This window comes from Bradyrhizobium sp. USDA 4510, assembly GCF_054059095.1.
In genome coordinates, this window is sequence record NZ_JBSSBT010000001.1 from 4,264,894 (window position 1) to 4,375,689 (window position 110,796).

The window sequence follows — 110,796 nt, forward strand, 5'->3', positions numbered from 1 at the left end:
GCGGCAGACCGTCCCTGGTCGGCTGCGACGTATGGCAGCCGCCGCAATTGGCCTTGTCCGGATCGTTGAACAATTGCAGGCCGCGCAGCTCGCTCTCGTTCAATCGCGCCTTGCCCTCCAGCCAGTAGTCGAACTTGCTGGTGTAGGGATGGAAGCTCGACTCCTCCACCTGATAGCGCGCGACGGCAAACATCGCCTCCGCGACCAGCAGCCGCGTATTGTCGAAGACACCGGCGCCGAACAGCTCGGCGAAGCGCGGCGCGTAGCTCGCCTGGCGCAGCTTTTGCGCCACGATTTCGATGCTGCCGCCGTCCATCTCGTTGGGATCGAGCAGCGGGAATATCGCCTGGTCCTGCAGCGTATCGGCGCGGCCGTCCCAGAAAAGTCCGCCCTGCGGCACGATGTTGACCGCCGAGGCGGCAGTGCCGGTCGCGATCTTCTTGGCGCGCGGAGCCTGTTGGCCGAGCGCGGCCAGTTGGGCGAAGTCGACGACATTGTCGTCTTCGTCCTTTTCCGGCCCGATGCTGAAATTCGGCTGCCGCTCAAGATAGGTCAGTCCCGGCACGGCGCGCGTTCCTTGCCGGGATTGCGCGGGCCCGCCGAGCATCACTGGTCCATCATTGGGCGGGCCGTAGGCGTGGTCCGGACTGTGACAGGACGCGCATGACAATGCGCCCGACGAGGACGGCGACGCGTCGAAGAATATCTTCTGGCCGAGCTGCGCCATGGCGGACAGCGGAGCGACAGGCGGACGCCTGAGCTGCACCGGGTGCGGATTGGTCCCCGGAAGTCCCTGCGTCTCGACGGCCGCAACGGTGCCGGCCATGCACAGCAGGCCGGCGCCGAGAAGCCACAAGGTGCGGCCGTTCATGTCAGATCCAGTGTCGTTAAGCGTTTTCGCGCGAACCGGAGACCAGTTCGCGCGAGCAGAACGCGTCAGGGCAGAGCTTCGTTTCTGATTGGATCAGAACCGACGAGCGTTAGTGGTGATGGTGATCGTCCGGCGCGCTGACGATGACGGTGCCGGCGGTCGGATCGAGGAACAGCGTGTCCTGCCGATACTCGTGGTCCTGGCCGTGGCCGCGCTCGAAGTCGAACATGTCGGCGATCGATTCGACGTTGTCGTCGAACGAGCCGCCGCCGAGACGCTGACCGTGCAGCCAGTTGTCCTCGATGAAGCGCACCACGGACGCCTGCGAGATGCGGGTGTGGCTGACGTAATTCCGCTTGGCGAAGGGCGAGATCACCAGGAACGGGACGCGCGTACCGGGACCGCAGCGGCCGTTCACGGGCTGGCCGTTGAGGCCGTTCGGCTGCGTCTGCTTGCCGACACCGCGGCCGCACTGGCCGGGACCGTTGACCTGGTCGGCGGTCGGATCATACGAGGCGCTGATCGGTGCAAGGTACTGGTGGTCGTACCAGCCGTCGGAGTCGTCATAGGTGATGATGACGGCGGTCTCGCCCCACTCCTTCTGCTTCTGCAGGAAGTTGATCAACTCGACATTGCCGGCCTGCTCATCGAGCGGATCGGAGTTGCCAGGATGACCGTCCTGATAGGCCGGCATCTTGATGTAGGAGACGGCCGGGAAGTTGCCGGCCTTCACCGAAGCATAGAAGTCCTCGAGATCGTAGGCATGATTGGCCGGATCGAGCGTCTTGCTGCCGGGCATATAGGAGTGTCCGACCGCATTCACCGAGCTCGGTCGCGCATGGGTCGGGTTCGCGGTCGATTTGTAGTACTGGAACCAGGCGTGGTGCGGGATGTAGTCCACGACGGTGCCGTTGACGTTGCTCGAGAACGTGCTGCGGCCGCAGTTGGTGGTGCCGTTGCTGTTCTTGAGCGTAAGGTCGAAGCCGCCCATGAAGCTGCCCCAGCTAATCTGCTCGGCATTGAGCAGGTCGCCGATGTTCTTGCTGGTCATCAGGACCTGGCTGGTCGTGCTCGAGCAGGCATCGTAGGCAGGGTCGGTATCACCGATCAGCGTCAGGCCGCCCTGGCCGTCGGCGATCGACGATGACGAGCCGACGATGTTCTGCGCGCCGTTGGTCTGGCCGGAGATCACCTCGAGCGCGCCGGGCGTCGACGGACCAAAGGTGTCGGTCCAGCTGTTGTCGCTCATCGCGAAATTCTGGGCGTAATTCCAGAATGCGGTGACGGTGTTGCCGTCGAAATAGCCCATCACCTGCCCGTTAGTGCCGAACGCGCCGACGCCGCCGGCGGTGCCGCGACCGGTGAATTTCGGAAACAGGTCTTCCTTGCCGTTGTCGACCGCCTGCTGCTCGGGCGTATAGGCGTGGTTCTGCGACTTGGTGTTGGCCTGGGTGCGGTCGAGGCGGAACGGATTGGTTGCGCCGGTGCCGTTGGCCGGATTGGTGTTCGGGTTATTGGTCAACAGATTGGCGCTGGCGAGATTGTTGACCTTCGGCGTATGCGGCTTCGCCGTGAACGGAATCGAGCCGGTCGGGTTGGTCGCAACCGGGTAGGTTGCGAAGTAGTGATCGAACGAGCGGTTCTCGTTGAAGATGACGACGAGATGCTTGATCGGCGTTTGGGTGTGGATGTCGTGCGGATGATGATCGTGGCCGTTATTGCCCTTGTTGTCGTCCTGAGCGGCGGCGCTGCACATCACCGCAGCGGCAGCAACCAGACAGACTCCGACCGTCGAAAGAAATTTGGTTTTCACCGTAGTGCCCCTTTTTATTTTTAAGGATTTATGACGTCGACCTGCGACAAGTTATCCACCACCGATGACAGCGCTGTGTCGGTCGAATGAATGCGACGAACGATGATGCGCGCTCATGTCCGCATCGGTTGCAGATATCGGGGGACCAATCTTTGCGCGCATGACAGACGCCCTCCTCTTCCGTCTCACGCGATCGGCTATCTGTGGACGCGGTTTCGGTCACAAGACATGGAATTGAACGGATCGCGTTGGAGATGACTGCAGCAGTCAGCAATCATGCGAACAGGTTGTGCACCGCCGGCCGTCGCGGCTTGCTCACGCCCGAAAAAAATCCGCGCCTTCCGGGGATGTGTCCCGAAAAGCGCGGATGCTTGGTCTGGTGGCGGATGAAGGCCGCGATTCAACTCGGCGTGAAGCCTACCCCTTCATTCCAGTGATCGAAGCACTGACCGCGCGCGGATCGCGCTGCGGCCAGCGGCCGCTCTCGACCTGCGCCAGGAATTCGCCGACGATCCGGTTGTATTCGTCGGGCTCCTCGATGTTGATGGCGTGGCCGCAGTTCGGCATCACCGCGAGCGCGGCCGACGGGATGCTCTGCTTCATCAGGATGCCCGGCAGCAGGCAAGGCCAATCCTCGTCGCCGGTGATGATCAGCGTCGGCACCTTGATCCGGTTCATCTCGTCGACCAGCGTGTAGAGCGAAGGGCGCTCCTTCTGTACGCCCTGCTGGGTGTTGGCCGATCCCACCGCCGAATGCTCGGCCAGCATGGCCTTGAACTCGGCATGGCCGCGCGGGTCCTTGTTCTCGTACTGCACGCGGGTCGGCCCGTAGGCGTAGCGCTCGGCGAAGGTCGGCATGCCCTCCTTGCGGATCATGCCCGCGATCACGTCGGCCTCGGCGCGAAACGTCTCGCGCTTGTCGAGCTCGGCGCCGTAGCCGCAGCCACCGATGCATAGCGACCGCGCCCGATCAGGGTGACGTAATCCGAAATGCAGCGTCGCAAAGCCGCCCATCGACAGACCGACGATATGCGCCTTCGGCGCGCCGATATGATCGAGCACCGCCAGGATATCGTCGGCCGCGCGCGCCTGCGAATAGGACGAGACCTGCTCCGGCACATCCGACGGCGGAAAGCCGCGCGCATTGTAGGCGATGGTCCGGAAGCGCTTGCCGAAGTGCCGCATCTGCGGCTCGTAGCTGCGCAAGTCGCCGGCGAACTCGTGAACCAGGATCACCGGATGCCCCGATCCGGTCTCCTCGAAATAGAGCCGCACTCGGTCGTCTGTCACAGCATAGGGCATGTTGATCTCCTGCCTTCTCTCTTTGCTTGTTACGGATTTGGTCGCGTTACGGAATGGTCGCGGCCTTCGGCGGCTTGGCGCGGGGCAGATAGGTGCCGTGGTCCTTGCCGCCAATGAGCGTACCGTTATCGACGACGACCTTGCCGCGCACCATGGTCAGCACCGGCCAGCCCGTGACCTCGAGCCCCTCATAGGGCGTGTAGTCCGCGCCGTCGTGGATCAACTCGTGACGGATCGTCACCTTGCGCTTCGGGTCCCACAGCGCGATGTCGGCATCCGAGCCGACCGCGATCGTACCCTTGCGCGGATAGAGGCCGTAGATCTTGGCATGGTTGGTGGCGCTGAAGGCGACGAAGCTGTTGAGGTCGATCCGCCCCTTCACCACGCCTTCGGAGAACAGGATCGGCAGCCGCGTCGCCACGCCCGGGATTCCGTTTGGCACCCAGCGGAAGCTGGTACGTCCCTTCGGCGCAAGCTTGCCCTGCGGGTCGTCGTAACGGAACGGACAATGGTCCGACGAGAATACCGAGAACACCTTCTGTTGCAGACCTTCCCAGCAAGCCTGCTGGCTGGCGACGTCGCGCGGTGGCGGCGAGCAGACGTATTTTGCGCCTTCCATGTTGAGCTGATCGAGATCCTTTTCGGTCAGCATGAGGTACTGCGGACAGGTCTCGCCCATGACCCGCAAGCCCCTTTGCTGCGCGCGCCGGATTTCGTCCATCGCCTCGCGGTTCGAGACATGCACGATCATGATCGGCACGTCCACGAGCTCGGACAGCGAGATCGCGCGATGGGTGGCCTCGCGCTCGACCGGGATCGGCCGCGACGTCGCATGGAAGCGCGGCGCGGTGTTACCGGCGCGCTCGAGCCGGTCGGTCAGGAAGCGGATGGCGTCGAAATTCTCCGCATGCACCATCAGCATGGCGCCGGTCTCGCGCGCGACCGACATGGTTTCGAGCAGTTCGCGGTCCGACAGCGCGAGGCCCTCATAGGTCATGAAGACCTTGAGCGAGGTGTAGCCGTCCTCGACAAGCGCCGGCAGTTCCTGGCCCAGCACATGCTCGGTCGGATCGGTGAGGATGAGATGGAAGGCGACGTCGACATGGCACTCGCCTTCGGCCAGCGAATGGTAATGCTTCAGCGCCTCGCGCAGGGTCTGGCCCTTCTCCTGCAGACAGAACGGCAGCACGGTGGTGTTGCCGCCGAACGCCGCCGATCGCGTGCCGCTGGCAAAGCCGTCGGCCATTACGATGCCGTCGCCGGACGGCTGCGCGAAGTGGACATGGCTGTCGATGCCGCCGGGCAGCACCAGGCGGTCGGTGGCGTCGATGATCGTGGCTGCATCGCCGAGATCATGGCCGAGCGCCGTGATCTTGCCGCCGCGGATACCGACGTCGCAGGCGAAGGTGTCGGCCGCGGTCACCACGGTGCCGCCGCGGATGATGGTGTCGAAGGACATCAGTTTGTTCCCTCCTTCGGTGAGCGGTGTTCGATGATTGCGGCGAGTGGCTCGGCCAGCCCGCGCGTCGGCTTCGGATCGGGACGGCGGAAGGTGCCGGCCACCGCCTTGCGCGGCTTGAGCACGGCGAGCGTCTCCGCCTGCCGCACCGCCGCCGCGACCGGATCGACCACCGGCACCGGAATGCGGTCGCGGACTTTTGCCGCGAGTCCGGCAAGCGGTGCGCCCGACAGAATGACGACGTCGGCGTTGTCCTGATCGACCGCACGGTTGGCGAGCGCGACCAGCAGCTCCTCCTTCTCGGCCTGCACCTCCGAGATCGACTGGAAATGACCGTCAAGCGTGCGAATGCCGGCGCAGCGCGAGCTCAGCCCGTGCATGGCGACGCATTCCTCGTACCAGGGCGCCAGCGCGCCGGCGAAGGTGACGATACCAAACCGGCGGCCGAGCATGCAGGCCGTGAGCATCGCGGCTTCAGCCAATCCCACGACGGGGAAGGCGAACAGCTCACGCGCGCCGAACAGGCCGGGATCGCCGAACGCCGCGATGACAGCGGCATCGACGCCGGGGCCGGCTTCGGCCAGCATCTCCAGCGCGATCGCACCACCGATCTGCGCCTCGGCGCGGGTGGCGATATAAGGCACGCCGCGCGCGGCGGTGAGCGGCACGAGCTCGGTGCCGGCCGACGCCGCCTTGCTGCCGGCGGCATGGAGCAGATCCGTCACATCAGCCGTCGTGTTGGGATTGAGCAGCAGGATCTTCATGGCGCAACGTCCCTCGTCTTGCGGCCGCGTGGCCTTGCCGGTGCCTCCGGTGCCGCGGCGTCGTCCGCCTTGTCGTTCATTGCCTTGGCATCCAGCGTCTCGGCGACGATCTCGCCGGTGCGGCGCACGTGGTGGGCCAGTATCTGCCCGGCCCGGGCCGCATCACGCGCCTTCAGCGCCGACAAAATCTCCTGATGCTCTTGCACCGATTCATCCCAGCGGCCGAGCACCGACAGCGCGAAGAAGCGCGCCCGCTCGGCCCGCGCCAGCAGCGCCTCGTGCGTCGCCTTCAGCACGGCATTGCGGGCGAAGCCGACGATCGCCGAATGGATCTGCTGATTAACTTGAAAATAATCGCGCAGCTCGCCGCGGCCGTGATGCCATTCGATCTTGTCCTGCAGCGCCGCGAGCCGTTCGAAGTCGTCCGGCTCCATGCGCAGTGCGGCGAGCTCGGCGGCGCAGCGTTCGATGCCGCTGACGGCCTCGAACAGTTCGGCGAGTTCGGCACGGCGGAACGGCGCCACCACGGCGCTGTGGTTGAGCCGCAGCTCGACCAGGCCCTCGCTCGCCAATTGCTTCAGCGCCTCGCGCAGCGGCGTGCGCGAGACGCCGAGCGCGTCGGAGAGGTCCGCCTCCCCCAGCGATTGCCCCGGCGCCAGCTCGCCGCGCACGATCATGGTGCGCAGCCGCGCCGCAGCCTGCTCGTGCAGCCCAACCCGCGGCACGCGCAGACGGCGCCGTTGCAGCGCGGTCATCGCGCGCTTGGGTTCCTTGTTACGTCTGGTCGCCTTGGGTTCAGTCACCGCTTGCCTTCACTGTCATGATTGGAGATCGCGCCCTCCCACGTGGATCGCGGCGGCCGCGCGCAGATCGGGGTTCGAGAACAGGCTGCCCCAGCCCTGCACGCGCGACGGATCGCAGCCGGCCGCGGCAAGGCATGCCCACAGCGTCACCGCAATCGAATCCAGCACCGGGACGCCAAATCCGCGCTCCAGCCGCTCGGCCGCGCCGGCGCCGCGCATGTTGGTACAGAGCACGACGGCGGCATCGCAGCCCTCGCGCACCACCTCCTCGATCAGCCGCGCGACCTCGGCCTCGCTGACCTCGGCAAAGGAGAAATTGTCCTGCAGCGACAGATGCCGCTCGGCAAAACAGTGCAGCCCTTGCGAATTCCAGTTGGCGACGATCCGCTCCTGCACGTCCTTGCGATACGGCGTCACCAGCCCGATGCGGCTGGCGCCGATCCGCCGCAACACGTCGCGATAGGCCAGCACCGTGGTACAGGCCTTGATACCCGTTGCCGCCGTGATCTCTTCGCACAGGCTCTCGTCGCGGTCGAAACCGAGCCAGCTTGCCGAGGTGCCATTCCAGGCGATGACGTCGACCTTGGCATGCGCCAGCAGCTCGGCCGCGCGAAGAATCTCGCTGGCGTCGAACTGGCGCAGCGCCTGCTCCGACAGCGCGATCTCGGTCACCTTGAAGCGCGAGAAATGCGCCGAGACGTCGTCGACGCCCGATAGCATCGCGCAGGTGATCGGCTCGAGCGCGGTATTCGACGACGGCGTCAGCATGCCGAGCCGGACGGGACGTGTCATTGGTGAGCCTCATCAAGCGGCCGAATCCTTGGCGGATTCGGCCGCATCCGTTTTAGACCGGGAGCTTGCGGCTGTAATCGATCAGGGTCGAGCAGATCAACAGCGCAATGCCCGCGGCGGCGAAATACATCAGGGCCAGGAAATAGGAGCCGGTGGCCTGCACGATGAAGCCGACGATCAGCGGCGTCGTGATGCCGGCGATGTTGCCGCCGAGATTCATGCAGCCGCCGAGGAAGCCGGACTTGCCGCGGCCCGCCAGCGCCGACGGAATCGCCCAGTACATGCCGCACCAGCGCAGGAAGAACAGCGTCGTCGACAGCAGCACCACGACCGCAACCGCGTTGGTGACGTAGGCGACGAGGAAGATCGACACCGTCGCCATGATCGCCGCGATGCCGAACAGCGTGCGGAACACGGTGTTGGGCGACCCTCCCCGCTCCCGCCAGTTATCGCCGATCCAGCCGCCGACCAGTTCGCCGACGAAGCCTGCGAAGAAGATGATGAAGGACGCGCCGCCCAGCGCCTTGATGTCGAAGCCGTGCACCTTGAACAGGTAGGTCGGCATCCAGGTCAGCAGCCCGTAGAACGTGGTGTTGAAGAACATCCAGCCGAGGCACATGCACCACACCGAGCGAAACCGGAAATACGCCATCCAGCTTGCGCCCGAAGACGGCGGCGTCGCCGCATCCTCGATCGCGTGCGCCTCCTCGAGATAGCGCGCCTCGGCTTCATTGACCGACGGATGCTCGCGCGGCACGTTGCGGATGTAGTACCAGGCCCACAGCCCGCACAGCATGGTGCCGACGCCGGCGATGACGAAGGCGACGCGCCAGGAGCTGAACGCCGCCATCAACCAGGCGATCACGATCGAGCCGAGCGCCGCACCAAGCGGTGCGCCGCCGTCCAGCAAGGTGGCGCCGCGGCCGCGCTCGGTCTGCGTCATCCAGATCGCGTTGAGCTTGCCGCCGGCCGGATAGATCGGCGCTTCCGACGCGCCGAGCCCGAGCCGGGTCAGCAGCAGCAGCATCCAGCTGGTCGACAGCGCCGCCAGCGCCTGGAAGAAGCCCCAGAACAGCGTCGCGAGCGCGATCACGATGCGCGGCTTGAAGCGATCGGCGAGCATGCCGCCCGGCACCTGCATCAGCGCATAGGTCCAGAAGAACGAGCTCAGGATCAGGCCCTGCATCGCCGGATCGATATCGAACTCCTTGGCGATGACCGGCATCGCGACCGAGAGCGAGGCGCGATCGATATAGTTGATCGAAATCAGGAACAGCATCAGCAGGAAAATCTTCCAGCGCACGCCTGAAGGCTTTGCCGCATCTGCCATTGCGATGGTGGACACCTGATCGCTCATTGCTTGCTCCTCCCGACAGATTGTTTTGCCCTGCCGCGCCCCTCGTCCTTGACGGTCGCTGGCCTCTCCTGCCCTGCGCGAAGTCTGCTTCAAGGCGGCCAAACCGACAAGCACATTTTGTATTCTGCATGCAATTTAATATATCTCATTGATATAAGTCGATATTTTATCAATCTTGCGCTTCAATTGAGCAGCCGATGATCAGGAATTGGGCGTCAGGTCAGCCGCGCGAGGCAGGCGATTGCAGGGAATTGGCCCGGCGTCGCCGCTGCAACAAATCGCCCGCCTCGGTGCTCTGCTCACTGCAAAAAGGAGCGTAGCCCGCATGAGCGAAGCGACATGCGGGGACAAAACCAGCCCCGGATATCGCTTCGCTCATCCGGGCTACGTAGGCACGGACAGCGGCGCCCCCGGGGCCGTTGCCCGGGACGCAGTGAGTGAGCTAGCGACGGATGAAGGCCGCCACCACCGCGCTGGAGGTCGCGCAGACAGCGACCACCAGGAACACCAGCGACGTCTGGTTATGCTTGTCCATGAAGTGGCCGATCATCGGCTCGCCGAGACCTGCGAACAGATAGGCGAAGAAGTTCATCACCCCGGTCGCGGTCCCTGCCCGTTTGTGGCCGACCAGATCCGGGCACAGCGCCCAGAACGAGGATTGCGGGCCGTAGGTGAAGAACCCGCACAGGAACAGCACAGTCATCCCGAGAACGACGTCCGAGGTCGGGATCGCGTACATGCACAGCGAGGTGACCGCGGCGAGCGCCATGTAGAGCACGATGGCGAGGTAACGGCGCGAGCCGAACACCTTGTCGGAGACCCAGCCATTGCTGAACGCGCCGACCGCCATGCCGACCGGCAGCGCGATGCTGATCCAGCGCGGATCGATCACCGAGGCGGCGCCGGCCTTGGCCCAGTTGCTGCCGAGGAAGTGCACGGGCACCCACACCAAGAGGCCGTAACGCGCCGCGTTCTGGAAGCCGATCGCGACGCCGGCGACCAAAAGACGCCAGTTCGACAGCACCGCCTTGTAGCGCGCCAGCGAGCCCTCATCGGCGCTGACCGCAGTTTCCGCAGAGGCGACATCGTCGGCCTCGTCATGCGGCGAGGCAAAGCCCATGTCCTCGGGCTTCTCGCGCGCGATCAGGTAGAACGCGATGCCGCCGAGCAGCAGCAGCACCACCGGGATGCGGAAGATCCAGCGCCAGTCGAGCTGGAAGTAGCCGACCACGACCAGCGAGGTGACGAACGACAGCACCGAGGCAAGCCCCGCCGCGAATGTATAGAGCCCGTAGACCGTGCCGCGCTCGTGGCGGCCCCACCAGTTCGACAGCAGCCGGCTGCCCGGCGCCCAGCCCATCGACTGGAAATAGCCGTTGATGCCCCAGAACGCGGTGAGGCTGACGATCCCGGTCGACAGGCTGGTGGCCCAATTCATGATGAAGGAGAGGATCGCGCCGGCGCTCATCACGCGGCGGCCGCCGAACTTGTCGCCGAGATTGCCGTTGATCGCCTGCCCGACCGCGTAGCACCAGAGCAGCGCCGCGCTGGCCCAGCCCAGCGCCTCCTTGGTGACGCCGAACTCGGCCTGGATGCCGGGAATGGCGAAGCCGAAGGTTTGCCGCCCGGTGTAGAAGAACAGATAGCAGAACATCGCCGCGAACAGCATCCGCCACTGCGCGCGGCGGAACGATGTCGCAAGCTCCGGATTCTGCACTCCGACCGAGCCGACGCCCGATGGACTGAACGTGATCGACATTAAGGCCTCCCCTGATTGATTGGTGATTGCAGTCGGCCGCCGCGTTGTTCTTGTTGTCCGCGTGCGGCCCTCGTTCGGACGTCCCTATGCCGGCCAGGGCAGCGAATAGGTCTTGACGTTGGTGAAGCTCTTGATCGCCTCCTGCACGCCTTCCTTGTAGCCAAGGCCGGAATCCTTGATCCCGCCGAACGGTGACATCTCGATCCGGTAGCCCGGCACTTCCCAGACGTTGACGGTGCCGACGTCGAGCTCATTGACGAACCGCGTGATGTAGTCGAGCCGGTTGGTGCAGACGCCGGACGACAGGCCGAACGCGGTCGCGTTCGAGATCCGGATCACGCTGTCGATGTCGTTGGGCACGCGGATGATCGGGATCACAGGTCCGAAGGTCTCCTGCATCACCAGCTCGCTGGTGTAGGGAATCCGGTCGACCACGGTCGGCGGATAGAGCGCGCCGTCGCGAGCGTTGCCGTGCAGCAGCTCGGCGCCGTCGGCGACGGCGGCATTGACGCGGCGCTCGAATTCCTTCGCCGCGCCCTCATGGATCACGGTGCCGACGTCGACCGTCGGGTCCATCGGGTCGCCGCATTTCAGCTTGCCTGCCTTCGTCAGCACCAGCGCGGCGAAATCGTCGGCGACCGCCTCGACGCAGAGAATGCGCTTCACGGCCGTGCAGCGCTGGCCGGAATTCTTGGTGGCGCCGGTGACCGCGAGCTCGGCCGCCTTGTCGAGGTCGGCGTCCTCCATCACGATCAGCGGATCGTTGCCACCGAGCTCGAGCACCAGCCGCTTGTAGCCCGCCTTGGCGGCGATGTGCTTGCCGACCCTGACCGAGCCGGTGAAGGTCACGAGATCGGCGTCCGGATCGGTGATCATCGCATCGCCCATCGAATGCGGATTGCCGGTCACCACCGACAGCATCTCCGGCGGCAGCCCGGCTTCGTACAGCACGTCGGCGAGCGCGAGCGCGGTCAAAGGCGTCAGCTCGGTCGGCTTCAGCACCACGCGGTTGTTGGTCGCGATCGCCGGCGCGATCTTGTGGCTCACCATGTTAAGCGGATGGTTGAACGGCGTGATCGCCGAGATTGCGCCGAGCAGCGGCGTGCGCGTCGTGAAGATCTTGCGCGCCTTGCCCTGCGGGCTGATGTCGCAGGAGAACGTCTCGCCGTCATCCTTGATCGCGAGCTGGCCGGCAAAGGAATAGACGTCGTAGGCGCGGCCCGCCTCGTAGAGCGAATCCTTCCAGCACAGGCCGGACTCGGCGGTGATGAGCCGCGCGAATTCCTCCTTGCGCCCGGCCAGGATCTCGGCGGTGCGCAGCAGGATGCGCTGGCGCTCGTAGCGCGTCAGCTTCGGCTTGAACGCGGCCGCCTTGGCGAAGGCGCTGCGCACATGCTCCGGCCGCGCCGCCGGCACCGTGCCCACCACCTTGTTGGTGTAGGGACTGAAAACCTCGACATGCTCGTCGGTGTCGACGAGGCTGCCTGCGATCCGCATCTGCTCATGGCGAACGGCCGGGCTCTGGATGTTCATGGCACTGTCCTTGGGGTCCGAATGCGTCACTGGATGCGGTTGAGCGCGACGTCGAAGGCGTCGAAATTGCGCAGGGCGTGACCGGCGGGCAGCGCGATCCTGCGGTTGGCGATCAGCGGCACCCGCTCCTCGGTGAGCCCGCCATGCGAGCGCAGCGGCTCGGTCAGGCCTGAGAGATCGTGACGCGCCTCGCTGGTGCCGAGCACCTTGTGCCTGGTGGAGATCACGACGATGTCGCCGATCCGGTCCGGCGGCAGCTCGAACCTCGCGCAAGCCTCGTTGCGCGTCAGCGCGACCTCGATGCCGCCGGTCGCACGCAGCCGCGACAGCAGCGTATCGACGTTGGCGCCCTCCGGTGTGTAGATGGTCGCGAACGAGCCGAGCGAGCCGTGATGGGCGACATAGGGATCGGTGATCGGCAGGATCACGCGTGCGGCGCCCGTACCGGTCCAGTCGTCCATGACGTCCTGGAGGTAGATCACGTCGGGCTTGCCGTCGGGCAGGAACTTGTCGTTCATGCCGTGGTCGGCGGTCGCCACGATGTTGCAGCCGAGCGCATCCAGCTTCGCAAGATAGCCGTCGATCATCGCGTAGAAGTCGTTGGCGATCTTGGTGCCGAGCCCGACCTTGTGCTGGATGTAGTCGGTGGTCGACAGGTACATCAGATCGGGACGGTAACGCTCGACCAGCTTGACGCCGGCCGCGAACACGAAGCGCGACAGATCGGCCGAGTAGACCTCGGGCAGCGGCAGGCCGACGAAATCGAGCACATCATCGATGCCGTTCGCCGCCCTGGTGGCCTGGTCGGCCTTCTCGGACGAGAAGGCGATGGCGCGGCCGCTGGAATAGTCCAGACCGTACGCAAGCAAGGTGCGCAGCTTGTCCTTGGCGGTGACGGCGGCAACCTTGTAGCCGGCGTCGTGGACACCGGCGAGAATGGTCGGTGCGCGCAGGAACTTCGGATCGTTCATCATGACTTCGGCGTTGTTCGCCGTGTCGTAGAAGTAGTTGCCGGCGATGCCGTGCACCGCGGGCGGACGTCCGGTGATGATCGAGAGGTTGTTCGGATTGGTGAAGCTCGGGATCACGCTGGCGGCATGGACGTGCGCGCCCTCCTTCATGAAGCGCGCGAAGGTCGGCGCGACGCCGGCCTCGATCGCCCGCTCGATATAGCCGGGCTCCGAACCGTCGAGGCAAATCACGACGGTTGGCCGCGTCGGCGCCTCGTAATCGCGCCCGTTCACGGTGATGGTTTTACGATTGTCTTGCATGATGCCTCTCCTCGTCACTGCGCCGTCGTCACGCGTTCGCCGCGCTCGGCATCCGCTGCGTCTGCGCTGCCTCGATCAGCCGTTCCTTCGACCCTAAGAAGTTGCGGCCGCGCTCGCCCTCCAGCGAGTCCGCGATCAGCGCGTGCCATTCGGCGCGCTCGATCCTGTAGGCGGCCGGATTGCAGGAGATGCCGAGCCGCGCCATGAAGTCCTCGAGATCGTCGGCCGCGCGGGCCAGGTCGGCGCCGAAGATCTGCCTCAAGCTGTCCTCGCAGAGCCCGCCCGCCCCTTTGACGCTGCGCAGCACCATCGGCAGCGAGAACGAGCAGGCGATGCCGTGCTGGACGCCGTGCCGCAGCGTAATCGGATAGGACAGCGAATGCGCGATCGCGGTCTTGGTGTTGGAGAACGCAAGGCCTGCGAACAATGCCGCCTGCGCCATGCGGCTGCGCAGTTCGAGATTGCCGAGGTCGTTGGCGAGCTTCGGCAGCACCTCGAGGATGCTGCGTGCCGCGGCCACCGCGTGGTTGGCCGACACCGGATTGTTGTTGACGTTCCAGATGCTCTCCAGCGCATGCGACAGCGCGTCGAGCCCGGTGCTGACGGTCAGAAGCTGCGGCTTGCCGAGCATCAGGCACGGATCGATCACCGCGTGGGTCGGATAAAGCGACGGACGCGCCAGCGAGTATTTCTTGCCGTTGGCCTCGTCCCACACCGTGCCCCAGCAGGTCACCTCGCTGCCGGTGCCCGCGGTGGTCGGCACCGCGATGATCGGGATCGCCGCGAGGCGCTCGGCGCCCTGCTGCGTCTCCAGATAGGTTTTGACGGTCGCGAAGTCGCCGCCGGCGGCCGCGAACACCTTGGCGGAGTCGATCACCGAGCCGCCGCCGAGCGCGACGATCACCTCGGGCTGCCTCGCGAGCCCGGCAAAGCGCGCGGTCTGCTCGGTAAGCAGGCGGTAGTCCGGATTGGGCGCGACGTCGCGAATGGTCAGGACAGACGGTCCCGCCGCGGCGCGCAGCCGCCGCTCGAGCTCGTCGAAGATCGGCTCGCCATAGGTCACGAGCGCGTAGGCGCGCTTGCCGATCAGCCCCGGCAGCTTGTCGAAGCTGTCGGCTCCGAATTCGATCCTCACCGGGTTGGAATAAGTCCAGTCCATCCGCGCGTCCTCCGTTTGGCGCGAAGGTACGGCGCCGGCTGCTATTGACAAATTCATTCTACGGATGCGTTCTATTGATTATGTCAATAGTGTTCAGCCAGCTTCGCGCCTTCCACGCGGTCGCCACCCATGGCGGCTTCACCGCGGCCTCGCGCGTGCTCAACGTCGGCCAGCCGACATTGACCATCCAGGTCAAGGAGCTGGAGGAGAGCTACGGCGTCGAGCTTTTGATTCGGAAGCCGCGGCATACCGAGCTCACCGAGGCCGGCGCCGCGCTGTTCGAGATCACCCGCGGCATCATGACGTTCTGCGACGAGGCTCACGACCTCCTGGCCGCGCACGGCAAGGCGACCAAGGGCCATCTGCGGGTCGCGACCGTCGGGCCGTTTCATGCCACCGAGATCATCGCGGCGTTCAAGCGCGATCATCCGGAGGTGCAGATCTCGACCCTGCTCGGCAATTCCGAACGCACCTTCCGCCACATCGTCGACTTCGAGGCCGACGTCGCGATCCTGGCGGAGGTGCCGGAGGATCCGCGCGTCACCATGATCCCCTACCGCACGCACCGCGTGATCGTGTTCGTCAACCGCGACCATCCCTGGTTCAAGCGCAAATCGGTCAGGCTGCGCGAGCTGGCCGACCAGCCCATCGTGCTGCGCGAGCGCGGCTCGACCACGCGGCGCGCGTTCGAGGCGACGATGCAGGCCGAGGGCATCAGGATCGAACCGGTGTTCGAGATCGAGAGCCGCGAGGGTGTGTGGAAGGCGGTCGAGCGCGGCCTGGGCATTAGCGTCGTCGCCGACTTCGAATTCGTGCCGCATCCCAATCTGCGCGCGCTGGAGATCAGCGACCGCACCATCAAGACCCAGTACAGCATCGCGCATCACAGCGGACGCGGCCATTCCCCGATCATCAAGGCGTTCATCGACACGGTCCGGCGGATGAAGGGGCGTGATGCTACCGCGAGGGGGTCTTCGGCCCGGCCTTGAGCGCGAACAGCGCCAGCAGCGCGGCCAAGCTCAGAGCCGATGTGACCGCAAGCGTGTAGCCACCGAGCGGCGAGATCAGGAATCCGAATATGAGGGGCGCGAGGGCTTGAGACAGTCGCGACGGCGCGCCGAGCAGTCCCAGGCGGTAGCCGTAATCCTTCGGACCGAATATCGCCAGCGGCAGCGTGCCGCGCGCGATGGTCAGGATGCCGTTTCCGGCACCGTGCAACAGCGCGAACACCCCCGCGAAGCCACCGCCGAACAGGCCGATGACGCAGGCGCCCAAGGGATGTGTGATGCAGGCCAGGCGCGCTGACCAGAGCGGATGGAAGCGCTTCAGCAGGCTCGCTTCGACAATGCGTGCCGCCACCTGCGCCGGGCCGATCAGTGCGCCCGCCGCGATCGCCTGCGCCTGCGTCGCACCGAGCGACTCCAGAATTCGCGGCAGATGAACCGCCATCGCCGACGTCACGCTCCAGGCGGCGGCGAAGGCAAAGGCGAGCAACACCATGGCGCGGTCGATGGCAATGTGCGGCTTCGGCGTGTCGGCCGCGATCCGATGCTCCCGTTTCAGCTTGGGGATCAGGAGGCCGTTGAGCGGCAAACAGATCAGGATGTGCGCCGCAGCCCAGCCGAAACAGGTCCAGCGCCAGCCGATGGTTGCGAGCCCCCACGCGCTCAGCGGCCAGCCGATCGTGCTGGCAAAGCCCGCGATCAATGTAATGCCGGTGATGGAGCGACGGGCGGCGTTGCCGTAAATGCGCCCGAGCGCCGCGAAGGCGGCATCATACAGGCCAAGGCCCATGCCGACGCCGAGCAATAGCCAGCTCACCGCCATCAGCACGCCGCCCTGCGACAGCCCGAGCAGGATCAGCCCCGACGCCAGGATGAGGTTGGACGCGCAGAGCACTTCGCGTCCGCCCATCCGGTCGATCTGGCGGCCGACGCGCGGACCGAGCAGCCCGGAGATCACCAGCGCCATCGAGAACGCGGCGAACAGCCAGTTGGTCGAGATGCCGAGGTCCCGCGCGATCGGGTCCGCGAGGATGGCGGGCAGATAATAGCTCGACGCCCAGGCAAGGGTTTGCGTGGTCCCGAGCGCAACAATCAGGACGTTGTCTGCACGGCGGCTCATCCGGCGCGCGCACCCGGCGTCCTGGGCGGGACCACTTCTCCGTCCTCCTTGACGAATTGGCCAATGTCAGTGGCGAGAAGTTCAAGCACAGCCTCGGACGGCCGGCACAGTTTCACGCCGTTCGGCGAGACCACGATCGGCCGATTGATCAGGATCGGATGCGCGATCATGAAATCGATCAACTCGTCGTCGCTCCATTTCGGATTGGCAAGGTCGAGCGCTGCATAAGGCGTGCCTTTCTCGCGGAGCAGCGCGCGGGGCGTCATGCCCATGGCCTTGATCAGCGCGATCAGCGTGTCGCGCGCGGGTGGCGTCTTGAGATACTCGACGATCTCCGGCTCCTCCCCGCTTTGGCGGATCATGGCCAGCGCGTTGCGCGACGTCCCGCAATCGGGATTGTGGTAGATCGTGATCGTCATCGGATTGCCTCCATCTTCGTTTCGCTCTGCCGCAGGAGCCACGTCATCAGCGCCAGCGCGGCCATCGCCCCCAGAATCTCGGCGACGATGAATCCCGGCAGGTCCTGCGCGCGGATACCGGAAAACGTATCGGTGAATGATCGCGCGATGGCAACGGCTGGGTTGGCGAAAGACGTGGAGGCGGTGAACCAGTAGGCGGCGGTGATGTAGAGCCCGACCAGCCATGGGATAGCGGCCTCGCGAAACCGCACGCCACCGATGATCGTTGCAACCAGTCCGAACGCGGCAACGAATTCCGCAAACCACTGCGGGAACCCGGTCCTCGCCTTGGCGGAGAACTCCAGGAGCGGCAGGCCGAACATGGCATGCGCGATCATCGCACCCAGGACTCCCCCGAGCACCTGCGCCGCGACGTACTGCGCGGCGTGCGGCGGGCGGAGCTCGCCCTTGAGCGTGAACACTAGCGTCACCGCCGGATTGAAATGCGCGCCGGATATCGGTCCAAGGATCGTGATCAGCACCACCAGGATGGCACCGGTCGGCAGCGTATTGCCGAGCAGCGCCAGGGCCACGTCCTTGGTCAGGGTTTCTGCCATGATGCCGGAGCCGACGACGGTCGCGACCAGAAGCAACGTGCCGAGACATTCCGCCACAAGGCGCCGTGGCAGATCGAAATCGCGCATCACGCACGCGCCTTCTTCTTGCTGGTGGAAGGCTTGCACTGGGCGGCGGCGAGCGCCGGCGCGCAGATCTCCGGGTGGCCCGCGCAGCAATCCTTCATCAGGAAGGCGATGAGGTCACGCAAACCGGTGAAATCCGCCGAGTAGATGATCGAGCGCGCCTCGCGGCGCGGCACGATCATGCCGGCGTGCTCGAGGTCCTTCAGATGGAACGACACGTTGGATGGCGACACCTCGACCGCCTCCGCAATCGCCCCCGCGGCCATCCCCTCGGGACCCGCCTGGACCAGCAGCCGCACGATCCGCAGCCGCGTTTCCTGCGACAACGCGGCGAAGGCGGTTCGGGCTTGACGCTCCTCCATCTTTCGATAATCCTACAATTCAACAATCGTTGAAATGAGGATAACAGCCATGGACACGCTTGCCAATACCCGTTCGATCGTCGGCGCCCTGCTTCCGGTGGAAGAGCTGTCATCCGCGGCCCTCCTTTCCGGCCTTGAGGCGCACAAGGAGAAACCGCTGATCTTCAGCTACGACGGCCGGGACGTCCGCCCCAGCTACCACGTGACCGAAGTCAAGACCGGTTCGTTCAGGGCGCTCGATTGCGGCGCGAGCCCGGAGAGCTGGAGCGAGACCTTCATTCAGCTCTGGGACATCGAGGAGGAAAACCGCGGTCACATGCCGGCCGGAAAATTTCTTGCGATCATCCGCAAGGTCGACGAGGCCGTCGGCTTCGACCCGCAAGCCCGGCTGACGTTCGAGGTGAGCGACGGTGTTCGGCCGATGCAGATCTATCGCGCCGAACGCATGGATGCCGGCGACGCGGCGATCCGCGTCTATCTCTCGGCGCGTCCGTCGAGCTGCAAGCCGCGCGACCGATGGCTCCAGGACCAGCAGTTCTGCTGCGCACCGAAAGCCAAACAGCCGTGCTGCGGGTGATGGATGCTTGAACGTCTGATATGGCCAGACGTGTCACGCGGATTGGCGCTCGCGGCAAGACTGCCCGGAAATTGCCGATCACTGAGTTGCCCGACAGGTCAAGCCTCCGAAGCAAAAATATTTCGCTTTATCCGAAGCGCAACTCAGTGTATGAATAACGCGTCTCACCCGATCGAGGGGCGCTGCGCATCGTCACGGGTGTTGCGGTGAGATGCGGTGGACGCGGCAAGCGCAACTGACGAGTGCGCATGATGCGGACGGCGAAATCGTGCAGGCCTGACGCCCTAGCGGCAGGTGTCCTCTCGCAAAGTGCGCAAGCGTTTGCGAGGGCGGCGACAAAAAAGCCCAGTCTCGCCGGGGAGAGCACGTATAAGCCGTAACCCATCGCGCAGGGAAAGCCGGGTTGTTTCCGGTTACACCTGTGGTCCTACCCCCGAGCTTTCTACCTTTTGCTCGGGGCCCATGGGTGCGATCGGCACCCGGCTTTCCCTGCGCCCTCTGTTCAAGAGAGGGCGGAACACAAAGCAAAGCTCGGGCAGATCATGTCGCGAGGACGCGGAAGCTTGATTCACAGCTCGCGCAACACGCTCGCTGTCGTCCCTGCGAAAGCAGGGACCCATAACCACAGATCGGCATTGTTGCGGGACGGTCGAACGAACGAGTCCCGTTCACAACACGGGCCGCGGAGTATGGGTCCCTGCTCCCGTGCGCAATTGCGCACTAGGCAGGGACGACACCGAGATTGCAGCGATGATAGAGCGCGCCCTACCCGCTCAAGCCGCCGTCGGCTCGCTCGACAGCGCGGCGAACACCGTCTCCGGCGAATGGGCGATCACGGCGAGCAGCGCGCGGGCGGGTCCACGCGGCGCGCGCTTGCCCTGCTCCCAGTTGCGGATGGTTTCCACCGGCACGCCGAGCTTGGCGGCGAATTCGAGCTGGGTGAGCTGGGCCCGGCGGCGCAGATCGCGTACGGCCGGCTGCGCTGCCGCAGGCTGCATCGCCGCCTGGTCGGGATGTGCGGGCACGAGCGGGATTTCCTGCCCGTCGCGCAATTCGACGATCCGTCCGTCCGCCTTGAGCCGCAACCGCTGCATGATGGCCCCCGTGATGGCCGCTTGGAGATAGCGGCATCATCGATGAAGCGCGTTAAGTTCGGATTAACGATAAGCGGCCCGGCGCGGCTCGCGCCCGGACCATGCGCCGCCCTGCCCGCGAGCGCGTTACTTGAGGCCGAACCACAGCGTGGCGATGCCGAGGAAGGAGAAGAAGCCGACCACGTCGGTGACGGTGGTGACGAAGGTGCCGGAGGCGACCGCGGGGTCAGCCCGCACCCGTTCCAGCACCATCGGGATCAGGATGCCGCCGAGCGCGCCGGCGACCAGGTTGCAGATGATCGCAAGCCCGATCACGATGCCGAGGCCGGGGATCTTGAACCAGGCCACCGCGGCGACGCCGGTGATGACGGCAAAGGCGATGCCGTTGACGAGCCCGACCATGGTCTCGCGTAGCACCACCCGCATCGCGTTGTACGGGCCGAGCTCACGGGTGGCGAGCGCGCGCACCGCGACCGTCATGGTCTGGGTCGCGGCATTGCCGCCCTGGCTCGCCACGATCGGCGCCAGCACCGCAAGCGCCACCATCTTCTCGAGCTGGCCCTCGAACAGACCGAGCACCGACGAGGCCAGGAACGCGGTGGCGAGATTGACCAAGAGCCAGTTGAAGCGACCGCGGGCGATGGTCCACACCGTGTCGGACAGCTCTTCGTCGCTGGTGACGCCGCCGAGCGCCTTCAAGTCTTCGTCTGCCTCCTCCTCGATCACGTCGACGACGTCGTCGATGGTGATCACGCCGACCAGGCGGTCGATGGTGTCGACCACGGGAGCTGCGACCAGGTTGTACTTGCCGAACATCCGCGCGACCTCTTCCTGGTCCTCCAGCGCGGAGACCCGGCGGCGGTCCTCGTCGATCAGGTCCTTGATCGGAACCGGGCGGCGCGTGCGCAGCAGCACGTCGAGCGGCACCACGCCCAGCAGGTGCTTGTCGGCATCGACCACATATATTTCATAGAAGCGATCCGGCAGATCCGGCGTGTCGCGCATATAGTCGATCGCCTGCCCGACATTCCAATCCGGCGGCACCGCGATGAACTCGGTCTGCATCCGCCGGCCGGCGGAATTCTCCGGGTACAGCAGGCTCCGCTCGATGTCCTCGCGCTCGGCCGCCGGCAGCTTTTCCAGGATCTCTTCCTGGTCCTCCTCGTCGAGGCTCTCCAGGAGCTCGACGGCGTCGTCGGATTCGAGCTCGCGGACGCCCTCGGCAACCGTCTCCGGCTCGAGTTCCTCTAGGATCTCCTCGCGGACCGTCTCGTCGACCTCGTTGAGCGCCGAGAAGTCGAAATCGGTGCCGGTGATCTCGACCAGGGTGACGCGGTCGACCGGCTCCAGCGCCACGATCAGGTCGCCGAGATCGGCCTCGTGCAGTTCCGCCACTACCTCGCACAGCAACGGCCGGTCGGCGGCGTGGATGGCCCGGGTGATCGCCGCGACGAATTCGCCGCGGAGCTCGCCCTCCTCGTCCCGCATCGGCATCCGGGCCAGCGGATCGGCCTCGGCGGGTTCGGCAACGTCGAAATTCTCGGCCATGCCGTGTTTCGCCGGTTTGACAGGAGGGGAAAAACTGGTTGGATGAGTGCGGAACGGATTACCTAATCGGTGGGGCCCAGTGCAATGAGAAAGATGTCGAGCGCACCGCGACCGCTCCGGAAGGCTTTCGCGGCGCTGGTCGCGCTCGCGCCTGTTGCACTGTTCGGCTCGGCGCACGCCGCCGAATGCCAGCGCAAGGACGCGCTCGGCACCTCACGTGTACTCGAGGTCGACCCCGCGACCTATCCGCGCGTCGGGCTGAAGAGCTTTCCGCAGACCCTGCCGCTCAGGGATGGCGAGGTCGTGCTGACCTTCGACGACGGACCGACGCCGGGGGTCACCGACAAGGTGCTGACGGCGCTGGCGGCCGAATGCGTGCAGGCAACCTTCTTCATGGTCGGCCGCAACGCGGCCGATCATCCCGATATGGTCCGCAAGATCGCGCGCCTCGGCCACAGCATCGGCTATCACAGCTGGGACCATCCGCATCTCAACAAGCTCCCGCTGGATCAGGCCGAGGCGAACATCAACCGGGGGATCGAAGCGGTCCAGAAGGCCCTGCGCGGCACCGCAAGCACGGTCCCGAGCACGCCATTCTTCCGGTTCCCCTATTTCGAATCGACACCCGCCCTGCTGGACCATCTGGAAAAGCGCGGTATCGCGGTGTTCGGAGCCGATTTCTGGGCCAGCGATTGGAACAAGATGACCCCCGAGGAGGAACTCAAGCTGCTCACCGGGCGGCTCGAAGGCCACCGCAAGGGAATTATACTGCTGCATGACCCGCAAATGCGGACAGCCGAGATGCTGCCCGCCTTCTTGAGGTACCTGCAGGAGCATAAATACCACGTCGTCCACATCGTCCCGGCGGCGCTGAAAACCGTGTCCGACCGGACACATTGAACCCGGGACGCTAGGTGGATTACAGACCGTTAAGGCGGCATTCATGGCGCCGCACCTAAGGATTCGTCAGTGCGTTTGGAATGCGGCCGAGATTCGATGATTGCAAACGTCTTGGTGGTGATCCGGAAGCGGTCGCGGACCGTGGTCCGCGCGGCGCTGCTGGGCTGCGGCTTGATGACGCCGTACGCCGCCCTCGCCGCAGACTGCCCTAACCCCAACGCACTCGGCACCTCGCGGACCCTCGTCGTCGATCCCAAGGAGCATCCCCGGATCGGCACCATGCAGTACCCGGAGACCTTGCCGCTCGCCGATCACGAAGTGGTACTGACTTTCGACGACGGGCCGCTACCTAAATACAGCAACCAGGTGCTGGCCATTCTCGCCAGCCAGTGCGTCAAGGCGACCTTCTTCACCATCGGCTCCCAGGCCCGGTTCAATCCGGAGGGCGTGCGCAAGCTGATCGCGGCCGGACATACCGTCGGCACGCACAGCCAGAACCATCCGCTGACGATGAACAAGATGCCGCTCGAGAAGGTGCGGCAGGAGGTCGACGACGGCATCGCCTCGACGCTCGCCGCGCTCAATGGCGACAAGAGCAAGCTCGCGCCGTTCTTCCGGATTCCCGGCCTGATGCGCGCCGAGATCCCGGAGGCCTATCTGGCGTCCCAAGGCATTCAGGTCTGGAGCGCCGACTTCCCCGCGGACGACTGGCGCCACATCTCGCCGCAGCGGGTCTATGACCTCGCGATCCAGCGGATCGAAGCCAAGCGCAAGGGCATCCTGCTGCTGCACGACATCCAGCCGCGCACCGTTGCGGCGCTGCCGCGCATCCTCAACACGCTGAAGGAGCGCGGCTACCGGATCGTTCATGTCGTGCCCGCAACGCCCGATCGCCCGGCGACGCCGACCCAGCCGCAGCAATGGTACCTGCATCCGCCGACCGAGACGGTGGCGACCACGCGCTGGCCCAGGATTCCGAACTTCGTCTTCACCGCGACGCGGACGCTGCCTGCCCCGGTGCTTGCCGACATGGATTGGCGCGATGCCGACATCCTCGACCACGCACAGCGCACCCGGGTCGCGATGCCCGTCCGCACGCTGTGGCCGCAGCCCCAGCTTGCGCGGTTCGCATCCGTCCCGACAATGCCGGTCCCGGCGCCCGACGTGTTCCGCGTTCCCGAAGCGCTCGACCTGACCCTGCTCGCAGCCCGATCGGCGGCCAATCGCCGCCTCGTGCAGCGTGCGACAATTGGCGTTGGCGTATCGCGCGCGCAGGCGTTCTCCGCGCGCCAGGCCAGGCATCCGAAGCAGGCTGCGCATCAGGGACCCGCCCCGGCGCACGGCCGAGGCCACGGCGCGCCCTTGCATGTCGCGCCGCCGGCTGCCGACAACGCGTCAGTCCACGTCGCCAATAATGTGAAGAAGCGCACGCCGCGCGCCGAGGCGGCGGCGGCCGGCAAGCGCGTGCCTGATTGACGTGATCTAGCTGGCCACGATCTTGGCGACGCAGAGCAGGATCACCAGCGCCAGGAAGAAGATATCGATATAGGATTTGATCTCGCCGGCATGCCTGAGCACGGTGACATCGGCGACGATCTGCCTGCGCGAGGCGACAGCATTTGGCCCCTCGCCGGCCGCCGCGGCGAGCCGCCGCGTCTCACCCTCCAGGCGCTCGATGCGCTGGAAGAAATAGAACGAGCGCAGGCCGGAAAAGGCGTGCATCGCCGCATAGACCAGGACCAGAATTGCGACCGTCGCGCGCTGCTCGTACTTCTCCAGAAGGTTCAGCGTGAAATAGACCAGCCCCAGGAACACGAAGTTGGAGACCACACGGTAGACGTAGCTCGCAAAGATCATCAGGCGCTCCGGTAAGGCAAGCTTGCAGCCGCGCGATTGGGGGAAAGCGGTCGGCTTCGGTCGGCAACACCAAACCGGTAAGGCCATGCATCCGCGAATCTACCTGACCGGTGTTACATGACCGCATCGACCTGCACCTCCACGTCACCCGCCTGCACTCGTCGGACCTGCCCCCGGAGGCACGGGCCGGCATAGCCGGCGAGCGGCCACGCTCCGAAAAGTCCAGCGATTTCAAGGATCAGCTGAGGTGTGGTGCGCTCGGAGGGACTCGAACCCCCACGGTGTTACCCACTGCCACCTCAAGGCAGCGCGTCTACCAATTCCGCCACGAGCGCTTGGGATACCGGATGGAACCCCGAAGGCACCGCCGGATCGACGGGGCCATGTAACAAATCACGGATGCAGGGACAAGGCGATTAATGCGGGAATTAACTGCGAACCCCGGGAGATTTCGGCAGCATTTGCTTGACCTCGACCGCAATCCGGTTGCGGTCGACCAGGACCACCCCGCTGGCCACCGGCAGGTTGTTGGCGAGGATCTTGACCTCGTCGGCCTCGGTGGCATCCAGTTCGATGATGGCACCGCGGGATAGCCGCATGACCTGGTGAATCGGCATCGTGGTGGTGCCGAGGACCACCATGAGATCAACGCTGACTTTATCGAGGGTGGGCACTTCTGAACCGCCGAACGGGAACTAGATTGTGGGTTCACCTGACCACGTTAGGGTTAGCTAATGGTTAACGACCGCCAAAGCCTCGATTTGACGACCTTTGCGCGCCCTTCGGGCGGCGAAGCGGTCGAATGGCGGATTTCCGACCGCGCGGTGCCCTACCTCGATTCGCTCGCCGCAATGGACGAGCGGGTAGTGAAGATCGCGACGGGCGCGGCCCCCGAACTGGTATGGCTGCTGGAGCACCCGCCGCTCTATACCTCCGGCACCAGCGGCAAGGCCGACGATTTGCTCGCGCCGCGCTTTCCGACCTTCCAGAGCGGCCGCGGCGGCCAGGTCACCTATCACGGCCCGGGCCAGCGCGTCGCCTATGTGATGCTCGACCTCAAGCGGCGCCGGCCCGATGTGCGCGCCTATGTCGCTTCGCTGGAGGAATGGATCATCCGCACGCTGGCCGCCTTCAACGTCCGCGGCGAGCGCCGCGAGGACCGCGTCGGGGTCTGGGTGCGGCGCCCGGACAAGGGACCGGGCCATGAGGACAAGATCGCCGCGATCGGCGTGCGGCTGCGCCGCTGGGTCTCCTTCCACGGCATCGCGATCAATGTCGAGCCTGATCTTGCGCACTTCCAGGCCATCGTGCCCTGCGGCGTGGTCGATCCGCGCTATGGCGTCACCTCGCTGCTCGATCTCGGACTGCCGGTCACGATGGCCGATGTCGACATCGCGCTCCGGCAGGCATTTGCCGAGGTGTTCGGCGACACCGCAGCGCGCCTGCCGGAAGCGACGTCATAGGCTTCACGCCGCCTTCTGCGGCGCGACCTCGAGCTTGCCGGCGATGTAGCGACGCTCCTGGGTGAGGCCGCCGAAGCCGTAGGCGTCGCCCTTCACCTCGTCGACATGGGCGTAGCTCTCGGTATGCAGCGGCCCGAGCAATTCGCCCATCCGCTTGAACAGCGCCGCGAGATAGGCCGCCTTCTCGTCCTTGGTGTTGGTGCCCTCGGTGACGTGGATGTCGAGCCAGTAGCTCGCAAGCCCCTGCTCGGCGAGCGACTTGCCGCCTGCGAACCAGTCGCCGGCATCAGCCGACCTCACGATAACAGCGGTGACCTTCGGATCCTTGTGCAGAATCCGTGCGGTCAGGTCCGACACGGCGGCGGCGATGTCGGACTTCAGCGACGGCCTCTCGCGCGAGGTCGCGTAGGTGACGGTGATGAGCGGCATGATCGGTCTCCTTGAATCCGGTTGGCGCGGGTCAATTGCGCCTCCTCTAGCTAGACCTTCGCGCATCATCTTGGTATCTTATCTAGATTGATAGCAATGATAACAATCCTTGATCATGACCGCCACGCTCGATATCGACACCGTGCAGGCCTTCCTCCTCGTCGCCGAGTTGCAAGGCTTCACCCGCGCCGCCGAGGCGCTTGGCACCACGCAGGCGGCGATCAGCATGAAGTTGCAGCGGCTCGAAACGGTGCTGGGCAAGCGGCTGGTCGAGCGCTCGCCGCGCGCGGTGCGGCTGACCGCCGACGGCGCGGCCTTCCTGCAGCACGCCCGCGCGCTGATCGAGGTGCATGATCGCGCGCTGGCCGGCGAGAAACCAGCGCGGCAGCAACTCACGCTCGGGATCAGCGATCACGCCGCGGGCCCGGAGCTGGTGCCGCTGCTGGAGCGGCTGCACGCGATGGCCTCCCAGCTTGCCCTCTCCGTGACCATCGGCTTCTCGCGCGAAATGCTCGACGCTTATGATGGCGGCGAGCTCGACGCCGTGATCGTGCGCCAGGAAGGCAGCCGGCGCGGCGGCGAGAAGCTGACCGAGGACGAATTCGGCTGGTTCGCCGCCAAACGCTTCGTCTGGCCGCGCGGCGATGCGCTGCCGCTCGCGACCCTGGCGCCGCCCTGCGGCGTGCGCGCCCTCGCCGTGCGCGCGCTTGACAAGGCCGGCATCGCCTGGACCGAAAGCTTCGTCGGCGGCGGCGTCACCGCGGTGGTGGCGGCCGCGCTTGCAGGGCTTGCCGTCGCGCCCCTCGTCCGCCGCATCGCGCCGCCGGGCCTGGTCGATATCGGCCCTGCCCACAAGCTGCCGCGGCTCGGCACGTCGAAGGTGATGCTGCATTCGAAAGTCAGCGATCCCGCCAAGCTCGCGGCACTCAGGACGCTGGCCGCGACGTTTCGGAGCGTGGCGTCTGCGGCATAGGTTGAACACCGTAGCGGTTCACATCGAGTCTTCGCCTGCCGCCAGTTCGCACATGACGAACCAGTAGGTCAGGCCGGCGACAAACCCGGCCACGACGAACAGGCAAACCAGTCCGGATGTCCAGACAGCCGGGGATCGTAGAAGGACAGTGATGCTCAACGCACCGATCGCCGCGCCTGCGCAGGCGAAAAATCCCGCGGCTCGGATATGGAACTCCTCGGTGAACCAGACGACGATCGCCGTGGGAATTGCTGTGAGCAGACAAGTGATGACGAAGATCGCGGCCGACGGAAGCAGCATCACGACGATGCCGTAGAGCAGCCGCGCGACATCGCCGTGCGACGTCATCATCACAATGGTCTGACCGACGGCGGAAATCACCGCAGTCGCCGCGCCACAGCCCGCAAGCCAACCTCCGAATGCACGGGAACAGGTGCTGCACATCGAGGCCTCCTCACAGGATCGCATCGAACGCGCTGCGCAAGGTTTCGTGTCGGAACACAAAGCCGTTGCTCAGCGCCTTGTTCGGCAGCACGCGCTGGCCGCCGAGCAAGAGCTCGTCGGCGAAATCGCCGCCAACGGCGCGGAGCAGCGCCGCCGGCACGCGGAAGATCGCCGGCCGGTGCAGACGGCGTCCGAGCTCCTCGGTGAATTTCATGTTGGTCACCGGGATCGGCGCGGTCGCGTTGACAGGACCGGACAGTTCAGGTCTCGCAATCACATGCGCGATCAGGCGCACGAGGTCGTCGCGTTCGATCCACGACATCCACTGCTTGCCCGAGCCGAGCGGGCCGCCGAGGCCGAACTCGAACGGCGTCAGCATCCGCGTGATGAAGCCGCCATCGATGCCGACCACGAGACCGATGCGCAAATATGCCACGCGCACGCCGTGATCCGCGGCCGGCTTCGCCGCATTCTCCCAGGCCTCGCACAATTCGTGACTGAAGCAGGCGTGGGATTTCGCCGACTCCGTCAGCACCTGGTCCTGCCAGAGCCCGTACCAGCCGATCGCGGAGCCGCTCACGAGTACCGACGGCTTGCGTTCGAGGCGCGCGATCAGCTTGATCACGTCAGACGTCATGTCGATACGTGAGGCGATGATCTTGCGGCGCTTGGCCTCGGTCCAGAGGCCGTTGCCGATGGGCTCGCCCGCGAGATTGACGATGGCGTCGATCCCGTAGTCGGCGGGCAATTGGTCGAGGCTCGTGACCAGCGTCACCGGCGGCGGCAGCATGTCGGCCTTTGCCGGATTTCGGATCAACGCAATCACCTGATGGCCGGATGCGGTGAGGCTCGCGACCAGGCGGCTGCCGATGAAGCCGGTAGCGCCGGTGACCAGCACGGTCTGCCGCGCCGGCAATTTCTCGACCAGCGTCGCGGCCGGCACGCTGGCCAACCGTCCGAGGCGCCTCGTCGCGGCAAAGTCGCGCGCGCCGAACAGCGCGACGCCGAAGGCCGCAGCCGTCGCGAACAGACTTAACGGACCCGCATAGGCCGGCGCGACGGCGGTCGGCAGCATCGCCCAGCCGATCAGGACCGGCACCAGCAGCACGAGGATGGCGCCGTAATTGATCGCCAGCAGCGTGTGATTGATCCGCTCGCTCGGCGGCAGCTTTCGGCTCAGATCCTCCTCGACGAAATCCATCAAGGTGATGACGACCTCGACGACGAGGACGGCCATGATCGCGATCGCAAGGATGCCGTGCACTTGCAGCCAGCCGAGCACGAGGAACAGCAGCGCATAGAGCATGTTGCGCACGCTGTGCAGCTGCAGCTCGTGGCGCTGCGAGGGACGCCAGGCCAGCCGCTCGGTGAATTCGTGGTGATAGAACGTATCGAATGCGCCCATCGCAATCTGGATGGCGACAAGTGTCCAAAGCAGCGGCGTCATGGCGTGGCCTCCCTGAACACAGCGGACTGACGGATCAGCCTGCCGAAACGCGGGTGGATGATCTCCAGCGTGAAGCGGAAGTCACCGCAGCCGAGATCGGAATGGGTCACGGTGAGATCGCCCGGCGTGAGCCATTCGGGCAGCGGCAGGCGAAACGGGCCGAGTTGCAGCGAATAGCCGACGCTGCGAAACACCAGCGCCTCGTGCTCGACCGCGATCCGCAGCGCCATGCTGACGCCGAAGCCGACATATTCCTCGAGCCCGGTCGAACCGGCAAAGCGCTTGGCGGAATGAATCACCTGCGGGAAGCCGTCGCGGCGCGCGCAGATGCGGGTCCAGACCTGGCCGCCGCTTGCCGCGTCCTCGGTGACGGTGACGATCATCGGCACGCGCGTTTCGGTGCCGGTCGGGAACGGTCCGCCGATCAGCCGCGCGGCCTGCGCCAGCCACCAGCCGATGCGGCTGCACGCGGCTTCCTCGACCTCGCCGACATAGACGACGGTGTTGCCGTCCTCGAACCGTTTCGAGAAACGCCGCCAGATCGCAACCGGCAGGCGGCCCCAATCCTCGTCCGACAGCAATGCGCGGAAGCGGTGGTCGTCGAGCAGCTTTATATCGGAAGCCGGCGCTGTCTTTAAGGCGGATATCCTTGCTGACGCCATCGCACGCTCCCGTTACGCCGCCGCCTTTATTTGGCCCTGCCCGTGGGCAGGAAACTCACGATCTTCTCGCCGAGCTTGATCAACGCGACCAGGCGCGGCCGCGGCACGTTCAGCATCTGCGTGTACCAACGGTCGACCAGCTCGGTGAATGTCAGCATCTCCTTCAGCCGCTTGCTGGCGAGCGGGCTGATCGCGGGATCGTCGGCCGCGTCGGAGACGCAGGCGCGCAGCGCTACAAGCGCGGGATCGATCTCGCGCTCCTTGCGCCCCGCCGCGATCCTGGCCGCGACCTCCCAGATGTCGGTCTCGGCCTCGAAGTGGTCGCGGCGGTCGCCAAGGATCGGCACCCGCCGGATCAATCCCCAGGACAACAGCTCCTTGATCGAGTTGGAAACGTTGGAGCGCGCCATGCCGAGGGTGTCGGCGATGTCTTCCGCCGTCATCGGCGCTTCGGCAAGGTAGAGCAACCCGTGGATCTGGCTGACCGAACGGTTGACGCCCCATTCGTCGCCCATGTCGCCCCAATGCAGGATGAAGCGCTCGACGACGGCGGGAAGTTTTTTCTTGGCGGTTATTTCTGTCATGACAGAAATATCAGACGGTTCGGAGCAGAAGTCAAGGCTGGCCGTGCTGTCCACGACGGCGCACGAGACATGGCAGGTCTCCTGACCTATCCGGCGCCTCGGCGAATGCCGTGCATCGGAGGTGAGGAGTTTTCCTTTGTGGCCCCCGAGCTCTTTGTCCAAGCTGATCCGCGTGGATGATGGGCCGTGCGCCGGGTTGCCCGGCGTCGCGGCCGCAAGGGAGATTGCGCATGCCAGCGTCCGACAAGGAGTTCGTTGGATCCATTCCAGAGCTTTACGACCGGCTCCTCGTGCCGATGATTTTCGAACCCTACGCACGCGATCTGGCGCAACGCGCCAAGGCTCTTGGCCCGCGCGACCTGCTTGAGACGGCAGCCGGCACCGGCGCCGTCACCCGCGCGCTGTCGTCCGCGCTCGGCAGCGACACCAGGATCGTGGCGACCGACCTGAATGAGCCGATGCTCGAACGAGCGAAGTCACAGATGCCGAGCGGGACCGCAATCACCTGGCGGCAGGCCGATGCACTGAACCTGCCGTTCGACAATGCGAGCTTCGACGTCGTCGCCTGCCAATTCGGCGCGATGTTCTTCCCCGACAAGCCCAAGGGTTATTCGGAGGCGCGCCGCGTGCTGAAGCCGGGCGGCCGTTTCCTGTTCAGCATGTGGGGTCGCATCGAAGACAACGAGTTTGCTGACGTGGTGACCCGGGCATTGGCGGAGGTCTTTCCGGCCGATCCGCCGCGCTTCCTGGCGCGCACGCCTTATGGCCACTGCGCGGCCGACCCGATCCGGGCCGATCTTGCAGTCGCGGGCTTCGGCAAGATCGAAATCGACGACGTTCGGCTGCAAAGCCGGGCCAATGCGCCTCATGATCCTGCGATCGGCTTTTGCCAGGGATCACCGTTGCGCGGCGAGATCGAGGCGCGCGGCGGTATCGGCCTTGATGCGGCGACCGAGCACGCCGCATCGGCCGTTGCGCGCCGCTTCGGCAGCGGCGCGATCGAAGGCCGGATTCAGGCGCTGGTGATCTCAGCGGCCGCGTAACGACGCGCTTCAGATCGTGGGCAGGACCGAGAACCGCTCCCCTGCCCGGCGCTGGTTCAAAAGATCGGAATTGCCAGATCCGGCGTGCACGGCAGCGACGCGCGCCGAGAACGGACCGCGGCCACATGCCGTGATCATTTCAGTGACGACGTCGTCGGGACCGGCGAATACCGCCTCGACGCTGCCGTCGCGGCGGTTGCGGACCCAGCCTTCGAGGCCGCGTGCGTTTGCCTGCTCGTCGACCCAGCCGCGATAGCCGACACCCTGGACGCGGCCGCTGATGGTGACGTGGCGGATCACGCCGCTCATTTCTTCAGACCGAGGAACTCGCCGCTGCGCGCCTTGGTCTCCGCCTCGCGCATGACGCGGCCGGTCAGTTCGGACGAGGCGATACCCTTGAGGTTCTTCGGCGAGGTGCCTTCGCGCAGCGCCTTCAGCGTCTCGTAGACGGCCTGGGTTGCGGCCGCGAATGGCGCGTGGCCTTGCAGCGCGATCCTGACGCGCCGGCTTGCCAGATAGTCGAGCGCGGTCATCTCCTCCGGCGCGCCGCCGAGCACGATCGGCAGCGTCGTCGCGGCCGAGAGCGCCTCCAACTCGCCACGCGATTTGATGCCGGTGAAGAACAAGCCATCGACGCCGACCGCCTCATAGGCCCTGGCGCGTGCGATCGCATCGTCGAGACCGGTGATCGAAACGGCACCGGTCCGGCCCAGGATGACGAGCGACGGATCGCTGCGGCCGTCAAGCGCCGCCTTCATCTTGCCGACGCCTTCCTCCAGCGAGATCAGCTGGGTCTTGGCCTGGCCGAACACCTGCGGCAGCAGCGTGTCCTCGATGGTGAGGCCGGCCGCGCCGGCGGCCTCCACCTCCTGAACCGTGCGGCGGACATTGAGCGCGTTGCCGTAACCGTGGTCGGCATCGACCAGCACCGGCAGCGTCGACGCACGCGACATGCGGCGTATCTGCTCGGCGAATTCGGTCAGCGTGATCAGCGCAATATCGGGATCGCCGAGCACGGCGAGCGACGCCACCGAGCCGCCGAACATGCCGAGCTCGAAGCCGAGATCCTCCGCAATCCGGATCGAGGTCGCGTCATAGACCGAGCCCGGGCGGATGCAGATCGATCCGGTGAGTATCGATCGCAGGGCTTCGCGGCGTTTGCGGAAGGCCATGATGTGTCTCCATCCACGTCATTGCGAGGAGCAAAGCGACGAAGCAATCCATCTCTCATCATATGAGGCTAGATGGATTGCTTCGCTGGCGCTCGCAATGACGGTGCTAAGCGAACTCCAGGATCAGCGCGTCGACCGAGAGCGTGGCGCCGGCGGCGGCGTGGATCTTCTTGACCGTGCCGTCACGCTCGGCGCGCAGCACGTTCTGCATCTTCATGGCTTCGACCACCGCCAGGGTCTCGCCGGCCTTGATCTCCTGCCCCTCGGTCACCGCGATCGACACCACGAGACCAGGCATCGGGCACAGCAACTTCTTGCCGGTGTCGGCGGCCGAGACCACCGGCATCAACCGCGCCGAGGTCGCCTCGGTCTCGGTGAAAACATAGACCGGGATCTCAAAACCCTGATGCGCGAGGCGGAAGCCGTTGTTGATCGCCCGCACCTGCACGGCGACGAAGTTGCCGTCGATGGTGCCCTGCCAAACCGGATCGCCCGGCACCCAGCCCGACACCAGATTGTGCGGATTGCCAGGGAGCCCGTCGGCGGCAATGAAGCGCACCGCGATGGCGTCACCCTCGCGGGCGACATCGAGCGCGATCTCGGCGCGGTCGAGCCACACCGCGCGGCGGCGCTCGCGCAGCACCACGCGGCCGCCCATCTGGCCGGAGATCTGCCGCTTGCGCTCGCCCAGCACGTGGTCGATGGCGGCGCCGACCGCAGCCAGCCGCCGCGCGAACTCGCCCTCGGGTGCGTGCGCCGAAAATCCCTTGGGGAACTCTTCCGCAATGAAGCCGGTCGACAGCCGGCCCTCGCGCCAGCGCGGATGGTTCATCAAGGCCGACAGGAACGGAATGTTGTGCCGGATGCCGTCGACATAGAAGGCGTCGAGCGCGGTCGCCTGCGCCTCGATCGCCGCGGCGCGCGACGGGGCGTGGGTGACGAGCTTGGCGATCATCGGATCGTAATGGATCGAAATCTCGCCGCCTTCCTGCACGCCGGTGTCGTTGCGGATCGTGATGCCGTCATGGCTGGCCTCGGCCGGCGGACGGTATTTCACCAGGCGCCCGATCGACGGCAGGAAGTTGCGGAACGGATCCTCGGCATAGACGCGGGATTCCACCGCCCAGCCGGTCAGCGTCACGTCCTTCTGCGCGATCGCGAGCTTCTCGCCGGCGGCGACGCGGATCATCTGCTCGACGAGATCGATGCCGGTGATCAATTCGGTGACGGGATGCTCGACCTGCAGGCGGGTGTTCATCTCCAGGAAGTAGAAGCTCTTGTCCTGGCCGGCGACGAATTCCACGGTGCCGGCCGAATCGTAGTTCACGGCCTTCGCCAGCGCGACGGCCTGCTCGCCCATCTTGCGGCGGGTGGTCTCGTCGAGCAGCGGCGACGGCGCCTCCTCGATGACCTTCTGGTTGCGGCGCTGGATCGAGCACTCGCGCTCGCCGAGATAGATCACATTGCCATGCTTGTCGCCGAGCACCTGGATCTCGATGTGCCGGGGATCGACGATGAATTTCTCGATGAAGACACGGTCGTCGCCGAACGACGACTTCGCCTCGGCCTTGGCGAGGTTGAAGCCTTCGGCGACCTCCGCCTTCGAATGCGCGATGCGCATGCCCTTGCCGCCGCCGCCGGCGGAGGCCTTGATCATCACGGGGTAGCCGATCTCGTCGGCGATCTGGACGGCGTGCTTGTCGTCCTCGATGACCCCGAGATGACCCGGCACGGTCGAAACCTTCGCCTTCGCCGCGGCCTTCTTGGATTCGATCTTGTCGCCCATCGCGGCGATGGCGCCGGGGTTCGGACCGATGAAGACGATGCCGGCGGCTTCCAGCGCGCGCGGAAACGCCTCGCGCTCGGACAGGAAGCCGTAACCGGGATGCACCGCCTGCGCGCCGGTCTTGCGGCAGGCCTCGACGATCTTGTCGATCAAAAGATAGCTCTCGGCCGCGGCGGGCGGTCCGATCAGCACGGCCTCATCGGCCATCTCGACATGCAGCGCGTCGCGGTCGGCCTCGGAATAGACGGCGACCGTCTCAATCCCCATACGGCGCGCAGTCTTGATGACCCGGCAGGCGATCTCGCCGCGGTTGGCGATCAGGATTCGTTTGAACATGCTCTTCTTGCTTGGGCTTTTTCGGACTTCGAATTGTCCATTTGGCAGGATTCCTCCCCGCGCAATCTGGCACGGGCGATTGGGCGTAACCACTCCGTTGGTACAGCAAATTGCCCCGGAGGCAACGGTCTAATGCAGACCCTGCCCACTGCCCGGCCAGTCCCTGGTCAGTCCTCGGCGGTAGCCCGATCGGTATTTCAGCCCGAATAGGTCTTGAAGCGGCCACGCGAATGAGCCTTCGCGACGGCCTTCATCAGCTCGCTGACCTCGTTCTCCAGGAATTCATTGGCCACGATCAGCGCCCGGATGGTGGCGCGCAAATTCCCGCCGCAGGCGGAAATGGCCTGATCGACAGCGGCTTCCAGCCCGTCATCGTCGTCAGATTCGGGCCGTGCAGACATCATGGGGTATCCGGGATTCAGGTGGCGCATCATGTTCCTATTTTGTTCTCATCAAGTCAATTGGATCTTTGATCGGGCGCGGCCTCCTGGGCCGTCTTTCTCTTCCGCCGCCAGCGCGCGAGGCATTGCAGGCTCCAAATGCCGGTGATGATTTCGGCGGAGGACGTTGATAACGAAACTCGCCCATGCGCATCCCTTCAATGGCAATGTCCGGCCGTTCTGCGCCACGGAATGCCGATCGGGATGTGACGGTTCGCACGCCCCGCTCGCGAACAGTCCTTGGTTGGATCGTACCGGCTTGTGCTAGAAGTTCGGCTGCCCGCCAAAGATCTGAAGTTGAGAAAATGCGGTTTCGAAATCCGGTCGCCACGACGCTTCTCCTGGCCTTCCTGTCTGCAACCACCAGCCCGACTGCAACCGCAGGCCCCACGGCCACGGCGGTCATCAAGGACGCCGGCACCGTTCAGCTCGGCAACACGACCTATCGGCTCGACGGCATCGACGCGCCGGCGGTCGATCAGCTCTGCATCGACGAGCACGCCGACGCCTGGACTTGCGGGATCGAGGCGCGCGACCAGCTGACCAGGCTGATCGGCGGCAAGCCAATTCATTGCGACGATATCGGCGTCGATCCGACCTTCAAGAAGCGCCGCCTCGGCGTCTGCAAGATCGAGGGCGACCCGACCAGCCTCAGCCAGGTGCTGGTCCAGAAGGGCTATGCTCTCAATGTCGAGGGGTCGGCCACTGGCCGATTCAAGCCGGATGAAGCCACCGCCAAGGACAATCGCGCCGGGCTCTGGAAGGGCTGCTTCGTGGCGCCGCGCGATTTTCGTACGGCCAGGAAGGATGGCGCCCTGCTCGGCAACGCCTGCCCCGCCGACCGTGACACGCAGATCCGCAATGTGCTCTTCCCCGACGACCTGCCGATGCCGGCCAGCTGCAACATCAAGGGCAAGTACGCCGTGCGGGCCCGCGTCACTGGCAATGTCGGCATCTACCACCTGCAGGCGTGCCGCAGTTACCCGGGCCTCGGCAATCCGGATCGCTGGTTCTGCTCCGAGGAAGATGCACAGGCCGCCGGGTTCCGCCGGGCCTATAATTGCCGGCCGCCCAAGAGCAAATGAAGAGCTCGTGGATTGCATCGTCATTCCGGGGCGCGAAGCGAACCCGGAATCTCGAGATTCCGGGTTCGACGCTTCGCATCGCCCCGGAATGACTCAGCCTAACGATTGCCGTAAATCAAGCTGGCAAAGCCGCCGCGTCCTGTGTGAGACTGCACCGAGAGGTTGCCGGCGCGTATGACCCCATCCGATCCCGCTGATGTGCTTCCCGAAGCTGCGGCAGCCGAACGGCTGCGGCAGCATCTTGAGGAGATCGCGCGCGAACGCGATCGCGCCCATCGCGAGCTCCAGGAGCGCGAAGCGGAGCTGGCGCGGATCCAGCGCATCGCGCGGGTCGGCGGACTCGAGATCGATTTCCGCGACGGCGTGCGCAACCGCCGCTCTCCCGAATATCTCCTGGTGCATGGGCTGCCGCCCGAAGAGATCAACGAGACCTATGAGAACTGGGTCGCGCGCATCCACCCCGAGGATCGCGAGCGCACGATCCGGCACCTGTTCGGCGTGCTCAAGGCCGGCGGCGAAGACTACACGGCCGAATACCGCATCATCCGCCCGAACGACGGCGAGAGCCGCTGGATCCGCGTCGTCGCCAAGATCGAGCGCGACCGCAGCGGCCGTGCGCTGCGGCTGGTCGGCGCCGATCTCGACGTCACCGATCAGATGCTGGCACAGGAGACCCTGCGCGAGAGCGAAGAGCGCTTCCGCCTGATCGCCGACAGCGCGCCGGTGCCGATCTGGGTGACCAAGCTCGACCGCACCCGCTCCTTTGCCAACCAGGCCTATCTCGACTTCCTTGGACTGCCGTTCGAGGAAGCGATCGTGTTCGACTGGCGCAAGGCGCTGCATCCGGATGACCTGCCGCAAATCCTGCAGGAGCAGATCACCGGCGAGCTCTCGCTGAAGCCATTCGTGCTCGAGGCCCGCTATCGGAACGCCGCAGGCGATTGGCGCTGGCTGCGCTCGGAATCGCAGCCGCGCTGGGACCCGAACGGCAAGCACATCGGCTTCATCGGCGTCGCCCACGACATCACGGCGGCCAAGGAAGCCGAGATCGAGCTGCGCAAGCTCAACGAGTCGCTTGAGCGGCGCATCCTGGAGCGCACCGCGCAGCTCGAATCCCGTGAAGCGCAGACGCGCGCGATCCTGGAAACCAGCCATCAATACCAGATGCTGCTCAACCGCGATGGCGGCTTGCTCTACACCAACCAGACGGCGCTGGCCGGCATCTGTACCGATGCCGCCGACGTCGTCGGCAAGCCGTTCTGGGACACGCCGTGGTTCGCCGCGACCGAGGGCATGCCGCGCGTGATCCAGAATGCCTTCGCGACCGTGATGCGCGGCGAGGAAGTCAAGATCGAGATGCAGCTGCGCCTGCCGATCGGCGAGCGCTATTTCGATTTCGCGATGCGGCCGCTGCAGGACCAGCACGGCACCATCGTCGGCGCCGTTCCGGAGGCCGTCGATATCACCGAACGGCGCCGCGGCGAGGAAGCCCTGCGGCAATCGCAGAAGATGGAAGCCGTCGGCCAACTCACCGGCGGCGTCGCGCACGATTTCAACAACCTGCTCACCATCATCCGCTCCGCGACCGACTTCCTGCGCCGCCGCGATCTGCCGGATGACCGGCGCCGCCGCTATATCGATGCGATCTCCGAGACCGTGGAGCGGGCCTCCAAGCTCACCGCCCAGCTATTGGCATTTGCGCGCAGGCAACCGCTCAATCCGGAAGTGTTCAATGTCGGCACGCAGGTCGACAGCGTGACGCAGCTGATCCGCCCGCTGGTCGGCGCGCGGATCCACATCGAGGTCAGGATCGAGGATCCCGACTGCTTTGCGATCGCCGACATCGGCCAGTTCGAGACCGCGCTACTCAATCTCGCGGTCAACGCCCGCGATGCCATGAGCGGCGAAGGCCAGCTGACGATCGGCGTCCGGAAGGTCAAGAATATCCCTGCCCTGCGCGCCCAGGCCTCGCGCAGCGGCGATTTCGTCACGGTCTCGATCCAGGACACCGGCACCGGCATCTCGCCGGAAAATCTTGACGCGATCTTCGAGCCATTCTTCACGACCAAGGAGGTCGGCAAGGGAACGGGTCTCGGATTGAGCCAGGCCTTCGGCTTCGTCAAGCAATCCGATGGAGACATCGAGGTCACCTCTACGCCCGGGCACGGTGCGACCTTCACCATCTATCTGCCGCACGCGATGCGCCCGGCGGACGCCAAGGTCGCCGCCAGCGCGGGCACCGAGCAGGCTTCGATCGGCCGCGGCTATCGCGTCCTCGTGGTGGAGGACAACGACGATGTCGGCCAGTTCTCCACCGAGCTGCTCGAGGATCTCGGCTATTCGGTCAAGCGCGCGGCCAATGCCAATGCCGCGCTCTCGATCCTCTCGGAGAACGAGTTCGCCGCCGACTTGGTGTTCTCCGACGTGATCATGCCGGGCATGAACGGCGTCGAGCTCGCCGGAATCATCCGCGATCGCTTTCCTGGACTGCCGGTGGTGCTGACCAGCGGCTACAGCAACGTGCTCGCCGAGAACGCGCACAGCGGCTTCGAGCTGATCCAGAAACCCTATTCGGTCGAGGCGCTGTCACGGACGCTCCGCAAGGCGATCGCCGAACAGCGGGCGACTGCTTCCAGGCCCTGATCCTGCCGCCGGCCGCGCTCTACTGGATCACGACATGGGCGACGCCGAGCTGAAGGATGCCGAGCGCGCGGGCCGCCGTGGTCGACACATCGATGATCCGTCCACGAACGAACGGGCCCCGGTCGTTGACGCGGCACCGGATCGATTTTCCCAGATACGAGACGGTGATCATGCTGCCGAATGGCCGCTTGCGATGCGCGCAGGTCATCTCGCCACTCCTGCCGATGCCACGATAATAGGACGCAAGGCCACTCTCTGCGTTTGCCATGCACGAGGCAAACAGCAGCATGGCCGCGGACGTTGCTGCGGTTTTCATTGATCGCCTGCCGGTCGAGCCCCGCAAGGGAACGCGGTTCCACGGGTTCGGTTCCGCGCCTCGGGCAGGTCGATTTTTAGGAACTTTTCGGAGGAAAGCGTCAGGCGGTCGCGGCTGGATCGATCAGGGCAATGCCGAGCTCGGGCCGCTTCCGCCGGCGAAGCCTGGCAGGGGCTTCGGTGACCACAACCTCCAGTGTCGGCCGAACGATGCCGGCAAGCAGATGGCCGCCGCGCGTCGATCCATCCGACAGTCCGAGCACGATGTGAATATGCAGGCTGGCCTTGCCGTCGTCGCCGGTCGCGATATCGCCGATCGCGCACAGCACCTCGCATTGCTCGTTGATCTCGATCTTCCGATAGCTCTTGGATGCGAAATCGAACCAGCCGACGGTTGCCCGCTCGAACGCGCCGATCGCGGTGAGCGATGCCGCCGTCACCTTGGCATCATTGGCAAACTTCGTCAGCGCGCCGAACGCTTCCTCGCCGCTATCGAGCACGACGACGTGAACCTGCGCGCTGGGCGCATCGGACACGAGCTTGCTTTTCATGGACCGCCTCGCCTCTCAAGAGCTTCCACTCTCAATCGGAGACGGCGACGATTGTTCCTGACGGACCGGATCGACAGGCGCTCAGGCGGCGACGCAATCGGCCGCGAGCAGCGTCCGCAGGTCCCGCGCAGGAACCGGCCTGCTGAACAGGTAGCCCTGCATCTGCGTGCAGCCGAGCATCTGCACGGTGTCGCGCTGCTGATCGGTCTCGACGCCCTCGGCAGTGGTGATCATGTTGCGGTCGGCTGCGATCGAAACCACGGCGCGGATGATCGAGGCCGAGCCACTGTTGCGGGTCACTTCCTTGACGAAGCTGCGGTCGATCTTGATCTTGTCGAACGGGAAGCGTTGCAGATATTGCAGCGACGAGTATCCGGTGCCGAAATCGTCGAGCGCGATGTGGACACCGAGCGCGCGGAGCTGGCCGAGCGTGACCAGCGCCGCATCGTCGTCGGCGATCAGCACCGCCTCGGTGATCTCGAGCTCGAGCCGGCGCGGATCGAGCCCGCTCTCGGCAAGTGCATTCGCAACCTTCAGCGCCAGCGTCTCCGACTTGAACTGGATCGGCGAGACGTTGACCGCGACGCGCACATGCGCCGGCCAGGCTGCCGCCTCGGTGCAGGCGGTGCGCAGCACCCACTGCCCGATCTCTTCGATCAGCCCGGTCTCTTCGGCAACCGGTATGAACTCCGCCGGCGAGATCATGCCGCGCACGGGATGCCGCCAGCGCAGCAACGCCTCGCAGCCGGTCACCTCGTCGCTGCGCAGGTCGACCAGCGGCTGGTAGTGCAGCTCGAAGCCGCCCTCGGCCAGCGCGATACGCAAATCGGCCTCCAGCGCGCGGCGCAGATTGGCCTGCGCCTCCATCGCCGGATCGAAGAAGCGATGGGTCCTGCGGCCCGCCGCCTTGGCGGCGTACATCGCAAGGTCGGCACATTTGAGCAGGCGGAACAGATCGGAGCCGTGGCGCGGGGCGATCGCAATGCCGATGCTGGCGTCGCTCGACAAATGGTGGCCGAGGCAGTCGAACGGCGTGCGCAGCGACTGATAGATGCGTGCGACCAGGTCGCCGACGTCGTCGTCCGAGGTGATGTCGTGCTGGACGATCGCGAACTCGTCGCCGCCGAGCCGCGCGATGAAGTCGTTCGACCCGACCGACTGGCGCAACTTCTCGGCGACGCGCCGGAGAAACTCATCGCCGATCAGATGGCCTAGCGTGTCGTTGATCCGCTTGAACTCGTCGATATCGATGTAATGGATGGCGAACTCGCGCGTGGCGGCCTCGAGCAGCAGCCCCTCCGCGTGGCGCTGGAACAGCGTCCGGTTCGGCAGATTGGTCAGCGCGTCGTAATGCGCGAGATACTCGATCCGCGCTTGCGCACGCCGCCCATCGGTGACGTCTTCGAGCGTGGTGGCCCAGCCGCCGTCGGGCGCACGCTTGTAGATCAGGCGGATGCTGCGACCGTCCGGCGTCGTGATCACGGAGTCCCGAACCTCATCGCCCCTCGGGTTGGTGAAGCGGGCGCAGTACTCGTCGACGTCGCCGACAAACGAGCCGATCGCCTGGCGATGCAGGATCAGCTCGCGCAGATGGCAGCCCGGCCTCGCGACATCAGGCGAGAGGCCGAACATGTCGATATATTGCTGGTTGCAGATCACGAGCCGCGCCGAGGCGTCGAACAGCAGCAGCCCCTGCGTCATGGTGTTGATGGCGGTGTCGAGGTGCTGGCTCTTCTCGGACAGCCTGCGGCTTGCCGCATCGTGCTGCCGCTGCAGCTGGCGGACGATCAGGAAGACCGCGAAGCTGATGATCAGTACCGCCAACACGGCTGCGCAAAATTGCAGTTTGGTCTGAGTGCGCCAGTCCTCCAGCGCGCTCGATGTTTTCGTGGTAGCGAGGATCAGGATTGGAAAATGCGACAGCGATCTGACCGCACCGACGTTCTCCTCGCCTGAAGCGCCAACGAACCGTCCCGAGGTGTTGCCGCCAAAGCTGATGACCTTCTGAAACACCGGCAGATTGATGATGTTGCGACCGATCACGCCGGCATCCTGCGGATAGCGTGCGATGATGGTGCCGTCGCGGTGGATCATCGAAATCACGGTGTCGCCGCTCAGCGCCAGCGAGGCGACGAAATCCTCGAAATGGCTTGGCTCGACGCCGCGGCTCGCGAAGCCGATGATCTCGCCGTTGCGCCCGGTGATCTTGCGCGCAAAGATCGTGGTCCAGTTGCCGGTCACCTTGCTCATTGCGGGCTCGACGATGACAGGAGACGTTGGCCGTCCCGAAGTGAACTCCTGGAAATAGCGCCGGTCCGCAACGCTGATGTCGGGCACCGGCCACATCTCGGATGAGTTGATCAGCCATCCCTTGGCGTTGAACAGATTGAGCCCGCCGACATGCGGCAGCGCCGCCAGCCGCGTGCGCAGCATCTCGTGCGCGCTCAGGAGTGACATGTTCCTTTCGAACTGATCGGCGGTCTCGACCTGCTCGGCCCGCAGGTAATTCACGATGTCGTCGTGGACATGCTGGAGATCTGTAAGCTGCTGATCGAAATGCCGCGACAGCAGCAGCGCAGTGTTGTTGAGCTCGCGCTCGGACATCTCCAGCGCGCGCTCGCGAAACTGCAGCGCGAGATAGCCGGTGCCAAGCGTGATGGCGAGCACCAGCAGCGCGGCGCTCAAGACGAGCCACTGGATCGCGCCCATCCTGCTGGCGCGCAACACACCCTTGATCGACAGCCGCCGGTATTCCGGCACGCTGCTCGTTGAGACAACCGACATTTTCCTGCCCCTGTGGATGCCCTTGTACGGGAACACAACCCAAGGGGTGGTTAGGAAAATCAGTTATCGGACGGTTAAGGCCAACGTGGACTCGCGCAGAGCCGGCCACTCGGCCGCTCCATACTCACGAGCTGCCGCAAGCCGAAGCCTCGGGCGGCGCGGCCTTGGGCTGTGGGGCGCAACACGCGCTCTGTTTGTCTTCCTGCTTCTCGTGCGCGACACGCGCGGTCCGCTCGCCGGTGCCGTCGCCATAGACGATGCTCTCACCGGTCGTGTGGAACGTCTCCCAGGCGATCCCCGCGGGATCGTCGATCCACGACTTCTCGGACTTGGCATAACAGCACACCGTTTGGCCCTGCTCGATGACCTCGCCGCCGGCCTTGCGCAGCCGTCCGTACACCTCGCCGAGCTCTTCAGCGCTCTCGACCTGAATGCCAAGATGATCGAGGCCCGGTTCGCGGCGTCGGCTCGAGATCGCGAAGTTGACGCGGGGATCGTCGAGCATCCATTTGGCATAGTCTGATTTCACGACCGTCGGCTCGGCCCCGAACAGCGCCGAGTAGAAGCCGACCGATTGCGGGATGTCCTTGACGGCGACGTGAACATGCATGCGCTTCATGGTGCAGTCCCTTTAGGTTAGGGCGGCGACGCTGGATGGATATTCCATCCCAAGCATGCTCAGATATCAACAGTGTTACAACAGGAGTTCTGCTGCGGAATGGATGCGCTGACGCTGTTCGGGTTATTCGCCGTGACCATGATGCTCGTCTGCTATGCGGCCGAAGATCGCAGCCCCTGGTTCATCCTGGCCTTCGCTGTCTCCTGCGCGCTCGGCTCGGCCTACGGTTTCCTGCAGGGCGCCTGGCCGTTCGGCCTCGTCGAAGCGATCTGGGCGGTCGTCGCGGCGCGCCGATGGCTGCTGCGCCGAACCGCAGACCGCGCGTAACGTTATAGTATCCGCGGCCAATCTGTCGCGGACCGGAACTTGAATGCGCGCGGGCACGGCGCTAAGTAGGCCCCATGGACGCTTCGCGCACCATGATTCAGTCTTCTCCTCACGCAACGGGATCGCGCCGCTGGCGCAGCCTGCTTGCGGGACTGATTTCGCTTGCGCTGGTGCTGTCGTTCTTCCACGGCTGGACCTCCGACGGCGATGCCGACGCGGCTCCCGGCTTCTCGATCGCGCAGTCGATCAACGACGCCGGCGGCAAGGCTCCGGCGCATCCCGCCTCGCCTCACAGCGACCATTGCCTGACGCACGTCGCCTCCGTGGCTCCGCAGGAGGCCGCGTTCCCGATCGCCTATGCGCCGCACAGCTACGGCGACACCAACATCGGGCTGCCGGCTTCGGCCGATCGCCGCTCGCCCTTCAAGCCACCCCGCGCCTGATCCGGTCGACGTGACCGGCCGTGCGCTGCTGCCATTCGGCAGCGCGCACCCTTCCGCACAGATCGATGTCGCGACAGCGCAGGGCCATCGGCCTGCGCTGCGGAGAGGCGCATATGAAACGGGTTGTTCTATTTTTCGCCGGCGTGGCCGCCGGCATTGCACTGGTCGTTGTGGCGGCCGGATGGATCGGCTGGCCGGTCAGGTTCCCGGCCGCGACGCAGGAGACTGCGACGACAGACGCAAAGACCGAGGCCCGGCACGAGGCCCCCGGGCATATCGAGCTGAGCGAAGACCAGGTTCGCGAAGCCGGCATCACGTTCGCGCAAGCCAGCGGCGGCATGCTGAAGCGGCATTTCCTCGCGCCGGGATCGCTGATCCCCGATGCGGATCATATCGGCCGGGTCTCGGTGCGCGTGCTTGCGACGGTCACAGAACTGCGCAAGCGTCTCGGCGACGTCGTCGAGAAGGGCGAGATCGTCGCCGCGATCGAAAGCCGCGAGGTGGCCGACGCCAAGAGCGAATACCTCGCCGCACGGCTCACCAACGATTTGCAGCAGACCCTCTACGCGCGGCAGAAGACGCTGGTGGAGACCCGCATTGTGTCGGAAAACGAGTTCCTGCGCACGCGGCTGACCGCGAACGATGCCCAGATCAAGCTCGACGGCGCCCGGCAGAAGCTGTTTGCGCTTGGTCTCTCGGAAAGCGAGATCGCCGACCTGCCGAACCAGCCCCCGGAGAGCCTGCGGACGCAGTTCTTGCGCGCGCCGATCAGCGGCCGGGTGTCCGAACGGCGCGTCGATCTCGGCGGATTGATTGGGCGCGAGGGCCAGGAGAGCGAGCTCTATGTCATCGTCAATCTCGACGACATCTGGGTCGACCTCGCGGTCTCACCCGAAGACATCGGCGCGGTCCGCGAAGGTGTTTCGGTGAAAATCCGCGCCATCGGCACCGAAGATGAAGCCAATGCCGGTGTGATCTTCGTCAGCCCCCTGCTCGACCGCGAGACCCGCAACGCGCGCGTGATCGCGACCATGCCCAACAAGGACCACCGCTGGAAGCCGGGCACCTTTGTCACCGCGGAGGTCCCGCTGTCAGGCGCGCCGTCGACCGTGATCGTCTCGAAGAAGGCGCTTCAAACCATCAAGGGAACGCCGACCGTGTTCGTGCGCGATGCCGACGGCTTCGAGGCGAGATCGGTGCGGACCGGCCGCGAGGACGACGACGATATCGAGATCGTTGCCGGCCTCGCGGCCGGCGAGACCATCGCGGTGCAGAACACCTTCACGCTGAAGGCGGAGTTCGAGAAGGACGAGGCGGAGCACGACCATGATTGAGCGCATCATTGGTCTTGCGATCCGGCGGCGCTGGGTGGTCGTCACATTGACGGCGATCCTGATGGTCCTCGGCGGCCTTGCATTGACGAAGCTGCCGATCGACGCGGTGCCCGACATCACCAACAAGCAGGTCCAGATCAACACCGTGGCCCCGGCGCTGTCGCCGGCCGAAATCGAGAAGCAGATCACCTTCCCGATCGAGACGGCCCTGGCCGGCGCGCCCGGCCTCGAGAGCACGCGCTCGCTCTCCCGTAACGGCTTCTCGCAGATCACGGCAGTGTTCAGCGAGGCCACCGACATCTATTTCGCCCGCCAGCAGGTCGGCGAGCGCCTGACCGAAGTCCGCGCGCGCCTGCCGCAAGGCATTGAGCCGCGGATCGGCCCGACCTCGACCGGCCTTGGCGAAATCTACATGTGGACCGTCCATTACTCTGGCCAAAAGGTGCAGACCGACGGCGCGCCGGGCCTGCAAAGCGACGGCCGCTTCCTGACGGCGGACGGTCAGATGCTGCAGAGCGAGGTCGAGAAGGACGCGTATCTGCGCACGGTGCAGGACTGGATCATCAAGCCGCAGATCAAGATGGTGCCTGGTGTCGCCGGCGTCGATACGATCGGCGGATACCTCAAGCAGTATCAGGTCCATCCCGATGCGGCGAAGCTGATTGCGCTCGGTCTCACCTTCGCCGACGTTGCCAAGGCGATCGAGACCAACAATGTCAGCCGCGGTGCGCGCTATATCGAGCGCAACGGCGAAGGCTTCGTCGTGCGCTCCGGCGGCCGGCTCGAGAACATTGACGAGCTCGGCGCCGTCGTCGTCACCACCCGCGGCGGCGTCCCGGTTCGGATCCGCGACCTCGCCACGCTTTCGATCGGCGGTGAGACGCGCACCGGCAGCGCCAGCGAGAACGGCCGCGAGGTCGTGGTCGGCACCGCGCTGATGCTGATCGGCGCCAACAGCCGCACCGTGTCGGCCGCGGTCGACGCCAAACTGCGGACAATCATGCCATCCCTGCCGGCCGGCATCGAGGTCAAGACGGTGCTGGATCGGACCCAGCTGGTTGATGCAACGATCGGCACCGTAGCGCGCAACCTCAGCGAAGGCGCATTGCTTGTGATCGCCGTGCTGTTCGTGCTGCTCGGCAATTTCCGCGCGGCATTGATCACGGCGCTGGTGATCCCGGTCGCGATGCTGATGACCGCCATCGGCATGTGGCAGGGCCGGATCAGCGCCAATCTGATGAGCCTTGGCGCGCTGGATTTCGGCCTGATCGTCGACGGCGCCGTGATCATCACCGAAAACAGCCTGCGTCACCTCGCCGAGAAGCAGCATGCTCTCGGCCGCGTGCTGACGCGCGATGAACGGCTGGCGACGGTGCGGGCCTCCGCTGTGGAAATGGTGCAGCCGAGCCTCTACGGCCAGGCCATCATCCTCCTGGTCTATGTGCCGCTGCTGACCTTCACCGGCGTCGAAGGCAAGATGTTCGAGCCGATGGCGCTGACCGTGATCCTTGCGCTTGCGGCCGCCTTCGTGCTGTCGCTGACGCTGGTTCCGGCGCTGATCGCGATCGGCATCACCGGCCGCGTGCAGGAGCAGGAAAACCGGCTCGTTGCCGCCCTGAAGCGCTGCTACAGCCCGCTGCTCCGGCGCGCGGTTGCAACGCCTGTGCCGGTCATCGCGGTGGCGGTCGTGCTGTTCGCAACCGCCATGTTCGGGTTCTTCCGCCTCGGCCAGGAGTTCATCCCCTCGCTCGACGAGAAGAACATCGCCATGCACGCGCTCAGGATTCCGAGTACGGCGCTGTCACAGTCGCAGGCGATGCAGCTGTCGGTCGAGAAGGCCGTCAGCCGCTTTCCGCAGGTGTCGTCCGTCTTCTCCAAGACCGGCACCGCAGAGGTGGCGAGCGATCCGATGCCGCCGAACGCGTCCGACACCTTCATCATCCTGAAACCGCGCGAGCAGTGGCCGGACCCATCGCTGACCAAGGAACAACTGATCGAGGACATCTCGAAGGCGGTCGGCCGGCTGCCCGGCAACGTCTATGAGTTCACCCAGCCGATCCAGATGCGCTTCAACGAGCTGCTCGCCGGCGTTCGCGGCGACATCGCGGTCAAGGTGTTCGGTGACGAGTTCGGGCCGATGCAGAAAGCCGCCAACCAGATTGCATCAGCGCTGCGCAGCGTGCGCGGCGCGACCGACGTCAAGGTCGAACAGGCCGGCGGCCTGCCCGTGCTCGAGATCAAGGTCGATAAGGCGGCGATCGCCCGGCGCGGCCTCAGCGTTTCGGCCGTGCAGGACGTGATCGGTGCCGCGGTCGGCGGTCAGGATGCCGGTGTTGTGTACGAAGGCGATCGCAGCTTCGACATCGTGGTGCGATTGCCGGAGAGCGTGCGCTCCGATCTCGAGGCGCTGAGCAATTTGCCGGTCGCATTGCCGAAGGCGACGCCGAGCTCGCCGGTGCAGAGCCTGCCGCTCAACCGCGTCGCCCAGTTCTCCTTCACCGAGGGGCCGAACCAGATCAGCCGCGAGAACGGCAAGCGCCGCATCGTGGTGACAGCCAATGTTCGCGGCCGCGATCTCGGCTCGGTGGTCGAGGAAGCCCAGGCAAGAGTCACGCAATCGGTGCAGCTGCCGCCGGGCTATTGGATGACCTGGGGCGGCCAATCCGAGAACCTCGCCGCGGCGCGCCAGCGCCTGGCCGTCGTGGTGCCGGCGTGTTTTGCGATGATCTTCCTGTTGCTGCTGGCGGCGATGGGCTCGGCCCGCGATGCCCTGCTGGTGTTCAGCGCGGTGCCGCTGGCGCTCACCGGCGGCATCGCCGCACTTTGGCTGCGCGGCATGCCGTTCTCGATCTCAGCGGCGGTCGGCTTCATCGCGCTGTCGGGCGTTGCGGTGCTGAACGGGCTCGTGATGCTGAGCTTCATCCGGCAGTTGCGCGAGCGCGGCGTGCCGATGCGGGAAGCCATCGAGCGAGGCGCCCTCACCCGCTTCCGCCCCGTGGTGATGACCGCCTTGGTGGCCTCGCTCGGCTTCGTGCCGATGGCGTTCGCCACCGGCACCGGTGCTGAGGTGCAGAAGCCGCTCGCCACCGTCGTGATCGGCGGCCTGATCAGCGCGACCCTGCTGACGCTCGCCGTGCTGCCGGCGCTCTATGCCCGGTACGGGCATGCCGGCAGCGCTGCGCGCAATGAGAGAACCGCGATTCAGCCTGCGGAATGACGGTGTGTTGACCGGCGTCCTGCGGGAAAAATCCGGCCGTTACAGCGCCGAGCAAGCGCTGTAACATTTCTGTCATATGGCAAAACTAAACGAAGGCTGCGGCGGGCTGCCGCGGGGCTTCATCAGGGGGAACAGCAATATGCGTCGTGCCATTACCTTACTGTCCGCGAGCATGATCGCGCTTTCGGCGGGCGCCGCCTCGGCGCAGAACGCCAAGCCCCGCAACCTCATCCTGTTCGTTCCGGACGGCCTGCGTGGCGGCATCGTGACGCCGCAGACGGCGCCTGCGATGGCGGAAATCCGCGACAAGGGCGTCAACTTCAAGAATTCGCACTCGCTGTTCCCGACCTTCACGATGGCAAACAGCTCGGCGCTGTCGACCGGCCATTATCTCGGCGACACCGGCACCTTCTCCAACACGATCTATACCGGCTACACCTCGGCGCCGGCGGGCGACACCGTGGTCCCCTTCATCGAGAACGACGCGGTGCTCGCCGATGTCGACGATCACTTCAACGGCGACTACCTCAACGAGGAGACGCTGCTGAAGATGGCCCGCGGCCAGGGTTTCAGCACCGCCGCCATCGGCAAGGTCGGCCCGACCCTGCTGTTCGACCACACCGATCGCGGCAAGAACACGATCGTGGTCGACGATTCCACCGGCGGCAAGACCGGCGTGCCGCTCTCCGACGAGATGAAGGACGCGCTGACCAAGGCCGGTCTTCCGCTCGCCACCCCGAGCCGCGGCGACAACGCCAAGGCGGGCGATGCCAAGACGCCCGGCACCACGGTCGCCAACGTGGCGCAGCAGGCCTACATGGCCGACGTCGCGACCAAGGTGGTGCTGCCGATGTTCAAGGCGCGCAACAAGCCGTTCGTGCTGGTGTTCTGGTCGCGCGATCCGGACGGCAGCCAGCACAACACCGGCGACAGCCTCAACACCATCACCCCCGGCATCAACGGCCCGACCTCGATGGCGGGCATCAAGAACGCCGACAACAACCTCGCGCAGCTGCGCAAGGCGCTCGACGAGCTCGGCCTTTCCGCCGACACCAACATCATGATCTCCTCCGACCACGGGTTCTCGACGATCTCGAAGGAGAGCAAGACCAGCCCCTCGGCCAAGATCGCCTACAGCGACACGCCGAAGGATTTCCTGCCGATGGGCTTTCTGGCGATCGACCTCGCCAGGGCGCTGGACCTGCCGCTGTTCGACCCCAACGACAAGAACGCCAAGGTCGCCCACAACGCACACCCGAAGGCCGGCAACGGCGTGCTCGGCCAGGATCCGGCCAAGCCCGATGCCGTGATCGCGACCAATGGCGGCTCGGACCTGATCTATCTGCCGAACCGCGACAAGAAGCTCGCCGACCGCGTCATCAAGGCGCTGCTCGAGCAGGACTATGTCAGCGGCCTGTTTGTCGACGACAAGCTCGGCACCTTCCCCGGCACGCTCCCGATGTCGAACCTCAATCTGAAGGGCAAGGCGGTGACGCCGAACCCGTCGATCGTGGTCAATTTCCGCTCCTGGTCGAGCGGTTGCGAGATCCCGACCAACTGCTCGGTGCAGATCGCCGACACCGTGCTGCGCCAGGGCCAGGGCATGCATGGCAGCTTCAGCCGCGGCGACACCTTCAACTTCACCGCGGCGATCGGCCCCGACTTCAAGGCGGGCTATGTCGATCCGCTACCGGTCAGCAACGCCGATGTCGGCATGACCGCCGCCCAGTTGCTCGGCCTGCGCGCGCCGAACAATGGCGGGCTGATCGGCCGAGTGATGTCGGAGGCGCTGCCGAACGGCATCGTGCCGAAGATGGTCGAGGGCACCATCATGTCGAAGAAGCCGTCGGCCAACGGCCTGCGCACCGTGTTGAAATTCCAGCGAGTGCTCTCGACCCGCTATTTCGACGTCGCCGGGTTTCCGGGGCGGACGCTCGGACTCGAGGAAACCGGCGGCAAACAGAAAACGGCGGGGAAGTAATCCCCGCCGTTTTCGTCGAATTCCAGTTACGCGGGATGATGGCTTACATCATCCCGATGTCGAACACGTTGGGGAGCTGCGCCGCGAGCGGCAGCGCGGTCGCGCCGACCAGCGTCGCTACCATCGCCGCCAGCGCGCGGCCGGTGCGGCGCTGACCGCGCATCTGGCCCGCGATCCACTCCAGGACCTTGGTGTCCATCTTGGCGCCCTGCCTCGGCGCCCAGCGATCGATCTCAGTGTCGGGCGACAGCGCCACCGTGCGCGGCGGCACCGGCAGGCCGGACTCGGAGGCGGCATGGTGGGCGATCGCCTTGGCGAGCAGATCGTCGAACCGGCCGCCATCGCTGCGCTCGGCGGCGGCCTCGTTGATCGCGAACAGCGCCTCGATCTCGGCCCGGCTGATCGGCTGATGCTCGACCGCGGCCGCCGTCAGGATGCGCGCGCACCAGGCAGCGTCATCGGCATCGAGAGACCGGGAGAAATGGATGCGGCCCTTGGTGGTCGGGCCTTCGCCGGTGATCACGCCGTCGCGCACGATGGTGAGCGCATGGGCGGCAGTCTTGCGGCAGGACGGATGCAACGCACCGCTGAGAGGCTCAGCGGTCTTGGTACTTGGGGTAGACATTGTGGGAGCTTTCAATTCCTATCTCAGGCCAGCTTTTCCATGCGGGCGTAAACGAGTGGTTAATGATTCGGAACTTGCGTTCCGAGATTTTTAGATGGTTGCTATTTGGTCGCTTTAAACGTCGTCACGGTTCAGTCCTATAGCAGCCAGGGCCGGCGTGATGACTGCGATAAGCGGCATTATCTGGGCATTTCCAAGCCTTTGTGCCGCAGCTGATATTTCGCCGCAGGGATCCAGATCAAAACAAGTTGCTTGGAATTCCACCCTCAAGGAGAAATGTTTCACCTTTTTTCAGAACCCGTTCACTTAAGCCTTATCCCGTCCTATACTGGAACAGACAGCCTCAAATACAAATTCAATCGCAACTTCAAAGAGATGAGGTAAAATCATGGCACTTCAGATTGGCGCCGTCGCCCCCGACTTCGAAGCCGAGACGACCGAAGGAAAGATTAAGTTCCATGACTGGATCGGCAACAGCTGGGCGCTTTTGTTCTCCCATCCCAAGGACTTCACCCCGGTCTGCACCACCGAGCTCGGTGCGCTCGCCCGCCTGAAGCCTGAGTTCGACAAGCGCGGCGTCAAGCTGATGGGCTTGTCGGTCGACCCGGTGGACCGCCACGCCAAATGGTCCGACGACATCAAGGAAACCCAGGGCGCGGCGCCGAACTATCCGATGATCGGCGACACCGATTTCAACGTGTCAAAGCTCTACGACATGCTGCCGGCCTCGACCTCGGGCGATCCCCTCACCCGCACCGCCGCCGACAACCAGACCGTCCGCAACGTGTTCGTGATCGGACCGGACAAGAAGATCAAGCTGGTGATGGTCTATCCGATGACCACCGGCCGGAATTTCCAGGAGATCCTGCGCTCGATCGACTCGCTGCAGATGACCGCCAAGCACCGCGTCGCCACCCCTGCCGACTGGAAGCAGGGCGAGGACGTGATCATCGCGGGCTCGGTCAGCGACGACGAAGCCAAGACGATCTACCCGCAGGGCTGGAAGGCGCCGAAGCCTTACATCCGCATCGTGCCGCAGCCGAAGTAGCGGCAGGCTCACTGCGTCCGGGTGACCCGCGCACAGACGATCATCGTCTGGTTTCGTGACGATCTGCGGCTGTCGGATCACCCGGCGTTGCATGAGGCGGCGGCAAGCGGCGCGCCGGTCGTCGGCCTCTATGTGCGCGACGAAGAGAGCCGTGCATTGATGCCGCCGGCCGTACGTCGGCTCGGGGGTGCGACGCGCTGGTGGCTGGCGCAGTCGTTGCGCGCACTTGGCAAGAGCCTCACCATGGCAGGCGGATCGCTGGTGCTGCGCACCGGACCGGCCGCGTCGGTGATCGCCACGTTGGCGCGCGAAATCGGCGCACGCGCCGTATTCTGGAACGACATCGCGCAGGCTCCGCATCAGGCCGTTGCCAGAGAAGTCGAAGCCGCGCTCGCAAGTGACAGCATCGACTCGCAAATTTTCCGCGGCGATCTGCTCGTCGAACCGAAGGCGCTCCGCAACAAGGACAACCGGGCCTTGCGCGTGTTCACGCCGTTCTGGCGGCGCGTCCAAGGCCTCGGCGATCCGCCAAGGCCGTTGCCGGCGCCGAAAAGACTCACATCCATCGGCGGCATCGCGAGCGACGCCCTCGATGACTGGGGTCTCGAACCGACACGGCCGGATTGGGCCGGCGGCCTGCGCGAGACCTGGACACCGGGTGAAGCCGCGGCGCAGGCGCGGCTGAAGCGATTCCTCGATGAGGGGATCAGCGGTTACGCCGACGACCGCGATCGGCCCGACCGCGACGGCACCTCGCGCCTGTCGCCGCATCTGCGCTTCGGCGAGATCAGCCCGCGGCAGGTCTTTCACGCGGCCCGCTTCGCCGCCGCGGAAGACTCGCGCCTTGCCGGCGACATCGACAAGTTCCTCAGCGAGCTCGGCTGGCGCGAATTCTGCCGCCATCTGCTGTTCGACGTCCCCGATATGGCGGATCGGAACTTGCAGGAGCTGTTCGATGCCTTTCGGTGGAGGCGCAGCGCTCTCGCCCTGGAGGCGTGGCAACGCGGACTCACCGGCTATCCGATCGTCGATGCCGGCATGCGCGAGCTCTGGCACAGCGGCGTGATGCACAACCGGGTGCGAATGGTGGCGGCCTCGTTCCTGGTCAAGCACCTCTTGATCGACTGGCGCACAGGCGAACAATGGTTCTGGGATACGCTGGTCGATGCCGATGCCGGCTCCAATCCCGCCAACTGGCAATGGGTCGCGGGCTGCGGCGCTGACGCCGCGCCCTATTTCCGCGTCTTCAATCCGGTCCTGCAGGGCGAGAAATTCGATCCCGACGGCGGCTATGTCAGGCGCTGGGTGCCGGAGCTCGCGCAGCTCTCCAACGAGCTGATCCATCAGCCCTGGACAGCGACACCGATCGAGCTGGCGAGCGCCGGCATCGAACTCGGCAAGACGTACCCGCCGCCGATCGTTGATCACAAGCAGGGGCGCGAACGCGCGCTTGCAGCTTACGCGAAGATCCGTCGCAAAGACTAAGCGCGGCGATTGACCAGCAGCACCGCCGCGGCGCAGGCGGCCATGCCGGCAATGGCGACATGATCCAGCCGCTCGTCGAACAGGACGTAGGCCATCAGCGCGGTCACCGCCGGCACCAGATAGAACAGGCTCGCGACCGAGGTCGCGGCATGGTGACGGATCAGCCAGTACAACAGCCCGATCGAACCGATCGACAGCGCGAACACGAGCCAGGCCAGCGCCAGCACGAACTCGCCGGTCCAATGCACCACATTGGTCTCGAACACAAAGGCGCCGATACCGAAGAAGATCGTCACCGCGATGTACTGCACCAGATTGCCGGCGCGCCAGTCGATCCGGTTGCAATAGCGCCGTTGATAGAGCGTGCCCAAGGTGATGCTGATCAGCGAGACGCCGGAGGCGAGCCAGCCCCACCCCGCCTCGCCCGTCATCGGCCGGTTGTGCAGGATCAAGACGACGCCGGCGAGGCCGAGCACCAGCCCGCCCCATTGCAGCGGCGTGACGCGCTCGCCCAGCCAGCGGTTGGCAATGGTCGAGGTCAGGATCGGCTGCAGGCCCGGGATCAAGGCCGAGAGCCCCGCCGGAACCGAATGCGCGATCGCAATCGCGGTGCCGCCGAGATAGAAGCCGTGCACTAGGATGCCGGCGACCGCGCTGTGGAAAATACCAGTCCGGTCCGGCCAGTTCGGCCGCGCGATCGCGGCGATGACCGCCATCACCACCACCACGAACGCCATCCGGATCGCCAGATAGGTCAGCGGCTCCGCATTGTTGATGACGTATTTGGTGCCGATGAATCCGGTGCTCCACAGCACGACAAAGATCGCCGGCGCCAGACGAGCGGCAGTTTCCTCGAAGCTCTTGTTCATTGCAGACCGTCATTGCCTGAAGATGAAGCAACCAGCAATCGCGAATTTTGTGGGGTGCCGCGCCTGTTTCCGCAAGCACACTTTCTTCCCGGCGCAAGCAGGCACGACAGTGGGGATGAGTCGCAATTCAAGATGACCAACACGCGGTGTCATCACCCGCGCATGACGCCGGAAGGAAGGAGAATGAGAGCTCACGGCTCTTTCCTGGCGTCGTCCCTGCGAAAGCAGGGACCCATACTCCGCGGCGGTTGTTGTGAACGGGACTCGTCGTATCAGCATCGCGCAACAATCAGCATTTGTGGTTATGGGTCCCTGCTCCCGTGCGCAATTGCGCACTAGGCAGGGACGACACTGGCTGTGTTGCGCGGTCAGTGGTTTGACAGGTTTTCACTGAGTTGCCCGTCGGGTCGACTTGCCGCGGTGACAGAGGCTCGCGAGCTCGCCGACCTCGCCAGTCCTCTCACGCGAAGCGCCGGCCGCACGCGCTGCCAATCACGACGATTTGTCCTCAGGGATGCCATGCGCGTTTATCGGATGCGACATGCCGCCCTCACCGATACGCTTCGGTGGAATCTCGCAGCCGTCGGTCGCGGCACGTTCCGGATTGCACTGGAATATACCGTCGCCGAATACCGGCGGCCAAAAACACTGCACAAGAAGAGCCGGCCACGAGCCGGACAAGAAGAAAAACAATGGATCAAGTGGCGTTGGTCGTCGTTCGGGCGGTCGAGAGCGGCGCGACGACGACGAAAGATATTATCGGCGTGACCAGATTGTCGCGTCTCAAGGTCGAGCGTGCACTGAGCACGCTGGAGAAGCAGAAGCTGCTCCTCCGCGAACGGCAGGGCTCGTGGGCCCTCGGCTTTCCCGTGGCTCCGACGGTCAGGCAATGTGGATCATGCACCCTCTGCTGCAAGGTGCTTGAGGTGACCGATCTCAGCAAGCCGGTGAATACGGTCTGCAGCCACATCCTGGCGGGCGGCGGATGCGAGATCTACCACGAGCGTCCCCGGCAGTGCCGCTCATTCAGCTGTGCCTGGCTGCAAGGCCACCTCGATGATGATTGGTTTCCCGAGACCACGGGCATGGTGCCGCATTTCGGGCTCGACGCGCTGAATGTGCAGGTCGACCTCGATGATCCCGACCGCTGGCGCGAGGAACCCTATTTCAGCAAGCTGTGCGAACTTTCGTTGAAGGGCCTCAGGGTAAGTGAAGGGCGGCCGTATGCCACCCTCGTCATCGTCGGTCAGGACCGCTACCTGCTGCTCGGGCGGACCATCGTGCCCGATCCAACGCTGTTCGGCACCGCCTTCGTGCCGATTACGCTCGACACCTTCCGCTACTGGAAGGCAACATCGCTTGAGCATCTGCAGCGGTTGAACGATCGGGTCATGGAGATCCAGCGCATCCAGCAGGAGTTCGGCCATTGCGCCATCCCTGACGACGACGATCCCTCCCCGCCTTACCGGCCGGCTCTTCTCCAACGGTCGAAGGAACTGGGCGTGATACGCACGACGTGACGACAGCCGGACACAGCGCAGGTCAGCTCGTCATCTCAGGTGATACTTCCTGCCGTTGGTATTCGGGTCTGTGTTGTCGCTGGTCGAGAACATCAAGGCCGGGCCGAAGTAATTCCAGGTGTCCCGGTAAAATGCGAAGCGGCCGGCACCCTTGTCGATGATCTCTTGCTGGGCGGTGTTCGCGGGCCCGAGAAGCCGGTCGTCTTCGTACAATCGGGCAGTCTCGAGCGTGCCGTCCACGTATTTGACGGGGATGAGATACGCATATCCCTTGTAAAGACGGAAGGCGCCACGCAACAGGTTCCTGTCGATCGGACTCGGAGGAACCAGAAAAAGGAATGCGCTCGACGCCAAGGCAAAGAGCGTCGATCCGATCGCGATGCACGTGCTGGCAGATGTCCTCAACGATACTTTTCCCTTGGCTCTTGCTTGCGAGGCTTCCCGCCTTCTGTAGCGCGCGCCTGCGGCGCAGACAACCGACCGCCCGCCGCCACGCCTTGTTGCGAGCCGGATCTGGCTCGCGATATTTCCGCATCGAACGACAATCAGATTGTCGCCGCGCGGCCGGCTGATCGGCCCAGGACTGCCATCAGCACCGTCGCGACGGCGCAGCACGCGAGCGCAACCTCCCAGCCTCCGGTCGCATCATGGGCAAGTCCGGCGAGCGGCGGACCCGCAGCGGCGAGCGAGTAGCCGAGGCACTGCGCCATGCCGGACAGCGCGGCCGCCTGGTGGCTATGCGAGGTTCGCAGGCTGACGAATGTCAAGCCGAGGATGAAGGCTGCACCCGCCCCGAAGCCGAACAGCGCGACCCACAGCATTGCGAGCGACGGACACTGCCACAATCCCAGCAGCGAGACGCAGGTTGCAAGCGACACGGCAATCGCAATCCCGCGCTGGTCCTTCATGCGCCGGACCATCGGCCCGAGGATCAGGCCGGGAAGCGCGGTCGCCAATTGCAACACACCGTGCAGCGTACCCGCCGTCGCCGCCGGGTAGCTTGCCTGCACGAGGATGGCGGGCAACCATCCGACGATGATGTAGAACACCAGCGAGGTCAGGCCGAGGAAGCCCGTCACCTGCCAGGCGAGCAGCGAGTGCCAGATGCGCCCGCGATGCGGCGACGAGGCCAGCTCGACCGTCGGGGCCGAGTGCGCCCCCAGGTGGGGTGCCCAGGCTATCAGCGCCACCAACGGAAAGATCAGCGTGCTCGCAAGCGAGAGATGCCAGTTCGATCCCGGGATTTGGGCGAGCGGGATTGCCACGACCGATGCGAGCGCCTGGGCCAATGCGGACGTGATCGCGTAAGCGCCGGTCAGGCTGGCGATGCGAGTCGGAAAGTCCCGCTTGAGCAAGCTCGGCAGCAGCACATTTCCAACGGCGATTCCGGCACCAATGGTGGCGGTGCCCGCGAACAGCGCCCAGACCGGACCGGACGAGCGCAGCGCGATCCCGGCCGCGATGACAAGCAGCGCACCGAACAGCGACCGCTCGATGCCCCATTCGCGCCCGAGCACAGCTGCAACCGGTGAGATCGCGGCGAACGCCAGCAAGGGCAGCGTCGTCAGGATTCCGGCCTCCGCCGCGCTGATCCCGCTGGTCTCACTGATCATGCCGAGCATCGGCGCGACGCCGGTAATGGGCGCGCGGAGCGTCGAGGCGATCAGCAGGATCCCCGTCAACAACAGCCCCTGCCCGCCCAGCGTGCGCATCGGTGCTATCATCGTCATCGCATGCTCCTGCCCATCTGAATGCGCCAAGCTATCGACTTGGCTGTCGGAAGAATTTACATATCTATTCTATCGATCGCTAAATTCGGTCACTCAACGGGTTTCCAGCTCCGTTATGGGCTTTCAACTTCGCTATCCCTGGCCGGACCTTGATCCGGATGACGTCGCGGCGGCGGCCATCGCCGTGCGCCTCGACGTCACCGAAAACAAGGTCGAGGCGGCCGAGCATGCGCACCGGAAGGGACAGCTCGTCTTCGCGCTCGGCGGCGGCGTGATGTGCCGCGTTCCGAACGGGTTGTGGATGGTGCCGCCGCATTGCGGCGTCTGGCTTCCAGGCGGCACGCGCCACACCAATATCGCAACCGCCAATGCACGAATCTTCTTCGTCTTCATCGAGCCCGGTGCCGCCGACCTGCCCGACCGCTGCTGCGCATTGTCGATCTCACCCTTGCTGCGAGAGCTGATCATCGCGCTTTCCGACCGTATGCAGCAGGACCACGGCACTGAAACCCTCGTTGCGCAATTGCTGCTGAGCGAATTGCCGCGTATGCCGCTGCAGCAGCTGCATCTGCCGATCTCGCCCGAGCCACGCTTGCGACGGATCGCGGCAGCGCTCGCCGACGATCCGGCCGATCGCCGCACGATCGCCGAATGGGCCGAACGCGTGGCGCTGAGCGAGAGCAGTCTCGCGCGTCTCATCCTGAGGGAAACCGGCCTGACATTCGGACGCTGGCGTCAGCAACTGCATTTGATCGTCGCGTTGCGCGAACTCTCCGCCGGCGCGAGCGTTCAGCAGGTCTCGTCCGAGCTCGGTTATGAATCCGTCACAGCCTTCATCACCATGTTCAAGAAGGCGCTCGGCAAGCCACCGGCGAAATATCTCAGCGATATCATGCAAGGGAGCGGCTCGGCGTTCGCGGCTGGCGGGCGAATTTAGGAACACCGGTCGGCAACGGACGTTTTCGACATATCGGGCGAACGACAAGCGAGCCGCCTACGCCAAGCCAATGCAGCGAGGATGCCAGATGCCCTACGCGCTGTTCGATCGCGACAGACAGATCGACAAGGCTTTTCCGACGGAGAAGCAAGCGTGGGAACATGCACTGATCTGCGGACTGATCTTCGACGTTCCGGTCGCGGATGAAGCGCCGGGCCAAGTGCTGCCGGCCGGCTATCACATGAAGCGAATTCCCGGCGACAGCGAAGTGTTCGAACCGGCGCCCGAATGGAAGTTACCGAACGAAATTTCGTGATCGGCCCGCGGCAGGGTTGCCGGTTGCGATCGTGACGTTGCGCGATAAGTAACGCCGAACCAGACCAACAATTCAGGATGAGCGCATGGCCGAAACCGGCAAGATTTTTCACGTTCGCTGCGTCGACAACACGTTGCAGCGGGACACGCTTTCGCTTGGGCGCGTCTACGAGGTGACAAGGGATATCGAACGTGACGGCTATTACGAGCTCAGCGGATTGGGCCGCTTCAGCCGGTCCAGATTCGAGGTTGTCGAAACGAACGACGACACGGCTGAAGTCCGGCAGACGTCCCGATCAAAATAGACAGGAGAGCGCGATGCCCAGAGGCGACAAGTCGAGCTATACCGATAAGCAGAAGCGGCAGGCCGAGCATATCGAGGAAGGCTACGAGACGCGTGGTGTTCCGGATCGCGAGGCCGAGCGGCGCGCATGGGCGACCGTCAACAAGGAGACCCACGGCGGCAAGAAGAGCGGCTCCGGCCGAGGCACGCGCGAGGATCATTCCCCGTCGCGCAAGGGCGGCAAGCTCGGCGGCAAGGCGGCCGCGAGCCGCCCCGCGGCGGAGCGGTCGCGCTCGGCGAAAAAGGCGGCACGTACCCGCAAGCGCCGGGCCGCCTGACCGGCCGCGGGCGCCCCCACAGACAGCAAGACAATACCGCACGCCCGAGCATGATCCGGGAAAGTGCGCAGCGATTTTTCGAAAAAATCATGCTCAAACAAAATCATGCTCAAACAATGAGCTAGAACGCGATGACGACGGCACCCGATCTCATCGCGCGTTAGGCGACGGCTCGCAAATGCGTGATCGGGTGCCACCACCGGTTGCCTTCATTTCGGCACCTATCGGGAACAGGCTGTCGGCCCAGGAAGCAAAAGCGAAGCAAAGGCGGCCACCGCAGGGGGTGCCTGCAATTGACGTATCGGTCCCATAGCAGCTGGCAGGACGTGGATCTGCGCAATCTCGTCCGGGTCATATCGGCCTGCACCCTCGGGCTTTGGGCATTTGCGGCCGGCCTCCTGATCGGGACCTTCCTGCTTTGATGGATCAGCGCGGCACGCGCCGCCTTCCTACCCGCCGCTCAAGTGATGCGCGGCGACGAACAGGACGAGCGCACTAAGCACCAATGCCGATGTAGCGCCGGCAACGCTACGCGCGAGTTCAGCCTTCGAAAGATTGGATCTGGTTGCCATTGCAGCCTCCCGTTCGCGCGAGCTGAGCCACAGCCGCTCCGGCGGTCAGGCTCGCTCATGGAGACATTCGCATCACCAGGATGAACGCATCCTGAGCAAAACGAACCGCCGGCGCCTCTGTTCCAAAATCTGACCCAGGGGATCGCTTTCGGAACCCGGGCGTTGACCGCATGCGGCAAGCCGGCCGAGCCGCGCCGGAATTGGAAATCGGAGATGCCATGGTGATCCGCTGGGGGACACCCTCGGCTGGATCATCATCGCTGTCATCTTCAGCCTTGCCTCGCGCGGCAGCCTCGACATCCTCTCGGTCGCGCAGGCGCAGTTCGGCACCCTCGCCTTCCTCGCGGTCAGCTTCACGATCGGCCGGCGGCTGGTGTTCCGGCTGATCCGCTGGGCCAACGACAATCTGGTCTCTTCGGCGGCGGTGATCACCGTGATCCTGCTGTTGATGAGCGGGATGGCGATGATCACGCATCTGATCGGCGTGCACACCGTGCTCGGCGCCTTCATCGCCGGCATGCTGGTCGGGGAATCCCCGATCCTGACCCGGCAGACCGACGAGCGGCTGCGCGGGCTGATCTCGAGCCTGTTCATGCCGGTGTTCTTCGGGCTTGCCGGCCTCAGCGCCGACCTCACGGTGCTGAAGGATCCGTCGGTGCTGGGGCTGACCGCGGCGCTGGTGCTGATTGCGAGCATCGGCAAGTTCGGCGGCGCCTTCGTCGGCGGCGCGCTGGGCGGGCTGACGCGGCAGGAATCCTACGCACTGGCGAGCGGCATGAATGCGCGCGGCTCGACCGAGGTGATCATCGCCACCATCGGCCTGTCGATGGGGGTGCTGAGCCAGACCATGTTCTCGATGATCGTGACCATGGCGATCCTGACCACGATGGCGATGCCGCCGATGCTGCGCAGCGCGCTGGCGCGGCTGCCGCTCGGCCAGGACGAGAAGGAGCGGCTGGAGCGCGAGGAATATGAGCAGCGCGGCTTCGTCGCCAATCTCGAGCGGCTGCTGCTCGCGGTCGACGAGAGCAGCAACGCGACATTCGCCGCGCATCTCGCCGGCCAGCTTGCCGGTGGGCGCGGCCTGCCGATCACTGTGCTGCATGTCGGCGCCAATGCCAAGCTGCAGGAGAAGAACCGTGCCGATGAGGAGAGCCCCGAGGCGGCGGTCATCAACGCGGCCAAGGCGAGCGCCGAAGCCGATGCCGACGGCGGCGGCAATGTCGACGTCATCAGCCGCGCCCGCGAGGAGACGGCGGCGGAGGCGATCGCCGAGGAAGCCAAAAAAGGTTTCGACCTGCTGGTGGTCGGCATGGACGCGGTCGCCGGTCCCGACGGCGGCTTCGACCGGCGGCTCGACGACCTGACCTCCGGCTTCGACGGCCCGCTGGCGATCGCGGCCGCCAAGGGCGTGCACGAGAAGGAGCCGACGGCGAATGCGCGGAAGATCCTGGTGCCGGTCTCGGGCAGCAACGTCTCGCGGCGCGGCGCCGAGGTCGCGATCGCGCTGGCGCGCCTTTCGAGCGAGCCGCTGCAGGTGGTCTACGTCTCGACCACGCGCGACAAGGGCGCCCGCCGCACCAGCCCCAGCATGTCGCTGGCGCATGAGGAAGCCATCCTGAAGGACATCGCGGCGACCGCGGCGCGCTACGACATCAACGTAACGACGCGGCTACGTGCCAACACCGCACCTGAGGTCGCGATCCTGCAGGAAATCGCGTCAAGCCGGGCCGACCTCGTCGTGATCGGCGTCGACCGCATCCAGGGCGACAGCCTGAATTTCGGCAGCATCGCAGCGGCCGTGCTCGGCAAGTCGAAGGCGTCCGTGCTGCTGGTGTCGGATGGCGACGTCAGGCCCAAGACCTGAAACCCGAAGACTTGAAGCCCGAAGACCTAGAACAAGGACCTGAGGAAGGAGGTTCGAAGCGCGAGCGCGTCCGCGCCTACCACTCTTCCGGACAGGGATCGACGATCTTCCAGAGATCGACCCCGTTCTTGATCTTCTTCATCTCGGTGGTGAGCCCGCCATTGCGGCGGATCCAGTCCTTCACCGTATCGGGGTAGTAGGACATCAGGTCGGAGGTGCCCTCGAGGCTGGTGACCTTGATGCCGAAGGTGAAGGCCTTGTCGTAATAGGCCTGGTGGAAGCCGATGCTGGCCCGCGGCGTAACGCAGATCTTGTTCAGCGGCACGATGCCGAACACCAGCGTGCAGGCCGAGTTGCAGATGCCGTCGATCACGACGCGCTCGCGGCGCTCGCGGATCTGCTTGTACTTGGCCTTGTACTCCTCGACATAGCCGCCATGGTCGCGCGTGATGTGCAGCACCGCCCGCGCGGGCGTCGCGGCCAGAACCGAGAGCAGCAAGGCGACAAGGGGCGTGATGCGCATGGATCGTTCGAAACCGCGGGAAAGGCCGGGCCCGGGCGGACCTGACCGCAAGACTCTGGCCGGACTGTGTTGGCAATCCGTTAAGCATCCGCAAAAAGGCAAAATTTGGCGCGCTGTGGCTGATTTCCCGCAGCTTTTGGCCCCGATTCCGGGTTAAATGGACCCCGGGGCGGCCCACAATGCCGATTCCCGTAAATGACCGGAGGCCGCCCATGACCAAGACCAAGCTTTTCGCCGCCCTCGCTCTGGCCGTGATGGCCCTGACCCCGGCGGCTGCGGCCGACCTCACGGCCCATCCGCGCCACCACCGGCATCACCACCACGCCCATTGGGGCCTGCCCTACCACATCAGCTATCTGCACAATTACGGCCCCGGCCCGACTGCCGGCAGCTTCGCCTATTACGACGGCTCCCCGCGCAACAAGTGCTACCAGAGCGCGGCCGCCTATATCGGCCAGGACCACCGCCGGCATCCCTGCTTCTGACGGCTATAAGGGAGACGGCGGGACGTGCCGGCACCGCTGGGTGCCGCGCTCCGTGCCTGCCTGCTGGCCCTCCCCGCCCAAGTCTGATAATCGACCCGCTACGCGCTCGTAGCTCAGCTGGATAGAGCATCGGATTTCGATTCCGAGGGTCGGGAGTTCGAATCTCTCCGAGCGCGCCAGCGATTTTACCGATAGATCAATAATTTAAGCCGCGCTCATTTCGTTCTGAGTGAGCGTTTTCGCGTTGCGTCTGTTCTGAAGCGATGCTGCAAGATGAGAACGACCCCGACGCCGCGCGCCGAGGCCGCCCCTGTGGCTCCCAGCCGGATTGGGGGTATGAGAGCCGGGAGCCGGAAGACACTACTTCCAAAACCACCGCTCGTTCCTGCCGCCAATAGCACCAATAGGGATTACCTCCCGGCCAGGCTCGCCGAAAAACGATATCAGAATTGGAGTGATGGTATCGGCCGCCCTGCCGACGAGAGGGACAGTTAGCAAATCGGCAACTAGATCGGCGCAGGCTTCTCAGAGGGACGGGACCGTTGGGGACGCAGCACGGTCACGTTTCGGAGGAGCTGACGTGTAGGCCCTGGCGTCGGCTCCTCTCTTAGAAGCTTGTGTGAGTTCGGCAACAGCCGTCTCTCCGCGGATCTGCTAAGGAAATGACACTGGGAATTTCAGGGCCCCAGCGCTGGGAATGACAGGGCGCCGCCGGGACAAACCATTTCGGGCCCGGCGGCGTAGCTTTTAGGTCGGCGTCACAGTATCGATGCCGAGCGATCCGAGCACCGCGCGAGCTCGATCCGGCAGCCGATTGTTGCAGCGATCCTGCCACGAAACCATTTTCATCAGCGGACGAAACCGGGCGGAAACATTTGACCGGTACCACTTCTCCCAAACAATAATGGGGAAGTGTCATGATGGAAGCGACCATTGTCGCGCTGCTGCTCCTCAGCGCCGCTGTGTTTTTTGCGCACGCCTACGACGCCCTGCATACGCATTGACGGGATCGGCATCGCTTAAGTCTGCGTATCGTCCACCAGGGTCTGTGGGCTTGCGCGAGCCATCGACCGCGCCCTAATCCCGCCCGCCCTTCTCTCCGAACCACCGCCGGCACGCCCGGCTGAAGCTCGTCGCGTCGGTATAGCCGAGCGCGGCCGCTATTTGGTCGCGCGATTGGGTGCCTGCCGCGAGCATGATCCTCGCGCGCTCGCGTAGCACGCCGTCGAGCAGCGGGCGGAAGGCGCAGCCGGTCTCGGCGAGCCGCCGCACCAGCGTTCGCCGCGAAGTGCCGACGAGGCGCGCGGCCTCCTCCTCGGCGAGGCGCCGCGGCAGGCGCGCCGCGATCAGGCGCTCGACGATCCCCGCCAGCGCCGCGGTGTCGGGCTGCGGATTTTCGATCGCCTCGAGCGCTTCAATGGCCTTGGCGTGCAATTGCGGATCGGCAAACGGCGACGGCCGTGCGCCGAGCGCTTTCGGCACCTCGAAGATGAAGGCGGCGGCGTTGAACTTCACCGCGCAGGAATAATGCTCGAGCAGCCGCTCCGCGCCCGCAGGCGGCGACCAGGGAAATTGCAGTGTCGCCTCACCGATCGCATCCTCGAGCAGCTGCACGTACACGGCGTGCACGTTGAGGCTGACCGCCAGCGCCACGGCGTGCCACAGCCCTTCGTCCATCGCGACGGCGGGAGAGATTTCGATCTGGATCGCGCGCGCTGTCTTGCGCAGCCGGTTGCGGACGAAGGGCGCGCGGGTCGACCCGAAGCGCGCGCCGGTCGCCAACGCATCCGCGATGGTCGGCGCCGTCCTGGTCGCGACATCGAGCGCGCCTTGCAGCGATGTCGACCACACCGCCGCGGCCGACAACGGCCACAGCTCGCCATGCCGGCGGGTGATGTTGGCCGCCAGCACCACCAGCGAGGATACCGGCATGTGAGCGCCGGGCTGGTCGAGCGCCTCGAGCCGAATTCCGGTGCCCTTCAGCAGCTCGTCGCGATCGCCTCGCGTCTGGCCAAATGCCCGCACCAGGGCCCGCGCATAGGCCGCGGAGACCGGCGTGCGAAGGGCATCGGATTCCGATCCGTGCATGGCGTCGGCGACCTCCCCCTCGCGAACGTCCGGCCGAACAAGCTTGGCGCAAAATGCCACAAAATTGGCCTGTTGTGAACTGGCGGCGCAGGCCCGCCTGGCGGCATGCTTGGCCCAACAATGGCGAACGCCGCCTCGCAAGAGATGCTGGAGGGAATGCGATGATCTTCACGGGCACCAATGCTGCTGGCGAAACGATCACCTACCGGGACGGCAAACGCTATCTCTGGATGCTCTCGTTCATTCCGCCGCTGATCCCGCTGTTGTCCTACTGGCTGTTCCTGCGGACACACAATCCGCTGGTGACGCTGATCCCCTTCGTCTTCATCTTCATCCTGATCCCGTTGCTCGACGTCGTGTTCGGCGAAGACACCCACAATCCGCCGGCGGAAGTGGTCGCCGCGATGGAGGCCGATCCCTATTACCTGCGGCTCGCGCGCATCACCGTGGTATTTCCCTGGATCAACTACGTCGCGCTGATCGCCTTCTTCGGCACCCAGGATCTGCCGTGGTGGTCCTATGTCGCCTTGCTGCTCGGCGTCGGCACCATCAATGGCGGCGCGCTCCTGATCGGGCACGAGCTCGGCCACAAGCCGGACAGGCTCAACATCCTGTTCGGCATGCTCGCCAACTGCGCGGTGGGCTACGCGCATTTCCGCGTCGAGCACAATCGCGGCCATCACACTTGGGTCGCAACCCCCGAGGACCCCGCCAGCGCGCGCTTCGGTGAATCGATCTATGCGTTCGCAACGCGCGAGTTGCCGGGTGCATTCAAGCGTGGCTGGCGCAACGAGGCCGAACGGCTGACCCGGCGCGGCGAGCCGGTCTGGTCGGTCAACAACGAGATCCTGCAAGGCTTTGCGCTGACGCTCGTCGTCGCCGCCGTGCTGATTGCGCTGTTCGGCTGGAAGGTCGCGCCGTTCATCGTCGCGCACCATTTCCTCGGCTGGTACGCGCTGACCCAGGCCAACTATGTCGAGCATTACGGGCTGCTGCGCGAGAAGCTGCCGAACGGCCGCTACCAGGCGGTCGAGCCGCGCCACTCATGGAATACCAACCACATCGTCTCGAACCTGATGACGTTCCACCTGCAACGTCACTCCGACCACCACGCCAACCCGATGCGCCCCTACCAGTCGCTGCGCGATTTCGACGACATCCCGCGGCTACCGAACGGCTACACCGGCATGTTCGGGCTGGCGGCAATCCCGCCGCTCTGGTTCCGCGTGATGGACCCGAAGACCCTGGCCTGGGCCGGCGGCGACAAGAGCAAGCTGAACCTCCGCGATCGGCCCGCGAGCTCGTGATCGCGGCGATTGCCCGGCTCCCGGTCCTACATCTGGGCCGAGCGCCGCTTCATGGCACCGATGCCGAGGAATGAGCCATTGATCGACAGATACTGGCTGGTGAATTCGAACGTATCGAAGCTCGGCGCCTCGAACTGCTTCAGCGCCTTCCAGAGCAGCGTGGTATCCGGACAGGCTTGGGAATGGATGTCATGATGCACGATGATGCGGGCGTGGGAACGCACCAGCAGATGATCCTGTAGCGCACCGCGCAGGCTGTGATCGCCATCGATAAAGACGAAGTCCGGCTTCAGCCGGTCGACATGCGCACCGACCAGCGGCGAGGTCGAAAAATCCTGGATGTAGATCGGCTCGATAGCGGCCTGCTGCTGCAGCAGATCGAAATAGGTCGAGATAAAGGGCGTCGGCGCGATCGGATCGAGTGCAATCACGGTCTTGAGGTCGGCGCCGCTGTTCCTGAGCCACTCCGTAACCAGGACGAACATGCCGCCCCAGCGGCAGCCGATTTCCATGTACGAGGAAACGCCGGACGAATTGCGCGCAAGCCAGGCGAGGTATGGCGCAAGCTGGTTCGGGTATTGCCAAAGGTGGAGGCCCTTGCCGAAGTTCGGCGCCAGCTCCGGCGGCTGCTCATGAAGCAGTTCGTCATTGAGCCCCAGCGCCGGGATGAATTCGCGTTCGAGGAAGTCCACGTCTGTACGCTGAGCCGGATTCAACCCGGCGATCGCATTGATCGCGTCACCGACGGTGACAGCGAGATCGGCGAAACGCTGGTATCGGTCGGCTTGATATCGGTCGGCTTGGGCTAGCTGGGCGTTGAGCATCGGCGCAATCAGATCGGTGGGCTGACGAGGACACAAAGAGGCCGCAGGTCGTCGCGCCCCCGATGATTGAACGGATGGGACGTCCGTCTCGGGCGCGAAATCTTGCATTCGGTCGCGAATGGTCCGCCTTCCCCACCGCATGCGTAAGCCGCTTCGGCATGGCGCGCCCGGCGTGCAGCCGGCATTCCCTTCAGCCGCTCGGAATCTTCCGCCGCACCGCCTCCACGCCGGCATCGGTCACGTTGTATCTGCGCCCCATCTCCGGGACGATCCAGCCCTTCTCGATCATTCCGGCAATGGTGCTCGGGCCGACGCCCGCGGGAAACGGACGGCGGTTGCGGATCGCGTCGATCGCGACCCGCTCGAGATGGGTGGCGACATGCGAGGGGCGCGCGCGAAACGCCTTTGCCATGATCAGGACCGACAGGACCTCGGCGCGCCGGCGCACGGCCGAAGCGCTGCGGGTCAGTTCGTTACTGATCTCGAGAGCGTTCTTGCCGGCCCTGGCGAGCTCTCTGAGCTTGTCGTCCTCGTCAGGGCTCCAGCGCCGCACGATCCCCATCTGCCCCTCACCGCCTGGATACCCATCTCAAACCGATGCATACGCAGGCGGCGCTGATTTGCCATGTGACTTTCGGCACCTCTTGATGCGACGTCGGGGCTGTCGCCATCAGGACGGCCGATCGCGGGTGTCGCACGATGCAGCACAAAGAGCATGATCCGATTGAATCGGATCATGCTCTCAATCCCCTTGCTTGATGGCGTTTTGGTTGCGCGAACCGGTATTCACTTCGCGCTGGAACGCTTCAGTGCTTGCTGGGTTCAAGCGCGATGAGCACGCCGGTCGGCTCGGGCTCGTGCGGCCGAAGCGAGGTCAGCTCCGGATCGCTCCACTCGGCGAGACTGACGACTTCGCCGGTCTGCCCCGGCATGTCGGAGGTCTGGGCCGGTTCAAGCACCTTGAGCCCGCTGGTGTCGACGAAGAATGTGTGCTCACCGAACACGCTGTTCAGTTGCGCCACGGCCGGGTGATCGTCCGGAAGCACCTGGGCATTCAGTTGCGTCATGGTCTGCTTGACTTGCGTGGAATTGAGTTTCATCCGCTGCTCCTTCTCGTTGGTTCCGGCCGCGATGGTTTCCTTGACAAGTTTCCTTGGCTGGTTCCTCCCCGCCCGCACCCCACATCGGGGGCTTCAAGGTCTCGAACCAATCAGGCAACGAAACGTTCCGCACGCGCGACGCATTGACCGCCTGCGCAGCGGTTCCCCGCGCATCAGATGTGAAGTGCGACCCTGAAGTCACGCCCATCGCTACGAGACGGGAGGCTTCTTCCTTGCGAGTCCTTCCAGATGCACGCGGCGTGCGGCGGATTTGCGCGCGCGCTCCCTGGTGCGGCAGGCCCGGCAGCGCACCGCCTTGGTGAACACGTCGCCCTTGGCGGTCTCGTACCACCATTTCTGCTGCAACGGCGTCCAGACCTCGGCAACACCGCAGTCCTTGCAGACGAAGGGCTCGGGTCGATAGGTTCCGCGCAGCACGAAGTCGGGGGTCGAATAGCTGTTCGAGGGCGCAAGCCGCGTCGTATCGACGGCAACCTCGTCGCGCGCCAGCGCAATCTTGTAGTCGCGAAGCCGTTGCCGTTCAGCGGCGCGTCGGGTCTGCATGCGGAGCCATTCCTCGGCCTTGCGCCGCCTGGCTTCGATCTCTCCGTTCGTCTGCTTGCTGCGTTTCACGGCGGCACATCCGTCTGGGTCGAATGCGTTCGGCGCATCGACGAAGCAAATACCGGGCAGCACGACCTCGTCGATGATGACGTCATTGATGCGCTGCCGTTCTGCCGCCGGCTTGTCATAATTGCCGCAACATTGCGCGACGACAAGGTCGCGTGCGGGGAACACGTAGAGGCGCTGACGGCCGTCCGAGGCGGATGACCTCGGGATGCCCCTCAGGCCGCGCCTATGCCGGCCCCTGCTCCGCCGGCCGCATGCGGATCAGCGCGTCGAGCACGAGGACAAGAACCGGGCGCTGCTCGTCGTTGACCAGCTCCGTCTTGAAGATCACGACAGCGTCGCGCCGCTCCGGCCTGATGGTGATCTTCTGGATCTGGGATTGGCCGGTGAGCGTGGCGCCGGGCCGAACCGGGCTCGGCAGGCGGATCTCGAAGCTCCGCCCGACGATCCCCGCCACCTTGGTCCAGATCGCCTCCACTACGAGCCGCTGATAGATCGCAATGGTGTTGAAACCGCTTGCGATCAGTCCGCCGAACGGGCCTGCCGCAGCCGCGACGGGATCGGCATGGATTGGCACCGGATCATATTTGCCGGCGAACTCCAGGATCTCGGCCTCGCCGATCGTGTAGCTGCCAAGCTTGAACGTCTGGCCCTCGGTGAGATCTTCCGCATACAGCATCGCGCGCCTCCATCTGTCGCGCGACGATAGACGAATGGTGCGGGCTTTCCATTACCCCGGACGTCATGAACTTCGCGCGCGATACGCGAGCGATACCCACCGCTCGCATATCGCCGCAGGTATCCCGCGCTATTGCAGCCGCGCCGCCCTCGCCTTTGCCGCCTTCAGCGTGTTCTCCATCAGGCAGGCGATCGTCATCGGGCCGACGCCGCGCGGCACCGGCGTGATGGCGCCGGCGACCTGCACCGCCTCGTCGAACGAGACGTCGCCGCACACCGCATAGCCGCCGTCCGGCCTCTCGACGCGCGTGGTGCCGACGTCGATGACGATGGCCTGGGGCTTGATCCAGTCGCCGCGCACGAGGCCGGCCTTGCCCACCGCACTCACCAGGATTTCGGCCTCGCGGCAGATCCTGCTGATGCCGCGGGTGTGGATATGGGTCTGCGTCACGGTCGCGTGCTCCTGCAGCAGCAACGCGGCCATCGGCTTGCCGACGATGTTGGAGCTGCCGATCACCACGGCATGGGCGCCGGTGAGGTCTGATCGGACCGACTTGATCAGCCGGAGACAGCCGAGCGGCGTGCACGGCACCAGCGCGTCATCGCCATGAAACAGCCGGCCGGCGTTCAGGGCGTGCAGGCCGTCGACATCCTTGGCGGGATCGACCGCCGCCATCACGCGCAAGGCGTCGATATGCGCCGGCAACGGCAGCTGCACCAGGATGCCGTCGATATCGTCGCGCGCATTGAGCGCCTCTACTCCGGCAAGCAGATCGGACTCGCTGGCATCATCCGGCAGGCGTGCGACCTCGCCGCGCAGGCCGAGCCGCTCGGCCATCCTGACCTTGCTCTGCACATAGATCTGGCTCGCCGGGTCGCAGCCGACCAGCACGACCGCAAGCCCCGGCGCGCGGGGCAGCCGGTCGAGTTCGCCAGCAATCTTGTCGATGACAATTTGGGCATGTGCATGCCCATCGAGAATGTTCGCCGTCATGGCACCTCCGTTTCGAAGCGGTGCCCAGGCGCGCGGCGTTCAGTCTCTGCGCTCCCCGATGGTGGTCCATCCAAGCGCCAGTCGCGCAGATGGCGTGGTCATAGCCGCCCCGCCGGGCAAAGGCAATTCACGCTCTCCCGCGGGTCGAACGGCGACGAATTGCCCTCACTTTTGCCGGTGGATCGGTGCCGGGCGGGTCACCTCTGGGGGTAGGATTCGGGCAAGACTTGCGTTAAGTCTCGGCGCTTGCCGGGCTTTTCCGATCCCCGGCGCCATCCTTCCGGTCATCACGCCATTTCGGACATTTTCGACATGAGACATATCATCCTCGCGCTGGCGCTCTTCTGCCCGGCTGCCGCGCTTGCCCAAGGCACCACGCCGGCCCCCGCCGACGCAGACAAGCCGGCGGCGGCGACCTCGCAGCCGATGGTCGGCGACAAGCCGCTGGTCCAGGTCGGCAAGAAGTCGGCCGCCAAGAAGGGCGAGAAGCCTGCCGCGCCCGGCAAGCCTCAATCGGTCGCTCAGAAGCTTCAGGCCTGTCAGGACATCGACGACGCCACCAAGGAGCGACTGATCTGCTACGACGAGATTTTCAAGCCGCAGCCGAAGCCGAAGGCTGCCCCGGCCAAGGGCGTCAACGATTGCCGCTTCGTGAAGGAAGAGGACGAGCGGCTGACCTGCTACAACGGCTTCGCGGACAAGATTCCGCGCCTGCCGCGCTAAAGGTAGCGAGCGCCGCTCGGACGCCGTCCCGGATCCGGCCACCCGCCTGATCGCGGACATGAAAAAGCCGCCGCAAGTGTTTGCGGCGGCGGATTGATTGCCGGCTGCGGCAGCCCTTTCTTACCAGGTGCCGAAGCCGCCGAAGAAGCCCATGCGCTGCTGCTGCGCGACGCGGTAGGGCTGATACATGCCGGGCTGTGCCAGCCGCATCGGCGGCTGGGGATGGGCATGGTAGCGCGCGACCTTGCGCTTCTTCGGCGCCTGAGGCTGGGCCTGCGCCGGTTGTTCAGCCGATTTTGCCTCAGCCGCGACCTTCTGCGCATCAGCCTTCTCCGGCGGAATGAACTGGGCGAACGTATTGCGGACGCGGGCTTGCGCCGACGCATCGCCCGTAGCCGACGGGATGGCCGCGGCGACCGCGTTGACCTGCGCCGGAACAATGGTCGGCAAATTGGTGTCGTACACCACCCGCTCGGGCAATTTCTGGGTCGACTTGATGCGCACCATGGTCTTGTCGACGCCCGGCGACGACAGTCCCTGGTTCTGGCCGGCGACCACGGCCTCCTGCGGCACGATGGCATTGACGACGAAGAGCAGCGCGAGCAGCACTCCACCAACGAACAGGAAATAACGCGCCACAGGCATTTTGGTAGCTCCCCCCGCGCAGCAGGGCGCGGTTCATCTCGGCGCGACGACATCAGTCATCGCGCGGGCGATTTCATCGTCTGCGCATGATCACCCGGACGCTGTCCGCGCTCCCGGGTCGTTCGCTAACGGCTGGTTTATTAGTTAGTTCCTGTCCGGCCGTTACGGTTCACCCGACAAGTCAATTCGCGGTCACTTTTTCGAGATGCCGGGAATTAGAGGCGGCTCGCCGTCACGACCGAACATTTCGCCTTGTTTGCGTTCACGTTGACGAACCCGACCAACATTTGCGAGTAAGTCTTGCGGCTCTTCATGGCGATGGTGTCGGAGATCAGCCGCTTGCGCTCGGTCAGCGGCCGACCGTCCCGGCGGATGAAGGCGCAGGCGATCTCGATATCCTTGACGGCGAAATCATTGGCATTGCGCAGCGTCAGGGTGACCAGCGCCTTCGAACCCAGCCCGCCGCGCCGCCACGATTGCGAGGCGATCCGCAGCTTATCCAGCGGCGACCTTTCAGCGCCGGGCCCGGACGGCTTGGCCTCCTCTGCCCCCTGTGGAGCGATGGCCACACCGACGGTGGTCGGCTCGTCCGCCGGTGCGGCAAGCGCATCCCTCGCGGTCTGATTTGTGATTTGGGCTGGTTGCTCGCCGGTCGGGGCATTCTGCGCGGTGCGGATCATGGAGGACACCGGCCAGACATCCTGGTCCCCGGCGTCGCTCGGCTCGGGAAGCATGAACCATGCGGCGATCCCGGCGAGCGCAATCAGCGGCAGCAGCAGGCTGGCGTAGAAGCCCCCTTCACCGAGACGTCCGGCGGCCAACCTCCGAAACGACGCCAAGCCGATCCGCATCGTCGTGCCCTCACCCTGGCAGCCTGATCGGGCCGCCCCCACACAGAGAGGAAGCCGCACCGCGCGGCTTCCGGGACGGCCGCAGGTCGAGCGGCCACGCAAAAACAATCGCTGACGGCCGCAATGGTTTCATTCCGGGACGACAATCTTGGGCAGGCATAACGAGGGATGGTATCCCAGCGAACCGCTCGCTAGATTTGTGCCGCCCGAGAGCGAGTGCCGCGCACCGAACAGCGGCACGACAACAACAAGGAGATCGCAATGCCTGTCGTCACCTGGGACCACGTCCACCTGCGCAGTCCCGATCCCGAGGCCACCGCGACCTGGCTGCGCGACATTCTCGGCGGCGAGATCATCCGCGGCCCCGGCCGCATCGACGTCCAGCTCGGCGGCGCCAGGGTGTTCATTGCGGAGGTGACCCAGGGCGACGGCGTCAACGCCGCGCCGGTGACGCCCTATCAGGGGCTCGATCATTTCGGGCTCACGGTGAAGGACATCGACGCGGTCGCGGCCGAGATCAAGGCCAAGGGCGTCGAATTCACCAAGGAGCCGACCACGATCCGTCCCGGCGTGCGGATCTGCTTCATCCGTGGCCCGCAGGGCATCTCGATCGAACTGCTCGAGCGCGACCAGAAATACGTCTGAGCCACGCGTGCGGCGCTAAGTCATGCTGCCGGGCATGAAGCAGCGGATCGTCACGCCCATGTAGCTGGGAATCGGCCAGACCATGGCGCGACCGACCCGGTTGGGCTCGGTGACCACGGCCTCGTCGGGGACATCGATCCACGCCCCGTCGAGGCGCACACGATAGTGCCCGTCCTTGGATTCCCAGTCGACATCGCTGACCGCTGTGCCGTCGGCATCCGAACAGCACGGCCCTTTGCCGCTGCGCAGGCCGTCGAACCACTCCTTCAGCGGCGAATTGGCGTAGCGGCCGTCGGGATCGCGCGCCTGCGCGATTCGCATGGCCGCGACCAACACCAGCGTTATCAGCACGAGGGATGCGATCATGTGGCCCGCATAACGGGCCGAAGTTCCATTGAGCCTGCGAGGGCGTGCCCAATGGCCGCCGGATTCAATCCAGTCAGACATGTGTTTGCTCCAGCACTCACCGGCCAGTGCAACCAGAGCTATGCATTTCGCGGGCCACTTTGATTCGCGCGTACGGTCCGCTGTCATTGCGCCGTCACACTGCCTGGCAGGAACCGAGGGTCACCCGAACGCGGGACACCCGGGAATCAACCTGCCGCATTGCACGAGGTTGCTCGCTTTGGCATAAAAAACCAACTGGCTTGCCGTGGGCGTGGCGGCCAGCAATCGGGACGTCATGAAGAACGGACTTTACTCAATTCACGTCACCCTGCTGGACGGTCGCGTCGGCAAGGGCAGCGGCGTCATTCTCTTCCGCGACGGCCAGATACTGGGCGGCGACGCCTATCTTTACTACACCGGCAGCTACACGGTGAAGGGCGATGCCTTCAAGGGCGAAATCCTTGTGCAACGCCACACGACGCCGCGCGACACCGACAACCCGCTGTTCGGCGGGCCCGCGCCCGTCGGCATCGGCGTCTCCGGCACCTTCACCGACACCCGCGGCACCATGAGCGGGACCGCGCTGGTCGGCAAGGCGAGCCTGATCTTCGGCGCCACGCTGCACAAGCTCGCGGATATCAATTAGCGGTTTGAAACCATTAGACCCGTCATCCCCGCGCAAAGGCTTCGCCTTTGTCGCTGGAGGCGCGAGCACAGCGAGCCTCTGAGGATCGACGGCCACGAGCCGGGCCGTGCATCCTTCGAGACGCGGCTTCGCCGCTCCTCAGGATGACGGATCGAGAGCAAACGCGTGGTTGGCCACTACGCTTCGCGCTATTCCGCGGCCTGCTCCAGCGGCGCGACGCGCGGCAGGATCATCTGGATGCGTGTGCCGTTGCCCGGTGCGGAATCCAGCGAGAGCCGGCCGCCGAGCCGCGTGGTGACGATGCTGTAGACGATGTGCAGGCCGAGCCCGGTGCCGCCCTGATCGCGCCGCGTCGTGAAGAACGGATCGAAGGCGCGGCGGCGCACGTCGAGGCTCATGCCGCAGCCATTGTCGGCGAAGATCACCTCGACATTGTCGCCGCCGGCGGCGTGGACCTGGATCTCGACCTCGCCGGCCTTGCCGTCCGGGAACGCATGCGCGACCGCGTTGAGGAACAGATTGGTCAGCACCTGGCCATACGGTCCCGGATAGGAATTCATGATCAGGTTCGGCTCACAATCGACATTGAGCGTCAGATTGTGCTTGCGCAGGCCGGGCCTCAGACTCATCACCACCTGCTCGGTGAGATCGCCGAGGTCGAAGGTGCGCTGGTCCGAATAGTTGCGGTCGGCGGCGACCTGCTTGAACGACTGGATCAGCTCCGCGGCGCGGTTGAGATTGGCGACGAGTTGCGAGGAGGCATCGCGCGCCGTGTTCAGGAAATCGTTGAGGCTGGAGCGGCGCAGGTCGCCGCGCTCGACCTGGGTGGCGAAATTCGCGGTCTTGCGCTCCAGCGCGGACGCCACCGTCAGGCTGATGCCGACGGGATTGTTGACCTCATGGGCGACGCCGGCCACCAGGCGGCCGAGCGCGGCGAGCTTTTCGGCCTCGATCAGCGAATTCTGGGTTTCCCGCAGATTGCGCAACGCGGCCTCCGCGGAATCCCTCGCCTTGCGCATCTCCTGCTCGGAGCGCTTGCGCTCGCCGATGTCGAGCGCGACCGTGACGATGTTCTCGATCTCGCCTTGCGCGTCGAGGATCGGCAGCTTGTTGACCAGCCATTGCCGCATGTTGCCGGCGACGTCCTTGTACTCCTCTTCATAGAAGCCGAGCTCGCGCCGCGCCGACAGAACGCGCTTGTCGTTCTCATCGGTCTTCGCCGCGCCATAGCGCGACATCAGCTCGCCGGTGGTCTGGCCGATCGCGTCCTGCGGCTCGATGCCGAAGATTCCCGCCATGTAGCGGTTCATCAGCACGTAGCGCAGGTCGCGGTCCTTGACGTTGATGACGGCGGGCACGGTATCGATGACCATCTGCAACAGCCGACGGCCTTCGGCGATCGCGTCTTCGGCGCGCTTCTGGTCGGTGATGTCGCGCACCGTGCCCTCGTAGCGGATCACTTCGCCCTCGTCGTTGCGGACGACGGTCGCCGAATCGGACAGCCACAGCACGGTGCCGTCGCTCGCGCGCACCTGGTACTCGTAGTCGCGCACCGTGCCGTCGCGCTGCATCAGCTGCTGGTACTGCTCGCGCGCCGCCGGATCCACATAGACGGTAGTGGCGATGTCGTCGATGCCCTTGATCAGGTCCTGCGGCGTGGCATAGCCCATCATCCGCGCCAGCGCCGGATTGGCGTTGAGCAGCGCGCCGCCCGGCGTCGTGACGTAGATGCCCTCGACCGACGCTTCGAACAGCTTGTGGTAGCTCTCCTCGGCGAGCCGCTGCTCGGCGAGCGCGCGCAGGGCAGCCTCGCGCGCGCTGTCGGCGTCGACCAGGGTCTGGCGGAACACTTCGGCGGCGCGTGCGATGTCGCCGATCTCGTTGTCGAGGTCGGCGCCGGGAATGAACGCGCTCTTCTCGCCGCCGGCGACCTTGCGGATCGAGCCCGCGATCCTGGCGAGCGGGCGGACGGTGCGGCGAACCACCAACACCGACGCGAACAGGCCGATCAGCACACCCGCCGTGCCGAGCACGATGCTCTGCCATTTTGCTTCGGCCAGCGTCCGGGCAAAATCGCGCGACAGCACGTGGCCGCGGCGAGAGCTGAGCTCGCGGAGCAGCTCGGTGACCTTCTGGATCAACCGGCCTTCGGCGCCGAGCACCTCCTTGTCGATGTCGGCGATCTGGCCCTCGCGCACCGAGACCGCGATGATCGCCTCGGCATAATTATCGACGGCGCCGCGCAGCGCGGGATCGGAGATGGTCATCGCCCGCATGCTCTGCGCGGCCTGCTCGGCAGCGGACGTGTTGTGCGCCAGCAATGCGGTGGCAATCCGGCTCTGGGATTGCGACAGCGCATTGGCCAGCGCCGCATCGTTGCTCGCGGCGACCGCCTTGTCGAAGGCGTCGCGCAGCGGCGGCAGCCCGGCGACCAGCTCGGCGCGGCGGCTGAGCAGCGCCGAGATGCGCTCGATGCCGTTGCGATAGGTCGCCAGCCGTTGGGTGACGCCGTCGATCATGTCCTGCTGCTCGGGCGCCAGCTTGATGCGGGTCTTTTTCAGGATCTCGCTCAGCGACTGGGCCGCCTCCGCGACCTGGACCGACTGGCTGCCCGGCTCGGTGACGAAATCGCGCGCCGCGAGCCGCAGCTCGTTCATGCGGCGGTCGATATCCTCGGCGATGTCGCCGACACTCTGCAGCCGCTGCAGCTCGGCGAAGGTGGTATCGATGTGGCGGATCGCGATCACGCTGGCGGTGGATGTGATGATGATCACAGCCAGGACCAGCAGGAAGCTGCCGAACGTGAGCTGGCCAATGGAGAGGGAGAACGCACGCGGCGCTTGCGAATTCGGCGGCAATTCAGCGGTCATGTCATCAAGGCCGGGGTCCAATGCGCCCTAATATACGGGAAATTACGGGCTTTGGGGAAACATGCTGCACGGCCCAACCCGCGGGCGGTGTGACCGGCGTCACCCCGGGCGGGTGCCGGTGGCCGATTCCGGCACAGGGCGGCGCGGCTCAGTCCGGCGGGATGCCGGCCTCCTTGACCACCCTGGCCCAGAGCGCAACGTCCGCCTTGATGATATCGGCGAACTGCCTCAGCGGCGCGCTACGGGCGTCGCAACCGGCGACATCCAGCTTCTTGCGCACCTCAGCGGAGGCCAGCGCCGTCTCCAGCGCGGCGCTGATGCGTTCGACCACCGGCTGCGGAGTGCCGGCCGGCACCACGAAGCCGAACCATGGCGTCACCTGCGCTTCGGCAAAGCCCTGCTCGGCCATGGTCGGCACGTCGGGGAAATACTTCGAGCGGCCGTCGCTGATCGTCCCGATGATCCGGATGCTGCCGGACTGCACCTGGGCCAGCGCCTGGTTGGCCGACAGGAAGCTCGAGGTGATCAGGCCGCTCGCGATATCGGGCACCATCTGCGGATAGCCGCGATAGCCGATCGCGGTGACGTCGATGCCGGCGAGCCGCTTGAACAGCTCGAAGCCGAGATGGCCGGTCGAGCCCTTGCCGGGATGGCTGTAGTTCAGCGTGCCCGGCTTGGCCTTGGCCAGCGCGACATAGTCGGCGACGGTCTTCACCGGCAGCGAGGTCGGCACGATGAAGAAGTTCGGGGCGAGACAGATCTGCCCGACCGGCACGAAGTCCCTGACCGGATCCCAGCGCAGCTGCGTGTTCAGTGCCGGGCTTGCGGTGAAGAAGGTCGTCACCAATAGCCATGTGTAGCCGTCGGGAGCGGCGCGTGCGACCTCCTCGGCCGCGATCGAGCCATTGGCGCCGGATTTAGCCTCGACGACGATCGTCCCCTTCCACTGCTCCTGCATGTCCTGCGCCATGATGCGCGCGAACACGTCGGCCACGCTGCCCGGTGCGTAGGGAATGACGATGCGGATCGGCCGGTTCGGGAAGTCCTGCGCGCGCACCGTGCCGGCCATCGCCAGCAACGCCATGCACGCACCGGCAATGAGGCTGATCCGCCGCAACATCGTCCCGTTTCCCGCCCTGCGATCTCGTTGCGGGCAGCATGCAGGCATTGGCCGGCGGCAGCAAGGCGTCGGTTTCAGCGGGCGAAACTTCAGGCGGTGGCGATCTTGCGCCCAGGAATCGTCATCGCGGCGATGACGTCAGGCCGTGGCGATCCTTCGCGCGGGAATCGTCATCGCGGCGATGACGTCAGGCTGTGGCGATCCTTCGTGCAGGAATCGTCATCGCGGCGACGCCGATCACAACGCAGGCGAGGCCGATCCACGCCGTCGGGCTCAGCCGTTCGCCCAGCACCGTGACGCTGAGCGCCACCCCGATCGGCACCCGCAAGTAAGCTTGCGCGGTGGTGCCGACCGAGCCGAGGGTCTGGATCAGGTGGAAGTAGATCACGAACGCGATCGCGGTCGAGAACACGGCAAGCGCCAGCAATGCGGTGAGCGATGTCGTCGACGGCGAAAGCGTCCAGGGCCGCTCGACGACAAGGCTGAGCGGAACGAGGATCGCGGCGCCCGCGAGCAGCGAACCCGCTGCCGGCGCCATCGGATCGAGCTCCTTGAAGCCGCGGCTGAAGATCGCGGCACAGGCGTAGCAGATGGTGGCGGCGACGATCGCGACCTCGGCCACGATCCCCTGCCCGAGATCGCGGAACGCATCGACGCCGACGATCAGGCAGATGCCGGCCATGCCTGATATCACCCCGAACAGCTTGCGCGGGCTCGCCCCCTCATGGCGGGTGATCGCGGCGGTGAACAGGAAGGTGAAGATCGGCGAGGCCGAATTGAGGATGGTGGCGAGCCCGGCATCGACGAAGCGCTCGCCCCAGGCGATCAGCGTCCACGGGATCACGCTGTTGAGGCAGGCCTGAAAGATGAAGCGGCGCCAGGTCGCGCGATCGGCCGGCATCGATACGCCGCGCATCCGCATGATGACGAGCAGCAGCAGCCCCGCGATCGTGGTGCGCGCCGCGATCAGCGTGATCGGCGGGATGGTCGCGACACCAAGCTTGATGAAGGTATAGGAGCCGCCCCACAGGGTGGCGAGCGCGAGCAGCAAGGCGAGCTCGAAGGCCATGCTCGGCTGTCGTGGGGCGGTGGTCATTGGCGGGATCCCGTCTCGATGGTTGAGACGGAAGCTACATCGCTGCGAGGTGATGATATTTCGATATAAGCCGAAATGTGGAGAAGCGACTCTCCTTCCCCGTCGTCCCGGCGAAGGCCGGGACCCATTACCACAGGGTTGTGTTGTTGGAAAAAGCTGCAGCCTCGGCGTCGCGCAGCAATGCAGTTCGGTGGTTATGGGTCCCGGCCTTCGCCGGGACGACATAGCGCTGCCTGTGAGTCACGCACTCGACGTCTCTCAGGACGACGGACCTACCCCAGCGCCCCGACGTCGAACACCTCGCCATCGTAGCCCGCTTCCTTGGGGATGCGGAGCTGGCGGCCGGTGGCGGTCTTGGTCATCACGGGCATTACGGCGACAATCGACTTGCCCTTGCTGTCGGCGAGCGCGGCGCCGACGTTCGGCTGCTTGCCGAGCCTGATCAAATTGCGCGTGGTCGGGAACGGCAGCTTGAAGCGGCCGGTCTCGCCGCCCTCCAGCGCCTCGCGCGTCGACACCCAGATCGAGTCGGTCGATTCCTTGCCGTCATGGGCGCCGAGCTGCTCGGGCGGCGCGGCGGCCAGGAAGAACCAGGTGTCGAAGCGCTTCGGCATGCCCTCCGGCGTGATCCAGTGCGCATACGGCACGAGCTCATCGAGCGCGAGCACCATGCCGTTGTCGGTCAGCACCTTGAGGAAGCTGATCTTGCCTTCGTTCAGCGGCGCGCGATGCGCGGTCGCGATCTCGTTCGCGCGCTTCGCATCGACCAGGTCCTTCGACCCCTGCGGCCGCGCCAGCAGGATGCCGCTCTCCTCGAAGGTCTCGCGGATCGCCGCGATGCGGAAGCCGAGCGCGTCGCCGTCGAGCCCTTCGCCGCCGGAATAGAGCGCGGGATCGGCGGCGATCTCCTTGTCGTTCTTGTCGACGCTGCCGCCCGGAAACACCAGCGCACCCGAGTTGAACTCGATCTGGTGATGGCGGACCATCATGAAGACTTCGATTTCGCCCGATGAGCTGCCGTCACGCAGCAGCAGCACGGTCGACGCAAGGCGCGGGGCAACGATCTCGGTCATGATTAGCCTGCTGCACTGGATTGCGGTTGCAGATTGGCGCGACGGTCGACGCGCGCCACACGGGACAAGAGATAGTCGACCTCCGCCCTTGCCTGCTGCGTGATGACGGCTCCGGGCTTGCGCTGCGCGCTGGAGGAGATGATGCCGCGCTTCTGCAGCACGTATTTGCGCACGGTCAGACCGACGCCGGGCTGCTGCTCGTAGCGGATCAGCGGCAGATGCGCGTCGAACAGATCATGCGCGGCATCACGCTTGCCGGCCTTGGACAGGTTGACGACATCGATCAGCAGCTCGGGGAAGGCATAGCCAGTCATCGCACCGTCGGCGCCGCGCTCCATCTCGAAATCGAGGAAAAGGCCGCCATTGCCGACCAGGATCGACAGCGGCCGCAGCGAGCGGTCCTTCTGGAAGTTGCGCAAGGTCGAAATCTTCTCCAGGCCCGGCCAGTCCTCGTGCTTGAGCATCACGCAGGACGGCGAATCCATCACGATCTTGCGGATCACGGCCGGCGTGAACACGACGGTCAGCGTCAGCGGATAGTCCTGCAGCACCCAGGGTATATCGTCGCCGATCGCTTCCTGCGCCTGCTTGAAATAGCCGATGATCTGGTCGTCGGTACGCAGATGCGGCGGCGGCGCGATCATGACGCCGGCGGCGCCCGCATCCATCGACTTCTTCGCCAGCGAGCGCATCGTGGCAAAGCCCGGCGCCGAGACACCGACGATGACCTGGAGCCTCTTGGCGCGCTTGACGAAGCGCAGCGCGACCTGCTCGGCCTCCGCGGCGTCGAGCTTCGGCGCCTCGCCCAGGATGCCGAGCACGGTGACGCCGTCGCAGCCGACATCGGTATAGAAATCGGTCAGCCGGTCGATCGATGCCTCGTCGATGCGGCCGTCGTCGTGGAACGGGGTCGGCGCGATCGCAAAGGTTCCGGCGGCCTGGGCGGTGAGTTTGGTCATGGGTGCCTCGTCTGTTTCGCCCTCTATACAGCGTCATTTCCCGATGCGCCATTGCGCATCGGGAAGCCGTCCCGCGGTCGCGGGTGCCAATCCTTACTTGAACCGCCGCGCCGACTTCTTGATCTCCTCCTCGGAGAAGAAGATCTCCTTGGCGTGGGTGACGATGTCCTCCGCCTTCCATCCCGTGAACGGCGGCGTCCAGCCCTCCATTTCCATCATCCGCATTTCGCGGACGCCGCGCGGGCCGGAGACGCCAAGCACCTTGCCGGTCTGGTCGCCCGACAGATCGCTGACCATGTAGAGCACGGCCGGCGCGATGCCATCGGGCCCGAGCGCCGCACCCGGGTTCTCTTTGTAACGCGGCAGGTCCGCGGTCATGCGGGTCAGCGCGCCCGGCGCCAGGGTCCAGATCCGGATGTTGTACTTGCGGCCCTCGATCGCTAGCACGTTGGAGAGGCCCCAGATGCCGCCCTTGGCGGCGCCGTAATTGGTCTGGCCGAAATTGCCGATCAGGCCCGAGGTCGAGGACGTGTTGACGATGACGCCGCCGCCATTGTCACGCATCCATTTGAACACCGGCTGGGTGCAGCAGAAGGTGCCTTTCAGATGCACCTTCATCACCTTGTCCCAGTTCGCTTCCTTGGCCTTGTGGAAGGTCTCGTCGAGCAGGATGCCGGCATTGTTGACCAGGATGTCGGCGCGGCCGAAATGCTTGATGGCGTCGTCGAACACCGACTGGCCGCCGGCCAAGGTCGAGATGTCGGCGCCGTTGGCGACGGCGCGGCCGCCCTCGGCCTTGATCGCGTCGACCACCTTGTCGGCCATCGACTTGTCGGAGCCCGAGCCGTCGCGCGGGCCGCCGAGATCGTTGACCACCACGGCCGCGCCCTCGCGCGCAAACAGCTTCGCATAGGCTTCACCAAGCCCGCCGCCGGCGCCCGTGATCAGCGCCACCTTGCCGTCGAGTAATCCCATGGTTGTTTCTCCGTGTTGTTCTTTCTTCTTCACCTCTCCCCGCAGGCGGGGAGAGGTCGGATCGCCCTTGCGATCCGGGTGAGGGGTACAGGTCTGTCCGCAAGACCACCGTTGCGGAGAAAGCCCCTCACCCCACCCTCTCCCCGCAAGAGCGGGGCGAGGGAGTCGACGGCCGTCGAGCGTTGCTACGCCAGCACCGTCTTGCCGCTCTTGATCACGGTGACGCCGCGCGACTTCACCTTGGCCTCGAACGACACCACATTGCCGTCCTTCCACAGCTCCATGGTCACGGTCTCACCGGGGAACACCGGCGAGGAGAACCGCGCCACGTGCTGCTTGAAGGCGGACGGATCGTAGTCGGCATAGGTCTGCAGCACGCCGCGGCAGGTGATGCCGTAGGTGCACATGCCGTGCAGGATCGGCCGCGGGAAGCCGGCCTTCCTGGCGAACTCCGGATCGGAGTGCAGCGGGTTGCGGTCGCCGCACAGCCGATAGACCAGCGCCTGGTCGGGCCGCGTCGTGATGTCGACCACCTTGTCCGGCGCGCGCTCCGGCACCTTGTGCGGCTCGGGCTGGCCGTCGGACGGGCCGCCGAAGCCGCCATCGCCGCGGGCGAAGCGCGAGGCGACCAGCGTGGCGAGCTTGTCGCCCTTCTCGTCCTTCAGCACGGTCTGGTGGCGGATCACCGCGCCCTTGTCCTTGCCCTTGTCGAACACGTCGAGCACGGTCGAGTCGGCCGTGATGTGCGCGGCGGTCGCGAACGGCTTGTGGAAGGTGATGTCGCGCTCGCCGTCGACCACCATGACGCGGTTAAGATTCATCTCGCCGGGACCGGCGCCCCAGGCCGCGACCGAGGCAAACGTCGGCACCACCTTGAGCGGGCGCGGCGTCAGCACGCCCTCATTGACGAAAGCGAGCTCCTTCTCGTCCATCGGATCGGCACCCAGGCCGATGCCATAGGCATAGAGCATCACGTCGCGGTCGGCGTAGCTGTATTTCTGGCCGAGATTCTTCAGGGCCATCAGCTGTTCGTACACGATCGGCATCGTTGTTTTCTCCCCGAATGTATTCTTAACGGCACGGTGCCCATTACTGCGCCCTCTCCCCTTGTGGGAGAGGGCAGCACCGGCAGTCGTCTCAAACTCGTTTCGGTGAGGGGTTCGCGCCACAGAGAGATTCTCTACGCGGAGAGAGACCCCTCACCCGCCTTCGCTTTCAGCGAAGGCACCCTCTCCCACAAGGGGAGAGGGTAAAATCAGGCCGGCGTGAAGAACGGCAGCGGGGCGCCGTCGGTCGGCTTCCACACCACCTTCACCTTCTGGCCGATCTTCACCTTCTCCAGATCGCAATCGACGATGTTGGTCTGCAGCGACGGACCTTCCTTCAGCGTCACATAGGCGATCGCATAGGGACCGGTCGGCGACTTCCGCATCAGGCTGTAGGTGTAGACCGTGGCCTCGCCGCTCGACTCTTCCCACACCGTCTTGTCCGAGAAGCAGAACGGGCAGATCGCGCGCGGGAAGTAGTGCGCCTCGCCGCAGGTGTTACAGCGCTTGATCATGAACTTGCCCGCCTTCGCCGCCTCCCAGAACGGCGCGGTCTCCGGGTTGGTCACCGGGGCATTGTACTTCTTCGCTTCAGACATCACGCACGCTCCAGAATGCAGGTTGAGGCGGCGTGGCGAACGCCGAGCAGACCGCCGGTGCCGTGGGCGATCGCGAGGTCGCAGTTCTTCACCTGCACCTTCGGATGCGCCTCGCCGCGCAACTGGCGCACAGCCTCGAGGATTTTCGTCATACCGCCGCGATTGACGGGATGGTTACTGCACAGACCGCCGCCGTCGGTGTTGAACGGCAGCTTGCCGACGCCCGAGATCAGATTGCCGTCGGCGACGAACTTGCCGCCCTCGCCCTTCTTGCAGAAGCCGAGGTCCTCTAGCTGCATCAGCACCGTGATGGTGAAGCTGTCATAGATCGAGGCGTATTTGATGTCCTTCGGCGTCACGCCCGCTTCCTCGAAGGCACGCGGACCGGACCACACGCCGGCGGAGTAGGTCAGATCGAGATCCTTGCCGCCGCGCGGGCCCTTCATCGCCTCGCCATGGCCGATCAGGCGCACCAGCGGCTTCTTCAGGCTCTTGGCGATCTCGGGCGTCGTGACGATCATCGCGCCGCCGCCGTCGGTGACGACGCAGCAATCCATCCGATGCAGCGGATCGGAGATCATCGGCGAGTTCAGCACGTCCTCGACGGTGACGACCTCTTTCAGCATCGCATGCGGATTGTATTGCGCATGATGCGAGGCCGCGACCTTGATCCAGGCGAGCTGCTCGGAGGTGGTGCCGTAGTCGTGCATATGACGCATGGCACACATGCCATAGGCATTGTGCGTGGTAGCCCCGTAGGCGGATTCGAAATCGGCCTCGGCGCCCGAGGCGCGCGGCGGCATCGGGCCGGTGCGCGGTTTGCCCGCCAGCGTGACCAGCCCGACCGAGCATTTGCCCGCGGCGATCGCCTCGGCGGCGTGGCCGAGATGGATCAGATAGGAACAGCCACCGGTCTCGGTGGAGTCGACATGACGCAGCTTCTTGGTGTTGAGGCCGAGATAATCGACCATCGGCCACAGCCCGCCCGGCGCGTCGCCGGCGCAGAAATAGCCGTCGATGTCGTCCTTCGTGAGCCCGGCGTCCTCGATCGCGCCCTTGGCGACCTCGGCGTGCAGCTGTGCTGTTGATTTATCGGGTGCGTGCCGGGTGGGATGTTCGTAGATCCCGGCAATGTAGGCCTTGCCCTTGATGGTCAAATCGCTCTCCGCTGGCGTTTCTTCGCTCGAGCGTTTTTCTGAACCGACGACGCGACCTTGGCAAGCGCGGAAATATTCCGTCAGGCGAGACTGCGCGTAGGCACGGTACGCGCTGCCAAAACACCAGGTGTCGTCCCGGCGAAAGCCGGGACCCATAACCACAGGATTGTTGGTGAGAGTGAGCCGTGGCCCCAGCGTCGCGCTACGACAAAGTGCGGTGGTTATGGGTCCCGGCTTTCGCCGGGACGACACCGCGTGTGTGGCTACACTACTCCGCCGCCATCTGCCGCGGCGCGGACGGCGGGTTGGCGAGGTCGGCGGCGAGTTGCGCGTAGCGAACCTTCGCTTCCTTGATCGCCTTGTCCTTCACCGGACCGTAGCCGCGGATGCGATCGGGCAGCGCCAGCAATTCGACCGCAATGTCGTGGTTGAGCGGCGACAGCAGGCCGAGCACCGTCGCGACATCCTTCTCGTAGCCCGCGATCAGATCGCGCTCCAGCTTGCGGTCGGCGTTGTAGCCGAAGATGTCGAGCGGCGTGCCGCGCAGAAAGCGGAATCTCGCCAGCACCCTGAAGGCCGACATCATCCACGAACCGAAGGCGCGCTTTTTCGGCCGGCCCTGCGCGTCGAGCCCGCCGCCGAGGATCGGCGGCGCCAGATTGAAGTTGAACTTGAACTCGCCCTCAAACTGATCGCGCAGCTGCTTCTCGAAACGGCCGTCGGTGAACAGCCGCGCCACCTCATACTCGTCCTTGTAGGCGAGCAGCTTTGCGTAGTTGATCGCGACCGCGCGCGGCAGCGCCTCGCCATAGCCGCCCTTGGTGGCGGCGTCGCGCACCTGGTCGACCAGCTTGCGATAGCGCTTTGCCAGACGTGCATTCTGGTAGTCGGTCAGGAACGCCATGCGATGGGTGATGATCTCGTCCAGCGACATCGCATCCAGCGATTTCGGTGGCGCGATTTCGTCGTCGCCCTTCATCATGCCGCTCAGCCGTGCCGGATCGGCGGCGGCCAGGCGCCCGAGCTGGAACGCCTGGGTGTTCATCTTGATCGAGACGCCGTTGACTTCGATCGCCTGCAGAATCGCCTCCGCCGACAGCGGCAGCAACCCGCGCTGATAGGCAAAGCCCATCATCATGATGTTGGTGGCGATGGAGTCACCGAGCAGCGCTTCGGCCGGCTTGGTGAAGTCGAAGAACGCGGAGTCCTTGCGCAGCTCGGTCTCCAGCACGCTGTTGACCTTGCGGCTCTGGAAGTTGAAGTCGCGGTTCAGGATAAAGTCCGCGGTCGGGATCACGTGGCTGTTGATGATGCCGACGGTGCGGCTCGCATCGCACAGCGTGATGGTGTCCTTCGACGCCGCCACGACCTCGTCGGCCGCAAGCACCAGATCGGCCGTTCCGGTCACGATGCGCGAGCAGGTCACGTCGGCGGTGTGCTCGGAGAGCCGGACGTGGCTCAGCACCGCGCCGCCCTTTTGCGCGAGACCTGACATGTCGAGGATCATCGAGGCCTTGCCCTCGATATGGGCGGCCATGCCGAGCAGCGCGCCGATCGTCAGCACGCCGGTGCCGCCGACGCCGCCGACCGCGATGTTGTAGGGCCGGTCGAGCGCGGGCTTGGAGGCCGGCTCCGGCAGATTATCGATGCTGCCGAGCTCGGGCGGCGCGCGCCGCCTGAGCTTGCCGCCGTCGACCGTGACGAAGGACGGGCAAAAGCCCTTCACGCAGGAATAATCCTTGTTGCAGGTCGACTGGTTGATGGTGCGCTTGCGCCCGAGCTCCGTCTCCAGCGGCTCGACCGAGATGCAGTTCGACTGCACCGAGCAGTCGCCGCAGCCTTCGCAGACCGCGGGATTGATCAGCACGCGGCGCTGCGGATCCTCCATCAGGCCGCGCTTGCGGCGACGGCGCTTTTCGGCGGCGCAGGTCTGCACGAACACGATCGCCGACGTGCCCTTGGTGTCGCGGCACATCTTCTGGACGTTCTCGAGCTCGTCGCGGTGATACAGCTTGACGCCGGGCGCGATCGTATCGGCCGGATAGGCGTCCGGATTCTCCGAGACCAGATAGATCTCGCGGATGCCTTCGGCATGGAGCTGGAAGGTGATCTGCTGCGGCGAGAGATCGCCGTCGTGGCGCTGGCCGCCGGTCATGGCGACCGCGTCGTTGTAGAGGATCTTGTAGGTGATGTTGGCCTTGGAAGCGATCGACTGGCGGATCGCGAGAATGCCGGAGTGGAAATAGGTGCCGTCGCCGAGATTGGCGAAGATGTGGTTCTCGTTGGTGAACGGCGCGATGCCGACCCACGGCACGCCCTCGCCGCCCATATGGGTGAAGGTCTCGGTTGACCGGTTCATCCACAGTGCCATGAAGTGGCAGCCGATGCCTGCCAGCGCGCGGCTGCCTTCCGGCACCTTGGTCGAGGTGTTGTGCGGGCAGCCCGAGCAGAAATACGGCGTGCGGCTGACAGGCGCGGTCGCCTGCATCTGCGTCGACTGACGGCCGTTGAACCAGTCGGCCTTGGCGCGCAGCATCTCGGCGATTTCAGGATTGAGATTAAGTCGAAGCAGCCGTTCGGTGAGCGAGCTCGCAAGCGAGGCCACGCTGAGCTCGGCGGCGAAGGTCAGGAAGCGCTTGTCGTGATCGTCCATCTTGCCGACGATGCGCGGACGCACATCGTCGCGCCAGTTGAACAGCTCCTGCTTGACCTGGTTCTCGACGATCTCGCGGCGCTCCTCGACAATGAAGATCTCCTCGAGGCCGACGGCGAAGTTGCGCACGCCTTCCGGCTCCAGCGGCCAGGGCATGCCGATCTTGTAGAGGCGGATGCCGATCTTGGCGGCGATCTCGGGCGTGATGCCGAGCTCGCGCAACGCCTGGCGGATGTCCTCGTAGCTCTTGCCCGAGGCCATGATGCCGTAGCGCGCGTTCGGCGAATCCATCGTGATGCGGTTGACCTTGTTGGCGCGGGCGAAGGCGATCGCGGCAAAGCCCTTGTAGTCCTGCAACCGGCGGTCCTGCTCGAAGCGGTCGTCGGGCCAGCGGATGTTGAGGCCGCCCGGCGGCAATTCGAAATCGGTCGGAATGATGAACGGCGTCATCTCGTCGGTGAGGTCGATCTCGGCGGTCGTCTCGACCGTCTCGGTGATCACCTTCATGCCGACCCAGCAGCCAGAGTAGCGCGACATCGCGATACCCAGGAGGCCCATCTCGATCATTTCGTGGATGCTGGAGGGGTAGAGGTAGGGCATCAGCGCGGAGATGAAGGCGTGGTCGGACTGATGCGGGACGGTGGAGGATTTCGCGCCATGGTCGTCGCCGGCAAGGCAGAGTACGCCGCCATGCTTGGCGGAGCCGGCCGCATTGCCGTGGCGGAACACGTCGCCGCAGCGGTCGACGCCGGGGCCCTTGCCGTACCAAATGCCGACCGCGCCATCATATTTGGCGCCCGGCGACAGGGCGAGCTGCTGCGAGCCCCAGATCGCGGTGGCCGCGAGGTCCTCGTTCACGCCGGGCTGGAATTTAATGTTGTACTGCTCGAGATGCTTGCGGGCGGCGAACAGCTGCTGGTCGTAGCCGCCGAGGGGGGAACCGCGATAGCCGGAGATGAAGCCTGCCGTGTTGAGGCCCGCGGCGCGGTCGCGCCTGATCTGCGCCATCGGCAGGCGGACCAGCGCCTGGATGCCGGTCATGAAAACGTGGCCGGTGTCCTGGGTGTATTTCTGGTCGAGGCTGATAGGCCCTTGGTTGATTCCCATTTAGCCCTCTTTTCGCTGGTCGCGACGACTGCTTTTTAGCTAGTCATCCGAGCTTGTTGGAACCAGTCTATGTCGGATTTTCCGGCCCGCGCAGCACAATTCTGGGCGACCAGGCCCGTGGCTCAAAAATCGCAATTTCGTGCCGGGAATATTGCAGGGCCGTTTCGGTTTCTGTCGCAGGACAGGCCCGTGGCGAAATGGCGTGACGCGTCTTGTGGACCGGAAGGTGATCGGATGCGGCGACGATTTCGAACGACGGGTGCGATTCTGGTTGCAGCGCTGTTGTGCGGCGCGCTCGCGACCCGCGAATGCGCCGCCGCGCCGACCGACGACGTCATCGCCCGCGGCAAGGCGCTCACGATCGCCGGCGACTGCGCCAGCTGCCACACGGCCGATCCGGCAAAGCCTTTTGCCGGGGGGAAGCGGATCGACACGCCGTTCGGTGCGGTGTTCTCGCCGAACCTCACCCCCGACCGCGATACCGGCATCGGCGGCTGGAGCGACGACGATTTCCTGCGCGCGCTGCGGAGGGGCGTCGCGCCGAGCGGCGCGCATTATTATCCCGCCTTCCCCTACCCGTACTTCACGAAGCTGATCCGCGGCGACATCCTGGCGATCCGTGCCTATCTCGCGACGCTGGCGCCGGTCAGCAACAAGGCGCCGCCGCCGGAGCTGCGCTGGCCATTGAACTACCGCGTGCTAATGGGGGCGTGGAACGCACTGTTCTTCACACCGGGCATCATCCAGCCGGACCAGGGCCAGGGTGCGGAATGGAATCGCGGACGCTATCTCGTCGAGGCCCTCGCCCATTGCGGCGCCTGCCACACGCCCAAGAACGCCTTCGGCGCCGACAGGCGTGACCAGGCGCTCAGTGGCAGCACGGTGCAAGGCATGTTCGCGCCAAGGCTCGATGGCGCCGCGCGCAGCGGGCTGAAATCATGGAGCGTCGCTGACATCGCCGAATATCTGCAGAGCGGCCGCAACGGGCACAGCCATGCCGGCCCCCTGATGTCCGAGGTGGTGCTCAATTCGACTTCGAAGATGCGCGACGCCGATGTGCACGCGATTGCGGTCTATCTGAAGAGCCTGCCTGCCGGCGCGCCGGAGCCGGAGGTCACCCCGCCCTCGCCGGCGCAGATGAGCAATGGCGAACGCATCTACCGCGGGGCCTGCATCGCCTGCCATGAGCTCGACGGCTCCGGCGCGCCGCGGATCTATCCGCCTCTGCCCGGCAACGCCAATCTGCAATCGGCCAATCCGGCGAGCACGCTGCGCATCATCCTCGACGGCGCGCAGACCGTGACCACGCCGCGCGCCCCGAACGGCGGCTCGATGCCGGCCTATCCCAAGCTCACCGACCAGGAGGTCGCGGACGTTGCGACCTACATCCGCAATGCCTGGGGTAACGCGGCGCCGGCCGTCACCGCGGACGAGGTCGCCAAGGCGCGGACGGCGAAATAGCCGTTCAGCGCTCCTCGTCGCTGAACACGAATTTCGGCATCTCCCATCGGTAGCGGATCGCAAGCATGCGGAACGTCAGCCCGAGTGCGAAGGTCAGCGCGGTCCAGAGCTGGGTGTTCACCTGCAGCCCGGAGCCGGTCACATAGAACAGTCCCGTCACCACGGAGACGCTGGCGTAGAGCTCGCTGCGAAACAACAACGGCACCTCGTTGCAGAGGATGTCGCGCAGCACGCCGCCGGCGCAGCCGGTGATCATGCCGGCGACGATCACGATCGGCAGCGGGACGTCGACTTGTGAGGCCACGTCGCAACCGGCCATGGTGAACACCACAAGTCCGATCGCATCGAGCACCAGGAATGCGAGGTTGAGCCGGTGCACGAGCCGCGCCAGCAGGATGGTGGCGAAGGCGCCCGCCGCCGCGACCGCAAGGTAGATCGGGTGCGCGACCCAGAGCAGCGGATAATGTCCGAGCAGAACGTCGCGGATGGTGCCGCCGCCGAGCGCGGTGATCGCGCCGAGCATGCAGACGCCGGCCCAATCCATGCTGCGCCTGCCTGCCGCCAGCGCCGCCGTCATCGACTGCGCCGCAACCGCAATGAACGAGAGCAAGTGCAGCACCGAATCGGTGGGCGGCATGGTCCACATTGAAAAGGCCTCATGAAACAGGTTGGAACCCGAGGAATCGGCGGTTCCTGCATGAACAGGTTGCAACATTGGCGCGGAACATCCTCGCGCGCCAGCCATTGTCCTCTGCGTTTAGCTTTCAGGGTGCTAACGGAGGAACTTTGCAATGGCCCATCAACCTGACGATCCGTATCGCGCCAACCTGACCGAGGACGAAATGCGCCGTCAGGCGCGCTTCAACAGCCTGGACAACGAGCTGCAGCCGGACCCGGACCTCCAGGAGGGACCGGCCAGCACCACCAAGATCGCGATGTTCGCCGTCGCGGTGGCCGTGGTGCTCGGTGCGTTGTTCTACGGCTTGAACAATACCTCGGTGCATGAGGCGGGTACCACGCCGTCAGCGCAGACCGCGCAGCAGCAGCCGGCCAATCCGGCCGCGCCGCCTCCGGGCATGCGCGACGTGACGCCGAAGCCGAACAGCCAGCCCGGCACGACCACGGGCGCGGCACCTGCGCAGCCGGCCTCTCCATCGGCCAACAAGCCGACTGGACAGGAAATCGACCGCTCGGCGGCGCCGGCCGACTCGACCGGCGACAAGAACAAGTAATCCGCTCGCTATCGTGAGCGATGAAGCAGCGGGCCCCGGCGGCCCGCTGCTTTTTTGCGTGTGAGTCTACTTGAACATCTTGTTGAGCTCGCCGCCGGGATAGCCGTTGGCGAATTCCGTGAAGGTGCCCTTCTCGGCCATCTCCTTGGCCGCCTTCATCACGCCGGTCCAGGCCATCCGCGCAAGCGCTCCGCCGACGCTGATCCGGCGCACGCCGAGATCGGCGACCGATTGCAGCGTCAGCTCCGACGCGCCGCCGATCAACAGATTGACCGGCTTTGGCGCCACCGCCTTCACAACCGCGGAAATCTCCTCCTTGGTCGCGATGCCCGGCGAATAAAGGACGTCCGCTCCTGCTTCCGAATAGGCCTGCAGCCGTTCGATCACCAGATTGAGGTCCTTCTTGCCCCACAGGAATGCCTCACAGCGGCCGGTGAGCAACACACCGCTGTTGTCGGCATCGATGGCCTTGCGCGCCGCCTTGATGCGCTCCACCGCAAGCTTGTGCTCGAACAGCGGGTTGGCGGCGTCTCCGGTGGAATCCTCAATGGAAAGCCCGGCGACGCCGGTCTTGACGCCGCGCGCGACATTGGCGGCGACCTTGTCGGGCTCGACCGCGAAGCCGCCCTCGAAATCCGCATTGACGGGAATATCGACCGCCGCGCACAGTGCGGTCAGGTGGTCGCAGACGTCATCGACGGTGACGCGGTTGTCGGCCTTGGCGATGGTCCATGCAAAGCCCGCGCTGGTCGACGCCAGCGCCTTGAAGCCGAGATGCTGCAAGGCGCGGGCGCTGCCGACATCGAACGGATTCGGAATGATGAAGCACCCGCTCTCATGCAGCTTCCTGAAGGCGGCGCGTTTGTCAGCAGTTGGCAGTGGCATTGGTCGCTCCCTGGAGTCATTGGCCGCGCACAGATAGGCACCCACGCATCCGCCCGCTAGTGCGGCTCATGCGCCGCGCGGCTGTCCTTCGGCGCCTGATCGCGTTCGTTCAGGCCGTAATCACGGATCACGCTTGCCACCCGCAGCCGGTAGTTCTCGAAGATCCGCGCGCGGCCCTTGGCCTGGGTACGGCGATGTTCGATCGTGTTGCGCCAGGCTTCCACCGCAGCCTCGTCGCGAAAGAATGACAGCGACACGAACTTGCCCTTCTCGGTGATGCTCTCGAACCGCTCGACCGAGATGAAGCCGTCGATCTCCTGCAGGATCGGCTTCAGCTCGGCGGCGAGGTCGAAATAGAGATCCCGTTGCTCAGGCTTGGGCCAGACTTCGAAGATCACTGCGATCATGGGCGCCTCCCGCACATTGCTGTTGTGGCCCTACTATACCTCGACCTTGCGGAGAAATGTCCGTTCCTCGGCGAGGATGAAGCGGTTTTCTTCCGCGAAGTTGAAGTTCGCCACTCCCTCCTTGTCCTGGCGCAGCCGCGCGCGATAGGCCTCATAGGCGGCAAGGCTGTCGAACGAGATCAGCGCAAAGGCGATGTTGTTGGTTCCCTCATGCGGCATCCAGTAGCCGATGAGGTCGCCGCCGCAGCGCGGGATGATCGAGAGCCAGTTCCGCGAATACTCCTCGAACATCGCGCGCTTGAACGGATCGAGCTGGTAGCGGATGAAGACGGTGACGGTCATTGATGGCCTCCAGTCATGTTTCCGTTATTGCGAGCGTCAGCGAAGCAATCCTCGCAATGACGGCCCGTTGAACAATAGCGGCTTGTCCGACCTCGATGCTTCGGCTATCATCGAACTATGAAAGCAGGACCCGACATCTCCCGGATCGCCGCTCTGGTCGGCGATCCCGCGCGCTGCAACATGCTGACCGCGCTGATGACCGGCCGGGCGCTGACCGCGAGTGAGCTGGCGCAGGAGGCCGGCATCACGCCGCAGACGGCGAGCTCGCATCTCTCCAAGCTCGAGGCCGGCGGGCTGATCGAGCCCGAGAAGCAGGGCCGCCACCGCTACTACCGCCTCTCCGACCCCGACGTCGCCGACGTGCTGGAAGGCCTGCAGGGCATTGCCGCCCGCGCCGGCCATATGCGGGTGCGCACCGGGCCAAAGGATCCGGCGCTGCGCCGCGCCCGCATCTGCTACGACCATCTCGCCGGCGATCTCGGCGTTCAGATGCTCGACAGCATGAAGCGGCAGAAGCTGGTCCGCCAGAGCAAGCAGGCGATCGAGCTCACCGGCGAAGGCAAGCGCTTCATGGCCGAGGAGCTGCAGATCGACGCCGATGCGCTGACGCATCCGCGCCGGCCGGTGTGCAAGGCCTGCCTCGACTGGAGCGAGCGGCGGCATCATCTCGCCGGCACGCTGGGCGCTGCCATGATGGACCGCTTCACGGAACTGAAATGGGCCGCGCGCGACGCTGCACCGGGCAGCCGCGTGGTCAATTTTTCGCGCAACGGCGAGAAGCGATTTGCCGCGCTGTTCGGCCCAGACCAGTAGCGGTGCGCCTTCGGGCAAGCGTCGATGAACCGCCGGTCTCGTTTGCCTCGCCTTCCGATGTATTCTCGTACGCTCGCCAACAGCGCGCGGCTGCCCGGCGTCCGCGAAATATTTCGAAGTGATGCTGAGCCGGCTTGCGGCGTGCTGACGCAGCTGTGAGCTGCAACATTCATGTCGCATTCAGGCCGCAACATTATGGTCGGCGACATCGGGCACGCCTTCTGCAATGATCCGGCCGGGCGAATCGGTAGACGAAAGCTTGTTGCGGTGCCGCAGCGCGGCCCAAAATAAAAAAGGAGAAGACATGAAGTATCTTTTTGCTGCAGCAGTTCTGCTGACGACCGCATTCGCCGGCATCAGCGCCGCTGATGCGGCCGGTGGCTGCGGCCCCGGCTGGCACCGTGGCCCCTATGGCGGCTGCGTCAGGAATCGCGGCGTCGTCGTCGCGCCGGGCGCCGTTGTCGTGCGCCCGCCGGTCGTGGTCGAGCGCCCCGTCGTGGTGGCGCCGCGTGTCCGCGCCTGCCCGTACGGCTTCGTCTGGCGCTACGGCCGTTGCCGCCCGATCTGATCGCGGCAGATTCCGAACTAACAAAACCCCGCCTGGCGCGGGGTTTTTCTTTTCGTCATGGAGTCGATATCACCAGCGGCGCCAGTGATGACGGCGCCAATGGTGGCGACGCCAGCCCCAATGCCTGCGGTGCCAGTGCCGGTGACGCCAACCCCAATGGCGATAATGCCAGCGTACTTGCTCGGGCTTCATGCGGCCGACCTCCTCGGCCGTTGTGACGGCGGGATGCGCTTCGCCAGCCGCTGGTGCGCGTGCATCCTGGTTGAGGGGAAGCGGCGCGAGCGGCGCCGCCTGCGCCGTCGCTGCGAAGGTGACGGCTCCGGCGGCGACACCGAAGGCCATCTTCAGAAAATCCCGACGTTCCATGAGCGTTTCCCTTTGTTGCTGAGTTGGACCAACTGCAGCAGTAAGTTTTTGCCTCGCGAGCTGAACGCTCGCTGAACCGCGCGTTCACGTTTCATGGAACTCGAGCGTTGTCGACGTCGTGACGTCACGCAACCATCATGCCGCCGTCGCCTCCTCCGCCAGCACCAGGAGATCGCGCGTGCGTGTCACCTCCGGCCAGTCACGGTTGAAGTCGGCGACCAACCGCTTCATGTGATCGCTGCTCACCGCGCGCTCGAGCGCCTTCTCGTCGGCGAACTGATAAGTCGCCTGGTGCAGCGAGGGATCGCTCAGGCTCCAGCATCGCCAGGCGCGCTCGGCGCCGAACGATTTCATCGCGTCCGGCAGATGCTCGCGCGAATACCAGGCGTCGAAGGCGGCACGCCGGGCGATGTCCGTGACGGTGGCGCGGACGACGAAATAGGCTGCGGGCATTGGTTTTCCTCCATGGTTTCATTTCGCACAGGCGGCCGGCATATGCTCCGTGATATGTCGGCCTGCTGACAATGCCTGATCAGGGGGATCACCCATGCTTGCCCGTCACCGCACCGCCCTGCTCTCGTTCCTGCTCGCCCTCGGCGCCGCGCTGCCCGTCGCCGCCGGGGAGATCGCGCTGCCGCGCGAGGCGCAGCTCGGGCCGCGCCCGTTCTATCTGGTCGACAAGATGAAGGACGGGCCCCTGAAGCAGCAGCTCAGCCAATGCACCGGGCCGTTCCACAAGACCGATTTTTCGATTGGCCATCGCGGCGCCGCGCTGCAATTTCCCGAGCATAGCCGCGAATCCTATCTCGCCGCCGCACGGATGGGCGCCGGCGTGATCGAATGCGACGTCACCTTCACCAGGGACCGCCAGCTGGTGTGCCGGCACTCGCAATGCGACCTGCACACCACGACCAACATCCTGACGGTGCCGGATCTCGCTTCAAAATGCACGCAACCCTTCAGCCCGGCCGATCCCGCCGCCGGCAGGAAGGCCTCGGCGAAGTGCTGCACCAGCGACATCACGCTCGCCGAATTCAAGCGGCTCACCGCGAAAATGGACGGCTTCAATCCGGATGCGAGGACGCCCGAGGAGTACCAGAACGGCACGCCGCGCTGGCGCACCGACCTCTACGCCAATTCCGGCACGCTGATGAGCCATGACGAGAGCATCGCCTTGATCAAAAGTCTCGGCGCAAAATTCACGCCGGAGCTGAAGGCGCCGGAGGTGGCGATGCCGTTCGACGGCGACTACACCCAGGAGACATATGCGACCCAGATGCTCGCCGCCTACAAGGCCGCCGGCATTCCGCCGAGCGACGTGTTCCCACAGAGCTTCAGCCTTAAGGACATCCTCTATTGGGTGAAGACCGAACCCGACTTTGCCAGCCAGGCGCTCTATCTCGAGGACCGCTACGAGAAAGCGGGCCTCGATCCGAACCGGCCGGAGACCTGGAAGCCGTCGATGCAGGAATTGAAGGCCTCCGGCGTCGCGATCCTGGGACCGCCGATCTTCGCGATGCTGGCGCTGAACGACAAGGGCGAGATCGTCCCGTCGGCTTACGCCAGGGCAGCGAAGGCCGCCGGCCTCGATCTGATCGGCTGGTCGCTGGAGCGCGACGGGCCGCTCAACCGAGGCGGTGCGTTCTACCACAAGTCGGTGAAGGCGGCGATCGACCGCGACGGCGACACGTTGACCGTGCTCGACGTGCTGGCAAGACAGGTCGGCGTCCGCGCGATGTTTTCCGACTGGCCGGCGACGACCACATTCTATGCGAACTGCATGGGGATGAAGTGAGATCTTGCGGGGCAGGTTACAGCCGCGCCTGCCCCGCCCTACGCACCGTGCGCGCCCGCCATGACCATTCCGGCCGTTCCGCGCGCGGCAGAACGGGACTAGCATCATCGCCTTCCCGCCCGACGGGACAACACCACAGGGAGGCCGCCATGAAGCCAGGACAACCGGTCAAGGACGCCAGCCATCTCTACGAAGTCGAGCGCCGCGCCCAGCACGCCGCCCGCCCCGGCTTCCGCATCATGGAGCTGCAGCTCTCGCCGACCCAGAAGGTGCCGTGGCACACCCACAGCAACATCTCCGACACCTTCTATGTGCTGGAGGGCCAGATGCGGCTGTTCCTGCAGGAGCCCAAGGAGGAAGTGAACCTGAAGGTCGGCGAAGTCTACGCCGTCCGCCCGACCCGCCCTCACCTCGTCACCAACGCCGGCACGACGTCGCTGACGTTCCTGATCCTGCAAGGCGTCGGCGAATACGACTACGTACCGCTGGCGTCGAAGTAACTCCCTCCGCTGTCGTCCCGGCGAAAGCCGGGACCCATTACCACCGCATTTCGGTGATGAACGGGATCGCCCCAGCGTCGCGCAACAATTGAGACTTGGGATAATGAGTCCTGGCTTTCGTCAGGACGACACTGAGTTTGCGGCGCCGCTTTGCGCGCCCGCCGCGCCTCACATCAGTTTCAGCGGCGCGTCGTGAACCAGGCGCAGGTCGATATTGCCGATCAAACGCGCGCGGCGCGCCTCGGCGGTGCTGATCGCAGCCTCGGTCTGCCGCAGTGTGCTGACATTCGAGCCGAGCGACACGATACCACCGAGCACCAGTGCGATCGATCCGAGTGCCGCGGTCTGACCGGCGCCCAACAGCTCGAGCAGCGCGACGGCCAGCAACGCGAACCCGCCTGCGATCGCGACCTTCGAGCCGAGAATGATCCGCCGGGAGCGCTCGGCGCTCTCGGCAAGCTCCTCGATCTGCGCCTCGATCTCGGAGATCTCGTCGGTCGGCTCGTCTTCGGTCATCGGGTTCGGACCTGTAGGGCGGGTCAGGCGGAAGCCGTAACCCGCCGTGTTCATTTTCGCAAGAAATCGCTACGCTTCAGGCGCGCGCTAGCTCTTGGTCATCCGATTCGGACTCAAATCAAATGTTAGCCTGTTCAACGCTCGACGACGGATGGGTCGCTGCGGCTCCCGCCGAGGTCGGCTTCGATGCCGAAAGCCTCTCCAGACTCGACGCGTTTCTCAAACAATGGCCCAAGCGCAACGTTCACGCCGTTGTCATCGTACGGCGCGGCAAGCTTGTGTTCGAGCGCTATTTCGCCGGCCGGGAGCGGCGGTGGATGGAGTGGTCGGCACCGGTTCAATTTTCGCCGGAAACGAAGCACGACATCCGCTCCATCTCGAAGAGCGTAACCTCACTTCTGATCGGCTTGGCCATCGGCAAGGGACAATTTCCGCCGCTCGATTCCGCTGTTATCGACTATTTCCCCGAATATGCCGATCTTCGTACGACGAGGAACGCTCGCATCACGTTCCGGCACCTGCTCACCATGTCGCACGGTCTACGGTGGGATGAAGCGCGCGGCTGGAACAGTCAGGCGAACAACGAACGGCATCTGCTCGAAGCGAAAGATCCCTACCGCTATGTTCTGCAACAGCGGATGGCGCTCCCGCCCGGCGTATCGTTCAACTATAGCGGCGGCGCCACCAGCCTCCTGGCTGCGGCCCTTGCCAAGAGCGTCGGCCAACGGATCGATGCTTTTGCCAGAGACAAGCTGTTCGAACCGCTCGGCATCACTGATGTCGAGTGGCTCAGCTTTACCGGCAGTGCCGAACTCGCGGCCTTTGCCGGATTGCGGCTACGGCCGCGCGACGTCGCCAAGCTTGGCGAACTCGTCGCGAATGATGGACGCTGGAACGGCAGACAGGTCCTGCCCGCCGCGTGGATCGCCGAGTCGACCAAGCCGCGGGTTAACGCCGGAGGGCACGTGGTCGTCTACTATGGTTATCACTGGTGGCTTGGCCGTTCCTTGCTGAACGGTCACGACCTGATCTGGATCGCCGCGTACGGCAGCGGTGGCCAACGCCTTTTCATCGTGCCCGGGCTCGATCTGGTGGTCGTCGTGAACGCCTTCGACCACGATGCCATCTCAAACGCCATCCTCAACCAGTTTCTCCTGCCTGCCGTGACGGACTGTCCGCCCCTTTCAGCGTAAAGGGTTGGAATGGGGCTGAGCTCAGCTCTCTGTTCGCAGGGCCGGTTACGCGACCGGGTCCGCGCGCGTAGCGCAGTGAGCGAAGGTGGAAGCCGCAACCCGCCACGGATCGTACGCCCCTGGAACCTCGAGATTCCGGGTTCGCGCTCACGCGCGCCCCGGAATGACGACAACAAGAGCAACAAAGGGAGACGCGCATGCGAAGGTCGTGGGTTACGCTTGCGCTAACCCACCCTACGCTCTCCTCACAACGGCAGATTGTCGTGCTTCTTCGCGGGGATCTCCACCTTCTTGTCCTTCAGCATCGCCAGCGCCCGCGCGATGCGGCGGCGGGTCGAATGCGGCATGATGACGTCGTCGATGTAGCCGCGTTCGGCGGCGATGAAGGGCGACAGGAAGCGGTCCTCGTACTCCTTGGTGCGGGCGGCGATCTTGTCGGGGTCGCCGATGTCAGAGCGGAAGATGATCTCGACCGCGCCCTTGGCACCCATCACAGCGATCTGGGCGGTCGGCCAGGCGTAGTTCATGTCGGCGCCGATTTCCTTCGACGCCATGACGTCGAAGGCGCCGCCATAGGCCTTGCGGGTGATGATGGTGACGAGCGGCACCGTGCACTGCGAATAGGCGAACAGCAGCTTTGCGCCGTGCTTGATCAGGCCGCCATATTCCTGCGCGGTGCCCGGCAGGAAGCCCGGCACGTCGACGAAGGTGACGATCGGGATGTTGAAAGCATCGCAGAACCGAACGAAGCGCGCGGCCTTGCGTGAGGCGTCGCTGTCAAGCACGCCCGCCAGCACCATCGGTTGGTTGGCGACGAAGCCGACGGTGCGGCCGGCGATGCGGCCGAAGCCGGTGACGATGTTTTTCGCAAAGGTCTCCGAGATCTCGAAGAAGTCGCCCTCGTCGACGACCTTGAGGATCAATTCCTTCATGTCGTAGGGCTTGTTCGGATTGTCGGGGATCAGCGTGTCCAGCGACATGTCGACCCGCCCGATATCGTCGAAGCTCGGCCATTCCGGCACGCCGTCGCTGTTGTTCGAGGGCAGGAAGTCGATCAGGCGGCGCATCTGCAGCAGCGCGTCGACGTCGTTCTCGAACGCGCCGTCGGCGATCGAGGAGCGCGTGGCATGCACCGAGGCGCCGCCGAGTTCCTCGGCGGTCACCACCTCGTTGGTGACGGTCTTCACCACGTCGGGGCCGGTGACGAACATGTAGCTGGTGTTCTTCACCATGAAGATGAAGTCGGTCATCGCGGGCGAATAGACGTCGCCGCCGGCGCAGGGGCCCATGATGACGGAGATCTGCGGGATCACGCCCGAGGCCTGCACGTTGCGGCGGAACACATAGGAATAGCCCGCCAGCGCCGCGACGCCCTCCTGGATACGCGCGCCGCCGGCGTCATAGAGGCCGATGATCGGCGCCCTCGCCTTCATCGCCATGTCCTGCAGTTTCGTGATTTTCAGCGCGTGGGTTTCGGAAAGCGAGCCGCCGAACACCGTAAAATCCTTGGCAAAGACGAACGTCTTGCGGCCGTTGACCGTGCCCCAACCGGTGACGACACCGTCGCCGGGGATCCTGGTCTTCTCCATGCCGAATTCGATCGAGCGGTGCTCGACGAACATGTCGAATTCCTCGAACGAGCCCTTGTCCAGCAGGAGCTCGATCCGCTCGCGGGCGGTCAGCTTGCCGCGGGCGTGCTGCGCCTCGATGCGCTTTTCGCCGCCGCCCAGCTTGGCGCCGGCGCGCCGCTCTTCGAGGGTATCGAGGATATCTTTCATTTGTTTCCGCCCGTGTTAGCTACAGTCCGCGTCCCGGCGCGAGCCGAGGTCCGCTTCGTTCGGAAATGGCTTAGCACGGCCATTTCGGAACCGGAAAGGCGGTTGTGGACGGGTTCGGGCGCAAAAACGGTAGGATTTTCCGATATCTGGGGAGATGGCGATGACCGACACGAGCACGGCCACGGTCGAGACCGGCGCACCGACCGGCGGGGTGCGCACCCTGCTCCGGCTGGAGGGCCTCGTGCTGTTCCTCGGCATGACCGTGCTCTATGCCCAATGGGAGGGCTCGTGGCTGGTCTATGTCCTGCTGTTCCTGGTGCCGGATTTGAGTTTCGCGGCCTATCTCGCCGGCCCGCGGGTCGGCGCCATCGTCTACAACGCCGCCCACAGCTATCTGGCGCCGGTCGCGCTGATGACGCTGGGCTTTGCCGCCGCGGCGCCGCTGGTGCTATCGATCGCGATGATCTGGCTCGCCCATATCGGGATCGACCGCGCGCTCGGCTACGGGCTGAAATATTCCAAGGGCTTTGGCTTCACCCATCTCGGGCGGATCGGGAAAGCGCAGGAGCCCGCCTAGCGCCCGCTTCCTGACGTCACGCACGGCCGGTCAAATTGACAGCGTGCGCGTCGATTGCTGGCGTCTCGAAGGATGCAGGCCCGCCTGTGGCCTCATGGTTCGAGACGCGCGTTCCGCGCTCCTCACCGTGAGGAGAGACAGACGTCAAGCAAAGCGGCGCGCGAACACCACACAGACGACGACGAGCATGGTCGCCACGATCATCGACCACGGCACCTGCTCGTGCAGCAACAGGCCGGCCAGCGCGAGGCCGAAGAACGGTTGCAGCAGCTGCAATTGGCCGACGCTGGCGATGCCGCCGATCGCAAGGCCGCGATACCAGAACACGAAACCGACCAGCATGCTGAAGATCGAGACATAAGCGAGCCCGAGCCAGGCCGGCGCGCCGATGCCCTGCCAGCTCGGCGGCAGCGTCATGATCGTCATCACGAGCACCACGGGCACTGAGAGCACCAGCGCCCAGGAGATCACCTGCCAGCCGCCGAGCCGCCGCGACAGCGCCGCGCCCTCGGCATAGCCGAGGCCGCAGACGATGATGGCGGCGACCATCAGGAGGTCGCCGGTCAGCGACGCCGATCCGTCGCTCGACAAGGCGAACGCGCCGACCGTCGCGCTGCCGATGCAGGAGAACAGCCAGAACAGCGGCTGCGGCCGCTCGCCGCCGCGCAGCACGCCGAACACGGCGGTCGACAGCGGCAGCAGCCCGATGAACACGATCGAATGCGCCGAGGTGATGTGCTGGAGCGCGAGCGCGGTGAGCAGCGGAAAGCCGATCACGACGCCGAGTGCGACGATGGTCAGCGACACCAGATCCTTGCGCTGCGGCCAGGGCTGCCGCAGCGCCGCAAGCAGCGCGGCGCCGAGCAGCGCCGCGATCGCCGCCCGCGCCGAAGTCAAGAACAGCGGCGAGAACTCTGCCACGGCCACGCGGGTCGCCGGCAGCGAGCCGCTGAAGATAATCACGCCGAGCAGGCCGCTGCCCCAGCCGTCGATCGAAGCCTTGTCCATCGTACTTTGCTTCCCAAAACGTAACTGCGCCCCCTCGCCCCGCTCTTGCGGGGCCGAGACGAGCGAAGCTCGCTCTTAGAGGGTTGGGGTGAGGGGCCGCCCCGCATACTCGGTAACGGCCGAACCCGTGGAGACTCCCCCTCACCCGGAACGCATCTGGCGATGCGTTCCGACCTCTCCCCGCAGGCGGGGCGAGGTGAAGCCGAGTCCACCTCGCACCGACCATAGCCGGCGGAGGCTCGCCAAGGCAGCTACAGATCAGTACAATATCGCAAAACTGTATGGGCAAAGGTAGGCATACACTTGCAACAGCAATCCGATGCGCCAAAGGCGACGCGGACCACCGACGTGATGAACGCGATCCGCGCCAAGGTGGCGAGCCGCGCGCTGGTCGCCGACGACCGCCTGCCCTCGATCCGCGGCCTGGCCGCGACCATGGGCGTGTCGCCCTCCACCGTCGTCGAAGCCTATGACCGGCTGGTGGCCGAGGGCCTGATCCGCGCCCGGCCCGGCTCCGGCTTCTATGTCTCGTCCACGGCCCTGCCGCCGCTCGCGCTCGCCAAGGACCAGCCGCAACGCGACCGCGCAGTCGATCCGTTCTGGGTGTCGCGGCAATCGCTTGATGCCGAGACCGGCGCGCTCAAACCCGGCTGCGGCTGGCTGCCCGCCGAGTGGATGCCGACCGAGGCGCTGCGGCGCGCGCTGCGCGGCCTCGCGCGGGCCGACGACGCCGTGCTCTCCGACTATGGCGCGACACGCGGCTCGCTCACGCTGCGTCGGATCCTGATGGCGCGGTTTGCCGACGAGGGCCTCGAGGTGCCACCCGAGCAGCTCTTGCTGACCGCGTCCGGCACGCAGGCGATCGACCTCGTCTGCCGCTTCCTGCTGCGGCCGGGCGACACTGTGCTGGTCGACGATCCCTGCTATTTCAATTTCCGGGCGCTGCTGCGCGCGCATCAGGTTCGCATCGTCAGCGTGCCCTACACGGCATCGGGCCCCGATGTCGCAAGCTTCGAGGCGACACTGGCCGCCGAGCGGCCGCGGCTCTATGTCACCAACTCGGCGCTGCATAATCCGACCGGTGCGACGCTGTCGCCGCAGACCGCGCACCGCGTGCTGAATGCCGCCACCGCCCATGATCTCACCATCGTCGAGGACGACATCTTTGCGGACTTCGAGCCGGAGCCTTCGGCGCGGCTCGCCGCGCTCGATGGCCTGAGCCGCGTGATCCGGATCGGCAGCTTCTCCAAGACGCTGTCGGCATCGGTGCGCTGCGGCTTCATCGCCGCGCGGGCGGACTGGATCGAGGATCTCGTCGATCTCCAGGTCGCGACCGGTTTCGGCGGCCCGAGCGCGGTCGCCACCGAGATCATCGCCGGCGTGCTGTCGAGCGGTTTCTATCGCAAGCATGTTGAGGAGCTGCGCCGGCGCCTTGCCCGCGCCCGCCGCGACGTCGGCGACAAACTGCAGCGCATCGGCGTCACACCCTGGCTGATGCCGCGCGGCGGCTTCTATCTGTGGTGCCATCTGCCCGACGGGTGCGACTCCGCCGACGTGGCGCGGCTGGCGCTAACGGACAATGTCGTGCTGGCGCCCGGCAACGTGTTCAGCGCCTCGCAGACGGCCGCCGCCTTCATGCGCTTCAACGTCGCGCAATGCCGCGACCCGAAGCTGATGCCGACCTTGCAGCGAGCGATCGGGCGCCAATAGCGACGGCGCCCTACTCCCTCTCCCGTTCTTACGGGGAGAGGGTTGGGGTGAGGGGCTGCTTCCTCTTGCACGGTGATAGCTGTGCCTGAGGAGAGTCCCCTCACCCGGAACGCATCTGCGATGCGTTCCGACCTCTCCCCGCACGCGGGGCGAGGTGAACGGAGTCCGCGCCGCCCCTACTTCTCACCAACCTTGAACGGCTCCTCCTTGCCAGGCGGCACGGTCTCCTCCGCCATCGCCAGGATCATCGCCACCATCACGTAATTGCCGGCGACCGCGGTGAGGTCGACGATCTGCTGATCGTTGAAAATCTTCTTGGCCCGCGCATAGGTCTCGTCGGAGACCTTCTTGGTCGTGGTCAGCTCGGTGACGAAGTCGTACACGACCGCCTCGTCGTCGGCCATCTTCGACGGCCGGTTGTCGGCCTTGAGCTCCGCGATGACGTCGGGTGGCAGGCCGGCCTTGGCGGCGAGCGGCGCGTGCGCGAACCACTCGACCTGCGAGCGCCACTGCCGGCCGATGATCAGGATCGCGAACTCGTTCAGCCGTGTCGGCACCGAGGTCTGCCAGCGCAGATAATAGAACAGATCGTAGAGCCGCTGGCCGAGCACCGGGCTCCGGATCATCGGATTGTAGGGACCGCCGATGCCGACGCTCGACACCTTCATGATCTGCTCGCCGAGCGGTTTTTGCAGGTCGCTGAGCTGCTCCATCGTGAGCTGCGGGAAGCGCGGCTCCTTGCTGGTGGCCGGCACCGAGAACACCGTCGCCGCGAGCCAGCCGCCGGCCGCGGCCAGCGTGAGCGACGAGAGCCAGACTGTTGCTGAATGCATGATTCCTCCGCTTGATTTTATCGGAGGATGCTAGTCGAGCTACGTAGCGCCAGCCAGCGATGAACACGCAGATCAGGTCATCACAGCGCGACGATATCGGTGAGGCATTGCTGCGTGACGCTCATCCGCGCATCGGTCTGCGCCTGCGTCTTGCAGTCCATGTTCATCGCGAACACCGTGATGTCGGTGCCCTTCTCGGCCCAGCCGACCAGCCAGCCGAGCGAGCCGTGCTCCTTGTCGGTGAGGCCGGTCTTGGCGCGAATGACGGCGTCGCCGACTTTCGTCACCGGGAGAATGTCGCACACCAGCTGCTGGCTGCGCTTGTCGACCGGCAGCACGCCGCGGCGCAGCCGGTCGAGGAAATCGATCTGCTGCACCGGATCGATCCGCAAATTGCCGGCCACCCAGAACTGGTCGATGCCGCCGCCGATGTCGCGGTTGCCGTAGTCGATGATCTCGAGATATTTCTTCATCCGCTCCTCGCCGATTCGGCGGGCGATCTCCTGGAACACCGGAAAGGCCGACACCGCGAGCGCGGAGCGCAGCGTGTGATCCTTGTTCCAGGCCTCGATGCTGCGGGTTGTGCCGTCCCACTTGAAGAGGTCCTTGTCGGCGTCCTGCACCACCCCCGTCTCGAGCGCGATCAGCGCGTTCGGGATCTTGAAGGTCGAGGCCGGCAGCCTGCCCTCGCCCGAGCGGACCTTGTCGCTGGCGATGATCAGATAGTCCTCGACCTTGTAGCCGACGAAGGTGCCCTCGGTGCCGAGCTCGAAGAACCGCTTTTGCAGCTCCTCGCGAAACTCGCTGCGCTGGTAGGACACATTGGCGAAGCTGCGCGATGGCAGGATCGTAGCGGCAGCAAGCAGACCGAGCGCATGGCGGCGATGGATCACGACAAGTCCTGGGCAGGTTCGCATTGACGACGATGGTGGATGCCATCGTGGTGAAAGGATGGCAAGAAGACTCACTTGTCTGTCGCGTTTTCTTCACGCGAACCGGTGCCCGCTTCGCTCGAAAACGCGCCCGCTAGCGCGCCCGGCCCGACATCCGCAGCACGAACACCAGCACCTCGGCGACGGCCTTGTAGAGCTCGGCCGGAATCTCGTCGCCGAGCTCGACATTGGAGAGCGCGCCGGCCAACACCTCGTTCTCCTCGATCGGGATGTCGTTGGCCTTGGCGACCTCGATGATCTTGGCGCCGATCGCGCCCTTGCCTTTTGCCACCACGCGCGGCGCACCGGCGTGGTCGTAATGCAGCGCGACCGCGAGCTGGTTGTTGGCCTCGCTCATGATGCGCGGTCCAGGAAATGGCCGGCGCGGGCGGGTGCGGGTTGCGGCGGGGTGCCGTCGCGGATCTCGATGTCGCCGGGCGTGAGCTCGGCCCTGGTCAGCGCCCGGCTCAGCTCGGAAGCGCCGGCGCGCAGTTGCGCGGCGGTCGAGGGACGCTCGGCCCACATCCGCACCGAGGTGCGCTCGCCGTTCAGCGACACCAGCGCGTGCACCGGGCCGGCCGGCTCGATATCGAGCGTGAAGCGCGCGCGCCACACCCGCTTGGCGGCTTCGACCTCATTGCCGCCGCCGTCGCGGGAAATCTCGAACTGCGCCATCGCCGTGCCCTGCGGGGTCAGGAACGGGATCTCGAAATTCCAGCGCGGCAGCATGGCGTCGAGCTGCGGCCGCGTAGCGTCGCCGCGGTCCGGCAGCGAGGCGACCTGCAGCAGCGTCTGCCGCGCCAGCGCGGCGTCGGTGTTTTCCAGCAGGCGATGCGCGGCGGTCGCGAGTGGCGTGTTTGGGGCGATCGACGGCTCGGCGACGGCCTGCGCCGACGGCAGCGCACCGCGAAACGGCGGTGGCGGTGTGTTGTCGCGTACCGGCACCTCGCCCGGCAGCATCTCCCTCGGCGCGGCGCCTTGCCGTGCGGGGTTGCCGAGTTCGTGCAGCGCTTGCTGAATGAGATTGAGCGCGCCGCCGGAGGACGGGCCGGCATCGAGCGCATCCGCGAGCGCCCCTGCGAACCCTGTGGTGCCGCGGGTGACATCCTCGGCGACCGGCAGGCGGGCCTGCGGCAGCAAGATCTCCTGAACGTCGAGGTCTGGCGTGCCGGATGGCATGAGGCTCGGCGCCGTCGCGGCGCTGGCCTGCGCCGGTTGCTGGAGCGGTGTGGCGGACGCGGGCCTGCCGGCATCAGCGGTACCAAGCGAGGTCAGCGCCTGGCGCAGCACGATCAGCGCGGCCTTTAGATCGGGCGCGCTGCCGCTCGCGGGCGCAATGCCCGCCGCCACCGTCGCCTCGAACAGCAGGCCGGATTTCTGCAAGCCGGTCTTGACCGCATCGCCGCTCAAATTCTCGTCGAGACCGGTCTGCTGCGCCAGCACCTGCGCGATCGCGGCCTGCAGCTTCGGCGGCAGATTGGCCGAGGCGACCGCGGCGAGATTGGCGAACAGCGGCGCCTGGCTTCCCTGCACCGCCGCCGCGGTCTGCGCCGTCGCGGTGATGGTGACGCGCTCCAGCGGCGTCAATACAGCCTTCGGTGCCGGGGCGACCGGCTGGGCGGCATCGGTGGCGTTGGCCGCTGCCGGCGACAGCCGTACGGCATCGCCGGTGTCCGGCCCCGGCCCGACCAGCTGCAGGCGGATGCCGTCATTGGTCTGCGACACTTCGAGCTGCAGGTTCTGGCCCTGCTGCAGCGGCACCTCGGTCTGGACGTCGATCGACAGGCTCGCGATCGCGATCCGCACCAGATCGGCGGACAGCACTTTCAGCACCTGCGCATTGACGACGCTGCCGGCCTCAAGCTTGAGGTCCGGCGCAACGCCGTCCGCCTCCTTCGAGGCGAGCACCGGCAGCACGGGATTGATGGCGAGTGCCATGTCGGAGGTCTCGGCCCTGCGCGAGGAACGTGCCGCAGGCTAGCCCGGCGCCGTAAACCCCTCGTTAACCGGCGGCCGGCTTGAGCTCCCTGAGCACGCCGGCGGCGGCCTTGAAATCGAGCTGGCGGGCGGCGCGGCGGACGGCGACCTCCTCGTCGACGCCCCATTTCTCGATGTTCCAGTCCTCGTCGACATGGGCGGCGGCCCAGACCTGGTCCTCGTCGCGGACGCCATGGGCGAGCGCCAGCGCCAGCAGCGCCGAGCCGGTCAGCGTCGTCACCACATGGAGCGCCGCGACCGACCATGGGTCGGTCGGGAACGCCGCCCGCGCCGCCTTGATCGCAGGCTCGGGCTGGCCGACATGCATCACCCCCTCGGCCATCACGAAATGGGCGCCGAGCGCGTCGGCGGCCCAGAACAGGATCGGATCCCAGTGCTGGGCCTCGCGCGCCACCAGCGTCTCTGGATGGCCGGCCCGGTAGAACAAGAGGTCGCTGCCGAGGAACTTGGCCGCATCGTCGGCGACCTCGTCGATGCGATCGATCACCCCCTCGATCACGCTGTTGGCAAGCCGCGTCAGCGGCATGGTCATGGGATCGATGGTCTCGCGCTGCGCATTCCATTCCGCCGCCACCGTGTCCGCAATGGCCCGCGTCGGCACCGCGATCGGCTTGCCGGACGGCGTGCGGATCGGCTTGCCGTCGAGCGTGATCGAAAATCCGCCATCGGCCTCGGCGACGCCGGCGCTGGTGTAGAACCGCTTGCGCTGGGGCGTGCGGATGTGGCGCCGCACCGCCTCCTGCGGATCGAACGGAGATTGTTCTGGGACATCGTCGAAAAGTTCGCGCATCGCGCCGGGTAGCTTTCGTTCATAGGGATTTCCCTGCAAGATATGTCAGGGGCAACGGCAAATAAAGCTGATGGGACGCGGCAAATTCCTTGCGGGTTTTTCGCTGGTTGCGGTGGTTTTCGCCTCCGCCACAGCCTGTGCCGGGTTCCGTTCGCCGGAATCCCTGATCCGCAACGTCTACGCCCATTATGGGCGAGGCAGCGCCGAATATTCCAACGGCCTGCCGCGCGACGAGGAAACGGCTCGCCGATTCTTCGATCCCACCCTGCGCGGTGCCTGGACCGCGCTGCACGATGCGCCCTACGATTTTCTGGTGCAGAGCCCGACCTGGCGGCTCGGCCCGATCTCGATCGCAATCCCGCGCCGGCAGTTCGACAAGGCCGACGTGACGGTGACATTCGACAATGAAGGCCGCGCCGTCACGCTCAACTTCATCGTCGTCAATGGTCCCGACGGCTGGGTGATTTCGGATGTCGAGAGCCCGCACGATTCCTTGCGGACGTTTCTGACGCAGTTTCGGCGGTAGTAGCTGCCCTTGCCCTTCCGGCGATCGCTGCTCCACCGGCCACGTCGGCAGCCATATCGGCTACAAGCCGATGCTTTGACGCTGCCGCTTGGCCCGCCTTGTGACTATGTCCGCCTACCTGTTCCGGTCACCACCAAGAAGATTCTTGTAGACCTTCCCATCTTTCATGATGACCAGGAAATTCTTCGCCGGATCCTCTATCAGCTTGATGTTGTCGATTGGATTGCCATCGACCAGCAGAAGGTCGGCCAACGCGCCTTCCTCCACCACGCCCAGCATGCCTGGATATGGATTTCGAAGCCCGGACAGACCGAGCAATTCGGCATTCGTCGATGTCGCCATGATGAGCGCTTCAGCCGGCGTGTACCATCGCGTGAGGGCTGACAGCATGGCGCCTTGCCGGTCGGCGAGTGCCTTCGAGAACAACACGTCGGTACCGAATGCCGTCTTCAACTTGTACTTCTTCGCAAAGCCGTAGACCCTGTCGGTGCCGGCAACGACCTGCCGCATCTTGTCCTGCTCCGCAGGTCCAAGGGCGCTGGCGCCCGACATATCGAGGAAGGGCTGGGTGCTCAGCCAAATTCCCTTCTCGGCCATCAGGCGGGCCGACGCGTCGTCCATCAAATGACCATGCTCGATACACTTGACCCCCGCTGCGATCGATCGCTGGATCGCGACCGGCGTGTAGGCGTGTACGACGGCATAAGTACCCCAGTTCTCCGCAGCCTCGACCGCGGCGCGCAACTCCGGTTCAGTGAACGTGGACACATCGAGCGGGCTGAACGGCGACGCCACCCCACCGCCCGCCGTGAGCTTGACCTGCGTAGCCCCTTGCATGAGTTGCTCGCGCGCGCGCACGCGAACTTCATCCGGGCTGTCCGCGACCATGGCGCCGCCTATCCTCTCCATGCGGCTGAGCATGCCGCCGATTGTTCTGGGCAGATCGGACAGCGGCCGGAAGTCGCCATGGCCGCCGGTGATGGTGATCATGGCACCGGATGGGTAGATGCGGGGACCGGCGACGAGACCTTCGTCGATCGCGCGCTTGAGGGAAAAGGCCGGCCCGCCCATGTCGCGAATGGTGGTGAAGCCGCGCATGAGGGTGGCCGTTGCCTCGGCGGCCGCAAGAAGATTGATGTAACCGATGTCGCTGGCCATCACGGCCGCCGGCGTCGGGCGTACCAGCAGTGCATGCCAGTGCGCGTCGATCAGCCCGGGCATCAGCACCCGTCCGTCGCCGGCAATCACCTGAGCGTCGGCCGCGATCGGCCCAG

The 110,796-nt window shown here is 65.3% G+C and carries 111 protein-coding genes, 2 tRNA genes and 1 riboswitch (2 of these 114 cut by a window edge); of the genes, 38 read left to right on the forward strand and 75 right to left on the reverse strand.

What is annotated here, in order from left to right; all coding sequences use genetic code 11:
• From ACVMDN_RS19625 to psrA, 12 genes are all read right to left on the reverse strand, one after another.
• Positions 1-871, reverse strand: the 5' portion of a protein-coding gene (locus ACVMDN_RS19625; protein WP_456835047.1) for a cytochrome-c peroxidase. It extends 461 nt beyond the left edge of the window; the window shows 871 of its 1,332 coding nt (coding positions 1-871); the start codon lies at positions 869-871; its stop codon lies beyond the left edge, outside the window.
• Positions 872-980: 109 nt separating this feature from the next.
• Positions 981-2,627 carry a phospholipase C gene (locus ACVMDN_RS19630; protein WP_456835867.1) on the reverse strand — a complete coding sequence of 549 codons (1,647 nt, stop codon included), beginning with the start codon at positions 2,625-2,627 and terminating at the stop codon, positions 981-983.
• A gap of 474 nt (positions 2,628-3,101) precedes the next feature.
• Complete coding sequence (locus ACVMDN_RS19635; RefSeq protein ID WP_456835046.1) at positions 3,102-3,986, reverse strand: alpha/beta fold hydrolase; 885 nt, start codon at positions 3,984-3,986, stop codon at positions 3,102-3,104.
• A gap of 46 nt (positions 3,987-4,032) precedes the next feature.
• Positions 4,033-5,445 carry a dihydropyrimidinase gene (hydA, locus tag ACVMDN_RS19640; protein ID WP_456835045.1) on the reverse strand — a complete coding sequence of 471 codons (1,413 nt, stop codon included), beginning with the start codon at positions 5,443-5,445 and terminating at the stop codon, positions 4,033-4,035.
• Positions 5,445-6,209, reverse strand: a complete 765-nt coding sequence (locus ACVMDN_RS19645) for an aspartate/glutamate racemase family protein (protein WP_057020829.1) — start codon at positions 6,207-6,209, stop codon at positions 5,445-5,447. Before ACVMDN_RS19645 ends, hydA begins: the two co-directional genes overlap by 1 nt.
• Complete coding sequence (locus ACVMDN_RS19650) at positions 6,206-7,012, reverse strand: GntR family transcriptional regulator (RefSeq protein ID WP_456835044.1); 807 nt, start codon at positions 7,010-7,012, stop codon at positions 6,206-6,208. Before ACVMDN_RS19650 ends, ACVMDN_RS19645 begins: the two co-directional genes overlap by 4 nt.
• 15 nt (positions 7,013-7,027) lie before the next feature.
• Positions 7,028-7,804, reverse strand: a complete 777-nt coding sequence (locus ACVMDN_RS19655; RefSeq protein WP_076834556.1) for a maleate cis-trans isomerase family protein — start codon at positions 7,802-7,804, stop codon at positions 7,028-7,030.
• Between the two features lie 52 nt (positions 7,805-7,856).
• On the reverse strand, positions 7,857-9,161 hold the full coding sequence (locus ACVMDN_RS19660) for an MFS transporter (RefSeq protein WP_057020831.1): 1,305 nt from the start codon (positions 9,159-9,161) through the stop codon (positions 7,857-7,859).
• 442 nt (positions 9,162-9,603) lie between these two features.
• Positions 9,604-10,920 carry an MFS transporter gene (locus ACVMDN_RS19665; RefSeq protein ID WP_210262819.1) on the reverse strand — a complete coding sequence of 439 codons (1,317 nt, stop codon included), beginning with the start codon at positions 10,918-10,920 and terminating at the stop codon, positions 9,604-9,606.
• An 84-nt stretch (positions 10,921-11,004) separates the two neighbouring features.
• Positions 11,005-12,453, reverse strand: a complete 1,449-nt coding sequence (gene phnY / locus ACVMDN_RS19670) for a phosphonoacetaldehyde dehydrogenase (RefSeq protein ID WP_456835043.1) — start codon at positions 12,451-12,453, stop codon at positions 11,005-11,007.
• A 26-nt stretch (positions 12,454-12,479) separates the two neighbouring features.
• Positions 12,480-13,727 (reverse strand): phosphonoacetate hydrolase, encoded by a 1,248-nt coding sequence (gene phnA, locus ACVMDN_RS19675; protein WP_456835866.1) that lies wholly within the window; start codon positions 13,725-13,727, stop codon positions 12,480-12,482.
• 25 nt (positions 13,728-13,752) lie between these two features.
• A complete protein-coding gene (psrA, locus tag ACVMDN_RS19680; protein ID WP_456835042.1) occupies positions 13,753-14,883 on the reverse strand; it encodes an iron-containing alcohol dehydrogenase PsrA in 1,131 nt (376 codons plus the stop codon).
• Positions 14,884-14,963: 80 nt separating this feature from the next.
• On the opposite strand from psrA, the gene ACVMDN_RS19685 reads away from it, so the two are divergent.
• Positions 14,964-15,872 carry a LysR substrate-binding domain-containing protein gene (locus ACVMDN_RS19685; RefSeq protein WP_057020835.1) on the forward strand — a complete coding sequence of 303 codons (909 nt, stop codon included), beginning with the start codon at positions 14,964-14,966 and terminating at the stop codon, positions 15,870-15,872.
• Here the strand turns inward: ACVMDN_RS19685 and ACVMDN_RS19690 are convergent.
• Genes ACVMDN_RS19690 through ACVMDN_RS19705 form a run of 4 tightly spaced genes read right to left on the reverse strand, consistent with a single transcriptional unit; the run spans position 15,841 to position 18,468 of the window.
• Positions 15,841-17,007, reverse strand: coding sequence for an MFS transporter (locus ACVMDN_RS19690; RefSeq protein WP_316395081.1), 1,167 nt, complete (start codon positions 17,005-17,007; stop codon positions 15,841-15,843). The genes ACVMDN_RS19685 and ACVMDN_RS19690 overlap by 32 nt on opposite strands.
• On the reverse strand, positions 17,004-17,426 hold the full coding sequence (gene arsC / locus ACVMDN_RS19695) for an arsenate reductase (glutaredoxin) (RefSeq protein WP_057020837.1): 423 nt from the start codon (positions 17,424-17,426) through the stop codon (positions 17,004-17,006). Before arsC ends, ACVMDN_RS19690 begins: the two co-directional genes overlap by 4 nt.
• On the reverse strand, positions 17,423-18,109 hold the full coding sequence (locus ACVMDN_RS19700) for an aquaporin (protein ID WP_456823037.1): 687 nt from the start codon (positions 18,107-18,109) through the stop codon (positions 17,423-17,425). Before ACVMDN_RS19700 ends, arsC begins: the two co-directional genes overlap by 4 nt.
• Positions 18,109-18,468: an ArsR/SmtB family transcription factor gene (locus tag ACVMDN_RS19705; RefSeq protein WP_057020839.1), complete on the reverse strand. Its 360-nt coding sequence runs from the start codon at positions 18,466-18,468 to the stop codon at positions 18,109-18,111. The genes ACVMDN_RS19700 and ACVMDN_RS19705 overlap by 1 nt, the downstream gene beginning before the upstream one ends.
• A 49-nt stretch (positions 18,469-18,517) precedes the next feature.
• Between ACVMDN_RS19705 and ACVMDN_RS19710 the strand changes: the two genes are divergently transcribed.
• Positions 18,518-19,045, forward strand: a complete 528-nt coding sequence (locus ACVMDN_RS19710) for a DUF6428 family protein (RefSeq protein WP_456835041.1) — start codon at positions 18,518-18,520, stop codon at positions 19,043-19,045.
• A gap of 773 nt (positions 19,046-19,818) precedes the next feature.
• Here the strand turns inward: ACVMDN_RS19710 and ACVMDN_RS19715 are convergent.
• Positions 19,819-20,139 (reverse strand): helix-turn-helix domain-containing protein, encoded by a 321-nt coding sequence (locus ACVMDN_RS19715; RefSeq protein ID WP_028343385.1) that lies wholly within the window; start codon positions 20,137-20,139, stop codon positions 19,819-19,821.
• A gap of 126 nt (positions 20,140-20,265) precedes the next feature.
• Positions 20,266-21,687, reverse strand: a complete 1,422-nt coding sequence (mgtE, locus tag ACVMDN_RS19720; protein WP_057020841.1) for a magnesium transporter — start codon at positions 21,685-21,687, stop codon at positions 20,266-20,268.
• 84 nt (positions 21,688-21,771) lie between these two features.
• Here mgtE and ACVMDN_RS19725 point away from each other — a divergent pair, with 84 nt between their 5' ends.
• Both ACVMDN_RS19725 and ACVMDN_RS19730 read left to right on the forward strand, forming a co-directional pair.
• Positions 21,772-22,587, forward strand: coding sequence for a polysaccharide deacetylase family protein (locus ACVMDN_RS19725; protein ID WP_057020842.1), 816 nt, complete (start codon positions 21,772-21,774; stop codon positions 22,585-22,587).
• Between the two features lie 96 nt (positions 22,588-22,683).
• Complete coding sequence (locus ACVMDN_RS19730; protein ID WP_456835040.1) at positions 22,684-24,063, forward strand: polysaccharide deacetylase family protein; 1,380 nt, start codon at positions 22,684-22,686, stop codon at positions 24,061-24,063.
• A 6-nt stretch (positions 24,064-24,069) separates the two neighbouring features.
• Here ACVMDN_RS19730 and ACVMDN_RS19735 read toward each other — a convergent pair whose 3' ends face one another.
• From ACVMDN_RS19735 to ACVMDN_RS19745, 3 genes are all read right to left on the reverse strand, one after another.
• Positions 24,070-24,444 carry a hypothetical protein gene (locus ACVMDN_RS19735; protein WP_076831213.1) on the reverse strand — a complete coding sequence of 125 codons (375 nt, stop codon included), beginning with the start codon at positions 24,442-24,444 and terminating at the stop codon, positions 24,070-24,072.
• A gap of 250 nt (positions 24,445-24,694) precedes the next feature.
• Positions 24,695-24,779 (reverse strand) — tRNA-Leu (locus tag ACVMDN_RS19740).
• 93 nt (positions 24,780-24,872) lie between these two features.
• Entirely contained in the window at positions 24,873-25,118 is a 246-nt protein-coding gene (locus ACVMDN_RS19745) for a FliM/FliN family flagellar motor switch protein (protein WP_021080574.1), read from the reverse strand.
• Between the two features lie 60 nt (positions 25,119-25,178).
• Between ACVMDN_RS19745 and lipB the strand changes: the two genes are divergently transcribed.
• Positions 25,179-25,907 carry a lipoyl(octanoyl) transferase LipB gene (gene lipB, locus ACVMDN_RS19750; RefSeq protein WP_141342691.1) on the forward strand — a complete coding sequence of 243 codons (729 nt, stop codon included), beginning with the start codon at positions 25,179-25,181 and terminating at the stop codon, positions 25,905-25,907.
• A gap of 3 nt (positions 25,908-25,910) precedes the next feature.
• Here lipB and ACVMDN_RS19755 read toward each other — a convergent pair whose 3' ends face one another.
• Positions 25,911-26,336, reverse strand: coding sequence for a tautomerase family protein (locus tag ACVMDN_RS19755; protein WP_057020855.1), 426 nt, complete (start codon positions 26,334-26,336; stop codon positions 25,911-25,913).
• A 115-nt stretch (positions 26,337-26,451) separates the two neighbouring features.
• On the opposite strand from ACVMDN_RS19755, the gene ACVMDN_RS19760 reads away from it, so the two are divergent.
• On the forward strand, positions 26,452-27,309 hold the full coding sequence (locus ACVMDN_RS19760) for a LysR family transcriptional regulator (RefSeq protein WP_057020856.1): 858 nt from the start codon (positions 26,452-26,454) through the stop codon (positions 27,307-27,309).
• An 18-nt stretch (positions 27,310-27,327) separates the two neighbouring features.
• On the opposite strand, the gene ACVMDN_RS19765 is transcribed toward ACVMDN_RS19760, so the two are convergent.
• The 4 genes from ACVMDN_RS19765 to ACVMDN_RS19780 form a co-directional block, all read right to left on the reverse strand.
• A complete protein-coding gene (locus ACVMDN_RS19765) occupies positions 27,328-27,690 on the reverse strand; it encodes a hypothetical protein (protein ID WP_143271108.1) in 363 nt (120 codons plus the stop codon).
• Between the two features lie 73 nt (positions 27,691-27,763).
• Positions 27,764-29,200, reverse strand: a complete 1,437-nt coding sequence (locus tag ACVMDN_RS19770; RefSeq protein WP_076831225.1) for a TIGR01777 family oxidoreductase — start codon at positions 29,198-29,200, stop codon at positions 27,764-27,766.
• Positions 29,197-29,862: a DUF4166 domain-containing protein gene (locus ACVMDN_RS19775; RefSeq protein WP_076831227.1), complete on the reverse strand. Its 666-nt coding sequence runs from the start codon at positions 29,860-29,862 to the stop codon at positions 29,197-29,199. The genes ACVMDN_RS19770 and ACVMDN_RS19775 overlap by 4 nt, the downstream gene beginning before the upstream one ends.
• 26 nt (positions 29,863-29,888) lie before the next feature.
• Entirely contained in the window at positions 29,889-30,446 is a 558-nt protein-coding gene (locus ACVMDN_RS19780; protein ID WP_057020860.1) for a GbsR/MarR family transcriptional regulator, read from the reverse strand.
• Between the two features lie 230 nt (positions 30,447-30,676).
• Between ACVMDN_RS19780 and ACVMDN_RS19785 the strand changes: the two genes are divergently transcribed.
• Positions 30,677-31,489 (forward strand): class I SAM-dependent methyltransferase, encoded by an 813-nt coding sequence (locus tag ACVMDN_RS19785; protein ID WP_076831230.1) that lies wholly within the window; start codon positions 30,677-30,679, stop codon positions 31,487-31,489.
• A 9-nt stretch (positions 31,490-31,498) separates the two neighbouring features.
• On the opposite strand, the gene ACVMDN_RS19790 is transcribed toward ACVMDN_RS19785, so the two are convergent.
• The 4 genes from ACVMDN_RS19790 to ACVMDN_RS19805 all read right to left on the reverse strand — a co-directional run bounded on the left by ACVMDN_RS19790 (position 31,499) and on the right by ACVMDN_RS19805 (position 35,187).
• The gene (locus ACVMDN_RS19790; protein WP_456835039.1) at positions 31,499-31,798 is read right to left on the reverse strand and encodes an acylphosphatase; all 300 of its coding nucleotides are present in this window, start codon (positions 31,796-31,798) and stop codon (positions 31,499-31,501) included.
• Positions 31,795-32,661, reverse strand: a complete 867-nt coding sequence (locus ACVMDN_RS19795) for an isocitrate lyase/PEP mutase family protein (RefSeq protein ID WP_253623764.1) — start codon at positions 32,659-32,661, stop codon at positions 31,795-31,797. Before ACVMDN_RS19795 ends, ACVMDN_RS19790 begins: the two co-directional genes overlap by 4 nt.
• A gap of 106 nt (positions 32,662-32,767) precedes the next feature.
• Positions 32,768-34,783 carry an acetyl-CoA carboxylase biotin carboxylase subunit gene (locus tag ACVMDN_RS19800; protein WP_076831235.1) on the reverse strand — a complete coding sequence of 672 codons (2,016 nt, stop codon included), beginning with the start codon at positions 34,781-34,783 and terminating at the stop codon, positions 32,768-32,770.
• Between the two features lie 197 nt (positions 34,784-34,980).
• A complete protein-coding gene (locus tag ACVMDN_RS19805) occupies positions 34,981-35,187 on the reverse strand; it encodes a hypothetical protein (protein WP_016840474.1) in 207 nt (68 codons plus the stop codon).
• Positions 35,188-35,528: 341 nt separating this feature from the next.
• On the opposite strand from ACVMDN_RS19805, the gene ACVMDN_RS19810 reads away from it, so the two are divergent.
• Complete coding sequence (locus tag ACVMDN_RS19810) at positions 35,529-36,308, forward strand: thermonuclease family protein (protein WP_076831238.1); 780 nt, start codon at positions 35,529-35,531, stop codon at positions 36,306-36,308.
• A gap of 174 nt (positions 36,309-36,482) precedes the next feature.
• Positions 36,483-38,951 (forward strand): PAS domain-containing hybrid sensor histidine kinase/response regulator, encoded by a 2,469-nt coding sequence (locus ACVMDN_RS19815; RefSeq protein WP_076831241.1) that lies wholly within the window; start codon positions 36,483-36,485, stop codon positions 38,949-38,951.
• Positions 38,952-38,970: 19 nt separating this feature from the next.
• Here ACVMDN_RS19815 and ACVMDN_RS19820 read toward each other — a convergent pair whose 3' ends face one another.
• The 4 genes from ACVMDN_RS19820 to ACVMDN_RS19835 form a co-directional block, all read right to left on the reverse strand.
• A complete protein-coding gene (locus tag ACVMDN_RS19820) occupies positions 38,971-39,267 on the reverse strand; it encodes a septal ring lytic transglycosylase RlpA family protein (RefSeq protein WP_016840471.1) in 297 nt (98 codons plus the stop codon).
• 100 nt (positions 39,268-39,367) lie between these two features.
• Complete coding sequence (locus ACVMDN_RS19825) at positions 39,368-39,817, reverse strand: PPC domain-containing DNA-binding protein (RefSeq protein ID WP_057017046.1); 450 nt, start codon at positions 39,815-39,817, stop codon at positions 39,368-39,370.
• 81 nt (positions 39,818-39,898) lie between these two features.
• Positions 39,899-42,601 (reverse strand): bifunctional diguanylate cyclase/phosphodiesterase, encoded by a 2,703-nt coding sequence (locus ACVMDN_RS19830; RefSeq protein ID WP_076831243.1) that lies wholly within the window; start codon positions 42,599-42,601, stop codon positions 39,899-39,901.
• A gap of 124 nt (positions 42,602-42,725) precedes the next feature.
• Positions 42,726-43,220: an ArsI/CadI family heavy metal resistance metalloenzyme gene (locus ACVMDN_RS19835; RefSeq protein ID WP_057017045.1), complete on the reverse strand. Its 495-nt coding sequence runs from the start codon at positions 43,218-43,220 to the stop codon at positions 42,726-42,728.
• Positions 43,221-43,319: 99 nt separating this feature from the next.
• Here ACVMDN_RS19835 and ACVMDN_RS19840 point away from each other — a divergent pair, with 99 nt between their 5' ends.
• The 5 genes from ACVMDN_RS19840 (at position 43,320) to ACVMDN_RS19860 (ending at position 50,522) form a co-directional block, all read left to right on the forward strand.
• Positions 43,320-43,547 (forward strand): hypothetical protein, encoded by a 228-nt coding sequence (locus tag ACVMDN_RS19840; protein ID WP_076831245.1) that lies wholly within the window; start codon positions 43,320-43,322, stop codon positions 43,545-43,547.
• A gap of 92 nt (positions 43,548-43,639) precedes the next feature.
• The gene (locus tag ACVMDN_RS19845; protein WP_168858090.1) at positions 43,640-43,990 is read left to right on the forward strand and encodes a hypothetical protein; all 351 of its coding nucleotides are present in this window, start codon (positions 43,640-43,642) and stop codon (positions 43,988-43,990) included.
• 113 nt (positions 43,991-44,103) lie between these two features.
• A complete protein-coding gene (locus ACVMDN_RS19850; protein ID WP_456835037.1) occupies positions 44,104-45,324 on the forward strand; it encodes an efflux RND transporter periplasmic adaptor subunit in 1,221 nt (406 codons plus the stop codon).
• Positions 45,317-48,541, forward strand: coding sequence for an efflux RND transporter permease subunit (locus ACVMDN_RS19855; RefSeq protein WP_456835036.1), 3,225 nt, complete (start codon positions 45,317-45,319; stop codon positions 48,539-48,541). The genes ACVMDN_RS19850 and ACVMDN_RS19855 overlap by 8 nt, the downstream gene beginning before the upstream one ends.
• 139 nt (positions 48,542-48,680) lie before the next feature.
• Complete coding sequence (locus ACVMDN_RS19860) at positions 48,681-50,522, forward strand: alkaline phosphatase family protein (protein ID WP_456835035.1); 1,842 nt, start codon at positions 48,681-48,683, stop codon at positions 50,520-50,522.
• Positions 50,523-50,565: 43 nt separating this feature from the next.
• Here ACVMDN_RS19860 and ACVMDN_RS19865 read toward each other — a convergent pair whose 3' ends face one another.
• A complete protein-coding gene (locus ACVMDN_RS19865) occupies positions 50,566-51,147 on the reverse strand; it encodes a hypothetical protein (protein ID WP_057017042.1) in 582 nt (193 codons plus the stop codon).
• Positions 51,148-51,535: 388 nt separating this feature from the next.
• Here ACVMDN_RS19865 and ACVMDN_RS19870 point away from each other — a divergent pair, with 388 nt between their 5' ends.
• Both ACVMDN_RS19870 and ACVMDN_RS19875 read left to right on the forward strand, forming a co-directional pair.
• A complete protein-coding gene (locus tag ACVMDN_RS19870; RefSeq protein ID WP_028337644.1) occupies positions 51,536-52,195 on the forward strand; it encodes a peroxiredoxin in 660 nt (219 codons plus the stop codon).
• 21 nt (positions 52,196-52,216) lie between these two features.
• The gene (locus ACVMDN_RS19875) at positions 52,217-53,680 is read left to right on the forward strand and encodes a cryptochrome/photolyase family protein (RefSeq protein WP_456835034.1); all 1,464 of its coding nucleotides are present in this window, start codon (positions 52,217-52,219) and stop codon (positions 53,678-53,680) included.
• Here ACVMDN_RS19875 and ACVMDN_RS19880 read toward each other — a convergent pair.
• On the reverse strand, positions 53,677-54,549 hold the full coding sequence (locus tag ACVMDN_RS19880) for a DMT family transporter (RefSeq protein WP_050385698.1): 873 nt from the start codon (positions 54,547-54,549) through the stop codon (positions 53,677-53,679). The two genes, ACVMDN_RS19875 and ACVMDN_RS19880, sit on opposite strands and share 4 nt — an antisense overlap.
• A gap of 692 nt (positions 54,550-55,241) precedes the next feature.
• On the opposite strand from ACVMDN_RS19880, the gene ACVMDN_RS19885 reads away from it, so the two are divergent.
• Positions 55,242-56,069, forward strand: coding sequence for a hypothetical protein (locus ACVMDN_RS19885; protein ID WP_057015859.1), 828 nt, complete (start codon positions 55,242-55,244; stop codon positions 56,067-56,069).
• A gap of 30 nt (positions 56,070-56,099) precedes the next feature.
• On the opposite strand, the gene ACVMDN_RS19890 is transcribed toward ACVMDN_RS19885, so the two are convergent.
• Positions 56,100-56,684 (reverse strand): hypothetical protein, encoded by a 585-nt coding sequence (locus ACVMDN_RS19890; RefSeq protein ID WP_244558931.1) that lies wholly within the window; start codon positions 56,682-56,684, stop codon positions 56,100-56,102.
• A complete protein-coding gene (locus ACVMDN_RS19895; protein ID WP_076831262.1) occupies positions 56,615-57,799 on the reverse strand; it encodes an MFS transporter in 1,185 nt (394 codons plus the stop codon). Before ACVMDN_RS19895 ends, ACVMDN_RS19890 begins: the two co-directional genes overlap by 70 nt.
• A 115-nt stretch (positions 57,800-57,914) precedes the next feature.
• Here ACVMDN_RS19895 and ACVMDN_RS19900 point away from each other — a divergent pair, with 115 nt between their 5' ends.
• From ACVMDN_RS19900 to ACVMDN_RS19920, 5 genes are all read left to right on the forward strand, one after another.
• Positions 57,915-58,736 carry an AraC family transcriptional regulator gene (locus tag ACVMDN_RS19900; RefSeq protein WP_076831265.1) on the forward strand — a complete coding sequence of 274 codons (822 nt, stop codon included), beginning with the start codon at positions 57,915-57,917 and terminating at the stop codon, positions 58,734-58,736.
• An 88-nt stretch (positions 58,737-58,824) separates the two neighbouring features.
• On the forward strand, positions 58,825-59,052 hold the full coding sequence (locus ACVMDN_RS19905) for a hypothetical protein (RefSeq protein WP_076831268.1): 228 nt from the start codon (positions 58,825-58,827) through the stop codon (positions 59,050-59,052).
• Positions 59,053-59,137: 85 nt separating this feature from the next.
• The gene (locus tag ACVMDN_RS19910; RefSeq protein ID WP_076831271.1) at positions 59,138-59,356 is read left to right on the forward strand and encodes a hypothetical protein; all 219 of its coding nucleotides are present in this window, start codon (positions 59,138-59,140) and stop codon (positions 59,354-59,356) included.
• A 13-nt stretch (positions 59,357-59,369) separates the two neighbouring features.
• Complete coding sequence (locus ACVMDN_RS19915) at positions 59,370-59,672, forward strand: hypothetical protein (protein WP_050385697.1); 303 nt, start codon at positions 59,370-59,372, stop codon at positions 59,670-59,672.
• Positions 59,673-60,473: 801 nt separating this feature from the next.
• Positions 60,474-62,111 carry a universal stress protein gene (locus ACVMDN_RS19920; RefSeq protein WP_256521410.1) on the forward strand — a complete coding sequence of 546 codons (1,638 nt, stop codon included), beginning with the start codon at positions 60,474-60,476 and terminating at the stop codon, positions 62,109-62,111.
• Between the two features lie 76 nt (positions 62,112-62,187).
• On the opposite strand, the gene ACVMDN_RS19925 is transcribed toward ACVMDN_RS19920, so the two are convergent.
• On the reverse strand, positions 62,188-62,634 hold the full coding sequence (locus tag ACVMDN_RS19925) for a hypothetical protein (protein WP_018272072.1): 447 nt from the start codon (positions 62,632-62,634) through the stop codon (positions 62,188-62,190).
• 212 nt (positions 62,635-62,846) lie between these two features.
• On the opposite strand from ACVMDN_RS19925, the gene ACVMDN_RS19930 reads away from it, so the two are divergent.
• Positions 62,847-63,119, forward strand: coding sequence for a hypothetical protein (locus ACVMDN_RS19930; RefSeq protein ID WP_076831273.1), 273 nt, complete (start codon positions 62,847-62,849; stop codon positions 63,117-63,119).
• A 102-nt stretch (positions 63,120-63,221) separates the two neighbouring features.
• A tRNA-Arg gene (locus ACVMDN_RS19935) sits at positions 63,222-63,298 on the forward strand.
• An 898-nt stretch (positions 63,299-64,196) separates the two neighbouring features.
• On the opposite strand, the gene ACVMDN_RS19940 is transcribed toward ACVMDN_RS19935, so the two are convergent.
• Complete coding sequence (locus ACVMDN_RS19940) at positions 64,197-65,207, reverse strand: helix-turn-helix domain-containing protein (protein ID WP_143271114.1); 1,011 nt, start codon at positions 65,205-65,207, stop codon at positions 64,197-64,199.
• Positions 65,208-65,368: 161 nt separating this feature from the next.
• On the opposite strand from ACVMDN_RS19940, the gene ACVMDN_RS19945 reads away from it, so the two are divergent.
• Entirely contained in the window at positions 65,369-66,514 is a 1,146-nt protein-coding gene (locus ACVMDN_RS19945; RefSeq protein WP_076831278.1) for an alkane 1-monooxygenase, read from the forward strand.
• A gap of 26 nt (positions 66,515-66,540) precedes the next feature.
• Here ACVMDN_RS19945 and ACVMDN_RS19950 read toward each other — a convergent pair whose 3' ends face one another.
• The 6 genes from ACVMDN_RS19950 to ACVMDN_RS19975 all read right to left on the reverse strand — a co-directional run bounded on the left by ACVMDN_RS19950 (position 66,541) and on the right by ACVMDN_RS19975 (position 70,740).
• Positions 66,541-67,338, reverse strand: coding sequence for a class I SAM-dependent methyltransferase (locus ACVMDN_RS19950; protein ID WP_076831280.1), 798 nt, complete (start codon positions 67,336-67,338; stop codon positions 66,541-66,543).
• Positions 67,339-67,528: 190 nt separating this feature from the next.
• Entirely contained in the window at positions 67,529-67,900 is a 372-nt protein-coding gene (locus tag ACVMDN_RS19955; RefSeq protein ID WP_076831282.1) for an SANT/Myb-like DNA-binding domain-containing protein, read from the reverse strand.
• A gap of 244 nt (positions 67,901-68,144) precedes the next feature.
• Positions 68,145-68,438 (reverse strand): hypothetical protein, encoded by a 294-nt coding sequence (locus tag ACVMDN_RS19960; protein WP_016846480.1) that lies wholly within the window; start codon positions 68,436-68,438, stop codon positions 68,145-68,147.
• Between the two features lie 210 nt (positions 68,439-68,648).
• On the reverse strand, positions 68,649-69,236 hold the full coding sequence (locus ACVMDN_RS19965; protein WP_206601531.1) for a zinc-ribbon domain containing protein: 588 nt from the start codon (positions 69,234-69,236) through the stop codon (positions 68,649-68,651).
• A 58-nt stretch (positions 69,237-69,294) separates the two neighbouring features.
• Positions 69,295-69,747: a MaoC/PaaZ C-terminal domain-containing protein gene (locus ACVMDN_RS19970; RefSeq protein WP_076831284.1), complete on the reverse strand. Its 453-nt coding sequence runs from the start codon at positions 69,745-69,747 to the stop codon at positions 69,295-69,297.
• A gap of 129 nt (positions 69,748-69,876) precedes the next feature.
• Positions 69,877-70,740, reverse strand: coding sequence for a bifunctional 5,10-methylenetetrahydrofolate dehydrogenase/5,10-methenyltetrahydrofolate cyclohydrolase (locus ACVMDN_RS19975; protein WP_076831287.1), 864 nt, complete (start codon positions 70,738-70,740; stop codon positions 69,877-69,879).
• 15 nt (positions 70,741-70,755) lie between these two features.
• Positions 70,756-70,835: riboswitch (ZMP/ZTP riboswitch) on the reverse strand.
• Between the two features lie 217 nt (positions 70,836-71,052).
• Here ACVMDN_RS19975 and ACVMDN_RS19980 point away from each other — a divergent pair.
• Entirely contained in the window at positions 71,053-71,463 is a 411-nt protein-coding gene (locus ACVMDN_RS19980) for a hypothetical protein (protein WP_028339251.1), read from the forward strand.
• A 120-nt stretch (positions 71,464-71,583) separates the two neighbouring features.
• Here ACVMDN_RS19980 and ACVMDN_RS19985 read toward each other — a convergent pair whose 3' ends face one another.
• On the reverse strand, positions 71,584-72,108 hold the full coding sequence (locus ACVMDN_RS19985) for a hypothetical protein (protein ID WP_253623759.1): 525 nt from the start codon (positions 72,106-72,108) through the stop codon (positions 71,584-71,586).
• 215 nt (positions 72,109-72,323) lie between these two features.
• Entirely contained in the window at positions 72,324-73,061 is a 738-nt protein-coding gene (locus ACVMDN_RS19990) for a hypothetical protein (protein WP_200844628.1), read from the reverse strand.
• A 159-nt stretch (positions 73,062-73,220) separates the two neighbouring features.
• Between ACVMDN_RS19990 and ACVMDN_RS19995 the strand changes: the two genes are divergently transcribed.
• A complete protein-coding gene (locus ACVMDN_RS19995; protein ID WP_057015836.1) occupies positions 73,221-73,604 on the forward strand; it encodes a VOC family protein in 384 nt (127 codons plus the stop codon).
• A gap of 15 nt (positions 73,605-73,619) precedes the next feature.
• Here the strand turns inward: ACVMDN_RS19995 and ACVMDN_RS20000 are convergent, their stop codons facing one another.
• On the reverse strand, positions 73,620-73,970 hold the full coding sequence (locus ACVMDN_RS20000; protein WP_141340965.1) for a hypothetical protein: 351 nt from the start codon (positions 73,968-73,970) through the stop codon (positions 73,620-73,622).
• Positions 73,971-74,286: 316 nt separating this feature from the next.
• On the opposite strand from ACVMDN_RS20000, the gene ACVMDN_RS20005 reads away from it, so the two are divergent.
• Entirely contained in the window at positions 74,287-74,637 is a 351-nt protein-coding gene (locus tag ACVMDN_RS20005) for a GrlR family regulatory protein (RefSeq protein ID WP_057015832.1), read from the forward strand.
• Positions 74,638-74,825: 188 nt separating this feature from the next.
• Here ACVMDN_RS20005 and ACVMDN_RS20010 read toward each other — a convergent pair whose 3' ends face one another.
• From ACVMDN_RS20010 to ACVMDN_RS20055, 10 genes are all read right to left on the reverse strand, one after another.
• The gene (locus tag ACVMDN_RS20010) at positions 74,826-77,507 is read right to left on the reverse strand and encodes a PAS domain S-box protein (protein WP_076831293.1); all 2,682 of its coding nucleotides are present in this window, start codon (positions 77,505-77,507) and stop codon (positions 74,826-74,828) included.
• Between the two features lie 148 nt (positions 77,508-77,655).
• Entirely contained in the window at positions 77,656-78,627 is a 972-nt protein-coding gene (locus ACVMDN_RS20015) for a Bug family tripartite tricarboxylate transporter substrate binding protein (RefSeq protein ID WP_076831296.1), read from the reverse strand.
• A 187-nt stretch (positions 78,628-78,814) separates the two neighbouring features.
• The gene (locus ACVMDN_RS20020; protein WP_076831299.1) at positions 78,815-79,723 is read right to left on the reverse strand and encodes a DMT family transporter; all 909 of its coding nucleotides are present in this window, start codon (positions 79,721-79,723) and stop codon (positions 78,815-78,817) included.
• A gap of 272 nt (positions 79,724-79,995) precedes the next feature.
• Positions 79,996-80,796 (reverse strand): NUDIX hydrolase, encoded by an 801-nt coding sequence (locus tag ACVMDN_RS20025; RefSeq protein WP_076831301.1) that lies wholly within the window; start codon positions 80,794-80,796, stop codon positions 79,996-79,998.
• 2 nt (positions 80,797-80,798) lie between these two features.
• Positions 80,799-81,755 (reverse strand): dihydrodipicolinate synthase family protein, encoded by a 957-nt coding sequence (locus ACVMDN_RS20030; RefSeq protein WP_076831304.1) that lies wholly within the window; start codon positions 81,753-81,755, stop codon positions 80,799-80,801.
• Positions 81,756-81,848: 93 nt separating this feature from the next.
• The gene (locus ACVMDN_RS20035) at positions 81,849-82,730 is read right to left on the reverse strand and encodes an SDR family oxidoreductase (protein WP_076831307.1); all 882 of its coding nucleotides are present in this window, start codon (positions 82,728-82,730) and stop codon (positions 81,849-81,851) included.
• Between the two features lie 185 nt (positions 82,731-82,915).
• A complete protein-coding gene (locus ACVMDN_RS20040) occupies positions 82,916-83,776 on the reverse strand; it encodes a MaoC family dehydratase (protein ID WP_076831310.1) in 861 nt (286 codons plus the stop codon).
• Between the two features lie 209 nt (positions 83,777-83,985).
• Positions 83,986-84,375, reverse strand: coding sequence for a Zn-ribbon domain-containing OB-fold protein (locus ACVMDN_RS20045; protein WP_076831312.1), 390 nt, complete (start codon positions 84,373-84,375; stop codon positions 83,986-83,988).
• A complete protein-coding gene (locus ACVMDN_RS20050) occupies positions 84,375-85,532 on the reverse strand; it encodes a thiolase domain-containing protein (protein WP_076831315.1) in 1,158 nt (385 codons plus the stop codon). The genes ACVMDN_RS20045 and ACVMDN_RS20050 overlap by 1 nt, the downstream gene beginning before the upstream one ends.
• A gap of 268 nt (positions 85,533-85,800) precedes the next feature.
• Positions 85,801-89,292, reverse strand: a complete 3,492-nt coding sequence (locus ACVMDN_RS20055; RefSeq protein WP_057015968.1) for an indolepyruvate ferredoxin oxidoreductase family protein — start codon at positions 89,290-89,292, stop codon at positions 85,801-85,803.
• A gap of 234 nt (positions 89,293-89,526) precedes the next feature.
• Here ACVMDN_RS20055 and ACVMDN_RS20060 point away from each other — a divergent pair, with 234 nt between their 5' ends.
• Positions 89,527-90,753, forward strand: a complete 1,227-nt coding sequence (locus tag ACVMDN_RS20060; RefSeq protein ID WP_076831318.1) for a c-type cytochrome — start codon at positions 89,527-89,529, stop codon at positions 90,751-90,753.
• Positions 90,754-90,757: 4 nt separating this feature from the next.
• On the opposite strand, the gene ACVMDN_RS20065 is transcribed toward ACVMDN_RS20060, so the two are convergent.
• Positions 90,758-91,399, reverse strand: a complete 642-nt coding sequence (locus ACVMDN_RS20065; RefSeq protein ID WP_076831320.1) for a trimeric intracellular cation channel family protein — start codon at positions 91,397-91,399, stop codon at positions 90,758-90,760.
• A gap of 145 nt (positions 91,400-91,544) precedes the next feature.
• Between ACVMDN_RS20065 and ACVMDN_RS20070 the strand changes: the two genes are divergently transcribed.
• Positions 91,545-91,985, forward strand: a complete 441-nt coding sequence (locus ACVMDN_RS20070; RefSeq protein ID WP_076831323.1) for a hypothetical protein — start codon at positions 91,545-91,547, stop codon at positions 91,983-91,985.
• Positions 91,986-92,051: 66 nt separating this feature from the next.
• On the opposite strand, the gene ACVMDN_RS20075 is transcribed toward ACVMDN_RS20070, so the two are convergent.
• Genes ACVMDN_RS20075 through ACVMDN_RS20085 form a run of 3 tightly spaced genes read right to left on the reverse strand, consistent with a single transcriptional unit; the run spans position 92,052 to position 93,619 of the window.
• Entirely contained in the window at positions 92,052-92,870 is an 819-nt protein-coding gene (locus ACVMDN_RS20075; protein ID WP_057015964.1) for an isocitrate lyase/PEP mutase family protein, read from the reverse strand.
• Positions 92,871-92,926: 56 nt separating this feature from the next.
• The gene (locus ACVMDN_RS20080; protein ID WP_028338223.1) at positions 92,927-93,277 is read right to left on the reverse strand and encodes an antibiotic biosynthesis monooxygenase family protein; all 351 of its coding nucleotides are present in this window, start codon (positions 93,275-93,277) and stop codon (positions 92,927-92,929) included.
• Positions 93,278-93,310: 33 nt separating this feature from the next.
• Positions 93,311-93,619 (reverse strand): NIPSNAP family protein, encoded by a 309-nt coding sequence (locus ACVMDN_RS20085; RefSeq protein ID WP_050384507.1) that lies wholly within the window; start codon positions 93,617-93,619, stop codon positions 93,311-93,313.
• A 117-nt stretch (positions 93,620-93,736) separates the two neighbouring features.
• On the opposite strand from ACVMDN_RS20085, the gene ACVMDN_RS20090 reads away from it, so the two are divergent.
• On the forward strand, positions 93,737-94,432 hold the full coding sequence (locus tag ACVMDN_RS20090; RefSeq protein ID WP_026192884.1) for an ArsR/SmtB family transcription factor: 696 nt from the start codon (positions 93,737-93,739) through the stop codon (positions 94,430-94,432).
• A 180-nt stretch (positions 94,433-94,612) separates the two neighbouring features.
• On the opposite strand, the gene ACVMDN_RS20095 is transcribed toward ACVMDN_RS20090, so the two are convergent.
• A complete protein-coding gene (locus ACVMDN_RS20095; RefSeq protein WP_256520351.1) occupies positions 94,613-94,738 on the reverse strand; it encodes a hypothetical protein in 126 nt (41 codons plus the stop codon).
• Here ACVMDN_RS20095 and ACVMDN_RS20100 point away from each other — a divergent pair.
• Entirely contained in the window at positions 94,737-95,000 is a 264-nt protein-coding gene (locus ACVMDN_RS20100) for a GCG_CRPN prefix-to-repeats domain-containing protein (protein ID WP_076831326.1), read from the forward strand. The two genes, ACVMDN_RS20095 and ACVMDN_RS20100, sit on opposite strands and share 2 nt — an antisense overlap.
• Positions 95,001-95,069: 69 nt before the next feature.
• Here the strand turns inward: ACVMDN_RS20100 and ACVMDN_RS20105 are convergent, their stop codons facing one another.
• Positions 95,070-95,366 (reverse strand): twin-arginine translocation signal domain-containing protein, encoded by a 297-nt coding sequence (locus ACVMDN_RS20105; protein ID WP_076831329.1) that lies wholly within the window; start codon positions 95,364-95,366, stop codon positions 95,070-95,072.
• 135 nt (positions 95,367-95,501) lie between these two features.
• On the reverse strand, positions 95,502-95,819 hold the full coding sequence (locus ACVMDN_RS20110) for a hypothetical protein (RefSeq protein WP_057015961.1): 318 nt from the start codon (positions 95,817-95,819) through the stop codon (positions 95,502-95,504).
• Positions 95,820-95,913: 94 nt separating this feature from the next.
• Here ACVMDN_RS20110 and ACVMDN_RS20115 point away from each other — a divergent pair, with 94 nt between their 5' ends.
• Both ACVMDN_RS20115 and ACVMDN_RS20120 read left to right on the forward strand, forming a co-directional pair.
• Positions 95,914-97,161, forward strand: a complete 1,248-nt coding sequence (locus ACVMDN_RS20115; RefSeq protein WP_057015960.1) for a glycerophosphodiester phosphodiesterase family protein — start codon at positions 95,914-95,916, stop codon at positions 97,159-97,161.
• A 149-nt stretch (positions 97,162-97,310) separates the two neighbouring features.
• Complete coding sequence (locus ACVMDN_RS20120; RefSeq protein ID WP_018272103.1) at positions 97,311-97,661, forward strand: cupin domain-containing protein; 351 nt, start codon at positions 97,311-97,313, stop codon at positions 97,659-97,661.
• Positions 97,662-97,829: 168 nt separating this feature from the next.
• On the opposite strand, the gene ACVMDN_RS20125 is transcribed toward ACVMDN_RS20120, so the two are convergent.
• Entirely contained in the window at positions 97,830-98,177 is a 348-nt protein-coding gene (locus ACVMDN_RS20125) for a hypothetical protein (protein ID WP_076831330.1), read from the reverse strand.
• Between the two features lie 122 nt (positions 98,178-98,299).
• Between ACVMDN_RS20125 and ACVMDN_RS20130 the strand changes: the two genes are divergently transcribed.
• The gene (locus ACVMDN_RS20130; protein ID WP_076831333.1) at positions 98,300-99,370 is read left to right on the forward strand and encodes a serine hydrolase domain-containing protein; all 1,071 of its coding nucleotides are present in this window, start codon (positions 98,300-98,302) and stop codon (positions 99,368-99,370) included.
• 245 nt (positions 99,371-99,615) lie between these two features.
• Here the strand turns inward: ACVMDN_RS20130 and ACVMDN_RS20135 are convergent, their stop codons facing one another.
• On the reverse strand, positions 99,616-101,148 hold the full coding sequence (locus tag ACVMDN_RS20135; protein ID WP_076831336.1) for an acyl-CoA carboxylase subunit beta: 1,533 nt from the start codon (positions 101,146-101,148) through the stop codon (positions 99,616-99,618).
• 160 nt (positions 101,149-101,308) lie between these two features.
• Here ACVMDN_RS20135 and ACVMDN_RS20140 point away from each other — a divergent pair, with 160 nt between their 5' ends.
• The gene (locus ACVMDN_RS20140; RefSeq protein ID WP_028335494.1) at positions 101,309-101,725 is read left to right on the forward strand and encodes a DUF4260 domain-containing protein; all 417 of its coding nucleotides are present in this window, start codon (positions 101,309-101,311) and stop codon (positions 101,723-101,725) included.
• 144 nt (positions 101,726-101,869) lie between these two features.
• Here ACVMDN_RS20140 and ACVMDN_RS20145 read toward each other — a convergent pair whose 3' ends face one another.
• Positions 101,870-102,733 (reverse strand): DMT family transporter, encoded by an 864-nt coding sequence (locus ACVMDN_RS20145; RefSeq protein WP_076831338.1) that lies wholly within the window; start codon positions 102,731-102,733, stop codon positions 101,870-101,872.
• A 351-nt stretch (positions 102,734-103,084) separates the two neighbouring features.
• Here ACVMDN_RS20145 and ACVMDN_RS20150 point away from each other — a divergent pair, with 351 nt between their 5' ends.
• Entirely contained in the window at positions 103,085-104,443 is a 1,359-nt protein-coding gene (locus tag ACVMDN_RS20150) for an aminotransferase-like domain-containing protein (RefSeq protein WP_076831695.1), read from the forward strand.
• 176 nt (positions 104,444-104,619) lie between these two features.
• Here ACVMDN_RS20150 and ACVMDN_RS20155 read toward each other — a convergent pair whose 3' ends face one another.
• From ACVMDN_RS20155 to ACVMDN_RS20175, 5 genes are all read right to left on the reverse strand, one after another.
• A complete protein-coding gene (locus ACVMDN_RS20155) occupies positions 104,620-105,276 on the reverse strand; it encodes a carboxymuconolactone decarboxylase family protein (RefSeq protein ID WP_076831341.1) in 657 nt (218 codons plus the stop codon).
• A gap of 80 nt (positions 105,277-105,356) precedes the next feature.
• On the reverse strand, positions 105,357-106,169 hold the full coding sequence (blaOXA, locus tag ACVMDN_RS20160) for a class D beta-lactamase (RefSeq protein ID WP_076831343.1): 813 nt from the start codon (positions 106,167-106,169) through the stop codon (positions 105,357-105,359).
• 133 nt (positions 106,170-106,302) lie between these two features.
• Positions 106,303-106,566: an EscU/YscU/HrcU family type III secretion system export apparatus switch protein gene (locus tag ACVMDN_RS20165; protein ID WP_028335488.1), complete on the reverse strand. Its 264-nt coding sequence runs from the start codon at positions 106,564-106,566 to the stop codon at positions 106,303-106,305.
• Positions 106,563-108,146 (reverse strand): flagellar hook-length control protein FliK, encoded by a 1,584-nt coding sequence (gene fliK, locus ACVMDN_RS20170; RefSeq protein ID WP_076831346.1) that lies wholly within the window; start codon positions 108,144-108,146, stop codon positions 106,563-106,565. Before fliK ends, ACVMDN_RS20165 begins: the two co-directional genes overlap by 4 nt.
• Positions 108,147-108,210: 64 nt before the next feature.
• The gene (locus ACVMDN_RS20175) at positions 108,211-108,996 is read right to left on the reverse strand and encodes an ATP12 family chaperone protein (RefSeq protein ID WP_057015499.1); all 786 of its coding nucleotides are present in this window, start codon (positions 108,994-108,996) and stop codon (positions 108,211-108,213) included.
• A gap of 70 nt (positions 108,997-109,066) precedes the next feature.
• On the opposite strand from ACVMDN_RS20175, the gene ACVMDN_RS20180 reads away from it, so the two are divergent.
• Positions 109,067-109,522: a hypothetical protein gene (locus ACVMDN_RS20180; RefSeq protein WP_057015498.1), complete on the forward strand. Its 456-nt coding sequence runs from the start codon at positions 109,067-109,069 to the stop codon at positions 109,520-109,522.
• A gap of 114 nt (positions 109,523-109,636) precedes the next feature.
• Here the strand turns inward: ACVMDN_RS20180 and ACVMDN_RS20185 are convergent, their stop codons facing one another.
• Positions 109,637-110,796, reverse strand: the 3' portion of a protein-coding gene (locus tag ACVMDN_RS20185; RefSeq protein ID WP_244558928.1) for a metal-dependent hydrolase family protein. The gene runs 148 nt beyond the window's last position; 1,160 of the gene's 1,308 nt are visible here — the last part of the coding sequence; its start codon lies off the right edge, out of view; its stop codon occupies positions 109,637-109,639.

Excerpts from the sequence above, each read along its gene's own strand:
- ACVMDN_RS19630 (WP_456835867.1), bottom strand. The coding sequence starts at position 2,627 with ATGTGCAGCGCCGCCGCTCAGGACGACAACAAGGGCAATAACGGCCAC.
- ACVMDN_RS19635 (WP_456835046.1), bottom strand. The coding sequence starts at position 3,986 with ATGCCCTATGCTGTGACAGACGACCGAGTGCGGCTCTATTTCGAGGAG.
- hydA (WP_456835045.1), bottom strand. The coding sequence starts at position 5,445 with ATGTCCTTCGACACCATCATCCGCGGCGGCACCGTGGTGACCGCGGCC.
- ACVMDN_RS19645 (WP_057020829.1), bottom strand. The coding sequence starts at position 6,209 with ATGAAGATCCTGCTGCTCAATCCCAACACGACGGCTGATGTGACGGAT.
- ACVMDN_RS19655 (WP_076834556.1), bottom strand. The coding sequence starts at position 7,804 with ATGACACGTCCCGTCCGGCTCGGCATGCTGACGCCGTCGTCGAATACC.
- ACVMDN_RS19660 (WP_057020831.1), bottom strand. The coding sequence starts at position 9,161 with ATGAGCGATCAGGTGTCCACCATCGCAATGGCAGATGCGGCAAAGCCT.
- ACVMDN_RS19665 (WP_210262819.1), bottom strand. The coding sequence starts at position 10,920 with ATGTCGATCACGTTCAGTCCATCGGGCGTCGGCTCGGTCGGAGTGCAG.
- phnY (WP_456835043.1), bottom strand. The coding sequence starts at position 12,453 with ATGAACATCCAGAGCCCGGCCGTTCGCCATGAGCAGATGCGGATCGCA.
- psrA (WP_456835042.1), bottom strand. The coding sequence starts at position 14,883 with ATGGACTGGACTTATTCCAACCCGGTGAGGATCGAATTCGGAGCCGAC.
- ACVMDN_RS19685 (WP_057020835.1), top strand. The coding sequence starts at position 14,964 with ATGTCAATAGTGTTCAGCCAGCTTCGCGCCTTCCACGCGGTCGCCACC.
- ACVMDN_RS19690 (WP_316395081.1), bottom strand. The coding sequence starts at position 17,007 with ATGAGCCGCCGTGCAGACAACGTCCTGATTGTTGCGCTCGGGACCACG.
- arsC (WP_057020837.1), bottom strand. The coding sequence starts at position 17,426 with ATGACGATCACGATCTACCACAATCCCGATTGCGGGACGTCGCGCAAC.
- ACVMDN_RS19700 (WP_456823037.1), bottom strand. The coding sequence starts at position 18,109 with ATGCGCGATTTCGATCTGCCACGGCGCCTTGTGGCGGAATGTCTCGGC.
- ACVMDN_RS19705 (WP_057020839.1), bottom strand. The coding sequence starts at position 18,468 with ATGGAGGAGCGTCAAGCCCGAACCGCCTTCGCCGCGTTGTCGCAGGAA.
- ACVMDN_RS19710 (WP_456835041.1), top strand. The coding sequence starts at position 18,518 with ATGGACACGCTTGCCAATACCCGTTCGATCGTCGGCGCCCTGCTTCCG.
- ACVMDN_RS19715 (WP_028343385.1), bottom strand. The coding sequence starts at position 20,139 with ATGCAGCGGTTGCGGCTCAAGGCGGACGGACGGATCGTCGAATTGCGC.
- mgtE (WP_057020841.1), bottom strand. The coding sequence starts at position 21,687 with ATGGCCGAGAATTTCGACGTTGCCGAACCCGCCGAGGCCGATCCGCTG.
- ACVMDN_RS19725 (WP_057020842.1), top strand. The coding sequence starts at position 21,772 with ATGAGAAAGATGTCGAGCGCACCGCGACCGCTCCGGAAGGCTTTCGCG.
- ACVMDN_RS19730 (WP_456835040.1), top strand. The coding sequence starts at position 22,684 with ATGATTGCAAACGTCTTGGTGGTGATCCGGAAGCGGTCGCGGACCGTG.
- ACVMDN_RS19735 (WP_076831213.1), bottom strand. The coding sequence starts at position 24,444 with ATGATCTTTGCGAGCTACGTCTACCGTGTGGTCTCCAACTTCGTGTTC.
- lipB (WP_141342691.1), top strand. The coding sequence starts at position 25,179 with ATGGTTAACGACCGCCAAAGCCTCGATTTGACGACCTTTGCGCGCCCT.
- ACVMDN_RS19755 (WP_057020855.1), bottom strand. The coding sequence starts at position 26,336 with ATGCCGCTCATCACCGTCACCTACGCGACCTCGCGCGAGAGGCCGTCG.
- ACVMDN_RS19760 (WP_057020856.1), top strand. The coding sequence starts at position 26,452 with ATGACCGCCACGCTCGATATCGACACCGTGCAGGCCTTCCTCCTCGTC.
- ACVMDN_RS19770 (WP_076831225.1), bottom strand. The coding sequence starts at position 29,200 with ATGACGCCGCTGCTTTGGACACTTGTCGCCATCCAGATTGCGATGGGC.
- ACVMDN_RS19775 (WP_076831227.1), bottom strand. The coding sequence starts at position 29,862 with ATGGCGTCAGCAAGGATATCCGCCTTAAAGACAGCGCCGGCTTCCGAT.
- ACVMDN_RS19780 (WP_057020860.1), bottom strand. The coding sequence starts at position 30,446 with ATGACAGAAATAACCGCCAAGAAAAAACTTCCCGCCGTCGTCGAGCGC.
- ACVMDN_RS19785 (WP_076831230.1), top strand. The coding sequence starts at position 30,677 with ATGCCAGCGTCCGACAAGGAGTTCGTTGGATCCATTCCAGAGCTTTAC.
- ACVMDN_RS19790 (WP_456835039.1), bottom strand. The coding sequence starts at position 31,798 with ATGAGCGGCGTGATCCGCCACGTCACCATCAGCGGCCGCGTCCAGGGT.
- ACVMDN_RS19795 (WP_253623764.1), bottom strand. The coding sequence starts at position 32,661 with ATGGCCTTCCGCAAACGCCGCGAAGCCCTGCGATCGATACTCACCGGA.
- ACVMDN_RS19800 (WP_076831235.1), bottom strand. The coding sequence starts at position 34,783 with ATGTTCAAACGAATCCTGATCGCCAACCGCGGCGAGATCGCCTGCCGG.
- ACVMDN_RS19805 (WP_016840474.1), bottom strand. The coding sequence starts at position 35,187 with ATGATGTCTGCACGGCCCGAATCTGACGACGATGACGGGCTGGAAGCC.
- ACVMDN_RS19810 (WP_076831238.1), top strand. The coding sequence starts at position 35,529 with ATGCGGTTTCGAAATCCGGTCGCCACGACGCTTCTCCTGGCCTTCCTG.
- ACVMDN_RS19815 (WP_076831241.1), top strand. The coding sequence starts at position 36,483 with ATGACCCCATCCGATCCCGCTGATGTGCTTCCCGAAGCTGCGGCAGCC.
- ACVMDN_RS19820 (WP_016840471.1), bottom strand. The coding sequence starts at position 39,267 with ATGAAAACCGCAGCAACGTCCGCGGCCATGCTGCTGTTTGCCTCGTGC.
- ACVMDN_RS19825 (WP_057017046.1), bottom strand. The coding sequence starts at position 39,817 with ATGAAAAGCAAGCTCGTGTCCGATGCGCCCAGCGCGCAGGTTCACGTC.
- ACVMDN_RS19830 (WP_076831243.1), bottom strand. The coding sequence starts at position 42,601 with ATGTCGGTTGTCTCAACGAGCAGCGTGCCGGAATACCGGCGGCTGTCG.
- ACVMDN_RS19835 (WP_057017045.1), bottom strand. The coding sequence starts at position 43,220 with ATGAAGCGCATGCATGTTCACGTCGCCGTCAAGGACATCCCGCAATCG.
- ACVMDN_RS19840 (WP_076831245.1), top strand. The coding sequence starts at position 43,320 with ATGGATGCGCTGACGCTGTTCGGGTTATTCGCCGTGACCATGATGCTC.
- ACVMDN_RS19845 (WP_168858090.1), top strand. The coding sequence starts at position 43,640 with ATGATTCAGTCTTCTCCTCACGCAACGGGATCGCGCCGCTGGCGCAGC.
- ACVMDN_RS19850 (WP_456835037.1), top strand. The coding sequence starts at position 44,104 with ATGAAACGGGTTGTTCTATTTTTCGCCGGCGTGGCCGCCGGCATTGCA.
- ACVMDN_RS19855 (WP_456835036.1), top strand. The coding sequence starts at position 45,317 with ATGATTGAGCGCATCATTGGTCTTGCGATCCGGCGGCGCTGGGTGGTC.
- ACVMDN_RS19860 (WP_456835035.1), top strand. The coding sequence starts at position 48,681 with ATGCGTCGTGCCATTACCTTACTGTCCGCGAGCATGATCGCGCTTTCG.
- ACVMDN_RS19865 (WP_057017042.1), bottom strand. The coding sequence starts at position 51,147 with ATGTCTACCCCAAGTACCAAGACCGCTGAGCCTCTCAGCGGTGCGTTG.
- ACVMDN_RS19870 (WP_028337644.1), top strand. The coding sequence starts at position 51,536 with ATGGCACTTCAGATTGGCGCCGTCGCCCCCGACTTCGAAGCCGAGACG.
- ACVMDN_RS19880 (WP_050385698.1), bottom strand. The coding sequence starts at position 54,549 with ATGAACAAGAGCTTCGAGGAAACTGCCGCTCGTCTGGCGCCGGCGATC.
- ACVMDN_RS19885 (WP_057015859.1), top strand. The coding sequence starts at position 55,242 with ATGGATCAAGTGGCGTTGGTCGTCGTTCGGGCGGTCGAGAGCGGCGCG.
- ACVMDN_RS19895 (WP_076831262.1), bottom strand. The coding sequence starts at position 57,799 with ATGACGATGATAGCACCGATGCGCACGCTGGGCGGGCAGGGGCTGTTG.
- ACVMDN_RS19900 (WP_076831265.1), top strand. The coding sequence starts at position 57,915 with ATGGGCTTTCAACTTCGCTATCCCTGGCCGGACCTTGATCCGGATGAC.
- ACVMDN_RS19905 (WP_076831268.1), top strand. The coding sequence starts at position 58,825 with ATGCCCTACGCGCTGTTCGATCGCGACAGACAGATCGACAAGGCTTTT.
- ACVMDN_RS19910 (WP_076831271.1), top strand. The coding sequence starts at position 59,138 with ATGGCCGAAACCGGCAAGATTTTTCACGTTCGCTGCGTCGACAACACG.
- ACVMDN_RS19915 (WP_050385697.1), top strand. The coding sequence starts at position 59,370 with ATGCCCAGAGGCGACAAGTCGAGCTATACCGATAAGCAGAAGCGGCAG.
- ACVMDN_RS19925 (WP_018272072.1), bottom strand. The coding sequence starts at position 62,634 with ATGCGCATCACGCCCCTTGTCGCCTTGCTGCTCTCGGTTCTGGCCGCG.
- ACVMDN_RS19930 (WP_076831273.1), top strand. The coding sequence starts at position 62,847 with ATGACCAAGACCAAGCTTTTCGCCGCCCTCGCTCTGGCCGTGATGGCC.
- ACVMDN_RS19940 (WP_143271114.1), bottom strand. The coding sequence starts at position 65,207 with ATGCACGGATCGGAATCCGATGCCCTTCGCACGCCGGTCTCCGCGGCC.
- ACVMDN_RS19945 (WP_076831278.1), top strand. The coding sequence starts at position 65,369 with ATGATCTTCACGGGCACCAATGCTGCTGGCGAAACGATCACCTACCGG.
- ACVMDN_RS19950 (WP_076831280.1), bottom strand. The coding sequence starts at position 67,338 with ATGCTCAACGCCCAGCTAGCCCAAGCCGACCGATATCAAGCCGACCGA.
- ACVMDN_RS19955 (WP_076831282.1), bottom strand. The coding sequence starts at position 67,900 with ATGGGGATCGTGCGGCGCTGGAGCCCTGACGAGGACGACAAGCTCAGA.
- ACVMDN_RS19960 (WP_016846480.1), bottom strand. The coding sequence starts at position 68,438 with ATGAAACTCAATTCCACGCAAGTCAAGCAGACCATGACGCAACTGAAT.
- ACVMDN_RS19970 (WP_076831284.1), bottom strand. The coding sequence starts at position 69,747 with ATGCTGTATGCGGAAGATCTCACCGAGGGCCAGACGTTCAAGCTTGGC.
- ACVMDN_RS19975 (WP_076831287.1), bottom strand. The coding sequence starts at position 70,740 with ATGACGGCGAACATTCTCGATGGGCATGCACATGCCCAAATTGTCATC.
- ACVMDN_RS19980 (WP_028339251.1), top strand. The coding sequence starts at position 71,053 with ATGAGACATATCATCCTCGCGCTGGCGCTCTTCTGCCCGGCTGCCGCG.
- ACVMDN_RS19985 (WP_253623759.1), bottom strand. The coding sequence starts at position 72,108 with ATGCCTGTGGCGCGTTATTTCCTGTTCGTTGGTGGAGTGCTGCTCGCG.
- ACVMDN_RS19995 (WP_057015836.1), top strand. The coding sequence starts at position 73,221 with ATGCCTGTCGTCACCTGGGACCACGTCCACCTGCGCAGTCCCGATCCC.
- ACVMDN_RS20000 (WP_141340965.1), bottom strand. The coding sequence starts at position 73,970 with ATGATCGCATCCCTCGTGCTGATAACGCTGGTGTTGGTCGCGGCCATG.
- ACVMDN_RS20005 (WP_057015832.1), top strand. The coding sequence starts at position 74,287 with ATGAAGAACGGACTTTACTCAATTCACGTCACCCTGCTGGACGGTCGC.
- ACVMDN_RS20010 (WP_076831293.1), bottom strand. The coding sequence starts at position 77,507 with ATGACCGCTGAATTGCCGCCGAATTCGCAAGCGCCGCGTGCGTTCTCC.
- ACVMDN_RS20015 (WP_076831296.1), bottom strand. The coding sequence starts at position 78,627 with ATGTTGCGGCGGATCAGCCTCATTGCCGGTGCGTGCATGGCGTTGCTG.
- ACVMDN_RS20020 (WP_076831299.1), bottom strand. The coding sequence starts at position 79,723 with ATGACCACCGCCCCACGACAGCCGAGCATGGCCTTCGAGCTCGCCTTG.
- ACVMDN_RS20025 (WP_076831301.1), bottom strand. The coding sequence starts at position 80,796 with ATGACCGAGATCGTTGCCCCGCGCCTTGCGTCGACCGTGCTGCTGCTG.
- ACVMDN_RS20030 (WP_076831304.1), bottom strand. The coding sequence starts at position 81,755 with ATGACCAAACTCACCGCCCAGGCCGCCGGAACCTTTGCGATCGCGCCG.
- ACVMDN_RS20035 (WP_076831307.1), bottom strand. The coding sequence starts at position 82,730 with ATGGGATTACTCGACGGCAAGGTGGCGCTGATCACGGGCGCCGGCGGC.
- ACVMDN_RS20040 (WP_076831310.1), bottom strand. The coding sequence starts at position 83,776 with ATGCCGATCGTGTACGAACAGCTGATGGCCCTGAAGAATCTCGGCCAG.
- ACVMDN_RS20045 (WP_076831312.1), bottom strand. The coding sequence starts at position 84,375 with ATGTCTGAAGCGAAGAAGTACAATGCCCCGGTGACCAACCCGGAGACC.
- ACVMDN_RS20055 (WP_057015968.1), bottom strand. The coding sequence starts at position 89,292 with ATGGGAATCAACCAAGGGCCTATCAGCCTCGACCAGAAATACACCCAG.
- ACVMDN_RS20060 (WP_076831318.1), top strand. The coding sequence starts at position 89,527 with ATGCGGCGACGATTTCGAACGACGGGTGCGATTCTGGTTGCAGCGCTG.
- ACVMDN_RS20065 (WP_076831320.1), bottom strand. The coding sequence starts at position 91,399 with ATGTGGACCATGCCGCCCACCGATTCGGTGCTGCACTTGCTCTCGTTC.
- ACVMDN_RS20070 (WP_076831323.1), top strand. The coding sequence starts at position 91,545 with ATGGCCCATCAACCTGACGATCCGTATCGCGCCAACCTGACCGAGGAC.
- ACVMDN_RS20075 (WP_057015964.1), bottom strand. The coding sequence starts at position 92,870 with ATGCCACTGCCAACTGCTGACAAACGCGCCGCCTTCAGGAAGCTGCAT.
- ACVMDN_RS20080 (WP_028338223.1), bottom strand. The coding sequence starts at position 93,277 with ATGATCGCAGTGATCTTCGAAGTCTGGCCCAAGCCTGAGCAACGGGAT.
- ACVMDN_RS20085 (WP_050384507.1), bottom strand. The coding sequence starts at position 93,619 with ATGACCGTCACCGTCTTCATCCGCTACCAGCTCGATCCGTTCAAGCGC.
- ACVMDN_RS20090 (WP_026192884.1), top strand. The coding sequence starts at position 93,737 with ATGAAAGCAGGACCCGACATCTCCCGGATCGCCGCTCTGGTCGGCGAT.
- ACVMDN_RS20100 (WP_076831326.1), top strand. The coding sequence starts at position 94,737 with ATGAAGTATCTTTTTGCTGCAGCAGTTCTGCTGACGACCGCATTCGCC.
- ACVMDN_RS20095 (WP_256520351.1), bottom strand. The coding sequence starts at position 94,738 with ATGTCTTCTCCTTTTTTATTTTGGGCCGCGCTGCGGCACCGCAACAAG.
- ACVMDN_RS20105 (WP_076831329.1), bottom strand. The coding sequence starts at position 95,366 with ATGGAACGTCGGGATTTTCTGAAGATGGCCTTCGGTGTCGCCGCCGGA.
- ACVMDN_RS20110 (WP_057015961.1), bottom strand. The coding sequence starts at position 95,819 with ATGCCCGCAGCCTATTTCGTCGTCCGCGCCACCGTCACGGACATCGCC.
- ACVMDN_RS20115 (WP_057015960.1), top strand. The coding sequence starts at position 95,914 with ATGCTTGCCCGTCACCGCACCGCCCTGCTCTCGTTCCTGCTCGCCCTC.
- ACVMDN_RS20120 (WP_018272103.1), top strand. The coding sequence starts at position 97,311 with ATGAAGCCAGGACAACCGGTCAAGGACGCCAGCCATCTCTACGAAGTC.
- ACVMDN_RS20125 (WP_076831330.1), bottom strand. The coding sequence starts at position 98,177 with ATGACCGAAGACGAGCCGACCGACGAGATCTCCGAGATCGAGGCGCAG.
- ACVMDN_RS20130 (WP_076831333.1), top strand. The coding sequence starts at position 98,300 with ATGTTAGCCTGTTCAACGCTCGACGACGGATGGGTCGCTGCGGCTCCC.
- ACVMDN_RS20135 (WP_076831336.1), bottom strand. The coding sequence starts at position 101,148 with ATGAAAGATATCCTCGATACCCTCGAAGAGCGGCGCGCCGGCGCCAAG.
- ACVMDN_RS20140 (WP_028335494.1), top strand. The coding sequence starts at position 101,309 with ATGACCGACACGAGCACGGCCACGGTCGAGACCGGCGCACCGACCGGC.
- ACVMDN_RS20145 (WP_076831338.1), bottom strand. The coding sequence starts at position 102,733 with ATGGACAAGGCTTCGATCGACGGCTGGGGCAGCGGCCTGCTCGGCGTG.
- ACVMDN_RS20150 (WP_076831695.1), top strand. The coding sequence starts at position 103,085 with ATGAACGCGATCCGCGCCAAGGTGGCGAGCCGCGCGCTGGTCGCCGAC.
- ACVMDN_RS20155 (WP_076831341.1), bottom strand. The coding sequence starts at position 105,276 with ATGCATTCAGCAACAGTCTGGCTCTCGTCGCTCACGCTGGCCGCGGCC.
- ACVMDN_RS20165 (WP_028335488.1), bottom strand. The coding sequence starts at position 106,566 with ATGAGCGAGGCCAACAACCAGCTCGCGGTCGCGCTGCATTACGACCAC.
- fliK (WP_076831346.1), bottom strand. The coding sequence starts at position 108,146 with ATGGCACTCGCCATCAATCCCGTGCTGCCGGTGCTCGCCTCGAAGGAG.
- ACVMDN_RS20175 (WP_057015499.1), bottom strand. The coding sequence starts at position 108,996 with ATGCGCGAACTTTTCGACGATGTCCCAGAACAATCTCCGTTCGATCCG.
- ACVMDN_RS20180 (WP_057015498.1), top strand. The coding sequence starts at position 109,067 with ATGGGACGCGGCAAATTCCTTGCGGGTTTTTCGCTGGTTGCGGTGGTT.